This window comes from Listeria sp. Marseille-Q6474 (assembly GCF_946902005.1).
Lineage (GTDB): Bacteria > Bacillota > Bacilli > Lactobacillales > Listeriaceae > Listeria > Listeria innocua.
Window position 1 is genome coordinate 1,153,428 of the sequence record NZ_CAMPPS010000001.1, and the last position, 115,343, is coordinate 1,268,770.

The following is a 115,343-nucleotide window of genomic DNA, read 5'->3' on the forward strand; positions in this document are numbered from 1 at the left end:
CACGTACTTTTTTGGAAATAACTGTGGAAGTCGCAATTCCAGTCCCACAACATACATAAATTCTCTTCTTTTTCATCTTAAAATCCCCCTATCATTCTGGGAAAAATAGTACTTTCCCGAAAAATTCATTTCTTTCATAGATTCGCTCAAAAACTTCTGGTCCTTCAGCAAGTGAAAGACGGTGTGTAATCATTGGCTCAATGTTGATTTGTTTGTTAGCTAGGAAGTGAATGGTTGTTTGCCACTCTTTTCCTGGAAATGGTGCGGAAATTGCGTTCCATGAACCCCAAACTGTAAGCTCACTCCGCACAATTTTTTCAAAATAGAAACGTTCGATTGTTACATCGGCATATGGAATTCCTAGGAACACGACGCCTCCACCTTTTTTCGCATAGGCAAAAACTTGAGCGGATGTAATAGGTGATCCCGCGGCTTCTACAACTAAATCAGCGTTTAGACCATCTGTATGTGCTGCGACTACTTCTAATGGATCTTCTTTTAAAGAATTAATAACTACGTCTGCTCCCACTTCTTTCGCAAGAGCTAACTTTTTATCGTCTACATCAATCGCAATAACTCTTCTTGCCCCAAAAACTTTTGCCCATTGAATTGCTAGCAAACCGATATTGCCGCTTCCGACAACGACGACATCATCGCCTGCTTGTAATTTCGTATGATAAAATCCATGAACGACCACTGCGGAAGGTTCTACAAGTGCAGCCGCTTCATAATCTAATTCGTCTGGTATTTTTACTACATTTTCTGCTGGAAGTTTGATATACTCAGCATAGGCTCCGGGATGTCTTGCTCCGATTACTGTTAGCTTCCGACAGCGGGCGAATTCGCCTTTTTTACAGTATTCACACTCTCCGCAATAGAGTGCTGGGCATCCGGCAGCCCTATCACCAATTTCAATATCAGTTACCGCACTACCAACCTCAATCACTTCTCCTGAAAATTCGTGTCCCCACACCATTCCCGGTACATACGGACCAAGTTTACTGTATCTCGAAATATCTGATCCGCAAATTCCAACCGTTTTTACTTTCAAAATAACATCATCTGGCTGTTCGATTGTTGGCATATCTGCGTCTTCATAACGCAAATCTCTTTTTCCATATAATTTTAAAGCTTTCATTCTGTTAAAACTCCCTTCGATAACTTTTCCAAATTCGCTTCGATATCGCCTTCAAATAAATAAGATCCTACAACGATTAAATCTGCGCCTGCAAGTGTACATTCTTTCGCAAGTTCGTCATTTACTCCGCCGTCTACTTCGATTTGAATAGGACGATTTCCAATATACGCTTTGGTTTTTCTGATTTTTTCTAAACTTGATTGGAAGAATTTTTGACCACCTAAGCCTGGATTTACAGTCATAAGCAAAATACAGTCAATATCATCTAACACGTATTCTAGAGTGCTTGGTGGTGTACCTGGATTTAACACAACTCCAGCGCGCACTCCGTAACTTTTAATTAGTTGAATTGTACGATGTAAGTGAGTTGTCGCTTCTTGGTGGACTGTAATCATATGGGCACCAGCTTCCACTAATCTTGGAATATAACGATCTGGTTCATACACCATCATATGCACATCAAATTGAAGTTTTGTGCCTTTTTTCATCATTTTGATTTGATCAGGACCAAAAGCAATGTTTGGGACGAATGAGCCATCCATCATATCCACATGTAATAAATCAATGCCATTTTTCTCTAGAACCTCTAACTGTTCATTAATTCTGCCAATGTCTGCTCCAAAAACAGACGGAACTATTTTTGCCACTATTATCACCTCAAGATTGAATTTCTATGATTTTTTGTAACTTTTCTTTGTCACTTAGTTTTAATTTTTGCTGACTAAAATGGAGTAATTTAGTTGATTCTGGTGCGTTTCGGGCAGATTTCACCCAAAATTCATTGCGACTTGGAACGAGAATATACCATGGTAGAGCTTTTTTCTCTGTTTGCCACGCTGCATGTAATTCGTCCAGTTCCCACGTTTTCATTTCTGCTAACTGACTCATTTTTTTCGGTAAGTAGTATGCGAGTGTCCATTTGGCGTATAAAATTGTGGTGGCGTATATCATCACTACGAACATGAAAATCAGCATATTTCCTTCAATTAAATTAACGATAAATCTACCAGGGCTTCCTATTAACCAATCTACAAAGCTTGCAAAAAAACTCCCCATTTATTCCCGACCTCCCTTAGTTATTCTTAGAAAAATGTTCTATTGCTGAGAGAACATCTCCCGTTTCTTGCGCTTTAAGTAAGGTCGTCATCACCTCCTCGTCTTGAATAAGTTGAATAAGTGTTTGTAGCATATCTAGTTGTTCGTCAGCACTCCTCAGCGCCATCATAAAGACAATTCTCACATCAATTGCTTCGTTATCAGAGGCCATTTCGATAAAAGAAACTGGTTCTTTAAGTATCCGCACAGCAATAACTGGGCGAATAACGTGTTCACTGTCTGTATGTGGAATGGCGACTCCAGCATGAGCGGTTAGTAATCCCGTTGGAAAAACTTTTTCCCGTTTAATTACGGCGTCTTTGAAACTCGGCTTTACAGCGCCTACCTCACATAACTGTTCCGCCATTTCTGTAAGTAATTTTTCTTTATTTTGTTCGTTTGAAAAGCGAACCATTTCTTCTTTAAAATATTCTAATACATCCAAATTGCATCCCTCCGACTGGCTGCTTGTTTATTTATTTAATAATTTGTTTCCAACGGCACCACCAGGATGGATGACTGAAAACTGCTCTTTTGTGTAATTCATATAGGTCATTAAGCAAACAATTATTGCATCAAAGCTTGCAATAACAGCCATTGTACTTGCCGTTGCTAACATATTAAAAGGATCTGGTTCTTTCTTTACACTTACTGGGAAAAAGATATCTGCTTCGTTGGCGATAACAGATTCTGGGTTTTCTGTTACACCAATCAATGTACTCCCTTTTGTTTTACAAGCAGGAATTAAATTAAGTAATTCGCCTGTATTTCCACCTTTTGAAATGAGAATCAATATATCTTCTTTTTGAAGTACACCGAGAGTCCCGTGCACAGCATCTGATGGGGTTAAAAAGACTGCCGGACGTTCGATACAGTTGAAAGAATGTACTAATTTTTTCGCAGCGACGCCGGATGTTCCACAGCCAGCTACGACAATTTTCCCTGTGCACTCAGCGATTTTTTCAACCGTTTTAACAAGAGCCTCTTCACTTGTTACTTCCGGCAAACGGGAAATCGCATTTGCTTCTTCTTGCCATGTTTGGTGAATATTATCTAAAATAGCTTGTTTATCCAAAATTTATTCATCCTCTCTAATTACTAATTGGTTGATTGTTTGCATGACTTTTTCTTTCGTTACATTTTCGAGCAAATCATCTAAAATTTGGTGATTCTCTGCTAAATGAACGATTTGGTAAAGAGCTTCAATGTGTTGCTCTTTATCCACTGGTGCGATAACTATTACGAAATGAACTTGTTCTGTTTCTGAAAAATATACACCATTTTTCACGACTAAAAGAGACATAGCGAGTCGATTTACCCCTGCATTAGGCATTGCGTGTGGAATGGCAATATCTTCACCGATAATAATGTACGGATCGTGGAATTTATGGTTATCAATCATGGTCTTTACATAGTTCGCTGTAATTGCTTGTTGCAGTAACAGCGGCTGACTCGCTAGACGAATCGATTCTTGATAGTTTTTAACATCCTCACAAATCATGATGTTATCTTCGGTGATTAAATCATGTAAATAGACTTTTTTCACACGTTTATTTTCATTTGTAGCTGTATTCGCTGACAAAATATCAATGATTCCATCTCGTATTGCATTCGGATCATTTATATCGGCGTTACGTTCTACGACTTCCATGATTTTATCAATGTTTGTGAGCTGGTTTCCCATCCCGAAAAGATTTTGTAGCACTTGTTGCCTTAGTTGTGTTTTTTCAATATCGTTCATAAACGGTTGAACAACAAAAACATTTTCGCCATCTTTTAATGGAATAGAAGAAAAAACAATATCAACTTCTGCTTTGAAAAAGGCGTATTCACGAACAGATATAGTTGGATAAAAATGAATTTCCGGGAATAGTTTTACTAAAATATTTTCCATAATTTTTGAAAAAGTAATCCCGCTCGGGCAAAGAACAATCGCTCGTTTTTGTTTATGGTAAATATCATTTTGCGGAATCATATCGCTCCCAATGAACAACGAAATGAAGAATATTTCACCTGCCGGAATTTCGCGACCAATAAATTTCGCAAGTGGATCAAAAGCTTCTTTAACAATAAAGTTAAGCGCCTCGAATTCCTGATTGAATTTTTCATAAAGTGTATCTTCTAAATTCATTTGGTATTTAATCCGGTAATAGGCTGGTTTTAGATGTAAGAGTAATTTTTCAATTAAGATATGTTTGTTTTTAAGTGAAACAAGTGCTTTTTTCTCGAATAGGTCTAAGCATGTGAGGACAACTTTTTCCAAGTCTTCTGTTAATTTTTCAGTTAAGATTTCGCCGGAAAAAATGTTTGTTGTAAGAAGTTGTAATGTGATGAAAAGTCGCTCTTGTTCTGGAACTGGGCCAGTTTTTTCGAGCAAAATATCGGTAATGTGGTATTCTCGCGTGTCTGAAAGTGATTTCTCGTCAATATGAAAAGCAGTATCGATTAAACGCCGGTCTCTGATTCTTAAGAACATCACGGATAGCAAATAGGGTAGTAATTCGATTTGTTCATAGGTGAATTTTATTTGCATCATCGCTTCTGCTTCTTCGAGTGTGCGGCGAATTTCCATTAGTTGGACTTTTTCAATCCCTGAATACGATAGGAAATAGTGCTCTCCTCGAAACATCTCTTTAACGCTACTAACAACTTGTGTCAGAACCTTGCGCAGTTCCCACTCACTGCCTGCTAACTGATAACCCGATGCTCTACTATAAGTGACCGTAGTTTCTTTAGGAAGTAATTTTTGCGCTACTTTTAAATCACGTAGAATGGTGTTTTTGCTTACTTGAATCTTCGTTGTAAAATGGGCGAGGGATAGTTCTTCTTTTGCTGTTAAAAGCATTAGCAAAATTAAATTAGCACGTTCATTTTCAGAAGGTAAGTATTCTACGCTCGGATCTCGAGTTTCTTTCTCAGAAAATAGCGCTGTAAGCTCTGGTTCTAATATAAATCTGCCGTTTTTGGAACGCTTTACTTCTGGATAATTTTTCCACTTGAGCCATTCGTTTACTTTCTGAAAACTATAGCTGATTTGGTAACGCGATAATTTATACTTTACTTCGAGTTGTTTATTTGTAATGTTCGGATTTTTTATGACTTCTTGAAATAGTGTTTTACTTCTGTTATCCAGATACATGCGTCTCCCCCCTTTGATAGCCTAATTATAGCATAGGGTTTGGCGCTTAAGAATGCGCTTTCATCACAAGTTTTCTCCACACACTTCCACAACATGAGAAGGAGATTGTTAATTTTCGTACAATGTAGCATCTTTATTAAAGACACGAATTGCTTCTAATGCTAAAACTTTGTTGGTCATTTGCGAATAAATTTCATAAGGAACGGTTACCGTATCTGCGCCGTTTTCATAGGCTTGCATTACTTGTCCGCTATGTTTAAAGCTCGCTGCCATAATTTGTGTTTTAAGTGCCTTTTTATCAAAAAAATGACGCATTTGAGTAATTTCTTTAAAAGGATCGATGTTCGCCGCGCTCATCCTATTCACGTATGGAGCAACAAAATCTGCACCAGCCAAGGCGGCCGCGATTGCTTGATCAGCCGAATAAATAGCAGTTCCTAAGATTTGAATGGCTTTATCCTCTTTTTTGAGTGTATCAATCACATTAGTACCAGCCTCATGTGCCGGAATCTTAATAGCTATTTTGTCTTTCCCAAATGTAGCTAGTAACATGCGCGCATCTGCCAATATTTCCTCATAGGTAAAACCAACTGTCTGTACAAAAACTTGTTTATCTGTTAGTTCTAAAATACGCTTAATCGCTGTTTCTCGATTACATTTTTCTTTTACTAAAATGGTTGGGTTCGTTGTAATTCCTTTAAAAATGGAGCTGGTTTGAATTTTTTTCACGTCTTCTAAATTAGCTGAATCTAAATGCATTTTCCCTCACCTTTCTTGGATAATTTCTCTAAGTGGCGCCAGTTTTTCTGTATAACTACCTGCCTTGTCGTTAAATAATGCGGCTGTTCCAACGACATAGACATCTGCGCCAATTGGTTCAAGCAACCGAACTGTTTCTTCAAAAATATTGCCATCTACTTCAATTAATGGTTTATTGGTGTGGCTTTCAAGTTCTTTTTGAAGTTTCTTGATTTTTTCTAGTACATGATGCTGGAATTTTTGTCCGGCGAATCCTGGGTTAACGGTCATCATTAAAACCATATCGACTTTCTCTAAAAATGGATAAATCTGTTCAATCTCTGTATCCGGGCTGATGGCAATGGATGGTTTGATTCCTAGCTCCCGAATGTGGTTTATAGTCGCATCGACATCAGGTGAAACTTCTACGTGAAAGGACATATAAGCTGGCTTTATCGCCGTATACAAATCCACAAATTTATCAGGATTCACTGTAGCTAAATGAATATCAAGCAACATATCTGTATTGTTTTTTATATCTTGAAGGACATAGGCGCCCATCGCTGCATTTTCTACAAAAACACCATCCATCACATCACAATGGAGCATCTTTACGTTTGCTTGTTCGAGTGCCCGGAGTTCGTCAGCGAGATGAAGCGAGTCTGCGCACATAATGGAAGCCGCAATCATTTTCATTCAACTCCCTCCTGTTCCTCAAGCTCTGTCAATTTTGCGAGCCTTGTCATATGTCTACCACCTTCAAATTCCGCCGCAAGCCATGTATCAAGTAAGAGTAATGCCAGACTATCGCCAAGAACACGTTCACCAAGACAAAGAACATTACTGTTATTATGTCGCCTAGTCATCATTGCTGAAAAAGTGTCTGAAACGACAGCTGCACGCACGCCTTTTATTTTGTTGGCTGCGATCGACATCCCAATTCCTGTTCCGCAACAGAGTACACCTAAACTATTTTCGGTTGCAACGAAGTGCCCTACTTTAGCGGCGTACTCTGGAAAATCCACGCTCTCTAATGAATAACAACCAAAATCTTTCACCTTGTAGCCGCTTTCAATTAAATGTGCGCGAACTTTTTCCTTTAACTGAAATCCACCATGGTCAGCTGCAATTGCAATTTCCATGTTATCCTCTCCTTTCTCATTTTGATTGTAGCACCAGTATTTCCGAAAATGTTAAACTGTTCGTCACCATTTTTCTCTACTCGACTCCGCAAGATGGTAAATTAGCTCTGTCAACAAAAAAAGGCTGAAAAAGCAATGAGCTCTTTCAACCTTTTGATTTATATCAGCCTCTTAATTCGGCTTGGATTTCTTTTAGTTTTTTAGGAGTTACATCGTCTCCAAGTGGATCAATAATTGTTACGTGATGTAAATTATCTTGCACTGTTCCTCTAATTTTCTTCAAATATTCTTGACGAAGGGCAGCTTGTCTTTCTTTTTCAAAAGCAGTTAATCCTTCACTTTTTTGTTTTGCAGCAAGTTCATTAATATTTTTTAATAACAATTTCATGCTATCCCTCCTATCATTATCGAGTTACTTTTAATAAGTAACTAACCAAATTATAATATAAAGGTCAATAAAAGTCAAACTTCTTTTTCGAGCAGTTTTTCAGGATCGCGTACTTTTGTTTTCTTCCGTTCATAAATAAGATCCATTAATGCCCCCGAACCAAGCAGGACGCCAATAATGATAAAAACGAACCCGACTAGCTGGGGGATTTTAATTGCTTCTCCAAGGAAAAGTAATGCGCCAATTAGTGAAAATAATGGATTGAAATTCATAAAAATAGCCGAGCGTGACGGCCCAATTTTCCCAACCGCATAATTATAAACGAAATTACCAAAGGCCGTTGCAACTACAGCTGAAACAACAAACAAGAGCCACAGTTTCCATGAATGAACCGCCACTAATTCTGACACGCCTCCCGGCTCCATGAAGCGACTTAAAGCAAACAACATAACCGAACCAAGAAACAGCATATATCCAGTCATCAGACCCGTGTCCATTGATCCAGCGAGCTTTTTAATAATAATAAAACTAAAAGCCTGGGAAGCCATCGCGATAAAGATGTCTATATCTCCCAGTGAAATCCCGCTTATCCCCGTCCCATTAGAAAGAACAACCAAACTCACGCCAAAAATCCCTGCTAAAAAGCCGAGCGCACGCCAAGCCCCAATTCGTTCACGGAGAAAAACCACAGAAAAAATCGCTACCACAATCGGCGCAGAACCAAGAATAAGTCCTGCATTCGTCCCAGTCGTCAGCTTCAACCCGTTCGACAAGAAAAAATGATGAATAACAATATTAAAAATACTAGCGAGGAAAATCAAGCCAAATTCCCGCTTTGTAGGCAGACGTAATTTTTTGGTGATAAATAAAATAATAATAACGGTAATCGCTGCTGTGAAAATCCGGAAAGAAGTCATCGTAACAGTCGGAAAATAGCTAACTAATACTTTCGTCATCGTTACGTTAAAACCCCAACTCGCCATCACTGCAATTAATAAAAAATAAAGTCCTATTGGTGCTTTTTCTTTCTGCAAAACAAACACTCCTTTTTTATAGAAAAATGCCCCTTAAATTACTTTAAGGGGCATTTCATAGCGTCATTTTCCGCAGCCTTCCACAAAGCTATAACGCGGAAAATGGGGCAGTGATACTTAAGTCACTGCTTGTAGGCTCATCGCATAGACCCAACTATAGCATGGATAAATTTTTCTGTAAAGCGTTATTTTGTAAACTCTAGCCAAATGGAGGCAATAGCTTCATGTCCTGCTTTGGTGGGATGTACACCGTCCTCAGCTAAATAAGTCGGCCCATGTTTGATAGCGAGGGCGTTCATTAGCCCATCAAGCGGAATAAGCGTCGCGCCAAATTCTGCCGCAAGTTCACGCACAGCTCCAATTTTCGGATCTAAATCGCCGCGCCACTCTTTCCGGTCTTCCGGATATGGTAATACAAACGGCTCCATCAAAATCAGTTCCGCATTTGTTTCTTCTTTCAATCGGCTCAAAATCACGCGGTACACTTCTTTAAACGCCGTCACAGAAGTATCTTCCCATCTGCTAAAACTAAACCACGTATCATTTATACCAATCATAATCGTGACTACATCTGGTTGAAGTGAAATTGCATCCGCCTCAATACGACGATGCAAATCCGCTACCCGGTTCGCACTAACACCTCGATTTATAACCGTTACATCTTCTTTCTCAAGCTGGTCTGCAATCATTTTCACATAACCATGTCCTAATTCGCGGTCATTTTCAAAATCGCGCCCAGCATCTGTCACACTATCACCTAAAAAAAGTAACTTCTTCATTTAGTTCCGTCTCCTTTAAAATTCCTGATGCCTTATTATAACAAAAAAACCTTAAACTTAGACGATTAATCTAAATTTAAGGTTTTTCGAACTTCATTAAAATTGTTTATGCAGTAAATCAAGGACATGACGTAACTCATTAACATCAATTTGCCCAGGAGCCGATGCTTTTTTCGCAGCACCAAATGTCATTGCCGAGCCAAATACTTCGCCAGCAAGACGACTGATAACACCAGTTCCAGCCATCGACATCGTAATGATTGGTTGATTAGCTTTTTCAGATACAGTATTCGTTGCATCTAATAAAGTTAATACGTCTCCAGCAGATTTTGGCATAACAGCGATTTTCGGAAGGTCCGCGCCGAGTGCTTCCATGCGAGTTAAGCGAGAAACAATTTCTTCCTTCGCAGGTGTTTTATCAAAATCATGGTTCGACATCACTACTTTTACATTGTTTTTGTGGGCTGTTTCGATTAAACGTAAAACATCCACTTCTTCATTGAAAAGTTCCACGTCAACTAAATCAATTTTGCCAGTGCCAGCTAGTGTTTCATTTAATTCAAAATAAAATTCGTCACTGACAGCTAACTCGCCGCCTTCTTTTGCACTGCGGAAAGTGAATAAAATCGGCGTTTCTGGTAAAATTGCGCGAATCTCATCTAGCGCAGCTTCCACTTTAACTAAATCTTTTACATCTTCATAAAAGTCAACGCGCCATTCGACAACGTCCAAATCGATTGTTTTTAACATTTCTGCTTCTTCTTTAAGAGCAGCAACCGTTTTACCGACCATTGGTACACAAATTTTTGGCGCACCTTCACCAAACGTAACATTCTTTACGACTACTTTATTCATGTATAATTCTCCTCATTCGATATTATGTCTTAAGATTAGCGATAACCTTGTTCTTTTGCAAGTTTTTAAAATAGGATTTCTTTAATGTAATCAACTGGCATTTCTTTGTGTGTCCAAATTTCGAAAGCTTTCGCACCTTGCCAAAGCATCATGCCTAAGCCGTTAAGTGTTTGACAACCTTGTTCTTCAGCGATTTCCAGCAATCTAGTTTTAGTTGGTTTGTAAACAACATCCGAAACGATTAATTCTGGACGAAGCATATCTGCACTTGGTAGAAGTGTTTCGCCTTCGAAAGGTTTCATCCCAACGCCAGTCGCATTCGTGAAAATCACACTTTCTGCGATTTCTTTACGTAGTTGTTCATGATCTTCCATATCAAATAATTGTGCTTTACAATTTGTTTTTGTATTGATTTTTTCTACTGTTTTTTCAGCATTGGCATAAAAATCATCTTTTCTGTTGAAAATCGAGATTTCTTTCACGCCATCGAGAGCTGCTTGGATGCAGATAGCTGTTGCCGCACCACCAGCACCACAAATTGTCATTTTTTTACCGATAATATCATGACCGGCTTCTTTTAACGCACGCATATAACCAGTGCCGTCCGTGATGTGTCCAGTTAACACGCCGTCATCATTAACAACTGTGTTTACTGCCCCTACAAGTTCAGCCGCTGGAGAAAGTTTATCTAAGTATTTATGGATATTTGTTTTATTTGGCATAGAAACATTCCAGCCGCGTAAGTTCATTGCGCGGAACCCTTGTACAACATCTTTCAGTTCTTTGTCTCCAACTTCAAAAGCAAGGTATACATAATCAAGCCCTAGTTTTGCAAAAGCTTCATTGTGCATTGTTGGTGATAAACTGTGTCTGATTGGAGTGGCGATTAACCCGATTAATTCTGTGTGTCCTGTGATTCTTTCAGTGATTTTGTTTGTCATAATAACATCGTTCCTTTCCAAGTTAAAGTTTATTTGTGAAAATGTGAACTTATATAAAGAGCGAATCTGGCAAAACGGAATCCGCCTTGCCAGTTCGGCTTACAAAGAGCCTATTTTTTCTAATGTAGTTAAAATATTTCTTCCTTCGCGAACGCCTTCCAAGATTTTTCTTGTCGCTGCGCTGTCGCCAATATTTACGATTTCAATTTGTTTTTCTTTTCCGTATGCCGCAAGTTCTTCCATAAGTGGGCGTTCTGGTCGCATTCCTAGGCAGACAAAGCCATAATCAAATGGAATCTCGGCGTCTACTCCGTCATGCTTCACTTTGAAATGATCGGCTGCTACTTCTGTTAATGCCGTTTCTGTTTGCACATCGACATGATTTTTCTCGATAATATCCATCATCGAAAGTCGTGTAATCATATCTAAGTCTTTTCCAAGGATTGGCATCATTTCTACAATTGTAACATCCGAGCCGCGTTCTGAGAAGTACTCGACCACATCAAGACCAACTGCACCACCGCCGATAACTGCGACTTTCTTGTTACTAAATTCGGTAAAGTCATCGATATTCGAAATAAGTCCGAAAATCGAATGAACCTTACTGCCTTCTTTGTCAATCACGTCGAGCAAACCTTTAATTGGTGGAAGTAATGGTTTGGATCCTGTGGCATTTACAACCACATCAGGATTAAATGTATCAATAAGCGCAGTATCAGCTTTAGTGCCTGTAATAACTTTTAAATTGGTTAATTTTTCTGCTCGGTTCGCTAAATAATTAGGGAAATCGGCAATTCTACTTTTGTCTGGAAGGTTGGCAATAGCTCGCGCCAAGCCACCAGTTTGTTCATTCGCTTCAATTAGCGTTGTGTTACAGCCAACTTCGGCCGCCGTACAAGCTGCTTCAAGTCCTGCTGTTCCGCCGCCAATTACGACAACATTGGTAGGATGAGTCACTTTTGTTTCTTTGTATTTATCTTCATGAATAATATCTGGATTTACGGTACAACGGATTGGCTTCGACTTCGAAATCCGATGATCCGCGCAACCGATATTACAAGAAATACATTTTCTAAGCATGTCTTCTTGACCAGTTGCCACTTTGTTCACCCAGTTAGGCTCAGCGATTAAGCCACGTCCCATCGCAAGCAAGTCCGCGTATCCTTCTGACAAAATTTTCTCTGCCGCTTTTGGACTGCGAATGTTACCGGAAGTAATCGTTGGTTTGTTAAATTTATCTTTCACCGCTTTTGCAAGGTAGCTTCTCCAGCCATCTTCTAAGTTCATTTGGTCAATTTGCAAGTATAGGTTGTCATTAATTGCCGCTGATACATTCAAAATATCCGCTTCTTCTTGGCAATAATCTAACAGCTCCAAAATATCTTCTAAATGGTTGCCGCCTTCCGTAAATTCATCTGCACTAAAACGCAGCACGATTGGGAAAAATGGACCGACTTCTGCGCGGACTTTTTCTAAAATCAGTTTGACAATACGGGCGCGATTTTCAGGCGAGCCACCAAATTCATCTGTACGTTTGTTATAAAGTGGCGATAAGAATTGGCATAGTAAGTACGAGTGTCCGCCGTGGATTTCGACTGCATCAAAGCCAGCTTGTTGGGCACGTCTCGCTGCGTCCCCGTATTTATTTACGATTTCATAAATTTCTTCTACTGTAAGCGGGCGTGGCACAGTACCACCTTTTTTAGATGGAATATCAGATGCGGAAACTGGTTGAAGTCCGTTTAAACGTGCTGGATAAGCAGATGCTCCAGCGTGGTTAATTTGGATGGATACACAAGTTCCGTGTTTATGAAGACGTTCTGTTAATTTGTAAAACCCAGGAATGTATTGGTCATTATCGATTCTAAGTTGCGTTGTTCCATTTGTACCATAAGGAAAATCTACACAAGCGTTTTCAATAGTGATTAGACCTGTTCCACCTTTTGCGCGTTGTTCGTAGTAATTCATATGTTCTTCTAAAAATTCGCCATTTAATCCAGCTAGGTTTGTCCCCATTGGTGGCATTATCACACGGTTTTTAATGGTCATTCGTTTTACAGTTAATGGTTCAAAAATACTCGGATAATCTGTCATAATAAGCCTCCTGCGACTATAATCTCAGCAAATGATTTGTTACATTATTCACGTTCAATAATGCACAATCTTATTTCTCTTTCATTATAAGTCAGGAATAATTATTAATCTAATGTATATTTTTCGATTTATTCATAGATTTTTTCTATATAATCGCTTACAATAGAGTTATCAAGGCATTTCAAGGAGGTAGTTTCATGAATTTGCGTCAATTATACTATTTTAAAAAACTGGCTGAAAAAGAGCATTACACTATTGCAGCTGCCGAATTATCCATTACCCAGCCTAGCTTAAGCCATTCTATCGCAGAACTTGAGCGCGAACTTGGTGTCTACTTATTTGAAAAACAAGGCCGCAATATTCGTTTAACTAAATACGGTCGCTTTTATTTAACTTATGTGGAAAAATCCCTCGCCGAACTAGAAAAAGGCGAAAAACTTTTACACGAATTAACGAGCCCATCGCACGGAAATATTGATTTAGGCTTTATCTACACAATGGGTGCACACACAGTTCCAGAACTCGTCCAAAATTTCACCAAAGCTGAAAATCACAAAGACATCACTTTTTCCTTTTACCAAGGCGCGACAAAATCAATTATTCCTGATTTAAAAAATGAAAAATTCGACCTAGCAATCTGTTCCTACGTCGAAAATGAACCCGATATTGAATTTTTGCCATTAACGAAACAAGAACTGGTGATTGTGGTTGCTGAAAACCATCCACTCGCCAAATATGATTCAATCGATTTAAAAGATACCGCAGATTATTCGTATATCTTCTTTTCTGACACAAGTGGCCTCAGACCTCTAATTGATTCTCTTTTTGCTGAAATAAATATTCAACCTAAAATCGGCTGTTATGTAGAGGAAGATACCGCAATGGTTGGCCTTGTGAGTGTTGATTACGGTATTTCTATCATGCCAAAAATCTCGTCTCTCTCGCATTATAACGTCAAAGTATTATCCATCAACGAACCAAAACACGATCGTTTTATCTATCTAGCAAGTTTAAAAAATCACTACATTTCGCCTGCTTCCAAGGCTTTTAAAGATTTCGCATTACGTTACGGTGAAAAGCATTTTCTATAGAAAAAAGGAGCCAACCAAATCGGTGGCTCCTTTTTTATTTAAAAATAAATACTTCCCGCTTCAGCATCTGCGTTAAATCTATACAGATCGCTCACTTTTTCTAAATACGGTAAATACTCGATATTCTCCATAAACTCTACCTCATCCGGTAAAATTCCCGGCTTCGTGCAACCATCCAACGTTTGGTAAAGTAGCTCTGCTGAGAAAGTTTCTGGCAAGAAATCACGAATTGCCGTTGTCAGTAAAAATTCTTCTGTAATTGCGCTAAACGCTTTTTTCAGCATGTCTAAATGGTCAAAAGCAAGTGGCAATTCGAGTGCTTCTGTCATTGGAAAAAGCCCAATTTCGGCTGCATCATCGCCAGCCGCTCGTTTTTCCAAAGCTTCCGGTGGCACAATCGCATAAAACGCCCGTGAAATAATCCACCCGCGCGGATCACGACCCGGTTTATCAAATACCCCAAACGGAATCAACGGAATACCAGTCAAACTTGTTTCTTCTTCTAGTTCACGTTCAGCGGCTTGATCAGCTGATTCATTTTCATCGACAAATCCGCCCGGAACCGCCCATTTTCCGCCTTCCATATTTGGTTTTCCTTCTGCGTTTGTAAGGCTACGTTTAATTAATAAAATATGTAATGTTGGTTTCCCGTTCAACTCTTTTACTGTAGTCAAAATCATATCGCTCGTATAGCCATCTGGTGTACGAAACTCTTTTGCATTATAATTTTTCAGCGCATCTTCTTTGTTCACAAATTCTTCTGTCATGTCAAAATCAGACTCCTTTTTGTGTATTTAGCTCTTTCCATTATAGTATCATAAAAAAAAGAATTTGTTCCAATCGCTGGAACAAATCCTCTTATTTTTCGATAATTGTGCGACCTTTATAAGTGCCGTCTGGTGAGATGCGGTGTGACATACGGTATTCGCCTGTTTCACTATCGCGACTCAAACCTGGTGTTGTTAAGCCTTTATGCGTACGGCGCTTGTTTTTCTTCGCTTTGGACGTACGTCTAGCTGGAACTGCCATCTTGCTCGCCTCCTTATTTCTTACACTTGTACCATTGTAACGCTAATCAGACGAAACATCAATCTTACAAATCCGCTAAATCCTTCACCCATTCATTCAAAGGACGGCGCGGTTTTGCTTCAGGAACTTCGGCTAAGCTAGTTAAATGCAAAGTTCCGACAATTTTTTGCTCAGAAGGAATACCTAAATCTTCCGCGAACTTCGCATCAAAAATAAATCTATTCGACCGCCAAATCATCCCAATTCCCGCTTCCCAGCCAAGTAATTGAATGTTTTGGATAAACGCACTAGTTGCCCCGATTGATTCGAAATCCTTTTTCCCGTGACCAATAATATTCGTCGTCACAATGAGTAAGTAAGGCGGCGTAATAATTTTCTTCGCATAGCCTGCTTTTAAATCCGCAATCTCTGCCTCAGAAAAACTAACCCCTTGTTCGCGCTCATTAAATTCGATGATTTTCTCAATGTAACGCTCTTTTTCGGCAAGCGTGTGTAACACATATACATTCCACGGCTCTACTTTGCTATGAAAAGGCGCAAAGGCAGCTTGCTCTAAAATAGTGTTCACAGTTTCTCTTGAAATTGGCGCATCGTTCGCTTTTTTAATGCTGCGACGTTCCATAATTGTTTTTTCAATCATTCTTAATTCCCCCTTAAATGATAAACGTTATCATTTAGAGAATTATAGCATGATTGGATTGTGGGTTGCTAGTAAAGGGGCTTTTGGAGTTTAGCATATGCGTTTATTTTGTTCAGATGATTCTCTATAGACCAAAACCTGTTTTCTAATTCTATGGCTGATTCATAATATGTTTTTTCAAATGAAATAATTTATTTCCCGCTTTCTATCTCACCGTATTTCTTAGAAAATAACTATAATTCAATATGATAGTGAGAACATAATATCCAACCGTTTAACCCATATGAAGCTTGTAACTCATAATAATTCAATTTTTTCTCGTTTAAATAATTTAGTAGTTCTTCCTCGCTTTCATAATCTAGTGGCCAAAAATAGTTTTTACCTTCAGAAAGTAAAATTGACTTCTCACTTATAAAGCTGCTAACCTCTCCTTTTACTATGTCTAAAATGATACTATTAGACATTTGATGTTCAAAGCAGAAAGTTAAAAGCCCCTCAAATATGACTTTATATTTTCTGTTTTCTTCATCCTTAACAAACATGATTAATTGAGAATTCTCAAAATCTGCATGATAAGACAATATTTCGCTATCATGAACTGTATTTTTCATCAGGCTCTCTTCTTTCTTTGCTATACTTAGTCCCCTATCTATGAAAATCTATCACTTCTGCCAGTTAAACGATTAATCAAAAGGCTTATATTATCATCATTTAAAAAGAATGTTCATTTTTAAAACGGATTCTCATTGATAACTTCAAATTTAAGATTTCCACTTACAAATTGATGTTTCATGAATTTATTTGTTCTTTTGTTGCCGGAATCATCTCTTTAGGTCTTTCAATAAATTGACTATTTTCCATTGTAATTAAACAATTATCACACGTTTTATAGATATTATTTCTATCTGTAGATGAAGCAATTTTCAAGTTTGTATCTTGACAACTTGGGCATAGTTCATCTGTCATAAATGTGGCTATATCCCATACCATATGAATTACATTGCTACAAATTTCTTTTTCGTCCGCTCCGATTAAAGTTTCTGAATACCCTAGTGCTAAACCTTCCAAATTATCATCTGTAGTTCCTAAAAAGAATTCACTTTCTTTGGATTGTTCAATACTATTTAAACTATCTTCTAAAATATACTTTCTAAAAATTTTATCGTGATTATTTATAAATAAAATGAGCTTTCCAAAAAATAATGGTAGTTTGTTGTTATCAAATTTTTTATATAGTTGAATTATTTCTTCGTTCATTATTAATCTCCTATGTTTGGGTATCAGCAAACTGAATCATCATTCTTAAGCTTCTCTATTGCACTTTTTGATAGCCATTATATCTTACTGATTGTTGGTTGGCTTCAAATAGTTAGTATATGTGTTTATTTATTCTCTATAGTCCAAAACCCGTTTTCACTTCTAATAGCAACATATTTATTTTGCTATCTACTGATACATAATTTTCAACATTTTTTTCTACATATTCATAAAACTCATTAAATGTAAAATATGCTTGGCTATTTTTATCCATGCTTGAATAATCAGCTTCAACATCTACTAATACATGCTCATTATCTAGCGGTATCTTTAATTGGGACAACTCAAATTCATCTAAATCTTTTCTAAAACAAATTGCTTTCCCTTCAACAATATATCCTTCTAGTTGAGAAAAGTTTTTAAGCGCTTTTTATATCCCTGATTTTCTACGGGATATTTCAAAAAATATATCATCTAAAATCATTTTTTTATCTGCTGAGTTCTTTAAAATTATATAATCCATAATTATCTCCTCAGTACTCATGGTGTCATTCGGAATACAATGCCAGTTTAGTTTACTTTCCCTGTTTCTAGTGAAAAAGTTGTTTTATCGCCATCACTACATTCAATAACAATCGCATCATTTCCCTCTATATAGTAATTTTCTATGGTATCTCTAAAACCTATTTTCCATAAGAACAAACCATTACTGTCATAAATAACTATATCTAACTCACAAACATATATAATATATTTAGAATCTGAATCGCTCAATATCTCATATAATAGAGAGGGTAATTCCTTCTTAAATAATAGAGACTTAGCAGTACAGTCCAAGCATGCATAAATATTATTTATCCCAAAAAATATTTTGTTAGAATGAGTTAACAATACTAGCTGTGGTTCTAAACCGACACTATAATAAATAAAACCTATATCAACTAGATCATTGCTGAATTTTATAAACTTGTTGCTTTCTGTTTTTTCTTCGCTAATTAAGAAAGCCCTTTTATTTAAACTGTTTTCTAATTCTGTAGCTGATTCATAGTATGTTTTTTCAAATGAAATCATTTATTTCCCACCTTTAATAATTATTGTTAATAATCTGTCACCATCCCAAACAGACTCTACCTTCACACTGCCATTAGGACCTTTAAAAAAACTTTCTCTGACAGTAGCTGTATAATCCACAATCGGAGTATTAAGTAATTCCTTAGCTATATAGCTGCGTGATTCTGTCTTTAAAATATTGGAAGAATCATTTACTACGTTTTTCAAATGACTATTCAAAAGTTCTCTACTTTTCGGTGTGTCATAAATACCAATTTTACTCAATTCACTTTGCATAGTTTGTGACCTTTGAACATTATGCTTATTTCCTTTAGCTTTTCCAAAAAGATAATCAAGTTTATTTCCTATCTCTGGATTCTTTAATTTTCTCCCTCCGCCAATTTCTTCTAAAGTCACTTTTTCTCTTTTCAAGTACTCTTCAAAATTAGATGCTTCTCTAGTTTTTTTACTTACTTCTATATTTTTTAGTATTCGCATTTTTTGGTTGGCGTTTGCTTTATTGGCTTGCTTTAAGGCGCTTTTTGGTATAGTGAATTTCTTTCCTCGATAAGCTTTCGTCGTGTAGCCAAAAACTAATGAGGTTAAAATCCCAAAACTCTGAGCCTTACTTATTTCTTGACCTGTTATCGGATCTTTATTTTGCTTCAGTGATTCTAGTGTGGCTTTTAACAACTCGCCTTCTTCCGTGGCTTGGTTACTTTCTTTTGGTAACTCACCATTAAAACTGGCTGTATTATAAGCTACTGTTGCTTTAATATCCACTTGACCATTTTTAGAAAGAATCCACATACCGCCTTGTTTCACTTTGCTATAACTCGCAAAATCATAGATTGTCGTATCAGTAGCGCTCGCTTTTCCTAACGTTTTTCGCATTCGGCTCACAGTGGCAAAATTCAATTTACTTAAATCATAGCTACCCGTCTGACTATTAAACTGGATATTCGATTGCAATTCACGAACGGTTTGCTGGATACCTTGCACTAAATCCGTCAAATGGTCGAAAAAAGCCCTATGACTTTGTTCAAAAGTCAAATATTTCTCTAAAATATTTTCCTGCTTATATGCGGTTGCTAACTGGGAACGATAGGTTTGCATTTGGCCTTCTGTACTGCTGTTCAATCGTTGGTACAGTGCTTCTTTTTTGCTTTCAATGCGGTCAATCATTTGGCCGAGTTCGTATAAACCATCTGCATCAATTTTAGCATTAGGAGAAGGGTCTACTTGGTCGTGAAAGGCTTGGATGTACCGCTTCATCCGTTCTTCACTCTCGTTCATTGCCTCGATTATCGTGTCGCAAAGTGGAATGTACGTCATTTGAAAATAATTTTTGGACGCTTCCACGGCCTTCCCTTTTAAACTACCATCTTCTATGTAGTTTGTCACGGTGGTTTTGATGCCTTGGATGATATTTCTTCCTGTTTGGTTGGCTGAGCGTAGTTGGAATGCAAAATCTCGTATTTCTCCGATGTCGATTCGGCTCACTGGAACAACTCCTTTTGTATATCTTGTTGTTTACTTTCCAATTGGTAGATGTTTTTTTGGTATGTATTTATTTTTTCTTGGCGTTTTTCCTCCTCAGCTTGAAAGGTTTGGCGCCATTTATTTTTCTCGTCTGCTTGGAGGTCTTCTAAATAGTAGCCGAAATTGCGAGCTTGATCACCTTGCCAGACTTCTCGCATCAACTCAAAAGACTCGCGTTCTTCGTGACAAATTCGCTCAAAATCTTCTTCTAACCAAATTCGCTCATTTTGTTCATGTTTGAGCATATCTAAGGATAATTCCGCATCTTTTTGTTGTTTTTGGAGGGTTTGTAGTTGTTGTTTCAATTTCTCGTTGTTTGAATCCACTTAAATCCATCCCTGCTTTTTTATTCTTAATATACCGCATAAGATATAAAAACTCAATAATTATCTGAAAATTCGAGCGGCCACAAAAAAACAAGCCATCTACCTCGAAATGGCTTGTTCACTAACTTCTTATTTTTCAACAATCACAGGGTTTTGCACGTGAACCACTTCAAAACGAGCGATTGCATTTCCTACGATGCCTTTGCGGTCTTCTCTTTGTTCTCTAGTGTCTTTTGTTCTGCCATGTGCTTTTTTGAAAGAGTCGCTTTTCACCCAATTGCGTTGGGCTTCTTCGCTTTCCCATTTGCTTGTTACGACTACTTCTTCATAGTCTTTGTCTTCTGGTTTGCTGTGCCATAGTTCGAAGCCTAGGAAACCTTCTACTTCTGCAATATCTTTCGTTGGATGTCCGTCGCCATTTGCGCCTGTGAACTGACGGATAACGTGCTCTGCTGCGCCTTTTTCTACCTTAATCGTATTAGTTACAATAATCATTCTTAAATCCCCCTTGGATAATTGTATTGTATGTATAATAGGCTAGTTCCTTCCATTATATTGATAATGATTCTCAATGTCAATTTTAGGAAACAGGTTTAGGGCAGTTATTATCCGATTTAAATGATGAAAAAATGAGCCAAGCGAGTACATATCCTGAAACGTTTAAAATAACATCATCTATATCAGTAACATTATTTGGATATTGTGTGATTAAATTTAAGATTCCTTGACTAATTTCGCTAATTAAAGAAATTCCCAAAGCTAAAACTATATTTTTTAAAACAGAAATATTTTTAAACCGATTAATATAAATAGCAAATGGAACAAGTAGGACTACATTGCCTAAAAACTGGATCATTAGGTGTAGATTTGGGATGTTTTTAAGATAAAATAGTATGGTTTGGAAGGGAATTATTTGTAAGTAAGCCTCTAATGGATAGGTTTCTCCGGCAGTTGTTAGATTAAACGGCAATAGAACTACTTCTGTTAAAATAGCCAAGTACGCTACAAACATGTAGGAACCTAAAGCGGATTTTGAAATATTGAATTTTTTAAAGCCTAAGTATACTAGTTCAAAAACAACTACAAATAAGATGGTCATTGGGATTGAGAGTGGAATTGTGGTCATTAAATCACCTCTGTTTATCATGATGTAAAAATAGCACAAAGAACAAATTTGAGTATCCGCAAATTTGTTCTTGTTAATGATTATTCTTTTTCAACCACCGGAATCCAAACTTCGGAATAATAATCAGCGGCAGTTGTGTCGCCTTCTGTGTAGACTTCTAGTTCTGGAGCGTTTCCGTGGTTGTAGTTACTTGTGTGGAACCATTCGCCGTAAATGTATTCCCACACTTTTTGAATGGAGCTTGGTAGTGGACCGACTGATTTGAAGATGGCCCATTTACTTGCTGGGATGGTTAGTTGTTCCATGTCTTCTGGCGGAGTGAGTTCGGATTCAATCGCGATATAATAGTCCATTTTGTCGCCGTTCATTTGGCAAACGCCTAAAATACCGTCAATTGTTGCGAATTCAGCTAATTCGTTGATTCGTTCGGCATCGCCATTTGCATTTGCTTCTTGCCAAAATTGGCTGATTTTTTCTTTTTGCGCATCATTTTCAACCGAAAAAGTTCGTTTTTTTCCGACAGCTGTAAAAGCATTTCGTTCGACAATTTCTACTTCCATGATTTTTGTCCTCCTTCACTTGCTTTAGGTACCTTAAGTATAAACAAAAACTATCCAATCTCCAAATGGAAACCAGATAGTTTGAATATTATTCTTCTGCTGCTTGTTTTTGTTTCATCCGTTCGCGCACGCCAACTCGTTTGATTTGTTTACTACGAAGTTGCCCACACGCGGCATCAATATCCGTCCCGTGTTCGCGGCGAATAACACAATTAATTCCATTTTTCTTAAGGGTATCATAGAAAGCAAGTACGTCTTCTTTTGTACTACGTTCATAATCGATATGCTCGTCCACCGGATTGTAAGGAATTAAGTTAACATAAGCTAAATGACGATGTTCGCCGAGAAGTGCCGCAAGTTCGAGCGCTTCTTTTTTGTGGTCGTTTACACCTTTTAGCATAATGTATTCAAACGTGATTCGGCGGTTAGTTTTGTTCACGTAATAATGGATCGCTTCCATCAATTTCTCGATCGAATATGTCTTGTTAATACGCATAATGCTCGTCCGCAGTTCATTGTTCGGCGCATGAAGGGAAATCGCTAAGTTGACTTGGAAATCCTCATTCGCGAAATCAATAATGCGCGGTGCAAGACCACTTGTCGAAACAGTGATGTGGCGCGCGCCGATTGCTAGACCTTTGTCATGATTAATCACACGCAAGAAATCCATCACATTATCATAATTATCAAACGGTTCCCCGATTCCCATTACAACCACGTGACTCACGCGTTCTTCCAAATTACGTCCATCCAGATAATGCTGCACATTCATAATTTGTTCCACGATTTCACCAGCAGTTAAGTCGCGACTTTTTTTCAAAAGCCCACTCGCACAAAAAGTACAGCCGATATTACAGCCAACTTGGGTCGTTACACAAACCGACAAGCCATATTCTTGCTTCATCATCACGGTTTCAATTAAGTTCCCGTCACTCAGCTTAAATAAATATTTCGTCGTGCCGTCTGTCGATTCTTGTACCACTTGTTCTTCTAAAGTGTTCATCACAAAATTCGCTGTTAAAAGTTCAATTGTTTCTTTTGGAACGTTACTCATTTCTTCAAAAGTTTTGACACGTTTTCTATAAAGCCAGTCCCACACTTGTGTCGCGCGGAATTTCTTTTGACCGTGTGCCTCTAGCCATTCTGTTAATTTTGTCCATGTTAATCCATAAATGGAGCTTTTTTCCATTGTTCAGCCTCTTTTCAGGTCTTGTTTTCGTCTATAAAGATTATAGCTGTTTTATGGTTCACAAGCAATGCTATTTCGTAAATATCAGCCGTTTGTCCTGTCTCGCACAAAAAAAGTAGCTATTCTGTCACAAATAGCTACTTTCTCACTTTATCTAAACATGGTTTGAGTTGCTTTCGCTAGCACTTTTGGATCACGATTGTGTGGTGTTACTGGGCAGATTTTTTTGTCAATATCAAGCAACGTGTACACGGCGATTCTAGCAGCACGAACGGAATATTCTTCAGTGAAAACCATATCTTTTGGAATTTCCACAAATTGGCTAATCATCGCGAAGTTTGTACTACCTTCTGGAACAACGGCCGGACGATCACTCATTGCCCGTGGTTCAAATTGCGCATCAATGTATGGCATGTAGCACGGAATTACATTGATAATACCCGCTTTAATTTCTTCAAAATCGTCTTGCCAGTTCAAATGACACATTAATTCATATAAAATTTCTTCCCCAGTACATTCTTTCATCGGTTTTTTCACGAAATCACCCACGCGGTCTGGATATAATCCGTAACCCCAGAAAATCGTAGTGTTTGCATCTTGCGCTTTAAAATGAGGTTGTGCGGCAACAACAGTACTCATTAACCAATTAGAATCTTTGAAAGTCATGAGCGCACCACTTCCTGGGATGTTCCCTGTGAAGCGTTCAATGCGTTTTAATAATTTATCTCCATGACAAGTGACGGTAAAGCTTTGCCAGTTTGTTTCTTCCTCATGACCGAAGAATGGCTCTGGATTGCCTAAATTTGGTTTCTTTTGAGCGACTTTGTACCAAAGCTCCCCAGAAATTGGTTTTTCTTCAGGTTTTGGTGCTGGCGTATTCATATCACCAAGAGTCGCGCTATCTGTCATACAAGCATTCGTCATAATCACATCATCGTCCGGTCCAAGTTCGATAGTGGATCCATTCGATAAATGAAGTGCTGTCGCTGTAATTCCAGGCGCATCTTTGAAATCAATATCTTCCACCGTTTGATTAATCGTAAAATCAACATGGTGTTTATCCAAAAATGTTTTTAAAGGTAAAATCAAGCTTTCGTATTGGTTTAGAGGCGTTCTCGTTACACCTTCTAGCGTATCAATACGACTAAATTCTAACATCATCCGATTCATATAACGTCTAAATTCAAACAAGCTGCTCCATTTTTGGAAAGCAAAAGTGGTTTGCCACATATACCAAAAATTCGTTTCGAAAAAGTGTTCATCAAACCAATCACGTATCGTTAAATTATCCAGTTTTTCTTCCGGAGTAGCGAGCAGTTTCGTCATCAACATCCGGTCATTATTATTAAATCCCATCGAATGCGCATCAAGGATATTGCGATCTTTATCAACTAATCTCGCTTGCGCATGGGTTGGATGTAAATGGTCAAAATTCAAAATTTCTTCAGTCACACTAAAGTTCGGCATATCAAGAGATGGAATACTACTAAATAGATCCCAGAAATTTTCATAAGTTTCTTCATTTAACATCCGACCGCCGCGACAAACAAAGCCATGTTCCACGCTTCCGGCTCCATCATTACTTCCGCCTAAAATATGCATTCCTTCAATAATATGAATATTTTTCCCATCAAAATTGGCATCGCGAATTAAATAAACAGCTCCAGCCAAACTAGCAATCCCGCCACCGACGAAATACACTTGTTTGTCGCCGTAATAGCGCGCTTTAATTGCTTCATCCACTGCCCGTTCTTTTTCAGCGGCCTTTTGTTCAGAAAATTTCTTTGCGGCAATACCTGTTCCAATTGCAGCCCCAGTTAGAGCGACTAGCGTACGTTTTTTATTTTTCATCACTATCTCCTCCAATTTCTTGATACAGATAGTATACCGCTTGTCGTTCGCTTTTAATCTGGGCAAAAGAACGCTTATGTCTGGTTTTTAGACAAATTAGCTATATTGTCTAGTTTTCGCGGTACATGCTATTTGCCAAAAATTCCGTATCCTTCGCAAGTCGAAATAGCTGGTTCGCAATCGTTTCCGGAGCCTCTTTGAAACCGCGCGTAATCCATTTAATCAGTACACCCGAGCATCCGTAAGAAAAGAATTCCGCATAAAACACCCGGTCTGCCTCGTTCACGGCTCCATTCGTATCAATTTTCTCAAATAAATCCATAAACAGCGAATTCGTTAATTTAGAAAAGCAAAAAGAAAGAATACTCGCATCCGCCGAAACCGTATTTTTATAGAAATCAGCATTTTCTTTAATCGATTCCAGCATTTTCAGCACATGCTTATCCCAATTTTCAAGCGTAATCCCATCCGCCAAACAATGGAAAAAATCATTTTCATAGGTCCAAGTAAGCAAATCGTATTTATCTGTAAAATGATAGTAAAAAGTTTGCCGATTAAGCCCGCAAATATTCGTAATATCCGCAATACTAATCTTTTCAAACCGCTTATGCTGACAAAGCTCCATCAGCCCACCAGCAATCGCTTTTTTAGTAATGAGTGATTCTGCCATGGCATCCGCCCCGTTTCGTTTGTTTAGGTTAATTGTATCTCAGGTGGGGTTGGAATTGCTAGGGAAAACATGGGAGAGGTTGGTGCTTTATTATCTCTTTGAATGAAAATGATAGATTTTAGTTGAACCAATCCAAAGCTTTTTGTCTTCCCGACTAGCTCGTGTGCATTAAGGTATCTCAAGTTATTTAGTAAATCCGCTTTGGGACCTTAGCCGGCTTGATCATTCGATTGGCGTGATGCTTTTTATGCCGAGCTTACATAAAAGTAATACAAAAAAGTAAGCAGTAGTAGCACTGCTTACTTAAAATGCTTGGGTTTCTGCTTTAATCCTTTTGCTCTTGTAGTGGTGGATGCTTCACTTGGTCATCTTCTTGACTCGAGCCATCTTTAAAAACAAGTAGATTAATATGGTAAGGCGTATTCCTTTTACTATTGTAGTTGTATTCATACACTAAATTAGGGTCATCCTTAAACACTATCGTGACATAGTACCCTCCTCTAGTCCAATCTTTTTGAATATCCCTCGTTTTAACTTGTGTTGAATTTATCTTTTGCGCTGCTAGGTAATCATCCACTGCTTCATTTGCTGTATGTTTAGGGATTGCAAACCAATAAATATAGCCGATAACGAAAAGAATTAACACTAATCCAATCGTTATCCACCACTTTTTATACTTTTTCATTCAGCGACACTTCCTAATACATGAGATTTATTTAAAGTATTTCACTTGTTGTGGCTTATATGCTTTTGAAAAATAGTTTGGTAAATCATACACAGTAACTAAGGACGGAAATACTTGCACAACAGGCTTATTTCCTGTTCCGAAATAATAGGCTTGAAGTACAATTTTAGAACAATAAGTAGGGTTCTTACTATATCGACTTCCTGTCATACCGTATTTTGGGAAAATATTTTGTTTGGATGTGCCTTTGGTGGAATAATAGTTTTTGTCCGCCCAATTGGCTGCGGCATTAGCAACAGAACTATCCTTCAGGCGATAAACTTTTACCCATCCTTCTGGATCATAATCACTCATCCATTTACTTGTAGGTACTTGCCTTGTCGTTTTTCCAGCCCCAGGAATATCTAATATATACTCATTCCCATTCGCAATAGCAGCATGTCCCAATAATCCAGAAGAAGAAGTTCCATTTGTAATCAGAATGTCCCCTTTTTTAATATTATAACCTTTATACACACCTTTAAGCATTGGCTTCTGTGGAACTTCTTCCCAATTTTCATCCACTACAGGAGGTTGACCATAGTTGTTTAACTTTATCCATTCTTCATAAGACATCGATGCATCGATGCATCATAAACACCGTCTTTTAAACCATCTTGATAAACTTGTTTATACTCTTTTTCATTCTCTTTTACCCATTCTTCCAAGCTTACATCTGCTTGTTTAATAATTCCTTCTGAAACTCCTTGTTGATAAAGCTTATCATAATCTACCGTTGTTTGTGCTTGACCTATTTCCGGAGATAGCAGAATCCCACTTACCAGAAATAATGCTGTAATAATACCTATTAACCTTTTTTTCACTATACTCCCTCTTTCCTATGTATTAATCAAATAGTTGTTCCTACTAAAACCATAGCATAAAAAATGAATGTATAACCAAAAATGTAATGAAATGTCCGATTCTTGTCATGAACGACCCATTTTAGGCGAAAATCAATACATTAAGAATTGATTTACTTAAATTCCTGCTCCAAATAACACAAATCGTGTCAATATACATAATTTTATACATTAAAAAATAAAATATGCCATTTAATCCTTCTAATAAATAACCTATTTCATATAGAACTATAATCCCATGTGTATAAACCGTATTTTTATACACGTAGGATTACTTTATAAAAAATGACCGGAATGCTCCACTATTTACTTCCCTTAAACCAAATTCCCCACAACTTTCATGCGCAATCTGGTCGCATTACCCAGATGATACATCAATGGGATTTCTTCCACTACTTCAACCGAGTCAGTCACTGAGCCGGCTAAGGTTGGTTGTTCTCTCGCTTTTGCTCGCCATTTTGCAGCGCTTCATCCCGCTTGATTTGGGAAATGGATGTGCCGATTGCGTTGGCGACTGGGCCATTTTTATCGCGGAAAATTTTTGCAACACCAGAGATTTCGTCTAGAATAATCACACTACCACCGCCAACAAGAACTAGCCTTACACTTCCTGAGCTGTTTTTCATTTTATCAATCGCATCCTCGGTTATTTCAGTAATTTTTTTTATAAGCTTTCTCAGCAAAATTGGAATTGCTAGGGAAAACATGGAAAACGTTTGTTCGCTAATATATAATTGAAAAAAGAGGTGAATATGATGAAGATGACAGACCCTCTCTACGGAACATTTGAAATAGAACCTGTTTTGGCTGAACTAATCCAAAATCCATTGGTTTCCCGGCTAGCACACGTGCATCAAGGTGGCTCGAGTTATTTAGTAAATCCGCTTTGGGACCTTAGCCGGCTTGATCATTCGATTGGTGTGATGCTATTTATTAGGAAACTCGGTGGTTCTTTGGAGGAGCAAATTGCTGGATTATTGCACGACGTATCGCACACTGCTTTTTCGCACGTGGTGGATTATGCGCTTGATTTTGAAGAGGAAGATTACCATGAGCAGATTTTTGAAGATTTTGTAAAAACTTCGACGATTCCTGCCATTTTAGAGAAGTATGGTTATTCTTTTGAAGGGATTTTTGATGATATTTCGAAGTGGAAAATTTTGGAGCAAGAAGCCCCGGAGCTTTGTGCTGACCGGATTGATTACACGCTTCAAGATTTGTATCGCCATAGGAAAATTAGTTTGGCTGAGGTGGAAGAATTTTTGCAGGCTTTAGTAATGGTGGATGGGCGGCTTTACCTGGCGAATATCGCTTCCGCAGAATGGTTTGTTGCGCAATATTATTCGGAAGTGATTGATTATTTTTATGATCCGCTGAATGTTTATAGTTATGAGATTTTGGCTGAAGCAATGCGCATTGCGTTTCAGCAGGAGACGATTACGACGGCTGATCTTCGGTTGACTGATGCTGAATTATTGGCTAAATTGAATATGAATTCGGATGCTCGGGAGAAAATTCAGTTGCTCGCGAGTCCCCATTTGGAAGAAAATGAGGCGGACTTTACTTATCATCATAAGAAGAAAATGCGTTTGATTAATCCGTCTGTTTTGGTGGATGGGCGGCTTATTCCGGCTGATGAGCTTTTGGAAAACGTACGTGAAATGAATCGAGAGGCGAAGATAAAGAGTGAACGTGGAGTTTACATCAAAGTGATAGAAAAAAGTAAGCAGTAGTAGTGCTGCTTACTTGATATGCTTGTGTTTTTGTTTTAATTATTTTGTTCTTGTAGTGGTGGATGCTTCATTTGATTGTCCTCTTGACTTGAGCCATCTTTAAAAGCACTGACATAAATATGGTAAGGTAAGTCTATCCTTTCATCATAACTATATTCATACTTTAGTTTTAAATCATCTTTAAAAACTATTTTTGTAAGATAACCACCCATTTTCCAATCTTTCTTAATCATCCTAGTTTTAATTTGGCCGGATTTGATTTTTTGTTCTGCTAGATAGTTATCCACTGCTTTATTCGCCGTGTGTTTGGGAATTGCAAACCAATAAACGTATCCAATAATACTAAGTAGGAATATGATACCTATCGTTATCCACCATTTTTTATGCTTTTTCATTCAGCAACACTTCCTAAGACATGAGATTTATTTAAAGTATTTTACTTGTTGTGGCTTATATGCTTTTGAAAAATAATTTGGTAAATCATACAGGGCAACTAATGAAGGAAATACATGTACTACAAGTTTACTTCCTGTACCAAAATAGTTGTTCCTACTAAAACCATAGCATAGAAAATGAATGTATAACCAAAAATGTAATGAAATGTCCGATTCATGTCATGAACGACCTATTTTAGGCGAAAATCAATACATTAAGAATTGATTTATTTGAATTTATGTTCAAAGTAACACAAATTGTGTCAATATACATGATTTTATACATTAAAAAATAAACTAAGCCATTAAATCGCTCAAATAAATAATCTATTTCAAACAGAACTAAAATCCCATGTGTATAAAATACATGTTTATACACATGGGATTACATTAAAAAACAGACTGGAAATAAAATAATTTCTCACTTTATCTCCAGTCTGAAATGAGCAATACTTACTATTCCCTTCCCTTAAACCAAATTCCCCACAACTTTCACGCGCAATCTGGTTGCATTACCCGGATGATACGCCAATGGGATTTCTTCCACTTCCACCACTTCGATCGAGTCAGTCACTGCGCCGGCTAGGGTTGCTTGTTCTCTCGCTTTTTGCTCGGCGTCTTTGAGCGCTTCTTCCCGCTCGATTTGAGAATAGATGTAGATTTGTTCGTATTGTCCGCTGATTTGGGAAATGGATGCACCGATTGCGTTGGCGACTGGGCCGTTTTTGTCGCGGAAAATTTGTGCGACACCAGAGATTTCGTCTGGAATAATCACGCTACCACCGCCAACAAGCACTAGGCTTACACTCCCCGAACTGGTTTTCATTTTATCAATGGCATCTTCGGTCATGTCAGCGATTTTTTTATAGGCTTTTTCGGCAAAATCGGTTGGGATATGTGCGACTAATTCAGGGTTACCGATTTCAGCCATCCCTAGACGAACCGCGATGTCGGTTGTGGTCATCGTTTTACCACCGAAAACTAGTGCTTCTTCGGAAATACGGTAGCCAACGCTATCTGGTCCGATTGTTATGTCGCCATCTTTTTCGCGAACGATACTTCCGCCACCAAGCCCGATGGAAATAATGTCAGGCATTCTAAAGTTCGTACGTACTCCGCCAACATCAACCGCAAGCGAGGACTCTCTAGGAAAACCATCCGTAAGCACTCCAATATCAGAAGTCGTGCCACCAACATCGAGAACCATCGCGTCTTTAAGTCCCGCCAAGTAGGATGCGCCGCGGATACTGTTCGTTGGTCCACATGCGATCGTCAAAATCGGGAATTGTCTTGCATAGTTTAGCGACATTAAAGTTCCGTCGTTTTGACAAAGATAGATTTCAGCGTGCTCAATTCCTTCTTGTTCTAGTGCTTTTTCAAAACCATCACTCGTTGCCGCGATAACTTTGAAAAGGGCTGCGTTTAAAATCGTCGCGTTTTCGCGTTCAATCAGTCCAACAGAACCTACGGAAGAGGAAATCGAAACTGGAATATCTGCGCCTAGTTCTTCTTCAATTATTTTTTGAACAGCTAATTCCTGATCGTTTTTCAAGGAAGAAAAGACGCCTACAACTGCGACAGATTCCACTTCATCTTTCCAGCTAGCCAATGTTTCACGGATTTCTGCTTCGTTGATTTCTGATAGCACCTGACCATCATACTCATAGCCACCACCAGTTAATTTATATTTTCCAGATAAAAAGCCAACCATATCTTCTGGCCAAGCTGTATATGGTAAAACGGATGCTGTTGCAGGATAGCCTAAACGAAGAACGCCAACTTTTGCTAATTTTTTACGTTCCACAATCGCGTTTGTACACTGCGTTGTTCCAAGCATGGCGTGCGTTACTTTCGAGCGATCAATGCCCGTTTCGCTCAATACGCGATGAAGTGACTCAGTAATTCCCGTTTCAATATCTTCACTCGTTGGCATTTTTACACTATGAATAAGTTTTTGATTTTCATCTAAAATAACGGCATCGGTGTTTGTACCGCCAACGTCAATTCCAATTTTATACATGACGGCGTTCCTCCTTTTTGACAAGTTCTTCTAGTGGTTCAAAATCGACATCGTAGCCGAAATAGCGCGGTCCAACTGTTTCGATACCTTTGTCCGTTCTCCATGCATCATCAGCTGGCAGTGCCATTACACGGACACGTTTACCGTATTTTAATGCTTCAGTTGTTACTGGCATCAGTGTTTCAAGGTCTACCATGCAAATTAAATCTGGTGTAATTGCTATCGGTTCGCCATTTTTCTCCGCAACAAGATTTTCGTTTTGGAAATGGACGATGACTTCGCTACCCGTGTCTTTGTTTAGCCCGTCGATTTTCACGCGACCAAAGTTGAAGCCAGCGCGCGTTTCCCGAACAACATCGGTAATTTTCCCTTCAAATAAATGATAACCGTGCGTTACATCTAATAGTTTTTGTAGTTTTTCTGCTTCGTCCATCGAAGTTTCGCGAATTACTTTACCAATTTCTTCAGATAGCGTCACGATATTTTTAATACTGCTTTGCTTGATTTGCGCGCCGTTACACGGGTACAGGCTCACAAGAGAACTCGCGCCCATTTCGACCGTTGTCACACGTGCAAGTCGTTCGGTCCATTTATTATCAATTGTTTCCATGATTCCAATATTGCCTTTTTCATCGGTGATAGCCATTGGTGTTGCGGAAATCCCGTCTAGATGGAACGTCACCATTTGTAGTTCTGGAAAAGCTCGGCCCATGCCGTCGCAGTCCACCATTGGCAAGCCTAGTTGAGCTGCCACAACGATTGGAATCATTGAGTTTACCCCGCCAGCTTCCATTGGAAATGTTCCTTTTACTTCTTTACCTACATATCTACCTAATTTTTCAAATACACGAACGAACTCGTCGCCTTTAGGAAATTTTTCAATGAGTACAGACGGCGCCCCCATCATCGCAGCTGGAATGAAATAATCATCGTCTGCAATTTCTTCTGGGGATAAAAGTTTAATTGGTCCATGTTTTTTAATTGCAGTTAATGCCATCATCTTGCCTATATATGGATCTCCGCCGCCGCCAGTGCCAAGAAACGCGGCACCAATCGCGATATTTTCAATAGCTTGTTCATCTAAATAACGCATTTATTTTCCCTCCAAGTTTTCTACATTGTTCGTTTTCCCGCTCAGCACTTTTGCCCCAACTAAGTAAACAGCTAGTGACAAGATAATGCCGATAAGTGGTTGGTTTGGTAATTGTGGTAGCGTCGGGAAAAATGTCAAAATAACTGGAATTCCCGCGATTACTGCACCAACTAACCAAGAACTTACGCCAAGCCAGTTTACGCCTGATACTGGTGCCCATTTGGATTTATCACCTTTTTGAACAATCCAGTAAGATGCAATCATAACTCCTGCAACGGGTGGAACCATTGCTGAAAGTACCGACATAATCGGAACAAAGTGGTTCAAAATCCCGATAACTGCGAGAATAGTTCCCAGTCCACCAGCAATCGCAACTGCTACTTTATGATATTTTTCTGAGATATTAAATACATTGATGATTGCAATCCCGCCTGAGAAAGCATTTACTGCATTGGTAGTCCAAGCGGCAAGGATCAAGCCGATAATTCCAAGAACTGGTAACCCTAGATTAGTAAATACGACAGAAATATCTGCTGTACCTGCTGTTAAGGCAAGGACCGCGCCTACCGCAATCATTAGCACACCTGATGGCAAAATCCCAACAATAGCTGCTTTTACAACGTCTTTACGTGATTTCGTATACTGCGAATAATCCCCAGCAATAACTGCCCCTAATGCAAACGAGCCAATTGTAATAGCAAGACCCGTCATAAACGACATACTACTTGCTGGTTTGTAATTTTCTACAACCGCAAGCCCGCCATTGTTTAAAGAAACGATTAACCCATAAATACATACGAAAAGTAAAATCGGAACTGCAACATAATTTAAAATACTCAAAATTCGAATCCCGTAAATAGCTGAAAGTAACATGATAACTCCCCAAATCAAGGAAGAAATCGGAACCGGAAGATTAATACCATAAAGTCCTAAAAACTGTGAAAATGCCGCCCCGCAAACATTGGCTTGAATTCCAAACCAACCAAGACAAGCAATCGCCAGTAGAATTGAAATAATTTTCTTAGATCCTTGTTCCCCAAAAACCTGTGAGGCTACGCTAACTGCTGGAATCCCTAAGTCACTACTTTGCATTCCTTGATATATCATAAATAAGACAATAACGCCGTATCCTAAAAGTGCTATTAAAATGGCTTCCCATAAAGGCATGCCTGAAATAAGTGTTCCTCCTACAAGAAGACTCGGAACGCATATCATTGCGCCGGTCCATACAAATGCCAAACTCTGCCAGGATTGTGTTTGCTCTACTGTTTTCTTCTCTGTCATTTTGTTTCGCCCCTTTTCTTGAAATAGTTGTATTAATGACTAATTATATAAGAACTAGCTAGCATTTGTATTTATCAGAATTGAAAAAAAACAGCGCAATCTTTGTCATTTTGGACAAAAACCGCGCTATTTTCATTTATTATTGTTTGTTTCGCCAAGTAAACGCCGAATTGCTACTGCTAAATAAAGATTATAGGACTCGGGAATTTTCGTTGCTGGGTATTGCAATAACTCATTTATCCGTTGTATCCGGTATTTAATCGTATTTTTGTGGAGAAATAGTATATCTGCTGCTTGGTTATAATTCGATTCCCCTTCTAGTAAAAATACCGAAAGCGTTTCAATCAACTCAGCATTGTCTTCCAAAGGTTTTAAAGGTTTCATTTGTTCTGCAATTGCGAGTTCCCCTCGACCGACTATTTCGACGCATTTCGCTGCAAAATCGAATTCTTGGAGCGAATATATCGACTTATTAGCGTAAATTGCATTCGCTGCATTTTTGTATTCATTTACTAACGAATACGCGTTTTGGACATCTGAGGTTTGTTCCATACCTTGGCAGACGGTGATTTTTAAAGCTATCCCGATTTCCTGCATCATTTCAGCAAATGCTTGAGCCGTATGCGTCCGGTCTCGTTGCGCAACGGAATTATCTAAAAGGACGACGATATTATCTTCAAATAAATCAATCAGCGAAACATTGAAATGACTAGAAACATAGCTTTTCAATTCCTTTAATACTAGTTCATTGTCACGAACAGCTTCAGGTTTTACAAGCCACATCCATTTAATAGAAGAAACATCGACATTTAGAATTTTTCCAAGTCGGCGCATCTTGACACTTTCATCATTCAAAATAGCCTTCATTAGTTCGGTTGTACTAATTTCGACATAATTTTTGCCCCATAAATTCATAAATACTTGGACAACCTCGCTAATTTGCATAGCTACGTCGATAGTTAATGCTCCTTTTTCTTTCATCATAAATAAGTGCATTGCCTGCATACCATCTTGAAAAATCGGTCTTTTAGCTGTATAAAAATCTCGTTCGTCTAAAGTCAGCTGGACAAGTTCGTGCTCGTTTATATGTTTTGAAGCTTCAATTACTCTTTCAAAATCCCAGTGACGGGTCCGTGGCCAAGTGATGGAATTAATGACTTGGAAGGAATTGTCCGTTAAAACAAGCGAGACATGCGTTCTATCAGATAGGATTTTCAGTGTCGTATCAATGTTACGTTGCGGCGGTCTTACGCTTGAAATTTGTTCTAGTGACTCGGTTACAAAATTAGTGTCTGTCATTTCCTGTTTCACAATGGCCTCAACTACTTCATAAATGACTTCACTATACCTAAGCGACATCTCATTTTCTGGCATAACAATAATGGTAAAATCGAGTTCATTTGCAAAATCCACTAGCTTTTGGTCAATTTTCGGGACAAATATTCCAACATAGTAAAGTATTAAAGCAACTTCTCCCACCTTATGTAATCGTTCAATCGTGCGACACTGCGCCTCGACATCATCCCTAATATTCACAAAAGCCGATACAACTATTTCACTGCCATAAAATTCATCATTATCAAATAAATCATCTTCTAAAAGAGCTACCTCTGTATATTCTAAAACAGAAATAGACGAAACAAGCTTAGATAATCCTGATTTCCCAGAGACTACTTTCGCTTCTTTTAAAGATGGTAGTTTCATTAAATCTGCTAATTTTACGCTCAAAGTTCGCCACCTCCAGTTATTCTAAGTGTAAACAATCTCCTTAGAAAAGTCCATGCCACCTTAAATCTTTTACATTCCAGGTTGATTATAGTAGCATTAAACCATGAATAAACATATTCTGACTAAAAACACATGAAAAGAAACGGAGGCAAATTATGTCTACAGAGCCATCCATTAAAATAAATGAGATTATTAATGAAGTTGAAAAAGTTATCGTCGGTAAACGACATGTTGTTAAATTAAGCTTAACTGCCCTACTTGCGGGAGGTCATGTATTACTAGAAGATGTTCCTGGTGTTGGTAAAACAATGATGGTTCGTACATTAGCAAAAACAATTGGTGTTTCCTTTAAACGAATTCAGTTTACACCAGATTTATTACCGGCAGATGTAACTGGAGTTTCGATTTTTAACCCAGAAACTCGTGAATTTGAGTTCCGTCCAGGTCCAGTCATGGGTAATATTGTGCTGGCCGATGAAATTAACCGTACAGCACCGCGCACTCAAGCAGCTTTACTTGAAGGTATGGCGGAAAGCAGCGTGACTGTTGACGGTATTACGCGCAAACTTGCTGACCCTTTTTTCGTTATGGCGACACAAAATCCGATTGAGTATGAAGGGACTTATGCACTGCCAGAAGCCCAATTAGACCGTTTTTTACTTAAAATCAACATTGGTTACCCGACTGTGGAAGAAGAAATGCAACTACTTACTTTAAAACAATACCAAGACCCGCTTGATCAAACGAAACAAGTAGTAACTTTAGAAGAATTAGTAACGCTAAAAAACAAAGCAAAACAAGTCTTTATTGATGATGTTTTAAAAAATTATATTATTCGCTTAGTGGATGCGAGCCGTAAACATCCGTCTGTTGCGCTAGGGATTAGTCCACGTGGCTCGCTCGCATTTATGCAAGCAGCCCAAGCTTTTGCACTTATTGAAGGAAGAGACTACGTTATTCCTGATGACATTCAGTATTTAGCGCCTTATATTTTCACCCATCGTCTCATTTTGAAGTCTGAAGCTTATTATAATGAAGAAACAGCCGAATCCATTATTGCTTCCATTCTGAAAAACACGTCAGTCCCGGTAGAGAAGAGGTAACAAGATGTTAAAAAAACGTCTCTTATTAGCATCTCGGTGGATTATTATGCTAATTATTTACGCTGGACTTTGGGCTTATACGTTATTTCAAGGTGATACAGCTAGCTGGTTTTTAACCTACTTTTTTAGTTTTATCTTGTTATTTTTGTTTTTATCCTCGATTTATCCACTAAAAGCGTGGAAAGTGAATCGGAATTTTGTTAAAAATACCTATCATGATGGCGATTTAATTGATATGCAAGTATCATTCACTCGAAAATCGCGTTATCCGGTGGGTTATTTGCTATTCCAACAAAAAATACCCGCTAGTTTTGGCAATGTGAGCGCCCGCCAACAAGTGGTTTATCCGCTTTTTAAAAAGCATTTCACGGTCACATTGGCTGGATTTGTAGGTGTTCGTGGGATTCATTCATTTCCACCTGTTGATGTAGAAACTAGTGATGCTTTTGGCTTATTAGAGCGTTCGCGCCAACTATCTTCCGAAAAAACGCTCACTATTTATCCAACCTATTTTCCGGATGTACTAGAAAAAATCAGTGAATCTTCTCCAGAAAACGAACGCAACGCCGCTTACTGGACGCTTAAGAAAAACAGCAATTTGCACAGTTTGCGCGAATTTTCTTCTGGTGACCGGATTTCCCTTATTGACTGGAAATCTTCTGCTAAAAGCGATCAACTGATGACTCGGGAATTTGAAAATAGTGCGACATCGCGGTTATCCGTCATTTTTTACGGAGCGAGCCACCCCAATTTTGAATTATCACTTCGGGCGGCTTACTCGTTTATTCGCAAAATCTCCGAAGATAATGGAGAAATTCGTGTTACTCTTTTAGGCGATCAAATAAGTAAATTTGCTCCTTCAAAAGGTACAAATCGACTTCAAGACATTTCGACAGCATTTGCCGAAATTGCACCTGTCGATAGTTTGTCGCTCCAAGAATCACTTGATAGCAATCTACATGCTGGCGAAAAAATTCTTCTTTTCACGCCATGTATAGATACAATGTTAATGCAAAAAGTGACTCGTTTAACGGATAATAAGCAATTACAGATTATTACTTTCCAATCAGAACATACTAAAGCTATTGATATTCCAGCGATTTACCTTGAGCCCGCTAGCCTCGAAAGCAGATGGGAGCGTGAAAATCGATGAAAAGATATTTATCTCTCGTATTGCTATTTATCTTATCTGTTTTACTTATTTCAGAGTGGATTTACCCATTTTCTGAGCTAACAGAACTATCTACTCCAAATTGGATTATTTTGTTTATAACTATTTCACTCGGCAGTTTTTTCCTTCGTTTGAAATATTATTGGACGATTCCCCTTCATTTAATCATGATTTTCGTGGTTTCGGGAATTTATTATGCTAAAGATAGTATTTTTTCCCTAAATTGGTTTAGTTATTTTTTCCAAATCACATTTAATGGTTTTAGAGATATGGTTCAATTCCGTTCATCGGATATTGCCATGAACTTTATTTTAATCGTCTTTTTAATTGCTTTGTGGCTGCTTAGCTATATTACAACTTATAGTATTTTGCGAAAACAACGGATTATGAGTGTGTTAGTTTTAACGGTCAGTTATTTGGCAGTTATCAATACTTTTACAGATTATAATAGTAATTGGGCAATTGTTCGAACTGTTTTAGAAGGATTTTTATTGCTACATCTTGCGCTTTCGAGCCGAATTGCGTCTCCAAATCGAATTAGCGCGGATTCACTCAAACGAAATGGCCTATTTTATCATGTCTTTGTAGTCCTATTGCTTGCAGTATTTGTTTTTAGTTCGCTAATGTTACCTAAAAAAGCGCCCATTTTCCCTGATCCAGTACCGACGATTAAAAATGCGCTTGGAATCAATACTACTCGCACAGTCGGTTACAGTGAAGACGATACAACGCTTGGTGGCGCACTCCAAAAAGATAATGCTACCGTATTTACCGCTCGTACGGAAAAAGGGCACTACTGGCGCGTTGAGTCAAAACGTGTTTATACTGGAACTGGCTGGGCGAACGAAAAAACAGCAGATGTAACGTCTTTCTCTTCTGGTGATGACTTCCCTATCCAACTTACAGAACAAACAACTGGAGATACAAAAACAGCCGAAATCAGTTTTGCTTCATCAACTGATTACACGCCGTACCCATATGGAACGCAAACAATTAATAGTGCAGTCGATTCATTTAGCGCCAATTTAACGACTGAAAAAATTAATCCCGTAGATACAATCAAAAATTACACGGTTCAAATGAAATCACCTGTTTACGACATCGAAAAAATGCAAAAAGCTGATTTCAGTACTTTATCCAGCGCATTTGTTTCAAAATATACGCAAATGCCAAAAGAACTGCCCGACCGAGTTACAAAACTCGCCAATAAAGTAACTAAAGATGCTGATTCAATTTACGATAAAGCAAAAGCTATCGAAAGCTACTTAAGTTCTTCAGGTACGTTCACATATAGTACTGAGGATGCGAAAGAAACGCCAAATGGAGCTGATTATGTCGACCAATTTTTATTTGAAACGCAAATTGGCTATTGCGATAATTTTTCTACTTCCATGGTGGTAATGCTTCGTTCGCTTGGTATCCCAGCAAGATGGGCGAAAGGTTATACTCCGGGTGAAGGCGAGAAAAAAGGAAACGACTCTAAATCAACGTATACCATTACAAATAACGATGCACATTCTTGGCCAGAAGTGTTTTTCCCTGGAACTGGATGGGTTCCATTTGAGCCAACAGCTACCTTTACAAATCCGGAAGACTTCCAAGAGCCAACTACCGAAACTGCCAATAAACCAGAAACACCAAATGACAGCACGAGTACTCCAGAAACACCAGCTCAACCAGATAAAACACCTGAGCAAGAAGCCGGAAGTAGCTCTACTGGGGAAACGCCAAAACAAGAACAACCAAAAACCGACTCAACTTCAAGCTTCAAGCTACCTTCATGGTTCTGGTGGATTCCTACTGGCTTAGTTGCTGTTTTACTTGTTCTCGTCGTTCTATTTAGACGCAGAATTCGTAGTTATTTATTACTTCGATCACTATCAAAAGCACCTGAATTCAGTAAAACATATCATAAATTAATGAAATCTCTTGCAGTTTATGGTTATGTTCGCGAGCAAAGTGAAACGTTACGCCACTTTGCAATACGTGTTGATAATGAGCTGAAAACCGCCGACTTTACCGAGCTAACAAAAATTTATGAGGCTCAGGTTTATAGTAATAATGACGCGGAAAAAGGAATGAAGCCAAATGAAATCGAGCTTACTGAGAGAATTATCGCGCTTTTAAACAAACACGATAAATAATGAAACGAGCCCATGAATTATTATGGGCTTGTTTCTATGAATTTTTTATTATTTCTTGGTAAATATGAGATAATATATTCGAATTGCTTTTAAATTAGTTGATTTGGTGTACTATAAAAAACAAAGGAGAGCAAAAAAATGACAACTATTTTTCCTAAAGAAGAAAATACAACTAAATTATTTGCGCAGATTTTAGCTAATCCAACAGCGTGTAGACGTTTTAAAGATGTATTTCTAGATAATTTAGAGAGCTACCAAGAAACGCGTGGTTTTGAAAAAGAGGATTCGCTTTTTGCTAAAATTATTTTATCCGCCTACCAACAAAGTGATGTAAGTGCGCTATTGTTAGGTATTTGCGGGAGGACTTTATTCGAACTTCTTAGACAGGCTTTTCTAATTCCTAAAAAGCTAACTGGAAAAACCAGCCATTCTCCTTTGTTTTTAACAGATCAACAAGGCACTTTGACCGCGAGTAATGACGAAGTTTCTAACCGCGAATTCGAAAAGTTTCAAGAAATTTTTCATTCGGAGCTTTCTAGTTCGGAAACTGCAATTTATTTAGTAGACGATGAGGATATTGTTCATTCCTATGAACCTGATTTTACTATATCGACCAAAACAATAAATAAGAAACGTGGGATACTTGTTTTATATTCTCTTCCTAGCACGCTTAAGCTTGGAATGACAGAAGCTCAAGTTTATGCTGATATTTGGGAAACGTTCTTAAAAATTCAAGAAATCATTCCATCAAGCAGGATTTTTTACGGACAAGAAACTGCGGATAATGCAGATGAACTTGGCGTATTCCTGCCAATTCACCATTTTGAAAAGAAAATGTTGCAAAATATCGAGCAAGTAAATCACTTAATTAGTACGATTCGCGCGCAATTGCTTAATAAATAAGAAAAAAGGATGAAAAGTTATGGTACGCTCAAGGCAAATTTCAGAATCAATAGGGCTAGGACTCTTGCTAGCTCTAGCAGGCGGATTTATGGATGCTTACTCTTATATTGAAAGAGGACAAGTATTCGCAAATGCACAGACAGGGAATATACTTTTATTCGGAATTAATCTTTCAGAGGGGAACTGGGCTATCGCAATTCAATATTTTTGGCCGGTTGTCTCTTTTACGGTCGGGATTGCTTTATCAGAAGTAATTCATCGACGTGATATTAGACGTTTACACTGGAGACAGCTTTCCGTAATGATAGAGGTTGTTATTTTGGTCGCTGTTGCATTTATTCCACTTGATCATAATCTAATTGCTAATTCGCTCATATCTTTTGTATGTGGTATTCAAGTAGAAAGTTTTCGAAAAATGCATGGTAGAGGTGTTGCGACGACGATGTGTATCGGAAATCTAAGAAGTGCTACGCAAAACTTATGTGATTATTTTGAGTACAAGGAAAAGCAATACCTTCGTAATAGTGGGCTATATTTTACGGTTATTCTTAGTTTTATCGTTGGTGCGGTCGTTGGTAATTTCTTTATTCAGCTTTTCGGCCAATATGCTATTCTTGTTTGTGCGTTTTTACAATTCATCGCATTTTTAATGATGTTTATTGATAGAGAAAGTAAAATAATATAAAAAAACTGCCAACAAAATGATTTCTCACTTTGCTGGCAGTTTTTTATTTCGCGTCTTCTTCTACTTTTTTAAATTCGAAGTTCTTCATCCATTTTTTATTTTTACGAATGGAGAAATAACCGACAACTGAGATGACAAATGCGCCGAGGAAATCTACGAAAAGATCCCCCATTGTGTCTGCAACTGCTGCATGACCTTGTAGCATTGTACCATCTTCTAGCATCGTTTTTTGCATGTTCATTCCAAAGCTATCTGCTGCAAATTCATAGAACTCCCAGAAAACGCCTAAAAATACAGCAAAACTACAAGCAAATAATGCTACAAAAACCGGACTCATAGAAAGCGTAACCCGTTCATCATTATTCAGTAAACTTACAATCGAAAAACCAAGCCCACCAAGCATAGCCCCACTAAATGTATGTAAAATCGTATCCCAGTTAGGAATCAAATAATAGAAACTACGAACTTCCCCAAGATAAATCGCGCAATATAAGAAAACGATAAAAACAATATACATCGCATTCGGAATGACGAATTTCATTTTTTTACTAATAATTGATGGTAGAAATAGAACTACCACGCCAAGAACACATTGCATAAGCATAAGTGAGTAATCGCCTTTTGTTTGCTGTCCTTCTGGTACATTGCCAGATGGTGCTGTAATTAAGTTAACTATTGCATAAACCATAGAAATCACGAGCGTTATTAATACAAAAATTGCAAGAATCTGTGCCCAGTTCCATTTCCGTTTTTTCGTTTTGTCTTTCATGAAGCGCCTCACCCCTTTTTAAAATATGTATTCATTATAAGCTATGTGAAGCGAAAAAAGAAATTTAAAACCAGCCTGTTAATTCTCTACCTGTACTTTGTGACAATTTTCCACCTAAAATTAGCCAAACAGCAAGCGACCAACCTACTTTAATATTGTAGATTAGCCGCTCCACTTAATTAGTGATCATTGTTATCTGGCAAACTTTCCATGAGTGCATAGAAGTGTTTGGGGTCACCAGTATTGAAATAGGCATACCAAGACTCGAGTGTGTTTGACTCAAAAACGTCCAAATGCGCAATAATTTGCTTAGCCCATAACAAGGCTCCAGCAGAACTCGCTGTAATCAGATTGTTATCCCATACAGAAAGCTCATTTATATATGAACTTTGCCCTTTATAACTAGAAGAGAACATTTCTAAAAATCCTGCTCCATTACTTGTATGTGGACGATTATCCAATAACCCATGATTCGCAAGTGCAACTGTAGCTCCACAAATTGCAGCCACTGTAGCATTTAAAGCGAGAAGCTCACTTGCTTTTTTGATAATTGCTTTATGCTCTAGGTTGTTCCATGTGTCAGCTCCTGGCAATAACAATACACTTGTTTCACTCATAACAATGTCATCAATTACACAATCAGGCACTATCGTCATCCCACCCATTGTTTTAATAGGCTCTTTCGAATAACTAACTGTTTTGAGCGATACGCGATTTGCATCTTTTTTAAAAAAACGACGAGAATTGAGCTCCGAAGTTACATAGCCTATCTCCCAATCTGCTAGAGTATCAAGAACGTAAACATAAATTGTAGACATATATTTCCTCCATTTTCTATTAATTTTTTTATATCAATGATTACTATGTTAATCTCCTTTCCTTACTTTTCAGTATAGCTCCCTATTGTTGACACCATTATGGCAACAATATATAGTAATTTTGAAAGGTGGCTATTATATGAAAGTTGATAGGCTTATGAGCATTGTTTTAATTCTCCTTGATAAAGAACGTATTAGCGCACAAGAGTTAGCCGATAGATTTGAAGTTTCGCTTCGTACAATTTATCGTGACATAGACGTGATTGACTTGGCTGGTGTACCTATTCGTTCAACTCCGGGCGTAGGTGGCGGGTTTGAAATTATGCCTGACTACAAGATGGATAGCAAGGTTTTTTCAACAGCAGACCTTTCCGCTATCCTTATGGGCCTTTCAAGTCTTTCTAACATGGTACGCGGAGATGAACTGATAAATGCTCTTGCAAAAATAAAAAGTTTTATCCCAGCTGATCGAGCAAAAGAAATCGAGCTAAAAGCGAACCAAATTTATATAGATTTAAGCCAGTGGACGGGAAATAACAACATACAACCACATGTAGAAATTATCAAAGTGGCTTTGCAGGAAAACAAGTTACTAACCTTTGAATATATAGCTCACCAAGGAAATAAGACCGTAAGAATAGTTGAACCATATCAGCTTGTAATGAAAAGCAGCCACTGGTATTTGTATGGGTATTGCCAAAATAGGAATGATTTTCGTTTATTCAGGTTATCTCGTATGTCTGGTCTGCAAATACTTGAGGACACTTTTACACTGCGATATTTTCAAAAGCCACAGTTAGAAATGGAAGATATTGTAGCAATTATGCAGATAGAAATTAAAATTCGTATTCATCAATCCATTATCGATAGAGTGCTTGATTATTGCTCTTATGAAAATTTTCATCCCGATGGTGAGGAGCATTACATTGTCAGTTTTCCTTTTATAGAAAACGAGTATCACTATGATATTCTCTTGAGTTTTGGCGATAAATGCGAATGTTTAGAGCCATTACATGTTCGTGAAAAAATGAAGCGTAGAATTTATGATATAGTCTCAATTTACGAAAGTTAATGCTTTTTTTTATCTAAAAAAACACGGAAATCCGAAGAATGGATTTCCGTGTTTTGCTTTATTTATTTAAGAAAATCTTGTAATGCTTTCGCGTTGGCAGCCATATCGTCTAAACGAAGAACTGCTCCTGCTCCGTCAATTCGCTCATTGTGCCATTTTCCTTCTACAGGAATCGCGAATTTTTCCATTGTTTCTGTTTTTCCTAGTAGAAAATCTGCGCCAATTGACATTAATGTGCCAGTCGGGATATTGGTAGAAGAATAACCTTGTAATTTTCCGATGACATCTGGAATTTTAGTAACATCTCCAACATCAATAGCTTGTTCTTTCAGCGCTTCTAAAACCTGCTGTTGACGGCGAATTCGACCGAAGTCTCCTTCTGCATCTTTACGGAAACGGGCATATTGTAATAATGTTTTACCATCCATTACTTGTTCGCCTTTTTTAATGTTTGCATCAATATTTTTCGACATATCTTTTTCTGCATTGATTTTGATGCCTTCTGGTGCTACTGTATCAACAATCTTAGGGAAACCTTCGAAATTTGCTACTACATAATACTGCACATCTACACCAAAATTTTCTTTAATCGTTTGGCGGACCAGTTCCGGACCACCGTATGAATAAGCTGCGTTGATTTTATTTTTGCCATGACCTGGAATATCTACATAAGTATCACGCATGATTGATACTAATTTTGGCGTATTTGTCTTCGTATTATAATGAGCAATCATCAAGCTGTCTGAACGCCCTTGGTCTTCGCCACGAGAGTCACTACCGATAAGTAAAACATTAATCTCATCGCCAACTGCTTTTGCACCGTTAAATTTGTATTCTTTTAATTTACTATCATTTTGCGCTTCTTTTAAGCTCGATTGATATTGAAAATAACCTATAACTGCAACTACACCAACTAAAATTAATAGGGCTACAAGAATCGTACCAAAAATTCTACCTTTACGTGCCTTTCTTTTTTGTGCATGTCTTGCCATTTTTCACACCTCATTTATTGTAACTTACCTCCATATTACAATAAAATGACAAAAAAAGAGAGCGATAATTCCATAAGATTTTTTAAAGATTGGAATAAGCCCTCTAAAAACATGATTTTAGAGGGCTTCTAGCGTATTCTAAAGCGTACTGTCGCTATTAGTACTATCACTTGTTCCAGAATCCGAACTATCGTCTGAAGGCGCCTGACCTGGCTCACCAGATGGCGGCGTTCCACTCGGCGCACCGTTTCCTCCTGGGCCTTGCATCGTTCCATTATTATTTTCCGGGGTATTTTGACTAACTGAATACAGCTGATAACTTAAAACACTAATAATTATGACAGAAAGAATACTGACAATAATCGTGCTCCACTTCCATTTATTATGGATGCCTTTCCCACGAATAATGACCTTCTTTTCTGGTTGTTCCATCTCTTCCATCCAACATCATCCTTTCGTTACCACTACTTTACCAAGCAAATAAGAACAAATTATGACATGAATTAGAAAAAAATATGTCAGTCAAATCTAAAGTTTTCTTTAATTTTTTCAACTTTTTTAGAAGTGTTTGGTATAATTAGTTGAATAAAACATGAATTAAGGGGTGTATTATGGCTAATTTAGATGGGAAAAAAGGTAACAACAAGAAAGCAATTATCATTGGAAGTATTGTTGCTGTTGTCGTCCTCGCAGGTATTGCCATTTATTTTTTCATCCAAAATCAACATAAAGATGAAAAAAACGCTTTAGCAGCCGCAGAAACTTTTACATCAAATATCGCTAAAGAAAAGTACGACAAACTAGGAAATAGCGTTTCAAGTGAATCTTTAAAAAAAGTAGAGTTCACAAAGAAAGAAATGGAAGAAAAGTATCAAGCTGTTTACGATGGAATTGGTGCGAAAGATATTAAGGTCAAAAATTTAAAGTCAGTCTATGATGACAAAGAAAACAAATTCAACTTAACATATGAACTAGAAATGCGGACAAGCCTTGGAAAACTCGCTACGCAAAAATATAAAACAACTATTTCCAAGCAAGATGACGACTGGAAAATCGACTGGAAACCGGCACTAATTTTCCCAGGGATGGTGAAAACAGATAAAGTACGAATGACAGAAGATGATGCAGAACGTGGTCAAATCGTTGACAGAAATGGAAAACCGCTTGCAACTACAGGACAATTTGCCGAAGCTGGAGTTGTTCCTTCAAAGCTTGGTGAAGGCGATGAAAAAGTTAAAAACATTACTGATATTAGCAAAAAGCTAGATGTTTCGACAGATTATATTAACAAGCAACTTGAGCAAAAATGGGTTCAAGCAGATAGTTTTGTGCCACTAGTTACTTTAAATAAAGATAAACTTCCCGAAGCAACAGGTCTTACTTACGCTCAAAAAGAAATGCGGACGTATCCATTAAATGAAGCAACCTCGCATTTAATTGGCTATGTCGGTGAAGTTAGTGCTGAAGACATTGAAAAAAATCCAAAACTCAGCGTTGGCGATGTCATTGGAAAAAGTGGCTTAGAACGTTACTATGACAAACAATTGCGCGGTAAAAACGGTGGCGCAATTAAAATCATCAATGATCAAACCAAACAAGAAGACACTTTACAAAAAATCGATAAAAAAGACGGCGAAGAAATTAAACTAACTATTGATGCTGATGTTCAGAAGAAAGCATTTGATAGTCTTGGCTCTGAAACTGGCGCCGTGACAATGATTAACCCAACAAACGGCGAACTATTAGCATTAGTGAGCACACCTTCTTATGATGCAAATCAAATGGTGCTAGGAATTACTTCCGAAGATTACGCAAAATATAATGACGATAAACGCCTTCCTTTCTTAGCAAGATACGCAAATCGTTACGCACCGGGATCTACTTTTAAAACGATTACTGCAACGATTGGGCTGGATACTGGAATTACCAAACCCGACAAAGTCCGTGAAATTTCTGGATTACAGTGGCAAAAAGATGCTTCATGGGGCAAATACTTTGTTACTCGTGTCCATGATGTTCCAAAAGTAAATATGACGGACGCACTTGTGCACTCTGATAACATTTATTTCGCCCAAGAAGGACTTGAAATCGGTAAAGACAAACTAACAGCTGGCTTGAAAAAATTTGATTTCGATAAGGAATACAACCTTCCTTTCACAATGAAACCAGCACAAATTTCGAATGACGGGCTGAACTCAGAAATCTTACTAGCTGATACGTCTTACGGACAAGGCGAACTACTGATGTCGCCAATTCAACAAGCGATTGCTTACTCGGCCATTGCCAATGACGGAAAAATGCCTTATCCAAAACTAGATACAAAAGAAAAAGCTGGCAAGGAAACACAAGCAACCGAAGCCGCATCTGCCAATCAAGTCAAAGCAGCTTTAGTCAAAACTGTTTCTGATCCAGCCGGTACAGCACACGCCTTACAAATTCAAGGTCACAATATCGCAGCCAAAACTGGTACAGCCGAACTAAAAGAAAAACAAGGCGAAGATGGCCTTGAAAATGGCTTTGTTTATGCCTTCGATGCCGACAATCCCAATTACCTCATGGTAGGAATGATCGAAAACGTCAAAGGTCGCGGCGGTAGCGGACTTGTAATCGATAAGCTAAAACCAGTAATTGAAAGTATGTATAAATAAAAAAAGAGCCGTTCTGTTCGCGAACAGAATGGCTCTTTTTTACTGGAGTTACTTGGTTTAGTTTCGCAAACCGGCTTTCAGGGAAACTACTAACAACTATTTAAACCGAAGAAAGAAGGAAGTCCCATGGTAAAAATCACGAGTTATCCCGCTGAACCTTCTGATATTAAGCATTATATTTCTGGAGAAAAAATGAAAAATGACCATCATTTGCATACTGTGCTTACATTTGATAGTCATTTAAATATAGACGTTCTAAAAAAAGCGGTTATACAGTCTACTAAAAAACTTCCGCTACTTCTTTGCCATTTTAAAGAAACGAAAAATGGTGCTTTTTGGCAAGAAAGTGTTTTTTCAGCGGAGGATTTAGTTTTTCTTATTAAAACTACCGAACCCGAAGCTGAAGTAAATCGGGCACTAGTGAGGAAATTATCTACAGAAAACGGTCCACAAATTCGCCTTACTATCGTCCGTACGGAATCGGCTGATAAACTTGTCATTATTTTGAACCACATGTTGGCTGACGGTGCTGGTTTTAAAGAATATCTCTATTTGTTAAGTGAGCTTTATTCACAACTATTAGAAAACCCAAACTACCAAGCCAATTTGAGTTTAGGATCGCGAAATTTAAAACAAGTTTTCGATCAATTTTCACGCAAAGAAATAAAAACCATTTTTACCGAAAAAACAAATCGAAAAACTGTCTATAACCCACCATTTCCACTAAAAGGTGACCCGAAAAATCCAAAAATCATTTGGACAAAGCTACCAAAAGAGGTTTTTGACGGAATCGTTCATTATGCGAAAGAAAACGATGCAACTGTAAATGATGTCTTTTTTGCCGCAATGGTACGAATAGTTCAGCAGACGACGCATCAAAATGAATTATCGATTGATTGCCCAGTAGATCTTCGTAAATATTTGCCAGGTAAAGCTAGCCAAGGAATTACCAATTTAACAGCCAATATTACCTGCCAAATTAATGCAAATGACGACTTAACTTCATTCGAGAGCACCCTCCAAGCCGTCAAAAATTCACTTAATCCACAAAAAAACAGTCTTACTCCTTTACGGATTTATTATTTGTTGGAACTGATTTTCAAGAAGAAAAGCTATTCTTTTGCGAAAAAAGCTTCTGAAAAAATGTATTCTATTCCAAAAACGAGCTTTACAAACATTGGTATTATTGATGAAGAGAAGCTCATTTTTGAAGGTAGTACTTTAACGGATTGTTTTATTTGCGGCTCTTTAAAATATGCTCCGTTTTTCCAAGTCGCTGCTACTACTTTCCGCGGTGAATTGACGCTTAGTACTAACTTACACGGCACCACCCGAGATCATGATTGGCAGAAACATTTTTTAGATCAATTAGCTCGTGAATTTACGTTGCTTGCACATGATGAACTATAAAAAAACGTCTATCGCGAAGATAGACGTTTTTATTTTATTGCAGTAATTCCCGAAGCGCATCCACACGGTTCGTTAATGGTTTGCCTAATGCTTTTTCGAAATCTCCAGAAGTAACATCTAGTTGATTATTTTTTATATCATGTTGGAAAGATAAGAACATTTCTGCAACTGGTTGTGGCATACCAACATTGACTAGGTTTTCGACAAATCCTTTATCATCAGAAGAAATGACTTCGAACTCTTTTCCAGTAGCTTCTTTTAATGCTTCTGTAAGTTCTGCGTATGTCATTACTGGGCCGGACAATTCTAAGATTTCAGGGAAACGAGCTCCGGCCACCGCTTTAGCAGCAACTTCTGCATATTCCCGTTTCAATGCCCAGCCAGTTTTTCCATTTCCAGCTGCATAAACAAATTTTCCACCATTCAAAGCGCCACCAATCATTGGCATTTCATTTTCGAAGTACCAGTTATTGCGCAAGAATGTATGTTCAATTCCGGATTTTTCAATTACTTTTTCTGTAAAAATATGATCTGCCGCTAGAGCACTTGTGGAATTATCTGCGTCTGCGAAACTTGTGTAAGCAATATAAGAAACGCCTGCTTCTTTTGCAGCGTTCACCACATTTTCGTGCTCTACTTGACGATTTCCTGGAGCACCTGAGACAAACAAGACACGATCGATTCCTGCAAATGCTTGTTTCATTGACTCTGCATCGCTATAATCACCAATTCGGATATTAAACCCCGCTGCTTTCAAATCCGCACCTTTTTCTTCACTACGAACTAAAGCATAAATATCAGTCATTGGAACCAATTCTTTCAAATAATTTAAGGCATAACCACCCAGTCCACCTGTTGCGCCAGTTACTAAATAAGTCATTTAAACCACTCCTTCAAAATTTTAATTATTTAAGCTGTACATTTATAATTTACACCTTTATAATAAACATTATGATAAGATAAGTCAAGAAGAAAAATTGAAAGGATTGAATAAAATGAAATACTCCATCCAATTTAGTGATGCTATCCACATTTTGGCTTATATAGAGATTTTCAAAAACACGAATTTATTATCGAGTGAAATTATCGCTAGTAGTGTTAAAACAAATCCTGCCAATATTAGAAGAATTATGAGCAATTTAAAAAAAGCAAACCTTATTACAACACAAACTGGTAAAGCGAATCCGATTCTCACCAAGCCGCCCGAGGAAATATCGCTGCTAGATGTTTATAAAAGTATTGAAGGCAACACAAATTTAATCCATGTCGATCCAAAAACCAACCCAGATTGCATCGTCGGAGCCAATATCCAACAAGTACTTTCAAGTAAATATGAACTTCTCCAACAAAAAATAGAACTTGAAATGGATCAAATTAAGCTGGATAGTATCGTCCATGATATATCTGTACTGGAAATGAAAGATCGACCGCAGAATAGTGAGTTTATTACTAAATATTTGTAAAAAAGAACGGACTCAATTTAGTGCGCCTCCTAAAGTTAGACCAAAAAATCTAACTCTTGAGGCGTATTTTTATTGGTTATATAGAATGCAAGCCGAATAAAAAACCGACCAGATTTCTCTGGACGGTTTTAGGTCTAACAACATTCTTCAAATATTATGAATCACTTTGTTTTTACTTTTGTTTTTCTTCTTAAGAACAACCATCCTCCAACAAGTAGCGACATAACACCAAAGACAATTAACTCTGTATTTAAAGTATCTCCTGTTTTTGGTATGTTTTTTGCTGGTTTGTTATTATTATCATTCTTACTTGGTATTGCTATAAACGATGCATCAGTATTTTTGACTGTTAATAGAATCGTTTTCTCAGCAACGCCTCCAGAGGAATTTGTCGCTGTTACAGTTACTTTATACTGCCCTGCTTTGTCCCAATCAACAATTTTACTTAGATTAGTAGTTACTTTTACTGTTCCATAACTATTTGTAACTTTAGTACCAATATCTTGTAGAAATTGCTTATCAGAAACTGTTTTTCCTGTTGGATAACTAATTTCTAGTTTGTCGATTGTTAGCGCAGGACTACTTGTATCTACAATCTGCACTGTGCTTTTTGATTTACTAGCTTCATTTCCAAGTGCATCTGTAACTGTAAAGTAGATAGGATAAGTTCCTACTTTATTAAGATTTACTTCACTACTGTCTACTTTAATATTTTTTGTTACATCATCATCAACAATATCAGTCGCTTTTACTCCAAAGAAAGTTATCCAATTCGGTTCTTTGCTTTGTACTTCTAATTTGTTTGTTGATTTAGTCATTTTTATGCTTGGTCCTGTTGTATCTTTAATTGTTAAAGTAACAGTTGTTTCAGCTGTGTTGCCTGAATCATCTTTCGTTGTGACTTTAATAGAATACTCACCTAAAACATTGCCTTTAATTGTTTGTTCTGGTGTATAAGTTACTTTTAATTTATTACCTGAAAGATAATCTTTGGCTTCAATGTTAAATATAGATTCTAATGATGGTAACTCGTTTACTGCTTCGATTGTTTTATTATCAGCATTATTGAAAGTTGGTGCGATCTTATTAAAGATACTTACTGACACTTTTACAGGTTCTGCAGTATTACCATATTCATCTTTCGCATTTAAAGTAACTGTATATGTTCCTACTTTATTAAAATCTACTTTTTTAGCAAAATCACTAGTAATTTTAACATCACCATCTAATTCATCCGTTACTTCCCCGTGGATATCGCTTAAAAAGGTAGCTTCTGTTACTTCGGTTTTTCCTTGATAACTTATTTTTGGATCTGCACTAATCACTGGTTTATCCTTACTTACTTCAACCGTTACTTTTTTTGTTGTTTGATTGCCTTTAGTATCTGTAGCACTGATGGTTACTTCATACTTACCAGGCTTATTCAAATTCACTTTTTCTGCAAAATTAGAAGTAATAATTAAATTAGTTGTATCATCATTGTTATCTGTCACATCTAAACGAGCATCTTGGAAGAATTCTGCTTCTGTTTTTGTTGTATTTACATGGTAAGACACATTATCTGCTTTAATTACGGGCCCTACAGTATCTACTACATTAATAGTAATTGTTTGTGGAATAGCTTGATTTCCACTAGAATCTGCTAAATTCACTTGAACTTGATATTGTCCAGGTTTCACACTAGCGATGTCACCAAAAATAGTACTAAAGTTGCTAGTAAATACCATTGGCTGTTTATTTGGTTGGACTGATTGGCCTGGTGCTAAATCATAATTATCTCCACCAATAAGTCCTGCCGCTGTATACAATTCTTGTTCCGTTAATTTTCGCATGTTTTCAATAGAATACGTTAATGGATTATTCGTAATTAAAATTGTAGGCGAAGTAGTGTCTACTATGCGTAAATTTACTGTTTGAGTAGCTTTATTGCCACTTGCATCACTTGCTGTAACAGTAACCGGGTATGTTCCAAGTACATCCCATTTAACTTTACTATAGTCTATTACTGGTGTGATATTTCCATCATGCGTATCTGTTGCTGCTACATTTAACGGCTTAACCCAATCAATATTTGCCTCAGTACTATTCACTTCTGCTGATGCATCTTGATTAACTGTTAATGTCGGAACTGTATAATCTATATCAAACGTTTTTTCATCAGAAGCGGTGTTTCCAGCCTCATCTGTTGCTGTGTTTTTAGCTATATACGTCCCTTCATCGTTTGGAATACGAATCGTATTTCCAGTTCCAGAATAAATGACTGTTCCATTATTATCTTCTAATGTCCATTCATTTGTTACCTCTGTAGCTTCATCACTTGATTCAATTGTAATTGCATTTGGAGTAACTACTTTATCTAGTATAATCTTTGTAGTTGGTTTACTAGTTTCAGTAATATAGATTTCTGCTACTCCACCCACGCCTGGAACTACACTATTTAAAGTATATTCCTTTGTAGACGTATTAAATAAAGGATTTTTTGCTGAGTAGACAAAATTCGTTCCAGTTGGTGCAGTTACTTTTAATTTAAAATCAGCTGGATTTTTAATGGCTACATCATTAAAAGAAAATTCTCCCTTACTATTCGTTTTAAGTGCTGATTGTACTTCATTTCCATCTTTATCAAATAAAGCTATTTCATAATCTTGACCATAAGATGTGATTTTTGGTTCTCCGTCTTTATTTACAAAAACAACAGCGCCTTTTATAGGTGTTGCCATATAAATAGGAATTTGAATCCCAACTAGATTTTTAGGATTTCCGTTAGCCAAATCATCAATTGTGAATTCTGTAGAGTTATTGACTGTTATCCAGCCAATCGAATCATCTTTTGAGTCTTTTACGATTTTATTTGGACCGGTAGTAATAAAGTCTGCATTTTTATTTGGTAGATGAGCAGCTATTTTATATGTTCCATTACTCAAGCCATTAAAATCAAATAAACCTTTTTGTTTATCCAAAGCGTCCGAGGAAGTATAAACGGTTTCCACTTTCTCGAATTCATTGTTATTTTTTTTGTATAAATCTAATTTAACAGCATTTAAGCCTAGTTCATCCGCATCTTGTACACCATTTTTGTTAAGATCGGAAAAAGAGTTACCGGCTATGTTTAAATCTGTTGATGGATTTGTACTTTTTACTCCCCCACGAGGAGGTTCTGATGCTAATTTGCTTGTACCAGAGCTTGTTTCCTTATCAATCCGGTAAGCAATCGAGTTATATGCTATTTCACCATTTCTTGGAGCATCTGTTGGCACTATTGCTTCAAAGTTTAGGCTGATTTCGTCTCCTACTTTGAATTCTGTATTTGGTAGCTTAATACGGAAACTTTTCACATCTGCCATACTTGTTGGTGCCACGATTTGCCAAGGGTCACCTGCTACATCCTCCCCGTTTGCATCGAAACGTTCAGGTGTATTACTTGTTGAATATTCTAAAGTTGCTGAATCACTTTTCTTCCCATTAACAAGAACTTCAATTTCACTAGTTGGGATAACCGAAAATTTCGATCCGCGTGGACCAGTGCCTAACACATACTGATCATCCTTGTGCGGAAGTATATCGATAATTTCTAAGTTCTTCATACTTCTTGTACCATTATTTTCAAATGTTAAATTATAATCGACTCTTTTACCTGGAATTGTTGTAGCTGTATTTGCACTAACATCAACAAAGTCGCTATCTTGACTTCCTTTAATTTTCATTTTAGTTGCAATACTATTAGATACACCTACATTTGCTGTCTTAGTTTTAGACAAGTATTTAGTAGATGTTACTCCGGGAAGTTTGGATTGTAATTCGGCAGATAATTCTTTTGTTTCAAATCCTGAACTAGCAGCACCATATAAATTCCAACTGGAATCTGTCATTGATCCCATACCAAATTCTACTTTATTTGCGCCACTGTTTGCTTTATTTAATTTAAAAACTAAATCTAATGCTAGCATTTCGCAATTTTCCATGCCTGGCGCTAAACCAGTATCCGGCGCTTCCCAGTAATACAACGTTGAACCATCTGATAAAGTTTCTTTCCCCTTAACATCTGCACTAGATTTAGGGTAAAGAGTATTCGTTCCATTAGCAGGAGCATACGTATAATTTAATGTACTTCTATAAGGTTGTTGAATGAAATTTCTCATAGTTTCTACATCTATACCCTTTGGTACTACTACAAAAATATATGGATTTTCTAGTTTACTTCCGTATGAGCCTAAACGAACTGACTGTGCAATTTTGTCGCCATTAAAGAAAATTGTACTTTCAAATCCTTTGCCAGAAGTACCAGCAGTTGAAGATAAGAAAACTTCGCCATTTATTTTCGCTGGATCAGAAACTTTTTCTACTACTTGAACTTTCTTTTCATAACTATTTGTCGTTGTATCAATTGCTTTACTGGTTTTGTCTGAGTCTGTATAGGTGATAGATTCTGGTCGGAGTGTAAAGGATTCTCCTGCCTTAACTCCAACATTCTGCATTCGAATTGTTCCATGTGTATACGGCGGCATATCTTTATCATTAATAATTCCGTCTCTAGAAGTAAGTTTTAGCTTTTCAATACGATTAACAGACTGGTCAATCTTTGAAAAATCCCAACCACTAGAAGTTTGTGGAGCCATTGATACCCATTTACCATTCTGATAGTACTCTAATTTTTTCATACTTGCCATTGAGTTATTGTTCGGGATGTATGATAATACTTTAATCCCTTTAGGAATTGGTGCTACAATTTCTAAATCATTTACACCTGGTGCCGCAGAAGATATTCTAGGCATGAAGCCCCATTCCAGTACATCGCCTTCTGATATGCTTGTTTTAGAAACTTTGCTATCAACAGCTATTGAAGTAGCTGAGTCAGCAACTTCGGTCTTAATTTTAATGGAGGTTACAAAAACATCTCCATCATATACATTCACTGTACCAGTATACACTGTCCCTTTAACCGCATCTGCTGGTATTTTCGCTGCCATTGATACCTGTATTCTTTGGTAAATATTAGCGTTAATTGGTCCATATTCGACTACTTGTTTCTCATCATCATTAACAAGTACATTTGCTTTACCATTAACTGTGCTAAGCTGTGACCAATAAGGCTCTCCGAATCTAATTACGTAAGGATCTGCCGTATTAACAGATATAATATCCCCACCATTTTCTTTAAGAAATTCTAATTTTAAATTTTTGAAACTTTTATTTTCCGAACTTTTCTTCTGGATTTCAGGCCATTGGATGGTATATCCACCTGGCTTAAGTGAAAATGCAAGTTCTTTCATACTAAAAGCCCAGCTATTATCACCTGCTGCAATTGGGCTATAGTCTTGGTTGGTGCTTTTTTTCTCTAAATTAACGGTGGTTGTTTTTTCTGCTGGTGTATACGTTGCGCCCGCACTGTTTTCACCTGACAGTGTAGCTTTTAGATTCATTGGTACTCCTGGCTTTGCACCATAACCAGCTCTTACAACGATTGGAATATCAAATGGAGCACCACTTGGTATATTATCCACTAAGTTAATGGTTAATTTACCTGTAATCGCACTATAAGATGTTGATTTTATATTCCTATTTGCTGCTGTATCTTTAGGATAATTCACTAGTTCAAGATTAGAGTTATTAAAATCTATTACTAATTTACCGTTTTTCAATGTCGTAGAGCCATCAAGAAAATTAATAGAATAGTTAAAAGTTATTTGTTCTGTATAATTAGCTAATGTAGCTTTACTTGAATCCGCTTGAAGAAGTAATTTATCCGAAATAGATGAACGTAGTAACTGTCTATTTGATTTTTCGACTGTTTTTGCAACTTCTTCATCTACATTTTTTACGATTAAATCTAACTTTGCTTGTACTTTGTCCCCTTCTTTTAGCTCTAGTTCGTATTTTCCTGTTTGAGAAGCAAGTAAATATAAAGTTATTTCTTCCCCTGTACCTATAATTGTTAATTCATTTTTTTCTTTGTTATATTCAACTTCTTTGCCTGTCTTTTTCTCATCTAAACTAAAAGATTTTGGTAAAGATAATTTATATTCTTTATCTTTAACAGCATCTTTTATTAAAATTATATTATTATTAGTTGATTTTTTTTCTAACTTAATAGCTTCTTGTCTTTGCTCTTCGGTAGTTGCATAAACAACATTGAAGTTTGAAACAATCACAGTTTGGATTAAGATAGTAAATGACAAAATCCCGATAAAGATTTTTCTGATCAATTCGTTTCTCCTCCGTTCTAAATATTGTAAGTCGACTACTATTCATTATAAATAACCAATTAGTCATTAAATATATGCGGTTTCATCCAAAATTCGTAAAAAAAGCTACAATGTGAACAAAAAGTGAACAATGAGAATCATAAAAATCGATATACCTTGTTAGAGCTAACTTTACAAAGAGTCGTAAAAAATCTGTTGGTAGCCAAATAAATCCAATCCTTTTAAAGGATTGGATTTATTAAAAATAATTATTAATTTTTTAAAGATTTATTTATTCATGTTTTTTATAATTATTAACTAAACGCTTCCTGAACTTCCTGTATAGCCTATCTTTCATCCCCAGATTCTCCACAGTCAAAAATGTTTCTACATCATACCAAGGAATATCAATATCAAGTTTTTTATCAATCGCTAAAAGGGCTGTGTCTGAATATTCATTAACGAAAAGAAAGAGTTGCTCAGAAGGAAAATACATATAGCAATATAAAAATATCGTTGTCTCGGTTATATTTTCAAAATCCAAATTTTCTACTATACTACCCTCTTCCTGTGTAAAGTCTATTACTTCCTTTAAATTAAAGATAGTTTTGCTCTTTTGTAAAAATTTATCTTCTTTCAAAATTTCACTAATATATGCTTTCTCATCCTGTGTAATTTCCACAATTTGTTTAATCATATGGATGAATTCTTTCGTATCCATATAAATAGCCTCTGGTTCTTCAAAATAAAAATTGTATTTTGAGGGATTAGAAAATATTTGTTTCGGTAAATTTTTTTCTAAATCGATAAGTTTTTTTATGCGCTTTTCAACCTCAGCTCCCGTTAAATTTTGCTTAAAATCTATCATCCTCATTCATCCCTTCTAACACTGATTCTGCTTTTTCTTTATTTGTTTGATTGACACAGCTTACTAGTAAAAAAAAGGAATTGACCCGTTTTCAGCGAATCAGTTCCTTTTGTTATTGTTGAAATGAAGTAAACGATGCCGCTTTTTCTTTTAGAATATCTAGAAATACTAGTTGATTAGAAATAGCGCTACCTTGTAATTGAACTTGATCTAATTTCTCCGTTGCAAGGGCGCAAAAAAGGCAAATTCATGTTAGTAAAATAACAAGTGCCAAAATCATTGCACCTATATTAGTCCGATGTCGTTCTTGGTAAGTTTTGATAATGTTTTTCCCTAATATTAATTAATCAGCGCAAAAATGATTCCTATAATAAAAAGACCAAATACAAAACCAACAATAGATTGCCAACTTCTTTGTTTCATTATGTCTCCTCCGTTTCTCTAGATGTATTGTGAAACTTTTTCAAGTCCTCTATAAAATATCATACAAAAAGCCCGAAATCAACGTGATTTTTGAAGGAATTTTTATTCTAGTAAAGCATTGGCATTCCAGTAATTACCAAAATTTGCTCTATACACAAAATCGACATGTTCTGATAATAGGTAAAAAGAAGACGAGACTCGACCTCTTTTGGCATTTTAATCTTCAAGTAAAACGTTGGAATAAGACTCTTCTTCACCTAACGGATAGTTATCTGAAATATTATCTAAAAACTCCCAGTCTTCATCACTTAACTTAGAAATAACCGCAGAATAATCATCTAAACGATTAATTTTTTTAGTCCATGTAGCAAATGCTTGTACTAGCTCTAGATTGGCTTTATCGTCCAATTTCGTATATGCCTCTATTAAAAGGTCCAACATGTCTGCATTAACATTAAAGTACGTTAATAGAAAACCATCCATCGGCACGTAATCTTCATAAATATATTGCGCGACAATTAATTTCTCACCGTGCGTTAACGGTTGGCCATCCTCATCTTTCTTTAAAAAACTTTGAGCTAATTCTGTGAATTCTTCGTATGTCATTTGTATAAACTCCTTTTTGAATTATGATTAAACTTGGCATAAAGTTTACTCTCTTTTAAGTTTCTCCAAAACAATTTCTGCTGCATCTTTCACTGATATTGGAATATCCCGCTCTAAAAGGTTCTTGGTACTAGATTTTATCATTTCTTTATTAGCTTGATTGATACAGTCTTCTAGAACCCTCAGACTCCTTATTATCGTCAAATGGTAGCTATCATCTAGTAGGGCAATAATATTGGAAAGCATTGCTTCATCACCCAGAAAATGCAAGGCTGAGTATATTCCTACTTTTGCAAAAGAGTCCGTTTCTTTATCTAACCGTTTTTCCAGTATTACCTTCGCTTCGTCAGTATCAATAAAGCCAATTGATTCAGCCGCAAAGCAACGTACATGAGGGTCATTTGCTTTCAAAGCTTTCTCTAAAAAAGGTAGGCTTTCTATTTTAGCCAAATTCCCTAAAATTTCAATAGCACACATTTGAACTAAATCGTCGTCATCTACCGTTCCTAATAACGCTGCTTGAAAAACTGCTTCACTATCAAAATAATATAAATACTCATAGGCAAATACGCGAGCATCATTGTCTTCATTATTTATACAATCTAATAAAATTCCCTCTAATTCTATCGGTGCTTTTTCAAGATTTAGCCCATCTATCAAATCCTCTGCCTTCCCATAATCAAACGGCTTTTGTTGAATGATTGTTTGGATTTCATCAAGAATATTTTTCGTTTCTTCAATCATATACTTATACCTCCCGATGGATTCTCACAATTAAAATTAGCCCCATCGTTGCTTCCATCTGCGTACAATCTTCTTCAGAAAACTTTCTTTTTCAAACTCTTCATCCGCTCTGCAATTTATAATATGTTTAAAATATCTCGAAAAATCCGAGTCAAAGTTAAAATTATCTTCCCCATACTGAATAAGTTGCTCTCTGTTCGCTCTTTTCCATTTCAAATAATCCTTTTCAGGTATACCAAAAGAAGTCAAAAAGACGTCATCCTGGTTATTTATTGCTACATTACGAAGCATTTCCTGGCCTTTCTCCTCAAGTTCCAAATAATTATCATTTTCTTCAAAAAAGATTGGGTTAATTAGCATGCAATAGCCCATTATCCATTCTACTTCTGTAATATTTTTCAACTCGCTAATGCCAAAATCAAACATACTTTTTAACTTATCGTCTTCCGTCTCATTTTCTTCCATTCCATACATATAGGCTATCATATCCCATCTAATATAAAACGCCCGTACAAAATAACGAATATTCTTCTTATCAGACATCCAGCTATTATAGCTATAATCTAATACCTCTTGAACCTTTTCTTCTATCTCCAGTTGGTCTAGTTCTTCCCATTCTAGGTTCATCATAACAGCCCTCTTTTCTGTGTATGCTTAGGACTTCGTTTATTCCGCCTCTTTTTCACAAATCCCTTAGCCCAACAATCCGACATAAACCCCGAGATAAGCATACATTCCAACTGAAAAAGTACATAGGACAACAGCACATATACCTTTAAATATCATACTTATCCTACTTCTTTTAATTAAATATAATCCTGCAATTATTACTAGGTTAATCAAAGCTGCAATTGAGATAGCCATGATAGGAAAACCTCCTTAATAAAATAAATATGACGTGATTACTGTTATACCAAGTAAGGTTAAAAAATATATTTCTATAATTCTTTTTGTCCGCTTTCTTATTTTTTTAACATCCATAATTTCTAGTGAGATAATGACAATAACAATTGTTTCTAATCCCAAAAACACAGTTACAATAATATCTGTGAGAAAATTATAAAAAAACATATGAATTAAAATGGAACTCATGAGAAATAATATTAAAAACAGTGGAAAGCTATTTTTTCTGATAAAAGCCAATAAGTATTCAACTCCAATCCTCTTAAAAGTTAGTGTTTTCTAGTTACTTTAATACTGAACAAAAGTCAAAACCAAATAAGTTACATAAGTAAATTTATTAACTACTGTTAGAACTTATACGCATATACCTATTAAAACTTCTGATTTTACTCGCTTACATCAATAGTTCATGAATATATTAACTAAAAGTAGTTCTACTTCAAATTTCTGTTTTTTTGCTAAATAACTATTAATAAATACTATTCTAATACAGAGTAAAGGTCATTTATAATATCCCCTTTTCTGCAGTATTTTCTAGTCAGCATCATTAACAATATCTACCAAATCTTCTATCTCTAAACCATAGTTATTTGGTTTGTCATTGTCTTCCAAACCATAAGCCAAAAACGCGGATGTAAGGATATCTATAATCGCATCGATACTCTCACGTTTAAGATGGTCTACTCCATTATTTTCAATTTCGTTAATGTATTCAGGATGCCGTGTTAACAGTGTATACAGCATTGCTCTTTGCCTTGTTTTCATGTCTTTACCATCTTTCCATTATGATAATTAGCTATCAGTTCTGCTAGAAATTTCTCCTCATCTTTCAGCCATGGACCCCATTCTTCTCCTGGATTCGCCGCGAACAACTCTACTTCTTTCCAATTTTCAAGCGGATTTTTGATGGAAAGAGATTTTTTAATTGCCAAAATACTAATTTCACTCTCTTTATCACCAAAAATAAAACAGTCGGAATTAAAGTACCAGTATAAATAATCAAAAGCCGTAAAATTCATTTTTTCTGTCTCGCTACACCATAAAATTTCACCATATTCCTTTTCCGTTATACCTGTACTTAATTCAGCATATGGAACTTCTATTTGTTTTATCTTTTTAAAAATAAATTTTCTTACAGTTTCATAATAATAATGTGGCGTAAACAACCTGACACTTTCTTGCTTAAGCAGTTGTCCAATTTTATTTAAGTCGTTTATGAAGTCATCGTCATAACAATGAAAGAAATCGGTAAAATAAAAATCATATAACTCCGGCTTTTTAAAAATTTGCTTTGGTAATTCCGTCTTATAGTCAACTAAGTACCCAATCTCATTTCTCAAATTTTCATTATGATCCTCAATCAATCGAGATTTTGCTCCTGTTCCTTGTACAGTATCCAGTAATTCTGTATTAGTAATTTGTTGAAAAAGCCGCACCAAATCTATCCCTTTTGAAAATATGCCTATCGCTCTAACATCAAGTATAGGGGCGATAATAGCCATGCCATCTTCTAATTCGATTTGTTTCCTACAATCTAATTCTATTTTTTGTTTAAATAAAAATAGCCTATTCAGGTATGGACTATAATATCCTTCTATAAACAAACGGAACATTTCTTGTTTAAGTTGTTGCGATTCACCCTGCAAGATAACCTTTTTATATCCACCTATTTCGTCTCCTTGCAATTCTGTATATGAAGAATCTTCATCATTCAAAAAATAAGCAGAAATCATATATTCGCCAAAAGCATCGCAAATATCTTCTACATCTTGCTCTAACGGTTTTTCCGGGTCTTTAAAATAATAAATATATATTTGGTCCGCTCCGTCAATTCCTATATCACTTCCATACTCGAGTGCATCTTCGGCTCTGACAATCTCTATTTGTTCTCTATTTAACATATGGTTCACCTTCTTTTTTTAGATAGACAATCAGCTAAAACGTTCAATATTGATCACTGTTTTTTATAAAAGTAAATCGCCTATCCGTATTGTAAAAAACACGCCCAAAGCAAACACGAACCAAAACCAAACTTTGCTCTTTTTCTGCTCTAAATTAAGACAGATTACTAAACAAATAATTACTAAAAATATATACATTGTTAATAGCAATTGAATAATCTCCTCTCTAAGTTGTAACTAGTTTTTATTTGTTCTTGATTTTCTAGTGTGGAAATGCTTTTTTCTAAAATGTAGACTACCTTTTTCTCTTAGCTGAAATACGATTTTAAATTTTTTTCAACTTTAGGTTATTATCCAGAACATAATAAGTCCTATTGAAGATAAAACTATGCCAAGCCATGCCCAAATATATGCAATTACTTTATTGCTTACTTTTCCTGCAATATAAAAACATAAACCGAATATTAGCATGCTTAATATAAGACAACTTAAACCAATTAGAATATTCATTTACTAGCTCCCCGCTGAATTCGTTGCGCTATATCATCTAAGAAAAATTTCTATAATTCTTTATTAATCCATTACTGAATCTCTTTTTAATTATTTCGACAGAGCAATACTCCTCAACCTCATCCCCCTTACCCTATATCTCTGCCAAAACAGATGGTAAAGGTGCCTTATTTCCCCAAAAACCTTTTATCTATAATACTTCAAAATACGAATTCCCCAATTTAAAACTGCTACATTATCTTTATCTTTTTCAATTTCTAACCGCTCAGAGAACGCTTGAATTACTTTTTCTTTTTCAAAATGTGCCCCTATATCTGTTAGTGTATTAATGGTTACAAATCGAGCTTCCTCATCTGTTGAATTCAGTAGTTCTATGAGCTTTTGTCTGTTATACTCCATGTCTGCATCTGTTTCACTTAATAAGTATAAGGTTAAATAGCCTCCTGATTTAACCACATCATTATTTTCATTTTCTAAATGTTTTTCCACATTCTCTATCAATTCATAAGAACTCATATCACCAATATTTAAAACTGCAAAATATCGAACCCAATGATCAGCATCGTTTAAATGTGCTAAAAGTATTGGCTCTGCTTGTTTCATCCAGTGATAGCCAACATACTCGAAACATTTTTCCTTAACAAAATTGGTATCTGTCATATGAGCCATTACTAATTTCTTGATGCGCTTATGGGGATTCGTTAGTAAAGCATCTATCGAAGCGGCTCTAATTTTCTCACTATTCGATTCTGATAAAGCCACTAGGGCATTTTCGACTGTTTTTCCTTTTGCGTATTTGCCTAGTTTTGGTATAATTTTTAGCATTTGAGCTTCTTCGGTAGTATGTTTTAATTTTTTGAGTAATTGTTTTGCATCCAATGGTTTTCTCCTTAATTACGTTTTAGTAGTTCATTTGAAAAATTATGCGGACCTATTTTTAATTTTTCATCTTCCTTAGTCGTTATAATTCGTATTAGATTTCGATCAAAAAAGCTATCAATAATTTACTAATTAAACAATCCCTTAATAGCATAGTACTCATATAATCCAAAAATCATAAAAACAATCAAAAAAACGGTCATTATATATGTATTTCTATATTTTTTAGGGGTATTATCTGAAAACACTTGGAAATAGATTAAGATTATTATATTTGTTTTAACAGAAAGATTAATAAATCAGGCATATTTAAGTTCTCCTTAGACTTTAATATAAAAAAAATGAACTTATAATAACTATTACAAACATACTTATACAAATAGTTTGAAGATAACCTTGAATTTTTTTATTTTTATTCATTTTTTTAATTAAATCTAATAACATAAATATATTTGCAAGCAGAATGAAAGCTAAACTAACCTCGATGATAGATTGAGCCCCTGGTAACTCCCATAAATAATACACAATCACCGTTACTACTAGCAAAAAGCATAAACTTAACTTAAAATATTTCCAAGATTTATTTTTTTTATTCACCTTATCTCCCTCCTACTTGTAATTCTTGCTATCACATACGATCTGCTCCAGTAATGCCAGAGTTTTCTTGATAGGAGAATAAATATTCGTCTTTTGGGATGCATGATTGGTTCTCGTCTAACATTATTTTCTCACTATAAAGGATTATTTATTTTTAATGCTATTTCTTTCCGATAGACTTTCTTCAAAGTTTAGAAAGCTGGACAATGTTGAATTCATTTTCACTTTCTAAAACCACTTCACTATATCCGGTGCTTAGTGAGGATGCCTCATCATATACTTTTTTATCTATAATGATTTCTTTCATAATTTCCATACTTTCATCTACTTTATAAATATGATTCTGGTATCTAGCGTAAAAGTTATCTCCCATGCTCAACAATCCGTCCACAGTATAATTTATTACGACTTTATTCTGAATTTTTTTCGAGGTTAAATCATAGTCTAAAGTGAAGTCATCATCATTTTCTTCATAACACAGTATCCGTATAATTTTATTATTACAGCTCATTGTATGTACATCAATGAGTGTTTCTAAAATGCTGTCATCCAAGAGCGCAGTAATTTCTCCTGTAAATATATCTATTTTAATGAGCCCTAATTGTGCTATGGGTAAATTCTCCTCACTCCCAAACATACCTTCTTCTGAATAAATAACATAAGCTGCATCATTTAAGACGAGAAAATCCGCCACACCTTCTCCCAATGGATATTTAAAATTTTTCCCTATACATGAGATCAATAAATAATCGTAAACACCATCATGACAAAAAATACAAACTTTCTCATCAGATAATTTAACTTTTTTAATTTTGAAATACCGTTTGGAAATTATTTCATCGTTTATTTTACATAAAATTTCTTCCCCAGAAAAAAGTTTCAAACAGTCTTTTTCTATTTGAAAATTAAGTACTTCTCCTCCAGTTTCTTTAAAAGCATAAATAGATTGTGCTTGTTTTTTTATTTTTAGCATAGTGTCTACCTCCTTCGTAAATGGGACTTATTTTACCACTTAGATGGGCCCCGGATTACTGTCTTTATTCATGCCTATCTTTCTTTTTCAGTTTTGAAAACAGCTTTTCTAAAATGCCTTTTTTTCGCATTTTTTCACCAAAATCCATTGTAACCATTTCCTTAAAATAATCTGAGAAAAGGGAGTCATAATTAAAGTTTGCTTGCAGGTAATTTGTCAGTTGTTCTCTGTTTTCACTTTCCCATTTCACAAATTCTTTTACACTCTTTCCTCCAGAAGCATAATAAGAATCTTTTAAAAATACATCTTCTGGATTAGCTAATGAAGCTTCGCGGAGATACTTATCTCCTTTTAGCTGGACATCATCGTAATTCTCTTCTCCCAATAATACGAATCTTCATTCCAAAATTCTTTTTCAGCAGAACTGTATTTAAATTCTACATACATTGTTCCTTCTAATTGATTTTTTCTTAAAAACAAGTCATTATCTATATTTTTCATAATTAATTTCCCGCCTCTAGGATTGTTTTATCATTTGAAAACACTTTCCTCATCCCATTAAAATCTGGTCTATTCAACAGCCTTACTCCTTTTAGCATATAAAATCTCTCAATTAAAATACGCTTTCAAGTTATCTTCTAAGTCCGTTTTAAAACCATTTTCAATCTTTTCTTTCAACTTTTCTTGAAATGCCATGAATATTAAAGAACGGTTCCCTTCATTCAACACGGCTATCAAATTATTCATAGCTCTATAACTAGCCGTCACATTGCTAGAATATAGGAGTTCAACAAGTTGATTCAAAGCGAAAATTTCATCAGATTCATTAGACAACATATAAATTCCGTATCTCTGGCCTACTTTTGCTAAATCATCTACTTCTACTTTGTTAACTTGAACAATATCCATTAATTGTTCCTTACAATTCATATCTCCCAAAGCTTCTGCTGCTGTACAGCGAACCCCAGCGTCTATGTGTCGAAGCAAATTCTTGATATAAGGAACAGCTTCCAAATACTCATACTCCGCTAGCAATTCTATGCAACTCATCACAACAATGTCTTCATCATTTAAATGTTCTATCGCTTTTTGAGCTATTTCTGTATCTTTAATTTCACACTTTGCTAAACTTTCAAAAGCAATACAACGAATCAGTGGACTTTCATCATCTATATATGATTTAAATAATTTTTCTAGTTGACCATTTGTTGGATATTCTTTCAATTCTTCTAAAATATTGCTCAATTCATCTACATCGGAAACACTATGAACTTTTCCAATCAAGTGGTGATAATTCATATCATTATGAACCATTTTATCCTCCTATGATATTCATTCATCTAAATTAAAAACCACATCGTTTAATTTAATTTTTTTACATTCTATAACATAGCTTATTTCATCTAACTCAAGAATTAGATTTCCTTCAGCAATAAAATCCGCTCGATCCTCTCCTATTTTAAAAGGAGGCATCACTACTTCAAGCGTCTCTAGCAGTAATAACGAACTTTCATCAGTGTCTAAATCAAATCTACTTTCTCCATAATTATGTTGAAAATAATAAGCCGTTACCCCCTCTATTTTTAATACTAGCGGGTGAATATCTTCATCATTTTCAGCAAATATAAACTCCAAACTTGCCTCGCGTAAATTCACATGCATTTCATGAAGCCTTTTTTCAGGGTATTTATACAACTCAGTTATTATCGCTTGATTTAAAATATTCATTTTCTTTTTCAATGACGTGTTTATCTCCTTAATAATTTTTCTTTTTTATTAATTTTTTCTATCTTTGGAAAATAATTTTCAATAAATAAAACTTGCTATAACATAATAAATATATATTCCTAAAGCGACTATACCTAATGTTGCTGATAGGATGGATAAAATTGTAGACTTTCCTTTACGTTTACTCCATAAAACTAATAAAAGCTCGATGCACAAAATAATTATTTGCACTACCAAAATCACATAAATATATGATTTCAGGGTTTCACTACTGCTTATGAAAATACCTGTTCCAACTATCATAATCCCCGCAAAAAGTATGCTTGCACCTACGATTTCCAAGATACCTTTAGTTTTTTCTGAGAGAAGCAGCGGAATGAAACAAATTGCAAATGTAATAAAATTTATTGATACATCGATAATAAATTCAATCATAATCGTTTCCCAATTCCCTCCTTTTATAGCGACAGTTTTTCAGTAAAAAACAAAAGTCAAAACCACATAAGTTATATAAGTAAATAAATTAAATATCGTTAGAATTAATACACATACACCTATTAAAACTTCCGATTTTCCGAATTTACTTAAATAATTCATGAATACATTTGCGAAAAGTATCACTATTTCAATTACTAATATAATGTACATATATGTGTGCAATTCCTCTACACCAGAAAGAATTAACCCCGTTCCGACTATCGCCAATCCAGCTATTGATAAGCTGCCAATCACTTTTCCCATTAATTGCTTCTCTTTTTTAATTGCATTTCCACCAACTAAGAAGCATACAAAAGCTATAATATTAATTAAAATATTTAAAATAAAATCCATTTTTCATTCAACTTTCTATATTGTTATTACGATTCTTTATTAACTTTTTAGTCTTAAATGCTCCAAACTTTAAATGCTCACTGAGATTGTTTTTGATTTCCCACTTTATCCCTCCTGAATCTATATCAGCTCTAAATTCGATTTTTCCATTGAATACGCCATTAACTCACTTGAATCTGATAAAACGACTAATAATGGGAAAATGGATAACAATTTGGCTCGTATATTTTCTATCCTTGGTATTTCGCTAAGCTCTAATTTATCTATCTGCTCAGAGATGTCGCAATCTTTTTCTACTAAAAAATACTGGTCATAACTAGATCCCTCTTCAAATCGTTCTTCATCCTCTTTATAAAAATGAATATATGTCTTTTTAAATCTAGTTTGTTTCACAAGGACTGATTTATCAGCATCTGCCTCAAAATTATGGGAAGTATGAAATTGATATATATCAAATTGAAGAATTAGCCGCTTCATTATTTTTTCAATATCTTCATGAATTTCTTCTAAATATTTACCTTGATTATCATAAGCACCCGCAGTAGTTATACCTTTTAAATGAATCATTTATCTATGTTTCTCCAATTCTTTTTTAGTTTGTTCGGTGGGATGGTGTATTCTTAGTAACATAAATTTGTCTCACATCGTCTACCGCTATAAAGCTAATTCATCAACTAAAAATTTCAAGTCTTTTGCATAGAAATTGACTTCTTCGCCTTCTAGAATCTGGTAAGTCATGATTGTATTTTGCACTAAAAAATATTCAATGTTTTCGCGTCTATTAAGGTCTGACACTCCGCTAAGTAATGCCTTTATATCTACTCCTTTAGTTACAATTATAAATTTGTTATATACCATCACTTCAGGGTTTTCCCTCATCGGCTCTGACTTAAAAATGTTTAGAAAACGCTTAGGCTTTAATGGGAATGCTAGCTCACTTCGCTTCTTTCTATCTACTGTATATTCATATATATCATATTTATCAAATAGTGGATTTACCACTGTTCTTATTTCAGACATAATACTAAAATACTCTTGTTCTTTTTCATCATATGAATCCATGGTAGTCATACCTATACTGTATATCATGTTGTCACTCCTCAATGTTTTTTCACTGCATTTTGCAATAGACTTTCTAAAATTTTTTATTCCTTGCATGGGTTAGAAAAGAATATAGAACCTATAAACAAACAATATTACATATGTAGGAAAGCAGACAAACACCGTTACCAATGTTATAACAAACTGTACTTTAAAAGCTTTTTCTTTAAGTTTAAAGCTAAGTATAAAAATAATTTGTTCTTAACTTCTATAGCGACTTTCATTCCTTAAATGCCCAACCGAGGGACTAGCATTATACAATAAACTATAAGGGCTAGCAGGAAAATAATGATAGCTATACTGTTAAGGACGATTTTATTGTTTTTCTTACGTCTCGTTTCATAGCCAAAAATTAATATAAGCAGAAAAACAAAATATATTATTATCACAAGTAACATATTATCCCCTAACCTTCTTAAAAGTAGATAGTTATTCCCGTAACCACAAATAAAGTTAACAATATTAATACTTGCATACACCTAGAAAAGAAGTTGTCTTTCTTAAAATCTATAATAACTATACACATTATAATTATGCTGATGAATTCCAAATCCATTATTAATTTCAAAATTGAATCCATTTCAATCTCCTAATTTGGTTATTTTCTTCTTTTTATTTTTGATGATTACCCATTTAAAATTAGTATAGATTTCTTTTCGAATTCTTAATCATACTTCACCTGACTAAAGCCCTCTTCCTCCATCTCAATAAGTTTCTTCCCACTATACGCTCCCGCCAAATATCCCTCAATCCAATGTTGACCATTTAGTCCATATGGATTATTAATATCTACGGCTTCTTTGTAATCAATTCGCATATAATTCCCATTATTTGGATGACCTACACTTTTATAATAGAACCGTTCATTAGGACGTAAGACTCCTCCGTTATCTACTTTAAGATATTCTAATTTAGCGAAATCCACTTGCCAATCAAAGGACAAGTTGGTTACTTTCTTCCACTCTTTGCGAATAATTCCCGTGTGACCTGAATCTGCAAACATAAAGATATTTTCTCTAGTTAATTTAGCTATTATTTTTTCAAGCTTCTCCGGTAATTTACTGAAATAATTAAAGAGCCCAAATACGGAGAAATCATCTTCCTCTTTATCATCTTCCAATTTTAGTATAGCTACATAGCCATATACTTTTACTTCTTCTAAATAAATTTCGTACACATCTCCCACCTGCATTTTCGGTCGGGTTGCTTTTTTTGTGCGGATGGAAACATTGGAAAGCATTTTCTCATCCCACCTGCGTTTATCTAGATTTAAGGCTTGTGTAATTCGTTCTTGAATAGTGGAAATTTTTTCAGCATCATCTAAATTGGAAATATCCTTTAGTAGGATTTCATGTAGCTTGATAAGTTCTTGATTCATCTTGATTTAACCTCCACATTGGTTCTCTTACTTTTAGAATAAGCCCTCCCTGTAAAAGTGGAGGGCTTATTCTTAGTTTATTTTTTTAGTTTGTTCATCAAATCTTGTTCTACACTGCCGCCGAAACGCAGGGCTAGAATATCTTCTTTCTTTATCCAACAAGTTCCATCTAATCGACCTTCGTCATCCACTAAAGTAATTTCTAATCCTTCATATTCGTTTTCAGCGATCATTCCAATTACTGGCGTCTCGTCGCCTATGATGTCAATAAAGATTATCTCTTTACTTTGGTATACATAATCAGCGGCAATTTCGAAAAGAGAATGCTTTTTGTTTGGTGCTTTCTCAAATAATCCTGAGCTGATTGGTTGATTAAGATGTTTTGCGAGTAGTTCAGCTGTTTTTAAATGCGCCGTGTCAATTTCTATTCGGTACACTAATTCTAATGGAAGAACAACATGTCCTTCTTCGTAACCGTCTGAGCGTCGCGAGCGGAACATAACATCACTCGCTGTAACTGCTTCAATGTAGCCCGCCTCGAAATATTCGTCTTCGCGTGACGCGTAGATGGCTACTAGTTTATTTGCTTCTTGGCATTTTAGTAATCTTTCGTACATGAATTTTGTGGACATTTTTGGTTCCTCCTGAGCTAATTTGTTTTTTACTTTTAATGAACACTCATTTAAAACTAGTATTGATTTCTTTTCGAGCTCTTAATCATACTTCACCTAACTCAAGCCCTCTTCCTCCATCTCCATAAGTTTCTTCCCACTAAACGCACCCACCATATAGTCCTCAATTACATGTTGACCAAATAATCCATATGGATTATTAATATTTACGGCTTCTTTGTAATCAATTCGCATATAATTTCCATTATTTGGATGCCCTACACTTTTAAAATAGTGCCGTTCATTAGGGCGTAAGATTCCTCCGTTTTCTACTTTAAGATATTCTAATTTAGAAAAATCCACTTGCCAATCAAAGGTTAAATTGGTTACTTTCTTCCACTCTTTGCGAATAATCCCTGAGTAACCTGAATCGGCAAACATAAAGATATTTTCTCTAGTTAGTTTAGCCATTAGTTTTTCAAGCTTCTCCGGTAACTTAGAGAAATAATTAAAGAGCCCAAATACGGAGAAATCCTCTTCCTCTTTATCATTGTCCAATTTTAGTATAGCTATATAGCCATATACGTTTACTTCTTCTAAATAAATTTCGTACACGTCTCCCTCTTGCATTTTTGGGCGGGTTGCTTTTTTTGTGCGGATGGAAACATTGGAAAGCATTTTCTCATCCCATCTGCGTTTATCTAGATTTAAGGCTTGTGTAATTCGTTCTTGAATGATGGAGATTTTTTCAGCATCATCTAAATTGGAAATATCCTTCAGTAGTATCTCATGTAGTTTGATAAGTTCTTTATTAATCATGATTTAGCCTCCGCAGTGGTTATTTTGCTTCTTGGCATTTTAGTGATCTTTTATGCATAATTTTTGTGGACATTTTCTGTAACGCACCAACTTATGTTTAGTAGAATGATTCTAAAAAAGCTATTGCTTCACTCCCCTTGCCAAATAAAGCTACTGCTGTCACATCGAAAACGGGTAATATGATAATTTGGTTATATTTCATTTGGATTTCTTTAGATATGTCCTGATTCTCTTCACTAGGCTGTAAAAGAAATAAACGATTTAGCTGTGTTGAACTTGAACCATATAAAAACAACTGAATCAACCATTTCTTCATATTGAAACTAGTATTTTTTAAATCCAAACGAAAAAATCCATCTTCTAAATTTTCTAAATCTGGTCTATCATCTACTTCAAAATCATCGAGCAAATAAATTGTACGCATTTGATTCCCGAATTCTTTACAAATACTATCTATTTCGTCTTCTTCATCAAACTCATAAATATATATTGCATCACAATCTACAATTCCTATCTCAGTTGAAAACTCTTTTATATAGTCTTCATCCATTTTTTTGAGCTTCATCGTCCCTATCACTTCCTTTTTCCCATATTTACAAGCATACCCATTCATCGCTTGGGTCTGAATCGCATGCTGTAAATATGCCTTGCTCTGGTTCATATACGCATCATCGAGTAATATTGTTCGATTTCCTTATCATACGTATATCCCGCGTGAACATTTTTGGTTCTTCCTTAGGGTTTCATAATCAATTAACTTTTAGCAAAAAACACTTTATTAAATTCTTTTAAAAAATTCAAATTATCTTTTTCAAGCCAAACGGACCATTCTTGAAAATGTTTGGTAAATTCCTCTTTAGCCATACTTTCTAAATGGGAAAATGCATTTTGTTCTGGAAAATCTTCCTCCAGAGCTAAAATAACGAAATTAAATTCATTAACAAAATATAGTCCCCAATTACTTGCATTAGAAAACAAACAAGCTTCATTGAAGGTTAAATAGAAGGTGTTCTTTTTATCCTCAGATTCGTTTTCTAAAATATCCATTTGCTCTATAATCTGTTTAGGATTAAGCGAAGTAGGAATCTCGGCTATAGTATAGTTTGAATTTTTTTCAGTTGCGCTGGTAAAGAACAAGTTTTTCACTTTGTTATTAGATGAAATTTGTAAAATCCATTCCCAACCTGTTTCTTCGTAAAAATAATCCATATCATAAACGAAAAAATTATGGAACTTAGTATTAAAAATATTTTCAGGTAGGGAATTATCTGAATTAAATACCTTAGCAAATTCTTTATTAAAGTTAGCATAGGTCTTCTTTTTCAGTGTCATTTTTTCCAATTAATTATCCCCTTTTCTTGAGTCAGGATTTTCCGAAAATTATCTAGTTGTTTTTCATTTAGTACTTTTCCATCTTTAAAGCCAAGAACTTCATCCTATTTCGTGTTATCAAATTAATTCTCACCAATATTTCAATGACCGAATTGCGTTTTTTAATGTAGTTATATTTTCTTCATCTGATTCAATTTGCAGGCGAGCATAAAAAGCATTAATTATTTGCTCTCTTTTGAGATGGTTTTTTAGATCTGCTAAATTATTAATCGTTACATATCGTGCTACTTCATCGGATGAATTTAGTAATTGGATTAGTTTTTGTTCATAACAATCCTTTTCAGCTTCCGTCTCACTTAATAAAACCAAGGTGGAGTAACATCCAGATTTCACCACGTCACTGGTTTCATTTTCTAAATGTTTTTCTACATCCTCTATTACGTCATAAGCCCCCAAATCACCAAGATTTAAAATTGCAAAATACCGAACCCAACGATCAGCGTCATTTAAATGTGCTAAAAGAATAAGCTCTGCTTGCTTCATCCTGTGATAACCCATATACTCGAAACACTTTGTTTTAATTTCATTTGTATCAGTCATATGAGCCATTACTAATTTCTTGATGCGTTTATGAGAATTAGTTAGTAAAGCGTCTATCGCAGCAGCTCGAATTTTCTCACTATTCGACTCCGATAAAGCAACTAGAGAATTTTCTATTGTTTTTCCTTTTGCGTATTTGCCTAGTTTTGGTATGATTTTTAGTATTTGAGCTTCATCTGGAGTATTTTTTAATGTTTGGAGTAATTGTTTCGCATCCAATGGGTTTCTCCTTCGTTATGTTTTAGTAGTTCATTTGAAATTATTTCTATTGCTGTGGTGTCTAAAACTGGTGGAATCACTATCATTTCAGCCTCTATTTCTATATTGTTTTCTAGGCTTTAATTCCTTTTTTCTTTATATAAAAATAGTTTACTTTCATCTGAGGTAGTGTCTCCTTCTAAAAATAAATAGAAATTATATACTCACAAAAAATAACACATATATCTTGTAGTTCTTGCTCTGAAATATGTTCTGGACTTTTGAAAAAATAAATATAATTTTGTTCTGCTTCAGTTATGCTAGAGTCATCTTAATAGGAGGGTAAATATTCGTCTCATGTAATGCATGAGTGATTTTTGTCTAACATTATTTTCTTCATACCTATAAATCAATAATCCTGATTAGCTTTTTAAAGAATAAGCCCTCCCTGTATAAGTGAAAGGCTTATTCTCAATTTTTTAGTTTGTTCATCAAATCTTGTTCTATGCTAGCACCGAAACCAATAGAGAAGATATTTGTTTTTTTATCCAGCGTTTTCCGTCTAATTGACCTTCATATTCGTTTGGCAATGAGCCTAACCACTTGTAGTATTTCGTTTCAAATGATGTCCATACCGACCAGCTCTTCATTTTTGAATACACAATCTGATACGATTTCGAATAGAAATTTTTGCTTGGTTGAGATGTTTAACGAGCAGTTCTGCGATGTTCAAATAGGTTGTATCAATTTCTATTCGATACACTGTTCCTAATGAAAAAAACATCCCCTCCCTCTTAACCATCAGAACGCCTTACGCTAAACATGATGTCGTTCGTGGTAATAGCTTCAATGTAACCAGCAAAAAAATCGTCTTTGCGTGATGAACAAGTGGCTACTTATTTAGTTGCTTCTTGACATTTTGAAGCAGTATTTCACAAAAACATTTTGCATCCAAGTTTATTTTTCATTAACCGCTATGACATAATAATTACTTGATTTTAGAATTCCACCTATAAGCCCTTATTCAATAAATAAAGCTCGCTACGACGTAATAAATATATACCCCCAACGCACCTATAGCTAATGTTGCTGATAGGATAGATAAAATTGTAGACTTTCCTTTACTTTTACTCCATAACACAAATATAAGGTCGATGCACAAAATAATTATTTGCACTACCAAAATCACATAAATATATGATTTCAGGGTATAACTATTGCTTATATAAATACCCGTTCCAACTATTATAAGCCCCGCAAAAAATATGCTTCCACCTATTTTTTCCAAGATACCTTTAGTTTTTTCTGAAAGATAAAAAGGTATGACACAAATTGCAAATGTAATAAAATTTATTAATATATGGATAATAAACTCAACCATGATTGTCTCCTATACTATAATATTCATAATGATTATCTCTCTCCTATACATAGTCCATCAAGATTAATTTTAGATTCGATAAACTAAAACCATTAACATTAGACTTCAAGCGCTAATTCTTCAATTAAAAATTTCAAATCTTTTGCATAGAAATTGATTACTTCGCCTTCTAGAATCTGGTAAGTCATAATTGTATTTTGCACTAAAAAATATTCAATGTTTTCACGTCTATTAAGGTCTGACACTCCGCTGAGTAATGTCTTTATATCTACTCCTTTAGTTACAATTATAAATTTGTTATATTCCATTATTCCAGGGTTTTCCCTCAGCGGCTCTGCCTTAAAAATATTTAGAAAACGCTTTGGCTTTAATGGGAATGCTAGATCACTTCGCTTCTTTCTATCTACTGTATATTCATATATATCATATTTATCAAATAGTGGATTTACCACCGTTCTTATTTCAGACATAATACTAAAATACTCTTGTTCTTTTTCATCATATGAATCCATGGTAGTCATACCTATACTGTATATCATTGTATCACTCCTAAACGATTATTTTTTTACGGTTTTTCGTTTGGCAACTCCTCCACGTTGCCATTTTCCATTGTACCTGGAATACTTGTTCCTTTGAATGTGCCAGCCATGTTCATTATGAGGTGTATGGAGTTCCACACTCCTATAAATTCTTCTACCAGTTTTTCTTTTCTTAGAATAAATTATTCCCCAGTATCCCTTATCGGTAGTACCTTCCCCTTTTATTTTTCCAACTTTATGAATTTTATATGGAACTTTTCCCCAAGCTTTTTTAGCAGTCTTACCTACCCATTTAGCACCTTTTTTAGCAGTTTTCCCTACCCATTTGGCGCCCTTTTTAGCAGTTTTCCCTACCCATTTAGCACCTTTTTTACCATATTTTGCAATAGGCTTTCTAAACTTATAAATAAACTTACCGGCAGTCATAGCAGCTGGAATGAGCCATGCCCAATTCCCATCCGGGTCAACCATCATCACTGGATTATTATTCGCATAATTATACCCATTCATCGTCTGCGGGTCGTCTTCATCGCCTGGGTCTGGATCATATGCGGTAAACACGCCTTGCTCTGGTTCGTAATAACGCGCCATCAAGTAATATTGTTCGATTTCCTTGTCATACGTATATCCCGCATATGCATAAGGATTCGCTTTGGCTTCTTCTGTAGAGGCAGTGTTTTTCAGCACATTTCCCCAAGCATCGTACGCATATTCTGCGACAATCTTACCTGCTTCATCCGTGAGTGCAATTACGTCGCCATGCGCATTATAGTGATAATAGAGGGTTTTGCCATTCATCTTCATTGCTAAACGAACATTATCATCCGAATAAACATACTGACGAACTACTTTTCCATCACCATTAGTTTCATACAGAACATCAATACTATCGCCGTCATAATGATAATTCGTCGTCACGCCATCGACTGTTTTCGACAAGCGACGGTTATCATCATCGTACGTATAACTTGTAAACGGCTCGCTCTCGCCTTTTTTCGTGATGCTGCTTAAACGGTCGCCGGTATCCCATGTATACGTGTACTTGCCATCGCTTGTACGGTTACCATTGGCGTCATACGTCAGAGCGTCTCCGTTCCACGAAACCAGTTGATTACCATCATTATAACTTGCGGCAATTGTTTTTGTCTCGCTTCCGCTGATTGCTACTTGTGTGCGGTTTCCGAAGCCATCGTATGTGTATGCTTTTACGGTTCCGTCTGGTAATGTTTCTTTGGTTAGTTGGTTGACTGCATCGTATTCGTAGGTTGTTTTTCCGTCTTGTTTGTTGTCGATGCTTGTGCGGTTGCTTGCTGCGTCATAGGTGTAGTTTTCGTCTAAAATTTGGGTGCCGCTTGCGCTACTAATAGCTGCGTTGGTGACTTTTTGCGTGCTATCGTAGGTGTAGTTGGCTGCGGTGCCGTTTCCTGCTGTGTAGACATTGATGTTTCCAAATTCGTCAAACTCGAAATAGGCGTTTTTGCTTCCGTCGTTTACGCGGGTATTCCGGTCTAAGTCGTTGTATGTGTAGCTTGTTTTTGCTGTGTAGTCGCCGTGGTTAATGGCTACTTCGCCGACTTTGTCTGTTTTTCCTTTGTTGTCTTTTGTTGGTTTGTCTTTGTATGTGTAGCTTACGTCGCCACCTCGTTCGGCTACTTTGGTGATTCGGTTGGCATCGTCGTAGGTTTTGTCGGTTACGATGCTGTTAATTTCGTCGGTTACTTTTGTTTGGTTGCCATTTGGATCGTATTGGAATTTAAAGGCTAGTTTATCATTCCATTTAATCCCGTCCATACGGTCAGCGGAATCGTATGTGCTTTCGGTTACGCGACCATTTGGCATGATTGCTTTTGTTTCATTACCGGCTGCATCGTATTCGTACTTGATTGTGCGATTGAGTGCGTCGGTAAATGCGGTGATTTTGTTATCTACGTCATATTCATAGATATTTTTTTGCGTTTTGCCAGATGCAGTGACATTTTTTTCGGTGGTGTTGCCATTGTCGTCGTACTTATAGGCTACGGATGTGCCGTTCGCTAGTTTGGTGTCTATAAGTGCGTTGTCTGCATCATAGGTTAAAGTTTTTTTGTTGCCTTTTTCGTCTGTTTCGGATGTTTTATTGCCGTAAATATCGTAAGTGAAGCTGATTTTGCGGCCTTCTTCGTCATAGCTAGCTGTTACATAGTTGCCGGAAGCGTCATATTCATTTTTTGTTAATACTTCGCCTTCTATGACACGTACATCGTCAAACCAAGCTTTTCCGGTTAAACCATTGCGGAACATGGTGTAAACTTTAATCATTTTGACTGGCTTGGTCGGTTTAACAACTACAGCACTTCGGTTCCAGTCGTTCGTTCCGAGTGGGAATTGACCTTGTACAGAAGAAGTTGTGCCATCTTGATAATATACTGTGCCCCATACCGAATAATCGTTCGACATCGTTGCAACAGAACCGTTTGCTTTGGCGTCTTCTGATTTGGATAGTGCGGAAATTGTTAATGCTTTGGCTTCTTTTTGATTTACGGATACATCTTGGACAATATGCGTGTAAGCTTCACTTGTCGCTTTTCGCTCGAAGTAAACGGCGCTATCACCGCTGTGGCTTTGATTATCGACTACTTTTGCTTGTGTCAACGCGGTATTGCCTGTACGCATCCAGCCAGTCGGAAGTGTTCCATTATGATTTTCAAAGCTGTTATTGACTACTGGGTTGTAACTGGAAGCAACACTGCCTTTTTCAAATTGAACATTATCGTACCAAATCGTTCCTTTTCCTTTATGTGGAGCTGGTTGTTCATTGTCCAAATAAAGCAAGACTTGGCGTGTGTTTTTAGATGTTTTAAAAGTTAGTTGGCGTTTTACCCAGTCACCATTCTTTTTGATGGATGTGGCGCGGTTGGATTGCCATACGCCGGCATCGGTAATATCTTTTGCATTCGCATCTTGTAAACGGCCAATGAGAAGTGCATCGGCGTTTGTCATTCCGGATGTTTTAATCCAGGCGCTAAATGTATACGTTGTTTCTGGTTCTACATCGACGCGTTGGGTAACGGATGAATAACCTTTTACAGTAGAACTTGCTTCACTCGTTAGTTTAACGGAACCGCTACCGCCGAGTGCTCCTGGCGCTGACTGTGTGTTATCGAATGTCATGCTACCTTTTGCATCAGATTGAATCAGTGTCCAGTTGGAAACTCCTGCTCCTTTTTCAAAGCCGCTGTTTTGAAGTAAGTTACCGCCGGAAGAAAGTTCGCCACTACCGCGAATTGGATTTCCATAGGTGTCATACTGTGTTACAGAGGATACTTGGGATTCTGTCGCAAGTGTTTCTGATACCGCATCTGCTCCGTCATAAGTAACGGTTGTTTTTCGTCCTTCTGTATCGGTTGAGCTCGTTACATCGTTATTATCATTGTAAGTGTATGATTCTGTTCCGTATGCATCTGTCGCTTTCGTAATATTACCATCTGCATCGTAAGCGTACGTTTCTTCTTGTCCCTTAGGATTTACTTCTTTTACTAGGTTATTTGATTCATACGTGTAAGTCGTTGTGAGTTTGAGACCATCTGCATCTACAATTTCTTTCTTTGGATTTCCAGCATCATTGTAGGAATAAATGGTTTTCTTCTTTTTCTCGTTTGTTAAAGTTGTTTGTTGTTCTGCTTTGTCATAAGAAAGTGTTGTTTTTTTGCCGACTGGATCGGTTATTTCTGTTAATTTTTCTTCTTCATAGGCAAAAGTTGTTTCGTATGGTTTTTCTTCTGTATGTTTTGGATCGTAAATCGAGGTTAATAAGCCATCTGTGTAGCCGTAGCGATATAATTTTCCGCGGGCTGTGGATGAACTGATTAGCTCTTGTTTGTCGTTATACGTGTAGCTGATTTTACGGTCTTCTGGTCCGACAAGTTCTTTTACTAGCTCGCCTTCATACGTGAGAGTAACGGTACGTCCGGAAGCGTCGCGCAAGCTTGTGAGTTTGCCGTCAGTATATTCGTATGTTAATTCGTTGCCTTTTGTATCTTTTTCGGATTTTAATCGTCCGTCAGCTAAAAAGCGTGTTTCTGACTTATCTTCTTCTATTTTCAAATAGCCATCTGCGTTTTTAGTAATCTCGGAGTAAATGCCTGGTGGTGCTTCGTATTTATCGCCTTTTTTAGTGAAACGATGGATTTTCTTGTCCGATTCCACCCAAACGATATTACCGTTTTCTTCTTCTACGAGTTTTTCTTCGAGCGTGCTTGTCCAGCCTTTACCGAAAATGCCAGTTGCATCATCTTGGCTATTAAACGTACGGTCGACATTAATGCTTGGACCGCGCCCTTCTAATTTGAAATCTGTTTCATGGAATAAAAAGTTTCCGTTTGTAGCGTTCACTTCGCCGCCACGAACTGGCACACTTGTCCAGTAATCAACCATTCCTAGTTGTTTATTGAGTGCCTCTGGAATAGATGGTGTGGCTGGTTCTGATTGCACGCTAGTTGTGTTATTTCCTGCTTTTTGATAAGCGATAACGCGGAACCAGTAGTTTTTGCGCTCTTTATAATTCCCGCCAGAATTGGTATATACTGGGGAAGGGTCTTTTGCGAGTTCTGCGCCTTTTCCGTCATGGTGTAGAGCGTATTTCCCTTCAGCAATTTCTTCTTTGGTTGGCCAAATACCTTTGTTTTGTGTCGTCCACTTTGTTTCTGCGCCGACATCGTATTCTTCGTAGGCTTTCCCATTAAAGACAAGTACTTTATAGCCATCTGCCATTGGGCTCTTTTCCCAGTTAAGTTCCACGTAACCTGTTTCTTTATGTGCCAAGTTAGAATACGCTTTTGCAACAGGAGCTTGTGGTTTTTCGATTGGCATGTAGGCGAATACTAAGTCGGAATTCGGACTTTCTCCACCCGGGAAAACGGCTTGTACTCTGAATAAATAGCGTGTTAAATTGCGAAGTCCAAAAGTACTTCCGGCTTGAAAGGCATTTTCATATTGCGCTCGCGGATCAAGAGCGAAGTCGGTTCCTTTGCCATCATGATGGAATTCAAATTCTCCTTTAGCAATTTCGTCATTTGTTGGGAAAATTTTCTTTCCTTTGGTACTCCAAGTGGTTGCTGTACTTTTTGTATTAAAATATTCGTATTTATATCCATTAGAAATAACAATATTATAACTAGTCGCACCAGGAACCGCTTTCCAAGATAAATCCATGTATCCTGTTCCAGTTCCAACACCGTTTGAACTTGTTTTTACGGTTGGTTTTTCTGGTTGTGCGTACGTATAATTCACTTCCAAATAGGGATAATTTTTATTGTTTTCACTTGCTACAACTTTTTTCCAATAGTTTTTGTTAATGTTAGTACCTAAGCGAAAACCGTTGTTCACTCGTGAGCCACTTGCCCATGCTTGGACAGTTTTGGTTACGTCTAAGTTCGCCCACTCACCACGACCAACGTTAACACTTCCTAATCTCGTTACAGGTGGCACTGTATTCCAAGTCACTTGCCACGGAGACCATTTTGCATTTGCCTCGTAATACCAAAGATCATTTTTAACCGTTGGGGACATATGCCAAATGTTATAGACTTTCAATGTTGCTTTAGAAATAGTCGCTTTATTTAAAGTAGATGTATCCATTTTTAAAAAAGCGGCATTATTTCCTGTTGAATTGTCCCATTTACCGAGTTTTAAAGTATAAGCATTTTGGCCAGAATCCCATAGTTTACTACCGATGTTTGTTTCGGTTGGTTTAGCCGAATTAATATTGGCATTATAAATTTTATCTAAACGAACAGATGGATCAATATAGACAGGGTACTCGCGAGCGGCATCATTTAGCCATTCTGTATCTACTTTTAGTTGTAGTTCATACACTGTTTTGGTCAGTTGTTTCACTTTAAAGGAAACATTTTCGGATTGTGCCGCTTCCCCGGTTTCAGTGCCGACATTGGAATCTGTCATGACCGGCTTTGGAAGCGTATACATTGTTTCGTCGGATTTATTTTTGAATAGCACATCGCCATTCTCCGCTAGTTCTAAATCTAGTTTTGTTTCAATTTGATAAACATACGTATCTACTTGATTTGGTTCCTGTAGTACTAAGTCTTCTTTAACTGATTGTGGAAAAGTTAAATGCCTTAGATCTGTTTTAGGAAATACGTTTTCATAAGTAACTTCATTTTCTTTGTAGGTCGCTGGTTGGTCTGTTACTGCTTGTTCATTCTCGCCTGTACGTGCTCCTTTTAAGCGAAAAGTAACTTCTGCGCCAGCTTTTGTTAGTTTCTGATATGCCCCGTCTTCCATTTTTTCTAAGAAGCCTAATTCTAATGGAGTTTGTTTTGGAACAATCATGTCAGAATCTGCTTCTTTCTCTACATTTGCATCAATGCGCTTCATATCCCCTTCAACTTCCATATTGATAGGATCCGCAAAGATTTGTTTAGTAAAGCTCCCGTCGTGGTTATCAAAAACCACTTCATTTTCTGTTCGTTCTTCTTTAACTTCTGTTGGTGCTTGTTCTCCCGCTTTCTTGTCTGGCGCATCCACTCCTACAGGTGAATCTTCCGCTAATGGTGCATAACCAGGCAATAGTGAAAAGAATAACATAAATGCTATCAAGCTCACTAGTACTTTTTTTGCTTTTGCATGTATTTTCATGTGTCAAGCTCTCCCTCTTTTAATGTAATTTCATTCGATGTCGATGCCTTACCTTTTATTTCTTTTTCTATCTCCCGTTATCTACCTCACTGCCCTCTCTTTCTAAAAAAGGACCAGTTTTAATTGAAATAAAACTGGTCCTTTTCTTAATATTACAAAATTATTATAGCATGTATTTTTCTTTTTTGGTGAACGGAATTGTAATTTTTTTACTTTTTATTTGAATTATTAATTTTCTTAATTATAATTAACGTTAAGTAGTAATAAATTTCAGTCGCGCTGTATCAATACAAATATCAACAATATTGTCGCATTCTATAAAGCATTTCCCGTCAGATTGAAAGTCTTCAGGCACAACGGTATTAAGCATCACCAAATTCTCTTCAATCGTTTCTATTGTCCCGAAAGACACTTTTGGTTTAGTTGTTCTAATTGTTTACGGTTCATTGGGTCATCTCCTTTTTAAGCGCTTTCAATTTAAGATACCATGTTTAATCCGCTCCTGCAATACCAAAAAAAGCCTTGAACGAATAATCAATCAGTTCAAGGCTTTTCTATTTACCATGGCTGGGTCGTTGGTCCGACTGTGAATTCGTTTACGTTGACGTCTTCGGGTTGGTCAATGGCATAGGCGACGATGCTGGCGATTCGATCTGGGGTGATGCCATATTGTTTGTAGAGACTCGTCATTCCTTGTTCGGTTTCTTTATCCGTGATTGTTTCTAGTAATTCCGTATTGATAGCTGCTGGATAAATGGTCGCTGTGCGGATATTGGTACCTTCTTGGGCTGACTCCATTCGTAATACTTCCATTAAATCGCGGACTGCCCATTTAGTCGCACCATAAACCGCACCGCCGGGATATGCTTTTAATCCTGCTACAGAAGAAGTAGCGATGATATGACCTGATTTTTGGGCGATGAAAGAAGGTAGAACAGCCGCAATTCCATTCAGTACGCCTTTAATATTAATATCAATCATTTGCTCCCATTCGTCTTCTTTTAAAGCGGATAATGGCGAGTTTGGCATGATTCCCGCATTTAAAAAGATTGCATCTACTTTTCCGTATCTTTCAATGGCTAATTCAACTAATTTCTTATTATCTTCGCGTTTTGTTACATCCGTTTTGGCAAAAATTGCTTCGCCTGAGCTCGCTTTAATGGTTTGAACAATTTTTTCCAGCTTTTCCACGCGACGAGCAGCAAGAACTAACTTCGCCCCTTTTTCGGCTAAAAGTATGGCTGTTGCTTCACCAATTCCGGATGATGCTCCGGTTATAATAATTACTTTATTTTTGATTGTCATTTGCTATCTCTCCTTATTCCTCGATAATTTTACGGATTTGTTTGGCTGGGCTTCCGGCGACGATGACGTTTGCTGGGACGTCTTTTGTGACGGTAGCATCCGCAGCAACGATGGCATTTTCGCCGATTGTTACACCTGACAATATCGTTGCGTTTGCACCAATCCAGGCGTTTTTCTTCACACAAATCGGTGCTACCCGCAGTCCACGTCTCTTTTTAGGGCTGACTAAATGGTTGACGGTCACAAGTCTTGCTCCTGGGCCAATTAAGACATTATCTTCAATCGTAATCCCACCCAAATCCACGAAAGTAACATTTAAATTGATAAAGATATTTTTACCAAAAGTAATGTGTTTCCCGAAGTCGCTGTAAAAAGGAAGTGAGACATCGACTGACGGATCGACTGGTTTTCCGGTGATGTCACTGAGATATTTGGTCACTTCTTTTTTTGTGTGGTACTTGGTGTTGAGTTCGATGATAAGTTGTTCATTGTTTTGCTTTACTTTGTGAATTTCGTCTAACAAATCCGACCCTTGGAGAATTTCTTGGTCGACTAGCCTTTTTTGTAAATCTTGTTCTATCATGCGCTTTCCCCCTCGAAAATCTTTTACTATTTAATTATAGCGAGAGAAGTTATAATTGAATAATACTTATAAAGCATATCCAACTATTCATTTTAGTTATAGGAAAGGGTGATTTTAATGGAGCTTCGTGTGTTGAATTATTTTTTAACTGTTGCGCGTGAAAAAACAATTAGTAAAGCGGCGGAAGTACTTCATCTTTCTCAACCAACGCTTTCTAAACAATTGAAGGAACTTGAGGAAGAACTAGGGGTAACTTTATTTATTCGTGGAAATCGGTCTATTACGTTGACGGAGGATGGGCTTTATTTAGCGAATCGTGGAAAAGAAATTTTGTCTTTAGTGGAGTTGACTACTTCGAATTTGCTGCAAAATGAGACGATTAGTGGAAAAATAATGATTGGTGCTGCTGAAACGAGAGGATTTGAATTTATCGGCAGCGTGTTACATGAACTGAGAGAGAAACATCCCGACATTACTTTTCAATTGCATAGCGGCAATGCGGATGATGTTTTAGAAAAAATTGAGCACGGTTTACTGGATTTTGGGTTGGTAATTAACCCTGTCGAAAAACTACAATATGAATATTTACCACTTACTATAGAAGATACTTGGGGGATTTTAGTCAATACAAAACATCCTTTAGCGGAAAAAGTGGTTGTAACTCCTAGTGATATTGATGCTAATCCGATTGTCGTTTCAAACCAGTCGTTCATTGATAATCAGCTAGCTAGTTGGCTTGGAGGGCATTTTGAACAATTGAATGTTATTGGGAGATATAACTTACTGTATAACGCTTCTTTGCTCGCTAAGGAGAACATCGCAAGTATTCTTTGCATTGACGGTATTATCAATACGGAAAATACTAACTTAAAGTTTATCCCTTTTTCGCCGCCTCTAACTGCTGGTATTAGTATTGTATGGAAAAAGAATCAAACTTTCTCCAGTGCTTCGAAGGAATTTTTACGATTAATACAAAAAACTTGCTCAAAATAAATGCTTTGAGCAAGTTTTCTTTTTATAAGTCTAATCGCAACGTAACAGCCCCGTATGCTGGAATCGTGTTGTTGTCATTTGCGACAACTTCTTCGATAGCATTCACATACTCAAACGACATATCCGAGAGTGCCAACTTTTGTGGTGTGTTAGTTGGGTTTTCCAGGCGGATGATGTATTTATCTGCTGTATAGTAGGACGGGTGACACGCTGAAACTAAGTATTCTTTCGGCAAATTCAACATACCTAACGTTTGCTTCGCGCCTAATCTTCGTTCTGTTTTCTGGATTTTGTTGTCCAAGCGATGTAAAAAGTGGTTGAACGGCTGGCGTTGATAAGACACGTTTGCTTGGTTGAACGCTTTTGTTCGTTCAGCTGTTTTATGTTCATCGAAAGCTTGGTCGCCAAGATAGATGGCAAGTGTGAATTGATGTTTGCCAAGTAACTGCGCACCTTCTGTTTCTATGAGCACATGACCTTTTTTCGTTGTGTCGCCTGATGCCCGGCCTGGTCGGTATGCTAAGTCAGGTTTTCCGAGTTGTCCGGTTGTTGCCAGTAGCGTCAGTGCTAAATCTTGATCCAACTGCTGGAATTCTTTAACCCCACGTGTGAAAACTGTACAACTAGCTGTTTCATTGGTTAATGTCACGCTTTGTTCCAGTGGTTCGATGTCGATTGGCATTTCGCTATACGTTTCTTGCCAATTCGCTGGTACAACTGGTTTTCTTGTGATATATCCGAATGGCAGTGAGGCGATGTTATGGTCTGTTTTCACACCTGTATTTACTTTTAAGCGTAGGCGGTGATTTTTAATTTGGTTATCTACTTCCACTTTAACATCCAGCAGTTCGCTACCTTTTTTCACCTCTAAAATGAGTTTGATTTGCAGGTCGCCGTGCCCTTCTTTCGTCAAACGATCAAGCGGGAAATCGCTTTTTCCTGTTAAAATTAAACGTTCGACTTCACTCGATTTCTCTGTATTTGCTGTGGAAAAAGTGAACAGCTCTGCAACATCCCCAGCTAGTGGTGAATAATCATACGTATCACCTGCATTCACGTCATCCTCTAGCGTAATGAAAGAAGTCAGGCGTTCGCCGTTTGGTTTTTCAAGAGCAATTTCGCCATTTTCAAAAGTGATTTTGTAGAAATCATTCGTGATTGCCACATCATTGGAAGCAATCATCGAATCCAGTTCGCGGTCATTTTCTTCAAAAGCAATCACGCGGTAACCAAGGCCTGGAAGTCCCACTTTGACACGCACTTGAAGCACATAGTAGCCAGGTTCTTCAATAAATCGATTTCCAGCTGGCGTTTCTTCTAGCACATTTTCGCGCGATGGAATGAACTCTTCTTGGACAATCGTTGCGTCCGGAAATGCTGGGAAATGGATGTTTTTATGCTCAGTTACCACTTGTATTTCTTTATATCCGTCAAAATCATGTAAATCCGTGTTAAAAACGATAATTTCGTTCGCCGCAAGTGACAAATCATCGGCAATTTTCTTCACAATCGTGTTTTCGATACTATCGCATAGTTCATCGGCTTCTTTCATCCGGTGCAAAATATCTTCGGCAACTGGATCAGAAACGCAGCCCGCCAAGCTATCGTGCGCTTGACCTTCTAAAAGTTTCTTCCACGTATGCATTAGTAACCGTTCGCTAATAGAAATTCCAGATGCTTTAGCAATAACAAGAAGTGGCTCAATACGTGTTAGCAGTTTTTGCTCGAGTGACGCGCTTTTTAGCTTAATATTCATTCGGCTGGAGCCAATGGTTTTATGCACTCGCGCAAGCACCGGACTTCTAAATTCGCCTCGATATTCTTCTAAATCTGGTAACTCTTTTACATATTGAATAAAATCTTGATAGGTGCTAAGTTGATAATCATGGCGTCCCATCTTGTTGATTTCTGCTAATTTCTCGGCAAAATTGCTAATAATATTCAGCTGATCGTTTCCAGATGGAATTAATACTTCGGTCGTTTTACTATATTTTTCGATAAAATCAATCGCTGGATCAAGGCGTCCATCCACATATGCGGACGTTGGTTCAAGAAGCATCCCTGTGCCGTATCCTTGTGGCATGTTAATCGCATAGATAGACGCATCTTCGCCAAGTCCTTGCCATTTAAAATACGGAGATGCAACATGTTCACCAAGATGAATTCCGCGCCAGAAAATCACATTATCAAAGCCAGCATGTTCAAGTAAAGTTGGCATTTGGGCATTAAAACCAAATGTATCTGGCAAATAACCGATTTTCATATAGTCGCCGTATTTTTTACTATCAAAAATCCCAATCATCGCATTGCGCAAAATCGACTCGCCGTGCGCAAAAAAGGCATCTGTTTGTGTAAACCACGGTCCAATGAAAATTTGTTTATCCGCAATTAATTGTTTAATATCCGCTAATTTTTCTGGGTACAGTGCGACATAATCATCTAAAATCGACAATTGCCCATCAAGTACAAAGTTTGCTTCTGGGTGCTTTTTTAATTCGTCAATTACTTCTGTAAAAAGTTGTTCACTTAGAACCAGTGCATCGGCCGAGGTGAAATACCACTCTCGGTCCCAATGCGTATGGTTCACAATATGTGCTTTAACCATAGTTACCTCCGTTTTTTAAGCTTCCCATTCTGCTTCGTCAATTTCGTCATCGTAACTTGAACCAGCCATTTCCTCACCAGCACTCGATTTACGTAAAGCGACTGACATACCTGCAACGATTAACGTTCCAACTGCAATTGCTAAAATATAAACTGGCCAATTTTCAACTGTGAACCAGCCATAAAAACCACTGATTGGAGCTTGGTTAATTGCGCCAAGACCCACAGCTAATGCGCCGCCGACAGCAGAACCAAGAACCGTAGCCGGAATAACTTTCAGTGGAGATTCTACTGCAAAAGGAATTGCCCCTTCACTAATCCCAACAAGTCCCATGATAAGAGAAGATTTTCCAGCTTCACGCATTTCTGCATTGTATTTACGTTTTGCGATTAATGTAGCTAAACCAAGTCCAAGTGGCGGGATGATGATTGCTACTTGTGCTGCTGTATTTGGTGCATAAATTCCACTTGTTAAAAGAGCCATCGCCGTTGTTACAGCTGCTTTGTTAACTGGTCCGCCTAAGTCAAAACCAACCATCGCGCCGATAATAGCCGCCATTAGAATTTGATTCGATCCAGACATACCATTTAGCCAATTTTCAAGAGCTGTATTTAAGTCAGCAAAAGGAATACCAACCACATAATTAATAATAAGAACGGTAATAAGTGTGCCAAAAACTGGTACTAAAAATACTGGTACAATTGAAGCCGCTGCTTTTGGTAATTTCACATATTTTTTAATTAAAAGACATGTGTAACCAGCGATTAAACCAGCTGCAAGTGCTCCGAGGAAACCAGCGCCAATATCACGTGCCAGTAAACCACCAACAAGACCAGGCGCCAGTGCTAATTTGTCCGAAATGGAATACCCGATAAATGCTGCAATAACCGGGAACATCATTCCAAGCGCCAAGCCACCAAAACCATCTAAACTATGCAGTAGTGAAATTAAGCTATTCGCACTATCTGCGTATTTTGCGTCCCAAATATCTGTAATTCCGAAAAACGAACCACCAACCCGCGCAATCGCCATAATAACGGCGCCTGCAATAACGAGCGGAATCATATATGAAATACCTGTTAAAACGTGTTTTTTCAGTTCACTCCCAATTTTTCTGAACATGGTAGATCCTCCTTATTTTTCGTCAATTAACGCAAGAGCTGCGTTGATTACTTTTTCCGCATCTTTAATTGGTGCGCTTACCGGAACTTCCAGCACGACTTTACCGTCAAAACGTTCTTTGTTACGCACTTTTGTATCCACTGCGAAAATAACTACTTCGCCAATATTTACATCTTTTTCGGTTAATTCATTTTCAATTCCTGTCGCACCTTGTGTTTCTACTTTAATAAGGTTGCCCATTTTTTTCGCGCCTTTTTTAAGAGCTTGTGCTGCCATATATGTGTGCGCCACTCCTGTCGCACATGCGGTTACTGCAATAATTTTACGTTTCATATCTCTACTACGCCTCCATTTAAAATTCGAATAACTTCTTCTTTATCTCGTGTATTTTTTAAACTTTCGACAATATCATCGTCCATTAGTTTCGTCGCAATTTCTGCAAGGATTTTTAAATGTCCGTCTGTTTTGTCGGAATCAGTAATCGCCAGTAAGAAAATCATGTTTACCGGTTCGTCATCCAGTGATTCCCATTCAATCATTTCTTTCGTTCTTGCAAAAACAATGGCCGATTTTGTGACACTTTCACTTTTTCCGTGTGGGATAGCAATGTTATTACCTATTCCAGTTGTTGAATGTGCTTCACGTTCCAAAACTGCTCGAACATAAGTCGCTTTATCCGCTAAAATACCACGTTCATCTAGCATTTCTGCCATTTCTTCAATTGCTGCTTCTTTGGTCGTCGCCTCTAAATCAAAGACGACTAATTCTTTTGTTAAAATATCTTTTACTTCCATTACATCCCATCCTTTAACAAATGCTCATAAATTTCTGCGGCACTTTTTAATTGTGTCAGCTTCTCAAGCCATTTTTTATTATCAATATATTTATAAAATTGTTCGTACATTGCGTCTAAATTAATGCCATTTTTTTCTGTCAAAGCGATAAAAAAGATTTTATCCACATCGACTAAGCCCCATTTCACTGGTTTTTTAAGTGTGGCAATAGCGATGTGCGATTCATTAATAAGTGCAGGATCTGCGTGCGGTGTCGCCATTTCTTCAAAAGAAGTGAACGATAACGCTTCTCTTTTTAGCGCACTTTCAACAATCCCTGATTTAGCAATACCAAGATCCACAAGCTTATCACCAATTTGCGCGATTGCGTCTTCCATCGTTGCAACATCTAGCTTTGCAAAAATAGTTTTCGGTTCAATCAAGTCAATAAATGGTTGGCTGCGTTTCTTTTTCTTGCGTCTCGTTCGTTCGATTTGACTTTCAACCTGTTGTAAATCTGCTTTACTCATCATTGGACTGACAACAATACTTGGAATATCTTCCAGTTCGAGATAAATCGTGCTGATGACTAAATCTACATCGACTTCGGTTTCCATTAACGCCTGAACGGATAATATTTTTTCAATCATAATCATTGGAAAATATTTTTTAATTCTCGCCGCAAGTAATCTTGATGAACCAAGCCCGGTACTGCATACAAGTACAACTCGAATTTGGTCGGGGAAAGAACGACTTCTTTCTTTGTATGCCTCAAAATGTAGCGCGATATACGCCGTTTCATCTTCGTTCACTTGCACATCGTACTTTTGTTCAAATTTAGCTTTAAAATATAGCGCTTCTTCAAACGCTTGGGGAAAGTTTTGCTTAATTTTGCTAAGGTACGGGTTTTTAAAATGCATACCAAGTTTTAAGCGGTTAATGGCGGATTTCATATGTGTCGTCAAGTCATCAAGTAAGCTCTTATCGTAATTTCCTTCCGCTAAACACGTGCTGACAAATTCTGCCACATCGTCTTCTTGTGGTCGAACACTTACAAGTAACTCATCATGCTGTTGGTTATATGCTGCTGTTAAATGCAACTGAATATAGCCAACTTCAAATGCTGGAATTTTAATATCCAAACGATTTTCTAGCATACTAACGAGGATTTCCGTATTGTTTCGCTGCGAATCAAATACATCTTTCATTGGGTCGCTCTCGACATTTTCGATATACTCTCCTGCTCGAATACGCTCTACAGCAATCGCAAGGTGAATGACAATCGATTGAAACGCATAATCAGTAAAAGCAAAATCATGACGCTCACTAAATTCTTGAACAATCGCAATGATTTCTTTCAAGCCCTCTTCTGGAAAAATTCCGGTGACATCGGCTTTAATCGTGTCAAAAGCTTGGAGGACCTTTTCGCCTTCTTGCTTTAAATACCAATTATTGCCCCAAAAATTATTAATAAATTTCGATGTTAAGGCGCGCTTTTCTCGTTCACTAATAAGGAGTTTCATACCCTTACTAGGTTTCTTATACAAAGTAATACCTTCTTTTTCCAGCATTTTCGTAACTTCAACCATGTTTTTCTCAATCGTGCTCCGACTTATATAAAGTTCGTCAGCCAGTTGATGAATTGTGATATAATCGTCTGCTTTAAGCAACTTACTGAAAATGTAGATAACCCGCTCTTCTTTAGTTGATGGGATTTGGCTGACTTGGTTATCTAGGAATCGGCTAACTTCGGCAAAAGCCTTGTTATCGCCCTCAATGTACACACCGATTTTTGGTTTACGGACAACTGTCATATCAAAATCCTTTAGAAAAACATCGATTTCCTTGAGTGAATTTGAGACAGTTTTTTCTGAAAGTCCAAGATGATTCGCGATAGTTCCAACACGTGTTTGACCTGTCTTCATTAGAAACTGAATGATATTTTTTTCGCGATTTGCAATCATTTTCGTTACCGCTTTCATTTTTAATTTTCCTTTCCCTACGCTTATTCTATTACAAAGACTCATCCCCAGAAAACTACGAAAATTACCGCATTGAATACCGTAATTTTGGGATATTGCTGTTCATTTTGGAGAATGGTAGATTTAAATTAGCACCACTAACCTAGAAAGGAAGCTTATTTTATGTCTATTTATCTTATTGCGTTACTCCCTGTTCTTGGGTGGGGATTTATGCCGATAATTGCGAACTTACGAAAAAGCACCCCCGAGGAACAACTACTGGGGACTTCGATTAGCGCGCTTTTATTTGCTTTCATTTTGTTCTGGATTTTATCACCAGAAATAACAGTTCTTTCTTTTATAGTGAGTTTTGTTTCGGGTATCTTTTGGAGTTTTGGCCAATTACTGCAGTTTAAAGGAATTGCGGCTTCTAGTGTCGCGAAGGCAATGCCGATTTCAAACGGAACTCAGCTAGTTGGCGCAACGCTTTTTGCTGTTCTCGTGTTTCGGGAATGGCAAACGGTTACGGCTGTTATCATCGGAGTTGTTGCAGTAATTTTAATCTTGATTGGGGTGGTAATGACCGGGTTTCAAAAACGCGGGAATCATATCACGGAGTCGGTTTCATTTCATGTCTACGGTATCGTTATTCTATCTTCTTTCTTTTTAACGCTTTACGTAGTGACAAACCAGCTTTTTGATGTCACTGGCTTTTCTATCATTTTACCACAAGCCATCGGGATGCTGACATGCGCCATTGGTATTAACTTAGCGAAAAAGACTGCTATTTCCCGAAAAAATGTTACATTTAACTTAATGACCGGATTATCGTGGTCAATCGCCAATCTAGGCATGTTCTTAGCGACTGCTGTACTCGGTGTCGCAACGAGCTTCTCGATATCACAAGCTTGCGTTATCGTCGCAACAATCGGCGGTATCCTCATTTTCAAACAGAAAAAAAGCCCGCTGGAATGGACTTTTATCCTTTCTGGCATACTGTTAATTATGGTGGGTGTTGTATTCCTTAGTTTATTGAAATAGAAAAAGCCAAAGACTGTAGAGCAATCATTTTGTCTACAGTCTTTTTTTTATTGCGTATTTTCAACAGATAGTTAATACTTTATAAGATGACTATCGCTATTTTAGGGATATAAATAAAATTTTTCCAAACCTAAATGATACTTGCTTCGTCTAATATTGCAGAAGAAGGTGAAACTTAAATGACTGAACTTGAAGAAATAGGAATTAATATTAATAGCATAGAAAATACCGAACAAATAATCAGCCAGTTAATGGATAACTACAGCGATGATGTACTGCATCTAGTTTTTTCTTATGTAAAGAATCGAACGACAGCGGAAGATTTAACGCAAGAGATATTTATTAAATGCTACGAAAAGCTAGGTCAGTTTAATAACAAGTCATCCATAAAAACGTGGCTATATCGAATTGCTATTAATCATTGCAAAGATTACTTGTGTAGTTGGCATTATCGCAAACTAAATTTCAGTGATAAAATTTGGGACTATCTCCCGTCCAAGTCAAAACACGTTGAGGAAGAAATTATCGCAAAAGACGTAGCAAACAGCTTAATGAGCGCGGTTATGGATTTACCCGTAAAGTACAGGGAAGTTATTTTCTTACATTACTACGAAGAACTCTCTTTAGCGAATATCAGCAAAATTACTGGTGTAAATAGCAATACATTGAAAACCAGGTTAAAACACGCCAGAGAATTATTAAAAACCAAGATGAAAAAGGAGGTATAATCATGGATGATCCATTCTATAATTTAAAGGATTCTATAAAAAAAGATTTTGAGGGTTTTTCTTTTTCCGAGGAGAGAAAAACTGCAGTAAAAGAAACAATCCGGAAGAAGCAATCTCACCTAGAACTTCACTACTGGAAAGAAGAAACGCTTAAAAACATTTTAGATTCACTGCACGATGAAGCAAAGCATGGCTATGAGATTTCCACCCAACTATTTCAAAAAAATGAACTTAGCTTCAAAAACAATGAAGGTCAGCTGTATACCCTTTTACATCTACTTGAAAATAAGAAAATCCTCTCATCAAAATGGATAGAAGATAAGAAATATTATTCCCTAACTGCGAAAGGGAAAAAATTTGTAGCTACTTTTGAACGAAGAGGCTCTAAGCAACATGGCTCACTGAAAAATTTAATAGAGGAGGCTTCTTTATGAGTTCTGCTAAATTTGAGGAATATTTAGGTAAAGTAATAGCTAAAGTAAAATCCAAGCAAGCTCACAGTATGATTAAAAAAGAGCTTAGTAATCACTTAGAAGAGCTAAGTCACTCCTTTCAAAAGAGAGGATTATCTATAGAGGATGCGAATAAGAAAGCCATCCAGGAAATGGGAGACCCCTCGACTGTTGGCAAAAACATGAATCAGCTTCATAAACCAAGAATGGATTGGCTCCTTATTGCGTTATTTATCCTACTTGCCGGTATTGGTTTTCTTCCACTGATGAGTGATGTAGTATCACCTAATTCTTTCTTTATAAAAAAACAAATCGTCTGGCTCGCCCTTGCGATTCTTGCTCTGATTGGATTTCTTTTCTTTGATTATAGGAAACTGAAAGATTTATGGATGTATTTTTATGGCGCTGCCTTAATCCTGTTTTTCACATCTTTTTTTGTTGGTACTACGCTTACTGGAGGAGGAATATGGCTTTCTTTCGGGGGTATTATGATTAATGGTCCAGCTATATGCTTATATTTATTCTTAATAGCGTGGGCTGGTATTTTCACCAAAGTTACTGACTTTAAAGGTTGGAAAAAACTAGTAGGTCTACTAATCCTATTTTGGCTCCCAGTTATTTTCTACATTATACTCAGCCAATTTGTATTTAGTATTATATACTTTTTGTGTGTATTAGTGATGTATATTTTTTATTATCGTCGTAACCAATTTGCCATTAAAGTAGTGCTTGGTAATTTGCTTGTAGGTGTTATTTTCATTAGTACGATGATTCTTAAATTCTCTAGTAGTTATCTCTCTGATAATCTCATATCTGTGAAAGCTATCCTTTCGCAGGCTGGTTGGTTCGGCAAGGGACTTCACAACAATCTGACAATCCCTGAAGCACACACAGATTTTGTCTTTCCATTCCTTGTCTACTCTTTTGGCTGGGTATTCGGAATTTTCCTTTGTCTACTACTGCTTGTATTTATATTGCGGATTTCATTAAACGCTTTTAAAACAAAGGATTTATTCGGCAGATTATTAACAATCGGAGGAGCTGTATTATTTACCGTTCCAGCTTTTTGGAATATTCTTATGGGGCTTGGAATAGTTCCAATCATGGTAGTACCCCTGCCGTTTATCAGTTATGGGGGAAGCATGTTACTAGTTTACGCTGCATTACTCGGTCTTATTCTGAACGTTTATCGCAGAAAAGATATTGTAGAATCTACACTGGTAAATTGATTTAGTATATAACCGTTACGAAACATCGGCACATTTACCACTCCCCCAAAAAGCCAAAGACCACTTCATGGTCTTTGGCTTTTTTCCATATAATCTTCTATAACTTGTAACACGCCCGCTTCCTTATTAGAAGGAGCCACATGTTTCGCAGTAGCAAGAACTTCCGGGCTACTTTCTTGCATCGCGTAACTGTGCGAAGTTAATCGCAACATTTCTATATCATTATTCGCATCGCCAAAAGCGAGTAAATCATCTGGCGCCACTTGCCATTCATTCAATAGTTGCTGAATCGCGTTCCCTTTCGTCACACCCGGAATAATAATATCAATACTCCCATGCCCACTCGACACAGCGCGAATTTCGCCAGCAAACGTTTGATTCAAATCTCCCACAATTTGCCCAGTTTTAGCCACTTCCACATCAAGCGCGAACTTAATAAACGTATCATCCGGAAGCACATCGAACGAATCCACCTCTTGCAACTCAAAATAATACTTTTTCGCAAATGCTTTAAAATCCGGATTGGGCGCTTTTAACAAATACGCACTCTTCACACCACAAAGAATCACTTGCAAATCCTGATATTCTTGAATCAACGTCTGCAAAATCTTTTGAACCAATCTTTCATCAAAACGATTCACACTAAGTAATTCCCCTTGATGAAAAATAACCGCACCATTTTCAGCGACGTAAAAAAGCTCCTCACCCTTCCCTGGAAAAAAAGATTTAAGCTGATAATATTGATTACCGCTCGCAACAATAAATTTAATCTCACGCTTCACTAATTCTGCATAAATCTTCTCAAATCTAGCGCGATCATATTCACCATTTCCATCTAAAAAAGTCCCATCCATATCTACAGAAATCGCTCTAATCATCCGTTTTAGCTCCTTTTAAAGTTGATTTTATTCCATTATAACAGAATTGCTTTTTTGCTTATAAAATATGTTATAATCGGAAATTCCGAAGTATCCGTTTCATATTTGTTTTCGCACTTGGTATAATAAGTTTTTTCGCACCACAAAAAAAATCAGCGAAAAATTTCGTTGACTTCACTTTACTATTTTGTTATTCTGGCACTAACAACAAGAAAGGAGCATAATTATGAGAAGCCTTGATGCAGTAGAAATACTCAGACGTGGCGAAACCATTGAGCGTTATAAAGAAGGCGGAAATTCGATGTTGCCTTTGATTAAATCGATGCAACCTGTTCGTTTAGAACCGATTGGCACGAGAGAACTCAAAGTAAATGACATTGTATTTTGCAAAGTTCGCGGCAGCTTTTTTACACATAAGATTAGTAAAATTCGCGGCAAACAATATCAAATTTCTAATAATCACAAACACGTGAATGGTTGGATTACACGTAATAGTATTTATGGCATTGTCACCAAAATTTGGTAAATGCTAGGCAACATGCAACGAAAAAGTTGGATGTTTTTTATTTTGCCTACAATCATACTTTTTTCCGGATGAATTCCAAAGCAATCATATATGCAAAACAGAAGATAAGAAAAATGATTGTCAAACTCGAAATGGAGATTTGTTCAATCCCATATAAATTCAGCACAATCAACACAATTGGTATCGTCAAAGCTAAAACGATAAGCGCATAATAAGAAAACGTTTTGCGATTGTTGACATATCTTTCATCTTTTTCTAGTTTATCTTTCTCATATTCTCGCTTTGATTTATTTTCAAATAAGAACATAGAAGTTAGTGTCCCAATTAAAGCCGCAATAATCATAACAATTGGCGTAACGATATCCCCAAATATTTTTTCCCCTTTAATAATTCCTAGAAGTGGAAACATATATATAATTGTTGCAACTACCGTAATACCTCGATTAATAATGTATCGTTTCATACTAATCCTCCTCTAGTTGAAAAATCTCCTCAATCGTTAAATGAAAATACCTCGCCATCTTCAAACTCAGCTCTAAACTAGGATTATACTTCCCTTTTTCAATGGCATGGATTGTTTGTCGCGAAACTTCTAATGCAAGAGCTAACTCATTTTGGCCAATAGCTCTTTCTTCTCGCAACTGCCTCACTTTATTACTAACTTTCAAAAAACCACCACCATGTAAAGATATGTTTACACTTAGTATAAAATAAAAATCCTCTTACGTAAAGGAAACTTAACATGAAATATAAAAAAATAGCTAAAATGATTACTCATCTTAGCTACTCTTCTTTTACTTCACCATTCTCGACTCTGTTTTATCGAAATATTGCTTACCAATCTGCAATTTCTCTCCATAAAGTTCGTTAATAGTTACAAATTCGAAGCCTTGACTTTTCAGTTGTTTCAACGTTTCATCTAAGCTCGCAGCAGTTGTTTTATGAATATCATGCATTAGCACAATCGCTCCGTCCGTTGCACCAGCAAGGACTCTTTGAGTGACTACTTTTGCGTTTTTATTTTTCCAATCTTCTGTATCAACAGACCACTGAATAATCGGAAGTCCAATTTCATCAGCAACCTTTTTGTTTACTGCGCCATAAGGAGGACGCATTGTCGTTGGAAAATAACCTGTTTGATCAAAAACAACTTTTTGGGTTTGTAGAATCTGGTTGTAAACTTCTTGTTCCGATAGTTTAGTTAACTGTGGATGATCCCATGAGTGACTACCAACTTGGTGCCCTTCATCTAATTCACGTTTTACTAAACCTGGATTTTGCACAACACTAGAGCCAAGTACAAAGAATGTCGCTTTTACATCATAGCGTTTCAATGTATCTAGTACGCCTGGTGTTACTGAAGCGCTTGGTCCATCATCAAAAGTAAGCGCAATACGTTTGTTTGTTTTTGCTTTTGGTATTTCTGGGACTTTTACGCTGCTTGGTAAGTAACGTTTATTCACAGAACTAGCAATGTCAGCAAGTTTTAGATTTACTTTTTTCGGTCCAGAAATCCCTGGTGCTTCAACTGGTACAATTAGTTCAGAGTTAGTAAGTTCAAAATCAGTTTGATCCCATTTCACTAAGCTCTTTATTCCTCCGAGTTTCCCAACATCTTTTAAAGGAATGTCCCCTGTTTTAATAAGTTCTTGCTCTGCTGCAGTCTTTAAGTTTAATTTTGTTTCGTCATTTTTTATTAACACATCCCCAAGTGTTAACAGAGCGCCTGTTTTGGCGTCAGTGACAATGTTTTTGCAAATATCTTTTTTGTCCTTAAGTACAAATTTAGTTTTACCTTCTTTTACGTACTCAGATTGGACAGCTTTGTAAGATACTACTTGCTCGGCCATTTTCTGCTTTTGATAAGTGTAAAAAATAATCCCTTGCTTATCTTTATCTCTGTTTAATTTCTTTATTTCTGCAGATTTAGCCTTTTCAATTTCTTTCTGGATAATTTCGTTGTCTTGTTTCGTGGAAGTTTTAGGAATATAAGAAATAATTTCTACTCCGTCCTCTTTCTTATCCAAGCGGCGAAAATTACCTCCATCTTGGTCTTTCATTAGTCTGTCCATCTGCATTATTACTTTGTTGCGCGACTTTGAAAATTGGTATTTTTGGAACCCTATGACACCAACAAAAACCACGGCAATAATGAGAATCGTAACTAGTGAAAATTTAATCCACCTTATTTTCACATTATGCACCTCACCTTTAGAAAAACCTTCCCCAGTTTTTCGTATAAAACAATTATACATGAAAAAAAACAAGTTTCTAGTTTTTGTACTAAAATAGGAAAATAGAACCAACAGAATCGTAACATTTGTTACAAAAAAGACACGGATAAAGTGGGAGCTTTTTTCCGTGTCCAATTTATAGTTACAGGATTACCCCTGAGAACTAGCATATTGTGAAATATTTCACTATTTATTCTACCGTAAAAAAACGTATTTCGCAAATATTAAATAACGTTTCTACGGCAGGTTATTATTTATCCTAAAGCTACGTCTAAAACCATCATAACTGCAAAACCAGCCATAGTTGCAGCCGTTGCTAAATCGGCTGAACCTTCCACTTGAGATTCAGGTATTAGCTCTTCCACAATCACGAAAATCATCGCTCCAGCCGCAAATGCAAGCGCAAATGGCAGGATAGGCGTAACAAAAACAACTAAAACAGCACCGATAACGGCAAAAATCGGCTCAACTACTGCAGATAACTGTCCGTACCAAAAGCTCTTCCCTCTTGATAAACCTTCCCCGCGTAATGGAATCGAAACAGCTGCTCCCTCTGGAAAATTTTGAATACCGATTCCAAGTGCTAATACAATAGCAGTAATAAGCGTTTCCGTATCACCAGTTATGACAGCCCCAAAAGCCACACCAACAGCCGCGCCTTCTGGAATATTATGAATCGTAATCGAAAGCACTAGCAAAATACTTTTTCGAAGTGATGTTTTGGGACCTTCTTTTGCTTGTTCGGGAAATCCAAAATGCAAGTGAGGAATAATGCGATCAATGACTCGTAAAAATATGCCACCGAGTAAAAAACCGACTAAAGCTGGCACAAAAGAAAATTTCCCTAAATCCTTGCTCATTTCGATCGCCGGTGCAAGAAGTGACCAAAAACTAGCTGCGAGCATAACACCAGCAGCAAATCCGAGCATTACATTGCCCCATTTTTTATTTAAATTTTTAAAGAAAAACACGAGTGAAGCTCCCGCTGCTGTACAAGCCCAGGTGAAGATTCCTGCTAGTAATGCTAAAAGTACCGGGTTTAGCGTCGATAAGTAACTTAACAATTCACTTTCTCCCTTTTCTATCTATATTATTTACCAGACCAACCTTGTTTAAATCCTCGAGTAAAGGCACGAGACTTGTTTACCCCAGTTTTTACAGCCCAAATCGAACCATAAATAGAAACTTTAGCTACAGTTCCTGCAATTTCTCCAGTTTTACGTGCAACTTTTTCTGTTTTAGCGCCAATCTCTGCGCCGATTTCTTCTATTGGTTTCGTCATCTTTAAGCACCTCCAAAACGCTTGTCTTTCCTTCATCATAAAGCAATCATCTGTATTATTCAAGAGGGTTCTTTTTTGCCATTTTTTATAGTATACTCCTGTTGAAAGCTTAAAAAAGGAGGATGATTGTTATTAAAAACAACTTAAAAGAACTTGGCCAACTTGCCTTTTATCTGATTCCAATTAGCTTATTACTAGCATTTATCGGTCCTGTTTTGGTTTTTTTTAATTTCAACAGCACCTTTTTTTCTAATATAATATGGATGAAATCTGTGACAATTTTTATGATTTCAATGCTTTTTATTGGAATTTTATGCAATGCCTTAGCAGAACGTACAAAAAAATAGTTTTTTTTACTTAAACACTCTTGTGCACAACCTCACATTATGCCTATAATAAATCGTTAGACAAAAAAGGGAGAGGGAGTTTTTTTATGACGGGATTTGGGACAATACTGTTTCTAGTAGGTATTGGTGTGTTGATTTATGGGCTTATAAGTTTTAGAAAGAAAAAATGGCCACGTAGAAAAACGCAAATTGTAATTATTAGTTCGATTTTAGCTATTTTTATTGGCTCTGCTATTGTGCCAAGCGAGAAAGAGGAAGCATCCACAGAGAAACCTAAGCAAGAAGAAAAAACAAAGAAAGTCACAGTTGAACCACTTTTAAAAGCAGAAAAGACCTTTAAAACAACGGATGACGGAGCTATTGTTGTCGAAGGAAAAACAAACCCTGGCGCTGAAGTAACGTTAGATTTTATTGATAATCCAGATGCAACTGCAACCGCAGACGAGGACGGAAAATTCAGCCTTCGTGTAAATGAACTTGACCGTGCCCAAGATGCTGTTCTTTCTATTACTATTGATGGAAAAACGAAAGAACAAACACTATCATTAGAAATGAGCCCCGGTTACACGAAAAAGCTTGCTGATAAAGCAGAAGCCGAGCGTGTTGCTGCTGAAAAAGCTGAGGCAGAGCGAGTAGAACGTGAACGAGTTGCCGCAGAAGAAAAACGAATTGCAGATGAAAAAGCAGCCGCTGAAAAAAGAGCTGCCGATGCAAAAGTCGCTGCCGAAAAAGCTGCCGCCGAAAAGAAAGCTGCTGAGGCAAAACGAGCTGAAGCAAAACGCTCTGCTCCGAAACCAGATACAAGTAATAAACAAGGTGAAATGGTTTATATCACTGCAACTGGTAAAAAATACCATTACGACCAAAACTGTCGCGGTTTAAACAATTCAAACGGCGAAACAGCTGTAACCATTGCAGAAGCTAAATCTAGAGGTTTATCATTATGTAAATTCGAACAATAAAAATAAAAGCAAAATTTCTTATTACGAGAAATTTTGCTTTTTTATATTTGTTTTTAATTGAAAAATAGCTAGATTCGTGGTAAATTTATAGAGATATAATCGCTCAAATGCACTTGTGTAAAGCAATCCCTACTTTAATTATATAACATAGTTACTTTACAGTCAAGAATTTATTTTTGCGAAAATTTGGGAGGGAACGAAATGACGTCATACGTATTGAAATTTCAGGAAACCAACAAATCAAATGAAGCCTTAGTTGGTGGCAAAGGAATGAATTTAAGCGAGTGCGCAAAGATTCAAGGCGTGCGCGTACCAGCCGGTTTTTCCGTTACGACCGAAGCATACAAAGAAACCGTAGCAGAAAACCATGAATTCAAGCAACTCCTGGAACAACTCACACTACAAGAAAGTGAAAACACAGCGGACATTCGTGAAATTAGCGCAAAGATTCGCACACTCATTCAAAATATCCCGATTGCTCCAGAAATCAGCGCTGAAATTGATGCTGCTATTATGAATATCGATGCAAACGCGGCATTTGCTGTTCGCTCTAGCGCTACCGCCGAAGACCTCCCTCATACTTCCTTTGCTGGGCAACATGATACTTATTTAAATATTATTGGTAGAGATGAAATACTGCGCCATATTAGTAAATGCTGGGCTTCTTTATTTACCGAGCGCGCTATTATTTACCGAAACGAAAACCATTTTGAACATAGCAAGGTGCATTTGGCTGTAGTTGTTCAAGAAATGATTTTTCCTGAAGCTTCTGGCATCCTATTCACCGCAGATCCAATCACGTCTAATCGAAAATCACTAGCTATTGATGCAAGTTTCGGCTTAGGTGAGGCTCTAGTTTCCGGTTTAGTGTCAGCAGATTCCTATACCATCCAAGAAAATACTATTACAAATAAAATCATTGCCACTAAAAAAATCGCCATATATGGGTTAAAAGAAGGCGGAACGGAAACGAGGCCACTGGAGCCATCCAAGCAAACAGCTCAAACATTAACCGATGAACAAATTTTAACTCTGGCTAAACTTGGAAGAACCATAGAAGCTCATTTTAATAAACCACAAGATATTGAATGGTGTTTGGCTGAGGGACAATTTTATATTGTTCAAAGTCGTCCGATTACTACACTTTATCCAGTTCCTGAGGTGGACGAGCCAGGAAATCGGGTCTATATATCTGTGGCTCATCAACAAATGATGACTGATGCAATGAAGCCACTTGGTCTTTCCTTTTATTTAATGACAACCCCTGCTTCGATGTATCCAGCTGGTGGAAGATTATTCGTGGATATTACCCAAAGCCTATCCTCCCCCACTTCAAGAGATATGATGGTAAATACACTTGGCGCGTCTGACCCATTAATTAAAGATGCTCTTTTAACAGTTATTAATAAAAAAGATTTCTTGCCACCATTACCAGTGGAAAACACACCCAATCATGCGACCGCACCAGGCAAACCACCTGTACGAAATGTTCCTGATCCCGATGTCGTTTTTGAATTAGTAAAAAATAGTGAAGCATCCATTAATCAACTTAATGAGACGATTAAAACGAAATCAGGTTCCGCCTTGTTTGATTTCATTGTAGAGGACCTTCTGGAGCTTAAAAGCGTTTTATTTAACCAGACAAGCATCGATGCAATTATGGCTGGTATGGACGCGTCTGCATGGTTAAACGAGCATATTAGCAAATGGCTTGGTGAAAAAAACGTAGCAGATACACTTTCTGAATCCGCACCCAATAATATTACTTCAAAGATGGGCTTAGAATTGTTAGATGTAGCCGACGCTATTCGACCGTATCCAGCTGTTAGAACCTATTTAGAACAAACTAAAAATCCGAATTTCTTAGCTGATTTAGCTTATTTAGAAGGTGGTAAAGAAGCAAAACATGCAATAGAAACCTATTTAGAAAAATACGGAATGCGCTGCGCCGGCGAAATCGACTTAACAAAAACGCGCTGGATCGAAAACCCGTTAGCGCTCGTTCCATTAATTTTGAGTAATATTAAAAATTTCGAACCAAATGCAAGTAAACACAAGTTCGAACAAGGCGAAAAAGAAGCGCGCGAAAAAGAACAAACCCTTTTAAAACAATTAGCAGAGCTTCCAGACGGGGCTGAAAAAGCGGCCGAAACAAAAACGAAAATCGATACTTTACGTAATTTCATCGGCTATCGCGAGTATCCAAAATACGGAATGATTAATCGTTACTTTATTTATAAGCGCGCGTTACTCCGAGCTGGCGAAGAGCTTGTGAGAAGTAGCGTTATCTCAGAAAAAGAAGATATTTATTTCCTTTATTTTGAGGAATTACGCGAAGTTGTTCGTACAAATAAAGCTGATTATCAACTGATTAATACTAGAAAAAGCGATTTTGCTTCTTATGAAAAATTGACGCCACCGCGGATTCTTACATCGGACGGCGAAATGATTAGCGGGCAATATCACCGCGAAAACCTTCCGGAAAATACGATTCTCGGTCTGCCTGTTTCATCGGGTGTGGTGGAAGGTCGGGCACGCGTTATTTTAAATATGGAAAAAGCTGATTTAGAAGATGGCGATATTTTAGTTACAGCTTTTACCGATCCAAGCTGGACTCCGGCGTTTGTTTCGATTAAAGGGCTTATCACCGAGGTTGGCGGGCTGATGACACATGGTGCAGTAATTGCTCGGGAATATGGTCTCCCTGCTGTTGTTGGTGTCGAAAATGCCACTAAAATTATACAGGATGGCGCACGTATTCGAATAAATGGAACAGAAGGATATATCGAACTCCTTGATTAAATAAAAAACATCAAGCCCCAAATACTGGGCTTGCTGTATTTCTAATTTGGCACAATTAAATCTGTATCAGGATCTTTGCTATCTTTCTGTGTTGATTTTATTTCCACGAATACTTTATGGGGTAAACAAACAATAGTGTCACCAGCTTTAGATTTCCAGCCCATTTTAACACCCACTTGGTCAGGGCTGTTATCTTCTTTGATGCGAATTCGCTCGCCGTCTACTTCCATCAAATTATATTGTGCGCCTTTTCCTTTAATCGTAAATTGCTCATTTCCTTTATGACCTGTTAGCGGAATTTCCCGAATTACTTTGCCATTTTGTGAAATGATTGCTACGACTTCATCGCCGGTATTTTTAGCCTCAGCAACGGAAAATAACAATAGTGGTAAAAACGAACCCAAAATCAGTGCAACGATAATTACAAAATCAAATGGGCGTACCATTTTCATATATTGGCGCATTTCTTCTCCTATCTAGCCGTTATGATTAGCATTAAAATCTAAACTAACCCCTGGCTCATCAAATGCAATTTCGGTCACATCGTAAGTAAGACGTTTAATATAATCAATTAGTGGATTTGATAAATCTTCCACATCTTTTGCTTCTAAGTCAGAAAATTGACCAAAAAAGTCTTTTAACTGGATAATACGGCTAATTCGACCGTCAATCCGGAAATTTTCAAGAACTAGTAAAAACGGAATCGTGATTTTAAAAATCTTACCTTTAGCCATTAATTCTACGTTTCCATCAACTGGTTCTACTTCATGGACTTCTAATTCAATTTTGTTTTCGAACGGTTGATTTTCTTCCATCGTTGTTTCAAAGTTGTATTTCTCTACGACAATTTTATTAGTTACAATATCCATAAATTCACCTCATCAATAATATGTATAACTGTATACTACATGATAAATAAGTTAGTGACAAATAGGTACTAACAAGTGATTTCTATTCGATTACCTTCTGGATCAAGAACTACACTTTCATAGTAGCCGTCTCCAGTTGTTCTCGCCTCACCAGCGACACTAAAACCAGCTTGTCTTATTTTTTCTGTTAGTTCATCCACGGCTTCTTTTGAGTCCGTTGCGATCGCAATATGTGCCCAGCCTAAACTTTCGCCGGTGTTTTTTCCAGCAACATCGATGCGGCTCATAATTTCCAGTCTTGCCCCACTTTTAAAAGAGAGAAAATAGGATTTGAAGCCTTTTGTTTTATTTTCGTATAACTCATTAGCTGTTGCACCAAAATAAGTCACATAAAATTGTTTCATTTTTTCCAAATCTTTTGTCCATAAAGCTACATGTTCTATTTTCATTTAAATTCCTCCTAATTATAAGAAAATGGCTGCTGATATCCAGTATACCACTGCCGCTAAGAGTCCAGCTAATGGTAACGTGATGAACCAGGTGACCACCATATTTTTACCTGTACGCCAGTTTACTTCTTTTTTATGATTAGCAGTTCCAACACCCATAATGGAGCTATCGATTACTTGCGTTGTACTCACTGGTAAATGGATTAAAGTAGCTGACATGATTACCGAAAGCGAACTTAAATCCGAAGCTACTCCTGTTACTGGTGTAATTTTCATAATCTTTGTTCCAACTGTTTTGATTATCCGGTAACCACCGACAGATGAACCAATCGCCATGGAAGCCGCACAGCTAACTTGAACCCAAAATGGAATTCCAGCTGATTCTTTTAAAAGTCCACTTGCAACTAAAGCTAGCGTGATAATCCCCATTGTTTTTTGGGCATCATTCGTTCCGTGAGAATATGCTTGAACGGCTGCAGTTCCAATTTGAATAAAACGAAAACGCCGATTCATTTTACCAAGTTTTTTATCATGAAAAAGGGTTTTAAACAGCGAATATATTAAATAGCCGACTGTAAAACCAATGATTGGCGAAATTATTAACGCGATAATAATCGTTGTAAATCCAGACCAATTAAGCACGCTAAAACTACTAGCAGAAGCAATAGAAGCACCTGCTATCGCACCAATAAGAGCGTGCGAGGAACTACTCGGCATCCCCACAAGCCAAGTCATCAAATTCCAAATCACCGCAGCAATTAAACCACATAAAACCACAAATTCTCCGTTATTTAATGAAAAAGGATCCACTATACTCTTTGTAAGCGACTCGGCTACTCCAGTAAAAGAAATCGCTCCTAAAAAGTTCATCACAGCAGCAATCCCAATCGCCACACGTGGTTTTAACGCTCTAGTGGAAATACTCGTAGCAACGGCATTGGCAATATCGTGAAACCCATTTATAAAATCAAACGCTAACCCCATTATAACGATAATAACCGTTATTAAAATAACCGTATCCATTCAACAATTCCCCTTGTCGAGATTCACTTTTTTATAGTCTATACCCCTTTTATGTAAATATAAAAAGAATCTGCTCCATATTTGGTAGCAGATTCTTACAGATGTTATTAAAATTCTTGCCAGTTGTCCATATCATATTGATATTCATTGTCATAATCGTAGTTATAATCGTTCATCATATTATGCATTCCACCATCATTTGCTACGAAAAATAGCAAGAAAATGCAGGCAATAATAACGATAAAGGTATTTACTACCGCTACACCAATTCCACTAATAAGTAGACCTAAGTTTTTTCTCATTACCTCGCCTTTTGTACGAACGATAAGATAAATAACTAGAATAATAATTACATTGATGAAAATCATTAATAGGCACCACAGAATCGCATTCATACCGCGTTGTTCTGCATCTTTATAAATCCAAATAGCTAATAGCACTTTTGCTGCGAGTCCTAGAAACATAGCAAAAATCAAAAATATTGGAAAGAAGACTGCTATTCCCATTTTATCCCCTCATTTTCTCTAAAATTTGTTTTGTATTCCTTTTTTGTAAGAGTTAAAATTCCTGCGATTAAAAATAGAATACCTTGTATTGAAAAAACTTGCAATCCTCCTAAAACGATAAAACAAACAGCAATTGTTTTTACTTTAGAGCTGTTATTTTTAATTTTAAAAGCTCCAATAAATCCAAAAACAGCTGATGCTACTGTAAAAATCACAGCAATAATAGAAAAGAAAGTAAATATCCAAGACATAATCATTTCTTCAGAACCACCATAAGTCGTTGGTGAACCCGATAAAACAATTGCGCTAAATCCAAAAACCAGTGCATATAATGCTGCTGCAAAAAAAGTGATGATACTAAAAGAAGCGCCTATTATAAGCAAAATAAATTCTGTTTGTCTATTCATTAAATCCTCCATCTGTATAATTATTCTCCTTACTAGTGTACCATGAAATCGCCTTTGACCAAATGGTAAAATCAAAAAGTTCACTAAAACTTCATCAAAAAAGCTACTTCCTTGATAAAAAGGAGGTAGCTTTTACTTTTTCTTTAAAATATCGTTCGCTAAACTAGTAAAATCCGTAAAACTTTTTAAAGCCGCAAGTTTTTCGCCGTACTCTTCGCGAACTAATTCCACAAGTAATTCATAAATATTGATTGCTTCTTCATAATCATTTTTACTAATACATAATAAAAAGACAGCGTGAACAGATTGTTTTTGATCCCATTTAATCGGATTATCTAAAATTCTGATGACGATTTTCGTCTCTTTAGCCATTAAGCCTAGAGGATGCGGGATGGCGATTCCAGTTCCGAGCACCGTTGAACCGAGCCGTTCCCTTTCTATTACAGAATTCAAAAACTCGTCGCCAACAATATTTTTACTTTTTAGTGACTCAACCATCTCTTCCAAAATCGCCGTCTTAGTAGTAAGCGTACTTCTTGCAAAAAACGCAGCGTCAAAGAAGGAAGATAAAAAGCCGCGATTAGGGTCTGTTTGCTCCTCGATAATCGCTCCAAGCATTTTTAATTCTTCGTTCGTTGGGATATTGCTGATTTTAATAACTGGTTTGTTTTTTTCTGGAATTCTGACGGTGGAAAGAATAATATCTTCTTCAATATGAATAAAACGATTATATTCTTGAATGGAAACAACTTTAGTAATATCTAAATTACTTACGGCTGATTTTACTTTCGCTTCGACAATTCGTGCAGTTCCAAATCCCGAACCACACACAATGAGCGCTGATTTATGGCGATAATAGGATATTTGATAGTTTCGTTCCAATGAAGCACCGATATGAAGCGCCAAATAAGCTAATTCATTTTGATTAATATCGTATGGATAATCTTTTTTTAGTGATTCCACTGCATCTAGCGTAATTTCGTAAGCCAGTGGGTAGTATCGTTTAATATGCTCGGTCATTGGATTTTTTACAGTCATATGATATTTCACGCGGTAAAGCATGGAATGAATGTGTGCGATCAAATCTTTTTTTAGCTGTAAATCATCTTGCAAACGATAAAAATATTGCGATTCAATCCGGTTTAACATCCCTTCAATATAGGCATAATCATCGAATTCGCTAATTTCTTTATCTTCCACATTCAAAATCCGTTTACTAGCAATTTGGAGAAGTAAATAGTTTTTGTCCCCTTCTGAGATTTCAATTTCAAAAAGAGAAGCTAGAATGCCAGCTAAATGATTTGCGATAGCGATTTCTTCTTCGCTAACATCCGTTAACTCAAATTGTTCTAAAGAATGCCCTAGTTCAATTCGCTCTACTAAAATCATCATATGTAAGAGCAAATTTTGAAGTGCTTCATCTGTAAAACGAATGTTGGTCGCAAAAAAATAATCCGTCACGGCTGACATTAACTTTTGCAACTTTTCTTTTTGTTTATGCCACTCAAAAAATGTTTCTAAGTAGGACTCTGGCGCTTTTTTCGAGGCAATAAGGGCCGTTAGCGTATAGCGCATTTTTTCTTCTTCCCCAACAATTTTCACGCCACTTCCTGGTTTTGAGACGAGCGTTAAATCATAAGATGCGATAACTGTTCGGACCTGTTTCATGTCATTAGAGATCGTTGCACGACTAGCAAAAAGGGTATCTGCCAAATCTTCTAATTTAATATAATCAGCGCTAGAAAGTAGTAAGAAAATCTCATATTTCACGCGTTCTTCCGGGTTATCCAAGTCAAAATAATCCGCATTTTTCGGTTTATTTTTGTCGGCCTGAAACGCTTCAAAGGCAGTGGGATCAAGGATTTCTATTTTATATCCCGCACCTCTAGTTAAGGTAATGGTTGCTCCGTTTGTTTCGAGGAATTCGGTTAATTTGGCTATGTCCGTTCGGATTGTTCGTTCTGAAATATGTAAATCTTGGCTGAGTTTCTGAGCTGACAGGTGGCTACCCGCATCAAGGAGCATGCCAAATAGTGTTTCTAAACGTTTATAAGCGAAATATCCCATCATAAGCAGCTCCTTTTTGAGGTAGTTAAACTTTACTTTTTAAATAAATATGTTTGCACTTTAGCGTGTGTTAAGGTTGTTTTTGTTTCAGCTTCATTGCTTTCATCCAAGTGAAGTTCTTTGCCTTGGAAAATTTCTGGGATGGCAATTTCTTTTTGTAAATAAGGGTTGAAAAAGCGGGTAATGAAGGCATCACTATCCTCGGCTTTTTTCACCGCGCTAATAATCGCCCCGTCTATCACTGGGAGTCCCAAGCTATACGTGCTGTCTAATGTTTTTTCTTCGTCGCGGTATACGTAAATCAACCGACCATTAAGAAAATCAGACATTTGGTAAACTGGTGGATTTGATAAGTATTCTTTTGCTTTTTTCGCAATGTTTGCTTCGTCAAAAGAGCTTTCAAATAAGGTTAGCGCAAATGTGGCGTTAATTTCGCCAAGTAATTGAGCATCAGGTGTTTCAACGATGGATTCACCGGAAGCGCGGCCAGGACGGTACAGTAAATCCGTTTTACCCATATGACTAAATGTGCGGAATAATGTTAGCGAAATCGTATCATAATTTTCACCAATGATTTCATATTCGCGCACGCCTTCTGTCATTACGGCAACCCCGTGCGATTCATCATGTAAACTTACGAAGCTTTGCATTGCTTCAATCGAAATGGGTGCTTCTTGCCATTCTTCCGCTTCCCATACGTCCATTTCTGGCAGTCGTACAGGACGGTTGATTGGGGCGAATAATTGGTCAGCTGTGGAAAATTTGCTAGCTATTTCAGTTGCGAAAGTGACGCATAAACGATGGCTCAGTACTTGGTTGATAACTTGCACATCAAAGCGAATAAGCTCTTCGTTTTTCCGTAAAGAAATTAACGTTTTGATTGTCATTTCTTTTGTTTTTTCACCATTTGCACGTTCTTCTAAATTATACGGTACATTTAACTTGAAGGAAATAGTTAAAGCTTGGTTAATACCCGATACACTCGCCTCTACGCTATCTATTATCGCTTCTTTAGATGAAATTAATAGATCTTTACGCGGCGGCGAATAATTGTAGGAATCTCCGTCATCACCATTTTCCACAAAAATCATTTGGTCTGTGTAAGTTCTGCCGGATTTCTTATCATGGATTGTTAATGAATTATTATCTGCTAACTGAATTTTGTAAAACTCATTTTCGATTTTTGTTTCAGCAGATTGTTTTGGTTGTTGTTCAGCTACTTCTTTTTCTAAATTAAAGTAGATTGTGTTATATCCAAGCGCTGGAATGCTGTTCACATCTACTAGCATCGTTGCTAAAAAGACTTTTTCTGGTAAATAAACTGGTTTGCTTGGGTTCAGATAAATATGTTGATTTAAGACATATTCCGTTAAGTCCTTTTTCTCTAGAATTGTGTATTCAAGCTCGTTTCCTCGCGTATCTTCTATGGTGAAATTGTCTTCTGGGATATACGCGGTCATTTTAATCACGCCACTTTTTTCGTATGGCAGTGGGTTGAAAACGGTAAATTGGAATGGTTGTTTTTGTGCGATTTTTTCGCTAATTAAACGCATGTTTAAATCGAGTAAATTGGTTGCTAAATCAGAAGCTAATTTATAGCGATGTTTAACGTCACGGTTAGTCGTGTCACTGTTACAGCCACCAATGCTATCGTGCGCAGCATTTTCAAACATCAATTTCCAAATTTCCGCGAGCTCATTATGTGGATAGCGATTTCCAAGTGAGTAGCTTATCGACAGAACCGGTTCTAGCACATTGCTTAAAAAGTTTTCGATTTCATTATTTGCTTGTTTTAAATCTGCCCGAGTGGAGAAAATCGATTTGTGCAGACGGCTATGTTTACCTTCTGTTAATTCCCCAGCAATCACTGGCAAATCAGTTACATCTTTTTCTAAATCAGCAAAAAATGTTTCTGGAGAAGCGATTTGGTATTCACGCGAATGATCTAATTCATTAAATTTCGCAACTAATTCTGGTAAGTTTTTTCTGACTGGCGCTTGGTCTAAGCCGTTCGGGAAGTATACGTTTGGCGTGGATGCTTTTTCTTCTAGAGCGCCAATTTGCTCATCCAAATACGTTTTTAGTTCTGTTTCATCTTCCGGAATGTTCGCTCCGTAGTAGTAGCCGAATGGGATTTGTTCTGCTAGCATTTCTGTTCCATCATCACCACGCCAGATAAATTCGGTTTGCTTCAAGCGATTATCAGCAACTCCGCGCCAAAATAGAAACTTTGAAATCCCAAATTCTTTATAAATTTGCGGCATATTCCCGCCTTGTCCGAATGCATCGGGGACATAGCCGACAGCCATACTATGTCCCATTTCGCGAGCGATTCTCGTTCCATACAGCAAGTTTCTAACGATTGATTCTTGTGAAATGACTAATTGGTCCGTTTGTGTATACCAAGGCCCTGTAATAAGCCGTTTTTCAGCAATAAGTTTTTCTAATCTAGTTTTATCTTCGGGGCAGTAGCGTAAATAATCTTCTATTAAAGAACTTTGGGCATCCATTAAGTAAAAATGGTAATCGGCTTTCGCTTCTAAAGTTTCAATCACTTCTTTTAAATGCTTCACTAAATAGATTGTCGAACGGCTTGAAGTGAAATACCATTCTCTATCCCAATGTGAATGCGGAATTACATGTACTTTCGTTTTAGCCATTTTAATTAAATCCTCCAACTATTATTTAATCTCTATTTCATCAAAACTAATATCAATATCATCTACAGCGTCGTCTGCAGCAGCTGTTTCTTCTTCGGTGAAATTCACGAATAAGTTAGCGCAGATTCCGATGATAAATGCACCAACCAAGCCACCAACTAAGTAAGCCCAGCCGTTACCAATGGTGAAGAAACCATACATTCCACCAATCGGCGGCATTTTCACATAAGCGCCAAGCCCCATTGTTACTGCACTACCAATCGCACAGGCAATCACATTTAGTGGAATTAATTTACCAGGGCTACGTAGTGTAAATGGAATCGCACCTTCTGTAACGCCAATCAGTCCCATAATTAGTGCACCATTTCCAGCTTCTTTGAATGTAGTAGAATAATTCTTTTTGCGTAAAAGTGTAGCGATTCCGTAGCCAAGTGGCGGAATACAAATTGCGACATTAATCATGATCGAAGGTAGGTAAATGCCACTCATAAATAGCGCATTCCCAGCCATCCAAGCAGCTTTGTTTACCGGTCCACCAAGATCAAATCCAATCATAGCTCCTAAAATAAGTGCGAGAATAATGACGTTTGTATCGTTTTTACACATTTCAGTTACCCAATCAAGTAACGTTTGGTTTAACCAACCAAGTGGTCCGCCGAGAATCAGTGACATCAGTATCCCCGTGGCACCAACTGTAATAAGTGGCAAAATAATTAGTGGTAAAGAACTAGCAGCTGGTCCAGTGATACGAACATGTTTTTTTACCCAGTTTGTTAACCAACCAGCGAAGAAACCAGCGACCACGGCACCTAAGAAACCAGCATTTGTACTAGTAGCAAGCACCCCGCCAACAAAACCAGCAGCAAGAGCCGGTTTTCCAGCGATCGAATAAGCAATATATCCCGCTAGTACTAAGTTAAGTAAGCCAATTGCCGCCCAACCTACATTTTGGAATAAGTAAACGTAATGATAAAATCCGCTTGCATCTGCGTAGGCATCTAGGTTTGTAACGCCACCAATAATTCCAATCAATTTTGCAACAGCTACAACAAGTGACCCTGCGATAATGACTGGTAGCGCATAGGATATACCCGACATTAAGTGGTCTTTTGCTTCGTTTAATTTCCCTTTCATGACTTAGTTAGCCTCCTTTTGTTTACGTGCTTCAATTGCTGCAACTACTTTACTTAACACCGCTTCCCCGTTCGCAACACATTGACCAATTTTCACACGAACGACTGGTTTTCCTTTGAAACGGTCTTCCCCGTCGATTACTTTATCCGCCGCGATGATAACTACATCTGCTGCGCTCACTTCGGCTGGCGTAATTTCATCGATAGTGCCCATTGCTCCTTGTTGCTCAATTTTGACATCGTGTCCTAATTTCACTCCGGCTTTTTCTAGTGCTTTGGCTGCCATTGGTGTATGCGCAAGCCCTGCAATACATGACGTAACTCCTACAACTTTCATATCAATTCTCCTTCCAAATTATCTTTCAAGTAATCCATTAGCTCATGTTCCGTTTGAATCGTTAAAATTTGTTCTTGAAACGCTTCTTCTAGTAAATTCACAGCCACACTTGATAAAATTTTCAAATGTTGCTGGCTTGCCTCGCTTGCTGGAACTAATATCGCAAAAATAGCTTGTGCTTTAAAGCCTTCTTTGGAATCCCAATCAATCGGTTCAACTAGGCGAATAAAAAGCAGTTTCGCTTCCGATATTGCCTCTGTTTTCGCATGTGGAATGGCGATTAATTGTTGTACTGCTGTCGCGTATTCTTTTTCGCGCGCCCATAAGTCACGTTCCACCTGAGCTGAATTTGTTGTGATACCGATTTCTTCTGCCTTGTCTGCAATAAAAGCTAGCACTTCTTCTTTTGTGCTTAGATGCTGATTTAAAAATAATTGTTCTTCCGATACTATCATTTCGTCACCCCGTATTTTTTCAATGCCTTGCTTACAATTACATTCTAATGAAACCGATTACTTTTTTGAACATAAGGAATTTCCAGTTAAAGTGGAAAAAGATTAATTGAAACAGAAAAAAGCCATAAACAAAGCGTTTCCAGCTTCATTTATGGTTTTTATAAAGGATTTATTTTTCGTTATTCAATGCTTTTTGGTATTTGGCAAATAGGGTTTCAAATGTGGCTTTGTTAAAATCGTACGTCTTTTTCTCCGCGCTTGCTTGTAGTTTTTTCAGGCAAATATGCCAACCAGACACATCTCTTGGGCTGTGCTCTGTAATTGCGGTCAGTTGTTCTGTAAAAACTAACTTTGTTTTGTTTCCCGCGATTTCGTTTAGTTCAAACGCTACTTCATCTTGATCCCACTGAAAGGCGATTTTTCGGTTAGGTTCAAATGCACGAATTGACATGGTTATTTTTTCTTCAGGAGTCATGATGAAAAGAAGATGTCCATTTGCGCCAAGCTCGCCTATCTCAAGCTCATTAAACCACTTTGCTAGCCCTTCGTTGGTTGTTAATAAGGAAAATACATCTGCTACTTGCGCATTTATTTCTAACCCAAATTCAACGAGCGTCGTACCATCATCACGTTTCCTAATCGATTCGTACATCTAAACCCCTCCTACTAATTTGCCTTTATTTTCGCATAGTTTTATTATTCTCGCAAAAAGTAGGATTTTCTTTATTGTTCTACTACAACTCTTTCATAAAATTCTTCCAAGTCAGCGTAACTAAGTTCTCTAAGTCGTTGTCGTTCTACATTGGTTACTAGACTAACGATTTCTACTAAAACCCATGTATCATCGACTTGTTGTTCTCTCTCCATAAAAACGCCCCCTATAGTTAATCTGCTCGTAACGCATCTATCGGCATTTTTTTCGAAGCTTTCTGCGCTGGCACTACACCAAACACAATTCCAATAAACATCGAAAATCCAACTGCTAAAAGAATCGTCGTAGCAGAAACATGCATGTCAAAACTAGATGCGGCTGTAACTATTTGCGCGGAAAAAATTCCGAGTAAAATACCGATACCTCCGCCTAACAAACTAAGCACAATCGCTTCAATCAAAAATTGCCTCAAAATAACCCCACTACCTGCA

At 36.9% G+C, this 115,343-nt stretch carries 118 protein-coding genes and 4 pseudogenes (2 of these 122 cut by a window edge); 20 read left to right on the plus strand and 102 right to left on the minus strand.

The features are described from left to right. The 16 genes from OC533_RS05795 to OC533_RS05870 form a co-directional block, all read right to left on the minus strand. Window positions 1–76: the start of a PTS sugar transporter subunit IIB gene (locus OC533_RS05795; RefSeq protein ID WP_003721293.1), read on the minus strand. The gene continues 218 nt to the left of window position 1, outside the view; 76 of the gene's 294 nt are visible here — the first part of the coding sequence; its start codon is at window positions 74–76; its stop codon lies off the left edge, out of view. A 15-nt stretch (window positions 77–91) separates the two neighbouring features. Further along, window positions 92–1,138, minus strand: a complete 1,047-nt coding sequence (locus OC533_RS05800; RefSeq protein ID WP_003765522.1) for a galactitol-1-phosphate 5-dehydrogenase — start codon at window positions 1,136–1,138, stop codon at window positions 92–94. Further along, complete coding sequence (gene rpe / locus OC533_RS05805) at window positions 1,135–1,785, minus strand: ribulose-phosphate 3-epimerase (protein WP_010990453.1); 651 nt, start codon at window positions 1,783–1,785, stop codon at window positions 1,135–1,137. Before rpe ends, OC533_RS05800 begins: the two co-directional genes overlap by 4 nt. Window positions 1,786–1,795: 10 nt before the next feature. Beyond that, window positions 1,796–2,194 (minus strand): hypothetical protein, encoded by a 399-nt coding sequence (locus OC533_RS05810; RefSeq protein ID WP_033533374.1) that lies wholly within the window; start codon window positions 2,192–2,194, stop codon window positions 1,796–1,798. Between the two features lie 16 nt (window positions 2,195–2,210). Beyond that, a complete protein-coding gene (locus OC533_RS05815; protein ID WP_010990452.1) occupies window positions 2,211–2,678 on the minus strand; it encodes a PTS sugar transporter subunit IIA in 468 nt (155 codons plus the stop codon). Between the two features lie 27 nt (window positions 2,679–2,705). Beyond that, entirely contained in the window at window positions 2,706–3,308 is a 603-nt protein-coding gene (locus OC533_RS05820) for an SIS domain-containing protein (RefSeq protein WP_033533376.1), read from the minus strand. A gap of 3 nt (window positions 3,309–3,311) precedes the next feature. Beyond that, entirely contained in the window at window positions 3,312–5,372 is a 2,061-nt protein-coding gene (locus tag OC533_RS05825; protein WP_194323217.1) for a BglG family transcription antiterminator, read from the minus strand. A gap of 108 nt (window positions 5,373–5,480) precedes the next feature. Next, entirely contained in the window at window positions 5,481–6,131 is a 651-nt protein-coding gene (locus OC533_RS05830; protein ID WP_194322481.1) for a transaldolase family protein, read from the minus strand. A 6-nt stretch (window positions 6,132–6,137) separates the two neighbouring features. Further along, window positions 6,138–6,806, minus strand: coding sequence for a ribulose-phosphate 3-epimerase (locus tag OC533_RS05835; protein WP_194322483.1), 669 nt, complete (start codon window positions 6,804–6,806; stop codon window positions 6,138–6,140). Then, complete coding sequence (gene rpiB, locus OC533_RS05840) at window positions 6,803–7,252, minus strand: ribose 5-phosphate isomerase B (RefSeq protein WP_185539322.1); 450 nt, start codon at window positions 7,250–7,252, stop codon at window positions 6,803–6,805. Before rpiB ends, OC533_RS05835 begins: the two co-directional genes overlap by 4 nt. A gap of 163 nt (window positions 7,253–7,415) precedes the next feature. After that, complete coding sequence (locus tag OC533_RS05845; protein ID WP_003721282.1) at window positions 7,416–7,640, minus strand: DUF896 domain-containing protein; 225 nt, start codon at window positions 7,638–7,640, stop codon at window positions 7,416–7,418. 74 nt (window positions 7,641–7,714) lie between these two features. After that, the gene (locus tag OC533_RS05850; protein WP_010990448.1) at window positions 7,715–8,674 is read right to left on the minus strand and encodes a DMT family transporter; all 960 of its coding nucleotides are present in this window, start codon (window positions 8,672–8,674) and stop codon (window positions 7,715–7,717) included. 185 nt (window positions 8,675–8,859) lie between these two features. Further along, window positions 8,860–9,453, minus strand: a complete 594-nt coding sequence (locus tag OC533_RS05855; RefSeq protein WP_185539320.1) for an SGNH/GDSL hydrolase family protein — start codon at window positions 9,451–9,453, stop codon at window positions 8,860–8,862. A 96-nt stretch (window positions 9,454–9,549) separates the two neighbouring features. Continuing rightward, window positions 9,550–10,308: a type I 3-dehydroquinate dehydratase gene (gene aroD / locus OC533_RS05860; protein ID WP_185539319.1), complete on the minus strand. Its 759-nt coding sequence runs from the start codon at window positions 10,306–10,308 to the stop codon at window positions 9,550–9,552. A gap of 65 nt (window positions 10,309–10,373) precedes the next feature. Continuing rightward, window positions 10,374–11,249, minus strand: coding sequence for a shikimate dehydrogenase (locus OC533_RS05865; protein WP_003770572.1), 876 nt, complete (start codon window positions 11,247–11,249; stop codon window positions 10,374–10,376). 99 nt (window positions 11,250–11,348) lie between these two features. Further along, entirely contained in the window at window positions 11,349–13,343 is a 1,995-nt protein-coding gene (locus OC533_RS05870; protein WP_003760554.1) for an NAD(P)/FAD-dependent oxidoreductase, read from the minus strand. Window positions 13,344–13,540: 197 nt separating this feature from the next. On the opposite strand from OC533_RS05870, the gene OC533_RS05875 reads away from it, so the two are divergent. Then, window positions 13,541–14,434, plus strand: coding sequence for a LysR family transcriptional regulator (locus tag OC533_RS05875; protein WP_149050699.1), 894 nt, complete (start codon window positions 13,541–13,543; stop codon window positions 14,432–14,434). A 38-nt stretch (window positions 14,435–14,472) separates the two neighbouring features. Here OC533_RS05875 and OC533_RS05880 read toward each other — a convergent pair whose 3' ends face one another. The 15 genes and pseudogenes from OC533_RS05880 to OC533_RS05950 form a co-directional block, all read right to left on the minus strand. After that, window positions 14,473–15,201, minus strand: coding sequence for an NUDIX domain-containing protein (locus tag OC533_RS05880; protein WP_194323216.1), 729 nt, complete (start codon window positions 15,199–15,201; stop codon window positions 14,473–14,475). A gap of 91 nt (window positions 15,202–15,292) precedes the next feature. Further along, on the minus strand, window positions 15,293–15,463 hold the full coding sequence (gene rpmF / locus OC533_RS05885) for a 50S ribosomal protein L32 (protein ID WP_003730546.1): 171 nt from the start codon (window positions 15,461–15,463) through the stop codon (window positions 15,293–15,295). Window positions 15,464–15,527: 64 nt separating this feature from the next. Then, window positions 15,528–16,103 carry a nitroreductase family protein gene (locus OC533_RS05890; protein WP_070297468.1) on the minus strand — a complete coding sequence of 192 codons (576 nt, stop codon included), beginning with the start codon at window positions 16,101–16,103 and terminating at the stop codon, window positions 15,528–15,530. A gap of 233 nt (window positions 16,104–16,336) precedes the next feature. Then, window positions 16,337–16,714, minus strand: a complete 378-nt coding sequence (locus OC533_RS05895) for a hypothetical protein (protein ID WP_194323215.1) — start codon at window positions 16,712–16,714, stop codon at window positions 16,337–16,339. Between the two features lie 178 nt (window positions 16,715–16,892). Further along, on the minus strand, window positions 16,893–17,360 hold the full coding sequence (locus OC533_RS05900) for a hypothetical protein (protein ID WP_194323214.1): 468 nt from the start codon (window positions 17,358–17,360) through the stop codon (window positions 16,893–16,895). Between the two features lie 136 nt (window positions 17,361–17,496). Further along, the gene (locus tag OC533_RS05905; protein WP_194323213.1) at window positions 17,497–17,703 is read right to left on the minus strand and encodes a hypothetical protein; all 207 of its coding nucleotides are present in this window, start codon (window positions 17,701–17,703) and stop codon (window positions 17,497–17,499) included. A gap of 227 nt (window positions 17,704–17,930) precedes the next feature. Continuing rightward, window positions 17,931–18,431: a hypothetical protein gene (locus OC533_RS05910; protein WP_070753614.1), complete on the minus strand. Its 501-nt coding sequence runs from the start codon at window positions 18,429–18,431 to the stop codon at window positions 17,931–17,933. Window positions 18,432–19,288: 857 nt separating this feature from the next. Continuing rightward, a pseudogene (locus OC533_RS14910) lies at window positions 19,289–19,913 on the minus strand (T7SS effector LXG polymorphic toxin); the annotation flags it as partial. Further along, window positions 19,910–20,278, minus strand: coding sequence for a DNA double-strand break repair Rad50 ATPase (locus OC533_RS05920; protein ID WP_185571120.1), 369 nt, complete (start codon window positions 20,276–20,278; stop codon window positions 19,910–19,912). The pseudogene OC533_RS14910 and the gene OC533_RS05920, both read right to left, overlap by 4 nt. Window positions 20,279–20,407: 129 nt before the next feature. Further along, the gene (isdG, locus tag OC533_RS05925) at window positions 20,408–20,773 is read right to left on the minus strand and encodes a heme oxygenase IsdG (RefSeq protein ID WP_003721271.1); all 366 of its coding nucleotides are present in this window, start codon (window positions 20,771–20,773) and stop codon (window positions 20,408–20,410) included. Between the two features lie 85 nt (window positions 20,774–20,858). Next, window positions 20,859–21,404: a VanZ family protein gene (locus OC533_RS05930; protein WP_194323212.1), complete on the minus strand. Its 546-nt coding sequence runs from the start codon at window positions 21,402–21,404 to the stop codon at window positions 20,859–20,861. Between the two features lie 80 nt (window positions 21,405–21,484). Continuing rightward, window positions 21,485–21,964, minus strand: coding sequence for a GyrI-like domain-containing protein (locus OC533_RS05935; protein ID WP_194323211.1), 480 nt, complete (start codon window positions 21,962–21,964; stop codon window positions 21,485–21,487). 88 nt (window positions 21,965–22,052) lie between these two features. Next, window positions 22,053–23,153 (minus strand): 23S rRNA (adenine(2503)-C(2))-methyltransferase RlmN, encoded by a 1,101-nt coding sequence (rlmN, locus tag OC533_RS05940; RefSeq protein WP_033533387.1) that lies wholly within the window; start codon window positions 23,151–23,153, stop codon window positions 22,053–22,055. A gap of 150 nt (window positions 23,154–23,303) precedes the next feature. Then, complete coding sequence (locus OC533_RS05945) at window positions 23,304–25,004, minus strand: oleate hydratase (RefSeq protein ID WP_194323210.1); 1,701 nt, start codon at window positions 25,002–25,004, stop codon at window positions 23,304–23,306. A gap of 109 nt (window positions 25,005–25,113) precedes the next feature. After that, the gene (locus OC533_RS05950) at window positions 25,114–25,674 is read right to left on the minus strand and encodes a TetR/AcrR family transcriptional regulator (RefSeq protein WP_003735640.1); all 561 of its coding nucleotides are present in this window, start codon (window positions 25,672–25,674) and stop codon (window positions 25,114–25,116) included. 115 nt (window positions 25,675–25,789) lie between these two features. Here OC533_RS05950 and OC533_RS05955 point away from each other — a divergent pair. Then, window positions 25,790–25,924, plus strand: a pseudogene (locus OC533_RS05955) (hypothetical protein); the annotation flags it as partial. Window positions 25,925–25,999: 75 nt separating this feature from the next. Here the strand turns inward: OC533_RS05955 and OC533_RS05960 are convergent. The 4 genes and pseudogenes from OC533_RS05960 to OC533_RS05975 all read right to left on the minus strand — a co-directional run. Continuing rightward, on the minus strand, window positions 26,000–26,359 hold the full coding sequence (locus OC533_RS05960; protein ID WP_070753622.1) for a DUF3139 domain-containing protein: 360 nt from the start codon (window positions 26,357–26,359) through the stop codon (window positions 26,000–26,002). A 27-nt stretch (window positions 26,360–26,386) separates the two neighbouring features. Beyond that, a complete protein-coding gene (locus OC533_RS05965) occupies window positions 26,387–26,974 on the minus strand; it encodes a hypothetical protein (RefSeq protein WP_226894215.1) in 588 nt (195 codons plus the stop codon). Further along, complete coding sequence (locus OC533_RS05970) at window positions 26,953–27,222, minus strand: hypothetical protein (RefSeq protein ID WP_226894214.1); 270 nt, start codon at window positions 27,220–27,222, stop codon at window positions 26,953–26,955. Before OC533_RS05970 ends, OC533_RS05965 begins: the two co-directional genes overlap by 22 nt. A 354-nt stretch (window positions 27,223–27,576) precedes the next feature. Next, window positions 27,577–27,951, minus strand: a pseudogene (locus OC533_RS05975) (hydantoinase/oxoprolinase family protein); the annotation flags it as partial. A 65-nt stretch (window positions 27,952–28,016) separates the two neighbouring features. Between OC533_RS05975 and OC533_RS05980 the strand changes: the two are divergent. Beyond that, the gene (locus OC533_RS05980; RefSeq protein WP_194323209.1) at window positions 28,017–28,994 is read left to right on the plus strand and encodes an HD domain-containing protein; all 978 of its coding nucleotides are present in this window, start codon (window positions 28,017–28,019) and stop codon (window positions 28,992–28,994) included. Window positions 28,995–29,029: 35 nt separating this feature from the next. On the opposite strand, the gene OC533_RS05985 is transcribed toward OC533_RS05980, so the two are convergent. From OC533_RS05985 to OC533_RS06005, 5 genes are all read right to left on the minus strand, one after another. Continuing rightward, window positions 29,030–29,389 carry a DUF3139 domain-containing protein gene (locus tag OC533_RS05985; RefSeq protein WP_194323208.1) on the minus strand — a complete coding sequence of 120 codons (360 nt, stop codon included), beginning with the start codon at window positions 29,387–29,389 and terminating at the stop codon, window positions 29,030–29,032. A 508-nt stretch (window positions 29,390–29,897) separates the two neighbouring features. Continuing rightward, on the minus strand, window positions 29,898–31,448 hold the full coding sequence (locus OC533_RS05990; protein WP_185481870.1) for a hydantoinase/oxoprolinase N-terminal domain-containing protein: 1,551 nt from the start codon (window positions 31,446–31,448) through the stop codon (window positions 29,898–29,900). Further along, a complete protein-coding gene (locus OC533_RS05995) occupies window positions 31,441–32,541 on the minus strand; it encodes a DUF917 domain-containing protein (RefSeq protein WP_003728093.1) in 1,101 nt (366 codons plus the stop codon). Before OC533_RS05995 ends, OC533_RS05990 begins: the two co-directional genes overlap by 8 nt. Continuing rightward, on the minus strand, window positions 32,542–33,825 hold the full coding sequence (locus tag OC533_RS06000; protein ID WP_194323207.1) for a cytosine permease: 1,284 nt from the start codon (window positions 33,823–33,825) through the stop codon (window positions 32,542–32,544). 132 nt (window positions 33,826–33,957) lie between these two features. Beyond that, window positions 33,958–35,553 carry a PucR family transcriptional regulator gene (locus tag OC533_RS06005; RefSeq protein ID WP_194323206.1) on the minus strand — a complete coding sequence of 532 codons (1,596 nt, stop codon included), beginning with the start codon at window positions 35,551–35,553 and terminating at the stop codon, window positions 33,958–33,960. 155 nt (window positions 35,554–35,708) lie between these two features. Between OC533_RS06005 and OC533_RS06010 the strand changes: the two genes are divergently transcribed. From OC533_RS06010 to OC533_RS06030, 5 genes are all read left to right on the plus strand, one after another. Next, window positions 35,709–36,656, plus strand: a complete 948-nt coding sequence (locus tag OC533_RS06010) for an AAA family ATPase (protein ID WP_003760516.1) — start codon at window positions 35,709–35,711, stop codon at window positions 36,654–36,656. Window positions 36,657–36,660: 4 nt separating this feature from the next. Continuing rightward, on the plus strand, window positions 36,661–37,809 hold the full coding sequence (locus OC533_RS06015; RefSeq protein WP_185481872.1) for a DUF58 domain-containing protein: 1,149 nt from the start codon (window positions 36,661–36,663) through the stop codon (window positions 37,807–37,809). Then, window positions 37,806–39,971: a transglutaminase domain-containing protein gene (locus tag OC533_RS06020; RefSeq protein ID WP_194330320.1), complete on the plus strand. Its 2,166-nt coding sequence runs from the start codon at window positions 37,806–37,808 to the stop codon at window positions 39,969–39,971. The genes OC533_RS06015 and OC533_RS06020 overlap by 4 nt, the downstream gene beginning before the upstream one ends. A 138-nt stretch (window positions 39,972–40,109) precedes the next feature. Then, entirely contained in the window at window positions 40,110–40,874 is a 765-nt protein-coding gene (locus tag OC533_RS06025) for a DUF4866 family protein (RefSeq protein ID WP_194323204.1), read from the plus strand. A gap of 19 nt (window positions 40,875–40,893) precedes the next feature. Beyond that, complete coding sequence (locus tag OC533_RS06030) at window positions 40,894–41,559, plus strand: YoaK family protein (protein WP_194323203.1); 666 nt, start codon at window positions 40,894–40,896, stop codon at window positions 41,557–41,559. 43 nt (window positions 41,560–41,602) lie between these two features. Here OC533_RS06030 and OC533_RS06035 read toward each other — a convergent pair whose 3' ends face one another. Both OC533_RS06035 and OC533_RS06040 read right to left on the minus strand, forming a co-directional pair. Further along, a complete protein-coding gene (locus OC533_RS06035; protein WP_003728998.1) occupies window positions 41,603–42,328 on the minus strand; it encodes a hypothetical protein in 726 nt (241 codons plus the stop codon). Window positions 42,329–42,507: 179 nt separating this feature from the next. Beyond that, window positions 42,508–43,146, minus strand: a complete 639-nt coding sequence (locus tag OC533_RS06040) for a type 1 glutamine amidotransferase family protein (protein WP_194323202.1) — start codon at window positions 43,144–43,146, stop codon at window positions 42,508–42,510. A gap of 139 nt (window positions 43,147–43,285) precedes the next feature. On the opposite strand from OC533_RS06040, the gene OC533_RS06045 reads away from it, so the two are divergent. Continuing rightward, the gene (locus OC533_RS06045) at window positions 43,286–44,218 is read left to right on the plus strand and encodes a helix-turn-helix transcriptional regulator (protein WP_194323201.1); all 933 of its coding nucleotides are present in this window, start codon (window positions 43,286–43,288) and stop codon (window positions 44,216–44,218) included. 62 nt (window positions 44,219–44,280) lie between these two features. On the opposite strand, the gene OC533_RS06050 is transcribed toward OC533_RS06045, so the two are convergent. Both OC533_RS06050 and OC533_RS06055 read right to left on the minus strand, forming a co-directional pair. After that, the gene (locus tag OC533_RS06050; RefSeq protein ID WP_003770521.1) at window positions 44,281–45,210 is read right to left on the minus strand and encodes an LCP family protein; all 930 of its coding nucleotides are present in this window, start codon (window positions 45,208–45,210) and stop codon (window positions 44,281–44,283) included. 138 nt (window positions 45,211–45,348) lie between these two features. Next, window positions 45,349–45,651, minus strand: coding sequence for a hypothetical protein (locus OC533_RS06055; protein ID WP_003760499.1), 303 nt, complete (start codon window positions 45,649–45,651; stop codon window positions 45,349–45,351). 170 nt (window positions 45,652–45,821) lie between these two features. Here OC533_RS06055 and OC533_RS06060 point away from each other — a divergent pair, with 170 nt between their 5' ends. Together OC533_RS06060 and OC533_RS06065 are read left to right on the plus strand one after the other, a co-directional pair. Continuing rightward, window positions 45,822–47,858: a penicillin-binding transpeptidase domain-containing protein gene (locus OC533_RS06060; RefSeq protein ID WP_194323200.1), complete on the plus strand. Its 2,037-nt coding sequence runs from the start codon at window positions 45,822–45,824 to the stop codon at window positions 47,856–47,858. 126 nt (window positions 47,859–47,984) lie between these two features. Further along, window positions 47,985–49,268, plus strand: coding sequence for a condensation domain-containing protein (locus OC533_RS06065; protein WP_194323199.1), 1,284 nt, complete (start codon window positions 47,985–47,987; stop codon window positions 49,266–49,268). Between the two features lie 34 nt (window positions 49,269–49,302). On the opposite strand, the gene OC533_RS06070 is transcribed toward OC533_RS06065, so the two are convergent. Next, window positions 49,303–50,148 carry an SDR family oxidoreductase gene (locus OC533_RS06070; RefSeq protein WP_185324995.1) on the minus strand — a complete coding sequence of 282 codons (846 nt, stop codon included), beginning with the start codon at window positions 50,146–50,148 and terminating at the stop codon, window positions 49,303–49,305. Between the two features lie 97 nt (window positions 50,149–50,245). On the opposite strand from OC533_RS06070, the gene OC533_RS06075 reads away from it, so the two are divergent. Beyond that, window positions 50,246–50,731, plus strand: a complete 486-nt coding sequence (locus OC533_RS06075; RefSeq protein WP_072238969.1) for an Rrf2 family transcriptional regulator — start codon at window positions 50,246–50,248, stop codon at window positions 50,729–50,731. Window positions 50,732–50,892: 161 nt separating this feature from the next. On the opposite strand, the gene OC533_RS06080 is transcribed toward OC533_RS06075, so the two are convergent. The 32 genes and pseudogenes from OC533_RS06080 to OC533_RS06230 form a co-directional block, all read right to left on the minus strand. After that, window positions 50,893–56,934 (minus strand): LapB repeat-containing protein, encoded by a 6,042-nt coding sequence (locus tag OC533_RS06080; protein ID WP_194323198.1) that lies wholly within the window; start codon window positions 56,932–56,934, stop codon window positions 50,893–50,895. 271 nt (window positions 56,935–57,205) lie between these two features. Further along, on the minus strand, window positions 57,206–57,781 hold the full coding sequence (locus tag OC533_RS06085; protein ID WP_194322506.1) for a hypothetical protein: 576 nt from the start codon (window positions 57,779–57,781) through the stop codon (window positions 57,206–57,208). Window positions 57,782–58,420: 639 nt separating this feature from the next. Beyond that, on the minus strand, window positions 58,421–58,810 hold the full coding sequence (locus OC533_RS06090) for a hypothetical protein (protein WP_160464248.1): 390 nt from the start codon (window positions 58,808–58,810) through the stop codon (window positions 58,421–58,423). Window positions 58,811–58,855: 45 nt separating this feature from the next. After that, window positions 58,856–59,554, minus strand: a complete 699-nt coding sequence (locus OC533_RS06095) for a HEAT repeat domain-containing protein (RefSeq protein ID WP_194323197.1) — start codon at window positions 59,552–59,554, stop codon at window positions 58,856–58,858. Between the two features lie 36 nt (window positions 59,555–59,590). Continuing rightward, window positions 59,591–60,184: a hypothetical protein gene (locus tag OC533_RS06100; protein ID WP_262265241.1), complete on the minus strand. Its 594-nt coding sequence runs from the start codon at window positions 60,182–60,184 to the stop codon at window positions 59,591–59,593. A 63-nt stretch (window positions 60,185–60,247) separates the two neighbouring features. Beyond that, window positions 60,248–60,418 (minus strand): hypothetical protein, encoded by a 171-nt coding sequence (locus OC533_RS06105; protein ID WP_003725223.1) that lies wholly within the window; start codon window positions 60,416–60,418, stop codon window positions 60,248–60,250. A 573-nt stretch (window positions 60,419–60,991) separates the two neighbouring features. Beyond that, window positions 60,992–61,222, minus strand: coding sequence for a hypothetical protein (locus OC533_RS06110; RefSeq protein ID WP_031649136.1), 231 nt, complete (start codon window positions 61,220–61,222; stop codon window positions 60,992–60,994). Then, window positions 61,219–62,358 (minus strand): hypothetical protein, encoded by a 1,140-nt coding sequence (locus tag OC533_RS06115; protein WP_194323195.1) that lies wholly within the window; start codon window positions 62,356–62,358, stop codon window positions 61,219–61,221. The genes OC533_RS06110 and OC533_RS06115 overlap by 4 nt, the downstream gene beginning before the upstream one ends. Before the next feature lie 696 nt (window positions 62,359–63,054). Continuing rightward, on the minus strand, window positions 63,055–63,747 hold the full coding sequence (locus OC533_RS06120) for a HEAT repeat domain-containing protein (RefSeq protein WP_194323194.1): 693 nt from the start codon (window positions 63,745–63,747) through the stop codon (window positions 63,055–63,057). A gap of 327 nt (window positions 63,748–64,074) precedes the next feature. Then, complete coding sequence (locus OC533_RS06125; protein ID WP_194323193.1) at window positions 64,075–64,344, minus strand: hypothetical protein; 270 nt, start codon at window positions 64,342–64,344, stop codon at window positions 64,075–64,077. Window positions 64,345–64,528: 184 nt separating this feature from the next. Then, window positions 64,529–65,317, minus strand: a complete 789-nt coding sequence (locus OC533_RS06130; RefSeq protein ID WP_194323192.1) for a hypothetical protein — start codon at window positions 65,315–65,317, stop codon at window positions 64,529–64,531. A gap of 64 nt (window positions 65,318–65,381) precedes the next feature. Then, complete coding sequence (locus tag OC533_RS06135) at window positions 65,382–65,702, minus strand: hypothetical protein (protein ID WP_226894213.1); 321 nt, start codon at window positions 65,700–65,702, stop codon at window positions 65,382–65,384. Then, window positions 65,669–65,818, minus strand: a complete 150-nt coding sequence (locus tag OC533_RS06140) for a hypothetical protein (protein WP_185539336.1) — start codon at window positions 65,816–65,818, stop codon at window positions 65,669–65,671. The genes OC533_RS06135 and OC533_RS06140 overlap by 34 nt, the downstream gene beginning before the upstream one ends. 108 nt (window positions 65,819–65,926) lie before the next feature. Continuing rightward, complete coding sequence (locus OC533_RS06145) at window positions 65,927–66,631, minus strand: HEAT repeat domain-containing protein (RefSeq protein ID WP_194323191.1); 705 nt, start codon at window positions 66,629–66,631, stop codon at window positions 65,927–65,929. Between the two features lie 18 nt (window positions 66,632–66,649). Next, a complete protein-coding gene (locus tag OC533_RS06150) occupies window positions 66,650–67,057 on the minus strand; it encodes a hypothetical protein (protein WP_226894212.1) in 408 nt (135 codons plus the stop codon). Between the two features lie 66 nt (window positions 67,058–67,123). Then, window positions 67,124–67,480: a hypothetical protein gene (locus OC533_RS06155; protein WP_194323190.1), complete on the minus strand. Its 357-nt coding sequence runs from the start codon at window positions 67,478–67,480 to the stop codon at window positions 67,124–67,126. A 39-nt stretch (window positions 67,481–67,519) separates the two neighbouring features. Further along, window positions 67,520–67,876, minus strand: coding sequence for a hypothetical protein (locus tag OC533_RS06160; protein ID WP_194323189.1), 357 nt, complete (start codon window positions 67,874–67,876; stop codon window positions 67,520–67,522). A 120-nt stretch (window positions 67,877–67,996) separates the two neighbouring features. Beyond that, a complete protein-coding gene (locus OC533_RS06165) occupies window positions 67,997–68,443 on the minus strand; it encodes a hypothetical protein (RefSeq protein WP_194323188.1) in 447 nt (148 codons plus the stop codon). Window positions 68,444–68,530: 87 nt separating this feature from the next. Continuing rightward, window positions 68,531–68,965 (minus strand): hypothetical protein, encoded by a 435-nt coding sequence (locus OC533_RS06170; RefSeq protein ID WP_194323552.1) that lies wholly within the window; start codon window positions 68,963–68,965, stop codon window positions 68,531–68,533. Window positions 68,966–69,641: 676 nt separating this feature from the next. Further along, window positions 69,642–70,355, minus strand: a complete 714-nt coding sequence (locus tag OC533_RS06175) for a hypothetical protein (RefSeq protein ID WP_185625676.1) — start codon at window positions 70,353–70,355, stop codon at window positions 69,642–69,644. Between the two features lie 77 nt (window positions 70,356–70,432). After that, complete coding sequence (locus OC533_RS06180) at window positions 70,433–70,987, minus strand: hypothetical protein (protein WP_003765354.1); 555 nt, start codon at window positions 70,985–70,987, stop codon at window positions 70,433–70,435. A 96-nt stretch (window positions 70,988–71,083) separates the two neighbouring features. Continuing rightward, the gene (locus tag OC533_RS06185; RefSeq protein WP_194323187.1) at window positions 71,084–71,785 is read right to left on the minus strand and encodes a hypothetical protein; all 702 of its coding nucleotides are present in this window, start codon (window positions 71,783–71,785) and stop codon (window positions 71,084–71,086) included. Between the two features lie 97 nt (window positions 71,786–71,882). Then, window positions 71,883–72,446, minus strand: coding sequence for a hypothetical protein (locus OC533_RS06190; protein ID WP_226894211.1), 564 nt, complete (start codon window positions 72,444–72,446; stop codon window positions 71,883–71,885). Continuing rightward, window positions 72,394–72,502 (minus strand): annotated as a pseudogene (locus OC533_RS14915) (RHS repeat-associated core domain-containing protein); the annotation flags it as partial. The pseudogene OC533_RS14915 and the gene OC533_RS06190, both read right to left, overlap by 53 nt. A gap of 36 nt (window positions 72,503–72,538) precedes the next feature. Continuing rightward, entirely contained in the window at window positions 72,539–73,117 is a 579-nt protein-coding gene (locus tag OC533_RS06195; RefSeq protein ID WP_226894222.1) for a hypothetical protein, read from the minus strand. 129 nt (window positions 73,118–73,246) lie between these two features. Further along, window positions 73,247–73,936: a HEAT repeat domain-containing protein gene (locus OC533_RS06200; RefSeq protein ID WP_194323185.1), complete on the minus strand. Its 690-nt coding sequence runs from the start codon at window positions 73,934–73,936 to the stop codon at window positions 73,247–73,249. A 625-nt stretch (window positions 73,937–74,561) separates the two neighbouring features. Beyond that, window positions 74,562–74,699: a hypothetical protein gene (locus OC533_RS06205; RefSeq protein ID WP_159105969.1), complete on the minus strand. Its 138-nt coding sequence runs from the start codon at window positions 74,697–74,699 to the stop codon at window positions 74,562–74,564. Between the two features lie 240 nt (window positions 74,700–74,939). Continuing rightward, on the minus strand, window positions 74,940–75,296 hold the full coding sequence (locus OC533_RS06210) for a hypothetical protein (RefSeq protein WP_033533423.1): 357 nt from the start codon (window positions 75,294–75,296) through the stop codon (window positions 74,940–74,942). A 98-nt stretch (window positions 75,297–75,394) separates the two neighbouring features. Beyond that, window positions 75,395–75,835 (minus strand): hypothetical protein, encoded by a 441-nt coding sequence (locus OC533_RS06215; RefSeq protein ID WP_033533424.1) that lies wholly within the window; start codon window positions 75,833–75,835, stop codon window positions 75,395–75,397. An 18-nt stretch (window positions 75,836–75,853) separates the two neighbouring features. Continuing rightward, the gene (locus OC533_RS06220) at window positions 75,854–82,471 is read right to left on the minus strand and encodes a DNRLRE domain-containing protein (RefSeq protein WP_226894210.1); all 6,618 of its coding nucleotides are present in this window, start codon (window positions 82,469–82,471) and stop codon (window positions 75,854–75,856) included. 558 nt (window positions 82,472–83,029) lie between these two features. Next, complete coding sequence (locus OC533_RS06225) at window positions 83,030–83,776, minus strand: SDR family oxidoreductase (RefSeq protein WP_003770423.1); 747 nt, start codon at window positions 83,774–83,776, stop codon at window positions 83,030–83,032. A gap of 13 nt (window positions 83,777–83,789) precedes the next feature. Continuing rightward, window positions 83,790–84,359, minus strand: a complete 570-nt coding sequence (locus tag OC533_RS06230; RefSeq protein ID WP_003760436.1) for a DapH/DapD/GlmU-related protein — start codon at window positions 84,357–84,359, stop codon at window positions 83,790–83,792. Window positions 84,360–84,476: 117 nt separating this feature from the next. Between OC533_RS06230 and OC533_RS06235 the strand changes: the two genes are divergently transcribed. Further along, complete coding sequence (locus OC533_RS06235) at window positions 84,477–85,352, plus strand: LysR family transcriptional regulator (protein WP_070752619.1); 876 nt, start codon at window positions 84,477–84,479, stop codon at window positions 85,350–85,352. Window positions 85,353–85,374: 22 nt separating this feature from the next. Here OC533_RS06235 and OC533_RS06240 read toward each other — a convergent pair whose 3' ends face one another. The 5 genes from OC533_RS06240 to OC533_RS06260 are packed head-to-tail and all read right to left on the minus strand — an operon-like array spanning window position 85,375 to window position 91,834. Then, a complete protein-coding gene (locus tag OC533_RS06240; protein WP_194323184.1) occupies window positions 85,375–87,957 on the minus strand; it encodes an alpha-mannosidase in 2,583 nt (860 codons plus the stop codon). Between the two features lie 15 nt (window positions 87,958–87,972). Continuing rightward, window positions 87,973–89,079, minus strand: coding sequence for a PTS fructose transporter subunit IIC (locus tag OC533_RS06245; protein WP_070752622.1), 1,107 nt, complete (start codon window positions 89,077–89,079; stop codon window positions 87,973–87,975). Between the two features lie 12 nt (window positions 89,080–89,091). Continuing rightward, window positions 89,092–89,412, minus strand: a complete 321-nt coding sequence (locus tag OC533_RS06250) for a PTS fructose transporter subunit IIB (RefSeq protein ID WP_003722977.1) — start codon at window positions 89,410–89,412, stop codon at window positions 89,092–89,094. Continuing rightward, window positions 89,409–89,873 carry a PTS sugar transporter subunit IIA gene (locus tag OC533_RS06255; RefSeq protein WP_061668613.1) on the minus strand — a complete coding sequence of 155 codons (465 nt, stop codon included), beginning with the start codon at window positions 89,871–89,873 and terminating at the stop codon, window positions 89,409–89,411. The genes OC533_RS06250 and OC533_RS06255 overlap by 4 nt, the downstream gene beginning before the upstream one ends. Next, complete coding sequence (locus tag OC533_RS06260) at window positions 89,873–91,834, minus strand: BglG family transcription antiterminator (RefSeq protein ID WP_194323183.1); 1,962 nt, start codon at window positions 91,832–91,834, stop codon at window positions 89,873–89,875. Before OC533_RS06260 ends, OC533_RS06255 begins: the two co-directional genes overlap by 1 nt. Before the next feature lie 162 nt (window positions 91,835–91,996). Between OC533_RS06260 and OC533_RS06265 the strand changes: the two genes are divergently transcribed. The 4 genes from OC533_RS06265 (at window position 91,997) to OC533_RS06280 (ending at window position 95,263) form a co-directional block, all read left to right on the plus strand. Further along, window positions 91,997–92,854 (plus strand): GRP family sugar transporter, encoded by an 858-nt coding sequence (locus OC533_RS06265; protein ID WP_003725150.1) that lies wholly within the window; start codon window positions 91,997–91,999, stop codon window positions 92,852–92,854. Window positions 92,855–93,033: 179 nt separating this feature from the next. Further along, window positions 93,034–93,582, plus strand: a complete 549-nt coding sequence (locus OC533_RS06270) for a sigma-70 family RNA polymerase sigma factor (protein WP_194323182.1) — start codon at window positions 93,034–93,036, stop codon at window positions 93,580–93,582. Window positions 93,583–93,584: 2 nt separating this feature from the next. Further along, entirely contained in the window at window positions 93,585–94,016 is a 432-nt protein-coding gene (locus tag OC533_RS06275) for a PadR family transcriptional regulator (protein ID WP_033533432.1), read from the plus strand. Then, on the plus strand, window positions 94,013–95,263 hold the full coding sequence (locus OC533_RS06280) for an FtsW/RodA/SpoVE family cell cycle protein (RefSeq protein ID WP_194323181.1): 1,251 nt from the start codon (window positions 94,013–94,015) through the stop codon (window positions 95,261–95,263). The genes OC533_RS06275 and OC533_RS06280 overlap by 4 nt, the downstream gene beginning before the upstream one ends. 65 nt (window positions 95,264–95,328) lie before the next feature. Here OC533_RS06280 and OC533_RS06285 read toward each other — a convergent pair whose 3' ends face one another. Then, window positions 95,329–96,141, minus strand: a complete 813-nt coding sequence (locus OC533_RS06285; protein ID WP_194323180.1) for a Cof-type HAD-IIB family hydrolase — start codon at window positions 96,139–96,141, stop codon at window positions 95,329–95,331. A 226-nt stretch (window positions 96,142–96,367) separates the two neighbouring features. Here OC533_RS06285 and OC533_RS06290 point away from each other — a divergent pair, with 226 nt between their 5' ends. Beyond that, on the plus strand, window positions 96,368–96,667 hold the full coding sequence (locus OC533_RS06290; protein ID WP_003729029.1) for a hypothetical protein: 300 nt from the start codon (window positions 96,368–96,370) through the stop codon (window positions 96,665–96,667). A gap of 52 nt (window positions 96,668–96,719) precedes the next feature. Here OC533_RS06290 and OC533_RS06295 read toward each other — a convergent pair whose 3' ends face one another. The 5 genes from OC533_RS06295 to OC533_RS06315 form a co-directional block, all read right to left on the minus strand. Continuing rightward, complete coding sequence (locus OC533_RS06295) at window positions 96,720–97,130, minus strand: hypothetical protein (RefSeq protein ID WP_003760415.1); 411 nt, start codon at window positions 97,128–97,130, stop codon at window positions 96,720–96,722. Window position 97,131: 1 nt separating this feature from the next. Next, window positions 97,132–97,335 carry a helix-turn-helix transcriptional regulator gene (locus tag OC533_RS06300; protein ID WP_003760414.1) on the minus strand — a complete coding sequence of 68 codons (204 nt, stop codon included), beginning with the start codon at window positions 97,333–97,335 and terminating at the stop codon, window positions 97,132–97,134. 126 nt (window positions 97,336–97,461) lie between these two features. Beyond that, window positions 97,462–98,862 carry a polysaccharide deacetylase family protein gene (locus OC533_RS06305; RefSeq protein WP_160464272.1) on the minus strand — a complete coding sequence of 467 codons (1,401 nt, stop codon included), beginning with the start codon at window positions 98,860–98,862 and terminating at the stop codon, window positions 97,462–97,464. A gap of 293 nt (window positions 98,863–99,155) precedes the next feature. Continuing rightward, window positions 99,156–99,965, minus strand: a complete 810-nt coding sequence (locus OC533_RS06310) for a ZIP family metal transporter (protein WP_003765320.1) — start codon at window positions 99,963–99,965, stop codon at window positions 99,156–99,158. A gap of 26 nt (window positions 99,966–99,991) precedes the next feature. Further along, on the minus strand, window positions 99,992–100,183 hold the full coding sequence (locus OC533_RS06315; RefSeq protein WP_003770394.1) for a hypothetical protein: 192 nt from the start codon (window positions 100,181–100,183) through the stop codon (window positions 99,992–99,994). 433 nt (window positions 100,184–100,616) lie between these two features. On the opposite strand from OC533_RS06315, the gene OC533_RS06320 reads away from it, so the two are divergent. Together OC533_RS06320 and ppsA are read left to right on the plus strand one after the other, a co-directional pair. Further along, a complete protein-coding gene (locus tag OC533_RS06320; RefSeq protein WP_194323179.1) occupies window positions 100,617–101,492 on the plus strand; it encodes a hypothetical protein in 876 nt (291 codons plus the stop codon). A gap of 201 nt (window positions 101,493–101,693) precedes the next feature. After that, window positions 101,694–104,294 (plus strand): phosphoenolpyruvate synthase, encoded by a 2,601-nt coding sequence (gene ppsA, locus OC533_RS06325; RefSeq protein WP_194323178.1) that lies wholly within the window; start codon window positions 101,694–101,696, stop codon window positions 104,292–104,294. Window positions 104,295–104,335: 41 nt separating this feature from the next. On the opposite strand, the gene OC533_RS06330 is transcribed toward ppsA, so the two are convergent. The 14 genes from OC533_RS06330 to OC533_RS06395 all read right to left on the minus strand — a co-directional run. Beyond that, the gene (locus tag OC533_RS06330) at window positions 104,336–104,758 is read right to left on the minus strand and encodes a NusG domain II-containing protein (RefSeq protein ID WP_003760402.1); all 423 of its coding nucleotides are present in this window, start codon (window positions 104,756–104,758) and stop codon (window positions 104,336–104,338) included. Window positions 104,759–104,770: 12 nt separating this feature from the next. Next, a complete protein-coding gene (locus OC533_RS06335; RefSeq protein ID WP_194323177.1) occupies window positions 104,771–105,163 on the minus strand; it encodes a DUF1149 family protein in 393 nt (130 codons plus the stop codon). 68 nt (window positions 105,164–105,231) lie between these two features. Further along, window positions 105,232–105,612 carry a VOC family protein gene (locus OC533_RS06340; RefSeq protein WP_010990405.1) on the minus strand — a complete coding sequence of 127 codons (381 nt, stop codon included), beginning with the start codon at window positions 105,610–105,612 and terminating at the stop codon, window positions 105,232–105,234. Between the two features lie 15 nt (window positions 105,613–105,627). Further along, on the minus strand, window positions 105,628–106,635 hold the full coding sequence (locus tag OC533_RS06345; RefSeq protein ID WP_003770381.1) for an inorganic phosphate transporter: 1,008 nt from the start codon (window positions 106,633–106,635) through the stop codon (window positions 105,628–105,630). A 107-nt stretch (window positions 106,636–106,742) separates the two neighbouring features. Beyond that, window positions 106,743–107,141, minus strand: coding sequence for a hypothetical protein (locus OC533_RS06350; protein ID WP_003770379.1), 399 nt, complete (start codon window positions 107,139–107,141; stop codon window positions 106,743–106,745). Then, complete coding sequence (locus OC533_RS06355) at window positions 107,132–107,548, minus strand: DUF4064 domain-containing protein (protein WP_033533551.1); 417 nt, start codon at window positions 107,546–107,548, stop codon at window positions 107,132–107,134. The genes OC533_RS06350 and OC533_RS06355 overlap by 10 nt, the downstream gene beginning before the upstream one ends. Window positions 107,549–107,680: 132 nt before the next feature. Further along, on the minus strand, window positions 107,681–109,615 hold the full coding sequence (locus OC533_RS06360) for a BglG family transcription antiterminator (protein ID WP_194323540.1): 1,935 nt from the start codon (window positions 109,613–109,615) through the stop codon (window positions 107,681–107,683). A 32-nt stretch (window positions 109,616–109,647) separates the two neighbouring features. After that, window positions 109,648–112,275, minus strand: coding sequence for a mannosylglycerate hydrolase (gene mngB, locus OC533_RS06365; protein ID WP_194323176.1), 2,628 nt, complete (start codon window positions 112,273–112,275; stop codon window positions 109,648–109,650). 21 nt (window positions 112,276–112,296) lie between these two features. Further along, entirely contained in the window at window positions 112,297–113,409 is a 1,113-nt protein-coding gene (locus OC533_RS06370) for a PTS fructose transporter subunit IIC (RefSeq protein ID WP_003723113.1), read from the minus strand. A gap of 3 nt (window positions 113,410–113,412) precedes the next feature. Beyond that, the gene (locus tag OC533_RS06375; protein WP_003729043.1) at window positions 113,413–113,745 is read right to left on the minus strand and encodes a PTS fructose transporter subunit IIB; all 333 of its coding nucleotides are present in this window, start codon (window positions 113,743–113,745) and stop codon (window positions 113,413–113,415) included. Then, a complete protein-coding gene (locus tag OC533_RS06380; protein WP_003770368.1) occupies window positions 113,742–114,200 on the minus strand; it encodes a PTS sugar transporter subunit IIA in 459 nt (152 codons plus the stop codon). Before OC533_RS06380 ends, OC533_RS06375 begins: the two co-directional genes overlap by 4 nt. 169 nt (window positions 114,201–114,369) lie before the next feature. After that, window positions 114,370–114,852, minus strand: a complete 483-nt coding sequence (locus OC533_RS06385; RefSeq protein ID WP_194323175.1) for an SRPBCC family protein — start codon at window positions 114,850–114,852, stop codon at window positions 114,370–114,372. 71 nt (window positions 114,853–114,923) lie between these two features. Further along, on the minus strand, window positions 114,924–115,067 hold the full coding sequence (locus OC533_RS06390) for a BH0509 family protein (protein WP_141009306.1): 144 nt from the start codon (window positions 115,065–115,067) through the stop codon (window positions 114,924–114,926). A gap of 17 nt (window positions 115,068–115,084) precedes the next feature. Then, window positions 115,085–115,343, minus strand: the 3' portion of a protein-coding gene (locus OC533_RS06395; RefSeq protein WP_194323174.1) for an ABC transporter permease. It continues 908 nt past the right edge of the window; only the last 259 of its 1,167 coding nucleotides appear in the window; its start codon lies off the right edge, out of view; it ends in the stop codon at window positions 115,085–115,087.

What these genes read in the sequence shown, in the direction of transcription:
- OC533_RS05825 (WP_194323217.1), bottom strand. Translation starts at nt 5,372, where the DNA reads ATGTATCTGGATAACAGAAGTAAAACACTATTTCAAGAAGTCATAAAA.
- OC533_RS06085 (WP_194322506.1), bottom strand. Translation starts at nt 57,781, where the DNA reads ATGATAGATTTTAAGCAAAATTTAACGGGAGCTGAGGTTGAAAAGCGC.
- OC533_RS06385 (WP_194323175.1), bottom strand. Translation starts at nt 114,852, where the DNA reads ATGTACGAATCGATTAGGAAACGTGATGATGGTACGACGCTCGTTGAA.
- OC533_RS05800 (WP_003765522.1), bottom strand. Translation starts at nt 1,138, where the DNA reads ATGAAAGCTTTAAAATTATATGGAAAAAGAGATTTGCGTTATGAAGAC.
- OC533_RS05875 (WP_149050699.1), top strand. Translation starts at nt 13,541, where the DNA reads ATGAATTTGCGTCAATTATACTATTTTAAAAAACTGGCTGAAAAAGAG.
- OC533_RS06370 (WP_003723113.1), bottom strand. Translation starts at nt 113,409, where the DNA reads ATGAAAGGGAAATTAAACGAAGCAAAAGACCACTTAATGTCGGGTATA.
- OC533_RS06070 (WP_185324995.1), bottom strand. Translation starts at nt 50,148, where the DNA reads ATGACTTATTTAGTAACTGGCGCAACAGGTGGACTGGGTGGTTATGCC.
- OC533_RS06290 (WP_003729029.1), top strand. Translation starts at nt 96,368, where the DNA reads ATGAGAAGCCTTGATGCAGTAGAAATACTCAGACGTGGCGAAACCATT.
- OC533_RS06100 (WP_262265241.1), bottom strand. Translation starts at nt 60,184, where the DNA reads ATGATGAACCTAGAATGGGAAGAACTAGACCAACTGGAGATAGAAGAA.
- OC533_RS06250 (WP_003722977.1), bottom strand. Translation starts at nt 89,412, where the DNA reads ATGAAACGTAAAATTATTGCAGTAACCGCATGTGCGACAGGAGTGGCG.
- OC533_RS06015 (WP_185481872.1), top strand. Translation starts at nt 36,661, where the DNA reads ATGTTAAAAAAACGTCTCTTATTAGCATCTCGGTGGATTATTATGCTA.
- OC533_RS05990 (WP_185481870.1), bottom strand. Translation starts at nt 31,448, where the DNA reads ATGTATAAAATTGGAATTGACGTTGGCGGTACAAACACCGATGCCGTT.
- OC533_RS05810 (WP_033533374.1), bottom strand. Translation starts at nt 2,194, where the DNA reads ATGGGGAGTTTTTTTGCAAGCTTTGTAGATTGGTTAATAGGAAGCCCT.
- OC533_RS05995 (WP_003728093.1), bottom strand. Translation starts at nt 32,541, where the DNA reads ATGCGTTATTTAGATGAACAAGCTATTGAAAATATCGCGATTGGTGCC.
- OC533_RS06320 (WP_194323179.1), top strand. Translation starts at nt 100,617, where the DNA reads ATGACGGGATTTGGGACAATACTGTTTCTAGTAGGTATTGGTGTGTTG.
- OC533_RS06230 (WP_003760436.1), bottom strand. Translation starts at nt 84,359, where the DNA reads ATGATAGAACAAGATTTACAAAAAAGGCTAGTCGACCAAGAAATTCTC.
- OC533_RS06055 (WP_003760499.1), bottom strand. Translation starts at nt 45,651, where the DNA reads ATGGAAGAGATGGAACAACCAGAAAAGAAGGTCATTATTCGTGGGAAA.
- OC533_RS06025 (WP_194323204.1), top strand. Translation starts at nt 40,110, where the DNA reads ATGACAACTATTTTTCCTAAAGAAGAAAATACAACTAAATTATTTGCG.
- OC533_RS05880 (WP_194323216.1), bottom strand. Translation starts at nt 15,201, where the DNA reads ATGACAGAAGAATTTGTGAACAAAGAAGATGCGCTGAAAAATTATAAT.
- OC533_RS05865 (WP_003770572.1), bottom strand. Translation starts at nt 11,249, where the DNA reads ATGACAAACAAAATCACTGAAAGAATCACAGGACACACAGAATTAATC.
- OC533_RS06240 (WP_194323184.1), bottom strand. Translation starts at nt 87,957, where the DNA reads ATGGTTAAAGCACATATTGTGAACCATACGCATTGGGACCGAGAGTGG.
- mngB (WP_194323176.1), bottom strand. Translation starts at nt 112,275, where the DNA reads ATGGCTAAAACGAAAGTACATGTAATTCCGCATTCACATTGGGATAGA.
- OC533_RS06045 (WP_194323201.1), top strand. Translation starts at nt 43,286, where the DNA reads ATGAAAGTTGATAGGCTTATGAGCATTGTTTTAATTCTCCTTGATAAA.
- OC533_RS06180 (WP_003765354.1), bottom strand. Translation starts at nt 70,987, where the DNA reads ATGTCCACAAAATTCATGTACGAAAGATTACTAAAATGCCAAGAAGCA.
- OC533_RS06115 (WP_194323195.1), bottom strand. Translation starts at nt 62,358, where the DNA reads ATGTTAAATAGAGAACAAATAGAGATTGTCAGAGCCGAAGATGCACTC.
- OC533_RS05960 (WP_070753622.1), bottom strand. Translation starts at nt 26,359, where the DNA reads ATGAAAAAGTATAAAAAGTGGTGGATAACGATTGGATTAGTGTTAATT.
- OC533_RS06260 (WP_194323183.1), bottom strand. Translation starts at nt 91,834, where the DNA reads ATGAAAGCGGTAACGAAAATGATTGCAAATCGCGAAAAAAATATCATT.
- OC533_RS05855 (WP_185539320.1), bottom strand. Translation starts at nt 9,453, where the DNA reads ATGAAGAAGTTACTTTTTTTAGGTGATAGTGTGACAGATGCTGGGCGC.
- OC533_RS06090 (WP_160464248.1), bottom strand. Translation starts at nt 58,810, where the DNA reads ATGACATACGAAGAATTCACAGAATTAGCTCAAAGTTTTTTAAAGAAA.
- OC533_RS06195 (WP_226894222.1), bottom strand. Translation starts at nt 73,117, where the DNA reads ATGACACTGAAAAAGAAGACCTATGCTAACTTTAATAAAGAATTTGCT.
- OC533_RS06245 (WP_070752622.1), bottom strand. Translation starts at nt 89,079, where the DNA reads ATGTTCAGAAAAATTGGGAGTGAACTGAAAAAACACGTTTTAACAGGT.
- OC533_RS06020 (WP_194330320.1), top strand. Translation starts at nt 37,806, where the DNA reads ATGAAAAGATATTTATCTCTCGTATTGCTATTTATCTTATCTGTTTTA.
- OC533_RS06215 (WP_033533424.1), bottom strand. Translation starts at nt 75,835, where the DNA reads ATGATATACAGTATAGGTATGACTACCATGGATTCATATGATGAAAAA.
- OC533_RS06165 (WP_194323188.1), bottom strand. Translation starts at nt 68,443, where the DNA reads ATGATTCATTTAAAAGGTATAACTACTGCGGGTGCTTATGATAATCAA.
- isdG (WP_003721271.1), bottom strand. Translation starts at nt 20,773, where the DNA reads ATGATTATTGTAACTAATACGATTAAGGTAGAAAAAGGCGCAGCAGAG.
- OC533_RS06160 (WP_194323189.1), bottom strand. Translation starts at nt 67,876, where the DNA reads ATGGATTTTATTTTAAATATTTTAATTAATATTATAGCTTTTGTATGC.
- OC533_RS06110 (WP_031649136.1), bottom strand. Translation starts at nt 61,222, where the DNA reads ATGAAAACAAGGCAAAGAGCAATGCTGTATACACTGTTAACACGGCAT.
- OC533_RS06375 (WP_003729043.1), bottom strand. Translation starts at nt 113,745, where the DNA reads ATGAAAGTTGTAGGAGTTACGTCATGTATTGCAGGGCTTGCGCATACA.
- OC533_RS05980 (WP_194323209.1), top strand. Translation starts at nt 28,017, where the DNA reads ATGAAGATGACAGACCCTCTCTACGGAACATTTGAAATAGAACCTGTT.
- OC533_RS06060 (WP_194323200.1), top strand. Translation starts at nt 45,822, where the DNA reads ATGGCTAATTTAGATGGGAAAAAAGGTAACAACAAGAAAGCAATTATC.
- OC533_RS05985 (WP_194323208.1), bottom strand. Translation starts at nt 29,389, where the DNA reads ATGAAAAAGCATAAAAAATGGTGGATAACGATAGGTATCATATTCCTA.
- OC533_RS06380 (WP_003770368.1), bottom strand. Translation starts at nt 114,200, where the DNA reads ATGATAGTATCGGAAGAACAATTATTTTTAAATCAGCATCTAAGCACA.
- OC533_RS06390 (WP_141009306.1), bottom strand. Translation starts at nt 115,067, where the DNA reads ATGGAGAGAGAACAACAAGTCGATGATACATGGGTTTTAGTAGAAATC.
- OC533_RS06040 (WP_194323202.1), bottom strand. Translation starts at nt 43,146, where the DNA reads ATGTCTACAATTTATGTTTACGTTCTTGATACTCTAGCAGATTGGGAG.
- OC533_RS06030 (WP_194323203.1), top strand. Translation starts at nt 40,894, where the DNA reads ATGGTACGCTCAAGGCAAATTTCAGAATCAATAGGGCTAGGACTCTTG.
- OC533_RS06010 (WP_003760516.1), top strand. Translation starts at nt 35,709, where the DNA reads ATGTCTACAGAGCCATCCATTAAAATAAATGAGATTATTAATGAAGTT.
- OC533_RS06210 (WP_033533423.1), bottom strand. Translation starts at nt 75,296, where the DNA reads ATGGTTGAGTTTATTATCCATATATTAATAAATTTTATTACATTTGCA.
- OC533_RS05890 (WP_070297468.1), bottom strand. Translation starts at nt 16,103, where the DNA reads ATGATTGAAAAAACAATTATGGAACGTCGCAGCATTAAAAAAGCGAAC.
- OC533_RS06295 (WP_003760415.1), bottom strand. Translation starts at nt 97,130, where the DNA reads ATGAAACGATACATTATTAATCGAGGTATTACGGTAGTTGCAACAATT.
- OC533_RS06345 (WP_003770381.1), bottom strand. Translation starts at nt 106,635, where the DNA reads ATGGATACGGTTATTTTAATAACGGTTATTATCGTTATAATGGGGTTA.
- OC533_RS06190 (WP_226894211.1), bottom strand. Translation starts at nt 72,446, where the DNA reads ATGAACCAGAGCAAGGCATATTTACAGCATGCGATTCAGACCCAAGCG.
- OC533_RS05870 (WP_003760554.1), bottom strand. Translation starts at nt 13,343, where the DNA reads ATGACAGATTATCCGAGTATTTTTGAACCATTAACTGTAAAACGAATG.
- rpmF (WP_003730546.1), bottom strand. Translation starts at nt 15,463, where the DNA reads ATGGCAGTTCCAGCTAGACGTACGTCCAAAGCGAAGAAAAACAAGCGC.
- OC533_RS05835 (WP_194322483.1), bottom strand. Translation starts at nt 6,806, where the DNA reads ATGAAAATGATTGCGGCTTCCATTATGTGCGCAGACTCGCTTCATCTC.
- OC533_RS06265 (WP_003725150.1), top strand. Translation starts at nt 91,997, where the DNA reads ATGTCTATTTATCTTATTGCGTTACTCCCTGTTCTTGGGTGGGGATTT.
- OC533_RS06285 (WP_194323180.1), bottom strand. Translation starts at nt 96,141, where the DNA reads ATGATTAGAGCGATTTCTGTAGATATGGATGGGACTTTTTTAGATGGA.
- OC533_RS06205 (WP_159105969.1), bottom strand. Translation starts at nt 74,699, where the DNA reads ATGTTTTTTTCATTAGGAACAGTGTATCGAATAGAAATTGATACAACC.
- OC533_RS06280 (WP_194323181.1), top strand. Translation starts at nt 94,013, where the DNA reads ATGAGTTCTGCTAAATTTGAGGAATATTTAGGTAAAGTAATAGCTAAA.
- OC533_RS06065 (WP_194323199.1), top strand. Translation starts at nt 47,985, where the DNA reads ATGGTAAAAATCACGAGTTATCCCGCTGAACCTTCTGATATTAAGCAT.
- OC533_RS06130 (WP_194323192.1), bottom strand. Translation starts at nt 65,317, where the DNA reads ATGCTAAAAATAAAAAAACAAGCACAATCTATTTATGCTTTTAAAGAA.
- OC533_RS06095 (WP_194323197.1), bottom strand. Translation starts at nt 59,554, where the DNA reads ATGATTGAAGAAACGAAAAATATTCTTGATGAAATCCAAACAATCATT.
- OC533_RS06350 (WP_003770379.1), bottom strand. Translation starts at nt 107,141, where the DNA reads ATGGGAATAGCAGTCTTCTTTCCAATATTTTTGATTTTTGCTATGTTT.
- OC533_RS06175 (WP_185625676.1), bottom strand. Translation starts at nt 70,355, where the DNA reads ATGAATCAAGAACTTATCAAGCTACATGAAATCCTACTAAAGGATATT.
- ppsA (WP_194323178.1), top strand. Translation starts at nt 101,694, where the DNA reads ATGACGTCATACGTATTGAAATTTCAGGAAACCAACAAATCAAATGAA.
- OC533_RS06235 (WP_070752619.1), top strand. Translation starts at nt 84,477, where the DNA reads ATGGAGCTTCGTGTGTTGAATTATTTTTTAACTGTTGCGCGTGAAAAA.
- OC533_RS05895 (WP_194323215.1), bottom strand. Translation starts at nt 16,714, where the DNA reads ATGAAAAATACAGTTCATGATAGCGAAATATTGTCTTATCATGCAGAT.
- OC533_RS05910 (WP_070753614.1), bottom strand. Translation starts at nt 18,431, where the DNA reads ATGATTTCATTTGAAAAAACATACTATGAATCAGCTACAGAATTAGAA.
- OC533_RS06220 (WP_226894210.1), bottom strand. Translation starts at nt 82,471, where the DNA reads ATGAAAATACATGCAAAAGCAAAAAAAGTACTAGTGAGCTTGATAGCA.
- OC533_RS05845 (WP_003721282.1), bottom strand. Translation starts at nt 7,640, where the DNA reads ATGAAATTGTTATTAAAAAATATTAATGAACTTGCTGCAAAACAAAAA.
- rpiB (WP_185539322.1), bottom strand. Translation starts at nt 7,252, where the DNA reads ATGGAAATTGCAATTGCAGCTGACCATGGTGGATTTCAGTTAAAGGAA.
- OC533_RS05930 (WP_194323212.1), bottom strand. Translation starts at nt 21,404, where the DNA reads ATGACCACAATTCCACTCTCAATCCCAATGACCATCTTATTTGTAGTT.
- OC533_RS05900 (WP_194323214.1), bottom strand. Translation starts at nt 17,360, where the DNA reads ATGAACGAAGAAATAATTCAACTATATAAAAAATTTGATAACAACAAA.
- OC533_RS06145 (WP_194323191.1), bottom strand. Translation starts at nt 66,631, where the DNA reads ATGGTTCATAATGATATGAATTATCACCACTTGATTGGAAAAGTTCAT.
- OC533_RS06275 (WP_033533432.1), top strand. Translation starts at nt 93,585, where the DNA reads ATGGATGATCCATTCTATAATTTAAAGGATTCTATAAAAAAAGATTTT.
- OC533_RS06105 (WP_003725223.1), bottom strand. Translation starts at nt 60,418, where the DNA reads ATGGCTATCTCAATTGCAGCTTTGATTAACCTAGTAATAATTGCAGGA.
- OC533_RS06340 (WP_010990405.1), bottom strand. Translation starts at nt 105,612, where the DNA reads ATGAAAATAGAACATGTAGCTTTATGGACAAAAGATTTGGAAAAAATG.
- OC533_RS06330 (WP_003760402.1), bottom strand. Translation starts at nt 104,758, where the DNA reads ATGCGCCAATATATGAAAATGGTACGCCCATTTGATTTTGTAATTATC.
- OC533_RS06050 (WP_003770521.1), bottom strand. Translation starts at nt 45,210, where the DNA reads ATGGCAAGACATGCACAAAAAAGAAAGGCACGTAAAGGTAGAATTTTT.
- OC533_RS06155 (WP_194323190.1), bottom strand. Translation starts at nt 67,480, where the DNA reads ATGATTGAATTTATTATCGATGTATCAATAAATTTTATTACATTTGCA.
- OC533_RS06355 (WP_033533551.1), bottom strand. Translation starts at nt 107,548, where the DNA reads ATGAATAGACAAACAGAATTTATTTTGCTTATAATAGGCGCTTCTTTT.
- OC533_RS06335 (WP_194323177.1), bottom strand. Translation starts at nt 105,163, where the DNA reads ATGGATATTGTAACTAATAAAATTGTCGTAGAGAAATACAACTTTGAA.
- OC533_RS05965 (WP_226894215.1), bottom strand. Translation starts at nt 26,974, where the DNA reads ATGTCTTATGAAGAATGGATAAAGTTAAACAACTATGGTCAACCTCCT.
- OC533_RS06185 (WP_194323187.1), bottom strand. Translation starts at nt 71,785, where the DNA reads ATGATTAATAAAGAACTTATCAAACTACATGAGATACTACTGAAGGAT.
- OC533_RS06000 (WP_194323207.1), bottom strand. Translation starts at nt 33,825, where the DNA reads ATGACAGAGAAGAAAACAGTAGAGCAAACACAATCCTGGCAGAGTTTG.
- OC533_RS06170 (WP_194323552.1), bottom strand. Translation starts at nt 68,965, where the DNA reads ATGATATACAGTATAGGTATGACTACCATGGATTCATATGATGAAAAA.
- OC533_RS05950 (WP_003735640.1), bottom strand. Translation starts at nt 25,674, where the DNA reads ATGGCAGAATCACTCATTACTAAAAAAGCGATTGCTGGTGGGCTGATG.
- aroD (WP_185539319.1), bottom strand. Translation starts at nt 10,308, where the DNA reads ATGAATAAAGTAGTCGTAAAGAATGTTACGTTTGGTGAAGGTGCGCCA.
- OC533_RS05830 (WP_194322481.1), bottom strand. Translation starts at nt 6,131, where the DNA reads ATGCATTTAGATTCAGCTAATTTAGAAGACGTGAAAAAAATTCAAACC.
- OC533_RS06255 (WP_061668613.1), bottom strand. Translation starts at nt 89,873, where the DNA reads ATGGAAGTAAAAGATATTTTAACAAAAGAATTAGTCGTCTTTGATTTA.
- OC533_RS06270 (WP_194323182.1), top strand. Translation starts at nt 93,034, where the DNA reads ATGACTGAACTTGAAGAAATAGGAATTAATATTAATAGCATAGAAAAT.
- OC533_RS06360 (WP_194323540.1), bottom strand. Translation starts at nt 109,615, where the DNA reads ATGGGATATTTCGCTTATAAACGTTTAGAAACACTATTTGGCATGCTC.
- OC533_RS05945 (WP_194323210.1), bottom strand. Translation starts at nt 25,004, where the DNA reads ATGAAAAATAAAAAACGTACGCTAGTCGCTCTAACTGGGGCTGCAATT.
- OC533_RS06315 (WP_003770394.1), bottom strand. Translation starts at nt 100,183, where the DNA reads ATGACGAAACCAATAGAAGAAATCGGCGCAGAGATTGGCGCTAAAACA.
- OC533_RS06035 (WP_003728998.1), bottom strand. Translation starts at nt 42,328, where the DNA reads ATGAAAGACAAAACGAAAAAACGGAAATGGAACTGGGCACAGATTCTT.
- OC533_RS06140 (WP_185539336.1), bottom strand. Translation starts at nt 65,818, where the DNA reads ATGAAAAATATAGATAATGACTTGTTTTTAAGAAAAAATCAATTAGAA.
- OC533_RS05935 (WP_194323211.1), bottom strand. Translation starts at nt 21,964, where the DNA reads ATGGAAGTAGAAATTGTCGAACGAAATGCTTTTACAGCTGTCGGAAAA.
- rlmN (WP_033533387.1), bottom strand. Translation starts at nt 23,153, where the DNA reads ATGGAAAAAAGCTCCATTTATGGATTAACATGGACAAAATTAACAGAA.
- OC533_RS06225 (WP_003770423.1), bottom strand. Translation starts at nt 83,776, where the DNA reads ATGACAATCAAAAATAAAGTAATTATTATAACCGGAGCATCATCCGGA.